The organism is Mucilaginibacter sp. JRF (assembly GCF_015223065.1).
GTDB lineage: Bacteria > Bacteroidota > Bacteroidia > Sphingobacteriales > Sphingobacteriaceae > Mucilaginibacter.
The window spans coordinates 403,700-519,042 of the sequence record NZ_JADFBY010000004.1; the positions used below are offsets into that span (position 1 = coordinate 403,700).

Sequence of the window (115,343 nt, forward strand, 5' to 3'; positions counted from 1 at the left end):
ACTGGGGTAACTTTATTTCAAAATTATCATCGGTCATAACCTGCTCAAAATTAATCAAATTGATGTTTTTGCTAAATATGCGGTAAATTATTTAAAACAATTATATGTTGCAGCTTGTCCTTTTTTTATCATATAAATTCACGTAATTTGCAGGTTAAATATTGTAATTAATGTCGATGCAGGTACCAGCAGGCAATTTGTTGGAGAAAATCAACAACCCTTCTGATTTAAAGCAATTTAGCGAAGATGAGCTTGAGCAGGTATGCCAGGAGCTTCGCCAGTATATTATTGATGTAGTGTCGGTAAACGGCGGGCATTTCGCGGCCAGCCTTGGTGTGGTTGAGCTTACAGTTGCCCTGCATTATGTAATGAACACCCCTTACGATCAGCTGGTTTGGGACGTTGGCCACCAGGCTTACGGCCATAAAATACTAACCGGCCGTCGTGATGTATTCCATACCAACCGCGTGTACAAAGGCATAAGCGGTTTTCCTAAACGCGGCGAAAGCGAGTACGATACATTTGGCGTAGGCCACTCATCTACCTCTATTTCGGCAGCGCTGGGTATGGCTGTGGCATCGCACTACAAAGGCGAAACCGACAGGCAGCACGTAGCCGTTATTGGCGATGGCGCCATGACCGCCGGTTTGGCATTCGAGGCATTGAACCATGCCGGTATCGAAAAATCTAACCTGTTGGTTATCCTGAATGATAACAACATGTCTATCGACCCTAACGTTGGCGCTTTGAAGGAATATCTGACCGATATAACCACTTCAAAACCGTACAACCGCTTTAGGGATGATGTAGCTAACGTACTTTCAAAACTATCATCAGTTGGGCCGGATGCCTTTAAGGTGGCCAAAAAATTGGAGAAAAGCATAAAAGGCACCTTACTTAAAAAGAGCAACTTTTTTGAGGCGCTTAAATTCAGATATTTCGGGCCGATAGATGGGCACGATGTTAAGCATCTGGCAAAGGTAATGCGCGATCTGCGTAATATACCGGGGCCTAAGCTATTGCATTGCGTTACCGTAAAAGGTAAGGGTTATGCCCTGGCCGAAAAAGATCAGACCAAATGGCACGCTCCCGGCTTGTTCGACAAGATAACCGGCGAGATCAAAAAAACATATCACGAAAAACCGCAGCCGCCTAAATACCAGGATGTGTTTGGCCATACCATTATTGAGCTGGCCGAGCAAAACCCTAAGATAATGGGCATCACCCCGGCCATGCCTTCAGGCTGTTCACTCAACCTGATGATGAAGGCCATGCCGCACCGCGCGTTCGACGTGGGTATTGCCGAGCAGCATGCCGTTACTTTTTCGGCAGGTTTGGCTACGCAGGGTCTAACGCCTTTCTGTAACATTTATTCAAGCTTTATGCAGCGCGCCTTTGACCAGGTGGTGCATGATGTTGCCATACAAAAACTAAACGTAGTGTTTTGCCTTGACAGGGCCGGTATTGCCGGTGCCGACGGGCCTACACACCACGGCGCTTACGATATAGCTTATATGCGTTGCATCCCTAACATGATCGTATCGGCACCAATGAACGAGGAGGAGCTGCGTAACCTGATGTATACTGCCCAGCAGGAAAACATGGGGCCATTTACCATACGTTACCCACGCGGCAACGGTGTTATGGTTGACTGGCAACGCCCTATGAAAGCTATCCCGGTAGGTAAGGGCCGTTTAGTTACTGAGGGTGAGGATGTAGCTATTTTGACCATTGGTACCATTGGTAACGAGGCTGCTAAAGCCATTGCCGAACTAAATACCGAGGGTTACTATCCTGCGCATTACGATCTACGCTTTGTAAAACCGCTGGACGAAGCTTTACTACACGGCGTATTCCAGAAGTTTGATAAGGTAATTACCGTTGAGGATGGCTGCCTTGAGGGCGGTATGGGCAGCGCGGTGTTAGAGTTTATGGCTGATAACGGTTACAGCGCCAAAATAAAACGCCTGGGTATGCCTGACGCTATTATTGAACACGGCGAGCAGCCCGAACTTTGGGCCGAGTGCGGCTACGATGCCGCCGCCATAGCCACACAGGTAAGGCTGATGGGGCTGCAAAAAAACACAACGCATACCATTGCATCATAAATTATAACGGGCGGTTTTTACCGCCCGTTTTTTGTTTATACATGCCCGCAGGTTGTAACCGTAAACCTTTATGCTTATACAGGGTTATGTTAAGGTACCAAACAACTACCCGCGCATGGAGCATGAAAAACGACCATATCAACCTATTGAGAATTACGGCATCATAGGCAACATGAAAACTGTGGCCCTTGTGTCGCTTAATGGGTCTATTGATTTCATGTCGTTCCCGAGGTTTGATTCGCCTACCATATTCGCCTCCATGGTTGATGAGAACAAGGGCGGCTATTTTTCTGTTGAACCGCAATTGCAGGATTATACCACCAAGCAGCTGTACATTCCGGGCACGGCGGTGTTGCTTACCCGTTTCTTTTCAGAGGATGGCATTGCCGAGCTTACCGACTATATGCCGCTAAACCGCGATCCTAAAAGTTCGGCAAGCGCTATTGTGAGGCGTATAAAGGCTATACGTGGCAATATCAGCTTCCGCATTAAATGCGTACCCCGGTTTGATTATGCCATGGCCACCCATAAGGTAGAAGCCAAAAGCAGTAACGAACTTATTTTTAACAGCATTAACGATGGCGATGCCAAACTACGCCTGATAGCCGATTTTGACCTATGTATTGATGAGCAGAATGGCTGCGCCGATATTACGCTGAATGAATCGACCGATGCATGGATAATATTGGAATCCATACAAACCGGAGATGAGGATGATTTGCGGGATATTGCTCATTATACAGAGAACACCTACCGCGAAACCATTAACGAGTGGCGCATGTGGCTCAATAAGGCGCATTATAAGGGCCGTTATAGTGAGGTGATCTATCGCTCGGCTATTACGCTCAAGCTACTTACATCTGCCGAGTTTGGTTCGGTGATAGCCGCGCCTACCTTTGGCCTGCCCGAAACCGTAGGCGGCAACCGTAATTGGGATTACCGCTTTACCTGGATACGTGATGCTGCATTTACTATGTACGCCTTTTTGCGCTTAGGCATGAATGAGGAAGCTACGAAGTTTCTGGATTGGATATATGAGCTTTGCAAGGATAACAACCTGCAACTGCTTTATGGTATCGACGGCAATCGCTCCTTAACCGAGAAAGAGCTCGATCACCTGGACGGCTATAAAGGCTCAAAACCGGTACGTATAGGCAACGAGGCCGCCAACCAAACCCAGCTTGATATTTATGGCGAGTTGATAGATACCATTTACATCTATAATAAATCGTACAAACCCATCACCTTTGAGTTTTGGAGCATTATTAACAAGCAGGTTGAGCATGTTATTGAACGCTGGCGGGAACCTGATCATGGTATTTGGGAAATACGCAATATTAAGCGGGAGTTTCTACATACCCGCCTGATGTGCTGGGTGGCTATGGACAGGGCTATTAAGATAGCTGAGCATCGCTCATTCCCCTATCCTGAAGCTCAATGGAAAAGCGTTCGCGATGAGATATACAATGACATTTACCATAACTTTTGGAACAATGATCTGCAAGTATGGGTACAGTACAAGGGGGCGAGCAATGTAGATGCCAGCGCCTTGCTGATGCCGCTCACCCACTTCGTAGCGCCGCTTGAGCCACGTTGGCTATCGACCATGAAAGTTATAGACCGTGACCTGCGCCTGGATGTACTGATATACCGCTACCGCAATCATCTCGAAAAAATTGACGGGCTTGATGGCGAGGAAGGCACTTTCAATATGTGCTCTTTTTGGTTTATTGAGGCGCTGGCCAAAAGCGGCGAGATTGACCGCGCGGTAGAAAATTTTGAGAAGATGATGGGCTATGCCAACCACCTCGGCCTGTTTAGCGAGGAATTGGGCAAACGTGGCGAACACCTGGGCAATTTTCCGCAGGCATTCACCCACCTGGCACTGATCAGCGCGGCTGTGGAGCTGGATAAAAAATTAAGCCGTATTAAAGGCTTTAATTTATAAGCCTTAGTTAACTATCATGCCACTGTTGCGGCTTTTAAAACCCGCCAGATCATTATAGAAACTACGGAACGAACTGCGCAAACCGATAGTGATCATACCTGTACGGCTTTTAAATTCGCTGTTAACATCATCGCGAATTAAACCACCAAGCTCAATACGCAGGTTATATTTAGGGTTAAGCAAATAGGCTACTTTACCTTCGAGCAAATACATATTGGTGGTTAACCCCTGCCCTGTCCAGTTGCCGGTTGTGCGGGCCGGTTCACGGTAATCATCAAACAGGTCTTTACCGTAGTTAAGTCCGTTCAAATCCATACCGTAGCGTCCAAAGTCAAACTCGCCCGAAAAATCAAAACGTTTGTACGAGTAATTCAGTAAGCCTACCACTTCCCTAAAGTTAGCTCCCCAGGGGTGAGCCAATGGTTCGCTGTTGGCAGAATAGTTAACGGCCGTAAATCGTTCCGAAAAAGTGTACGGTGTAATGGTATTGGTTTCAAGCAAGTAATTCAACCCTTGTATGCTGAACAGATTTGCTCCCCGCACACCCAATTGCCAGCCGAATTTATTACGAGAACTACCTTCGCCCGAAAAGAAATTATCGGCCTCAAACTCATCCAGCATAAACTGGCCGTAGGCCGTTACATGATCACTTAACTTATACTTACCGGTAAAACCAATAACAGCATTATCCGGCGAGCCGCTTGATGCCTCAACCGGGCGCAAAAATATGATGGGGTTGATGTAAGCGAAATCAAATCCACGCTTATGCCCCGCATCATCTTCATTAGGCCATACAATGGCATCAAAAAAGCCAAGCGAAAGGCGGTTGCTCACATTCCAATCTAAAAAGTGGAATATACCCCATTTACGCCTGTCGTGGGTGTAGTTGTTCAGCTCGGGGTTCATCCTATCGCTAAAGTTTTGCCACATGGCCATGTAGCGCACATTGCCCAGCGTACCCGTCAGTCTGAAATAAGTGGCAGGCGAGGCATAGTCCGATAATAATAACGAGCGATATCCATCACCTATAAAAGTACGGTCGCGCCCTGCTGATATATTCAGATATTTTACAGGAGTGTACGATAAATTGGCTGTAATGTACGACCAATCCTTCACGTCACCATTCGGACTGCGATCATACGCCTGGCCGGGTACAATACCCACCTGGTTAATGTACGTGGTTAAATACTCCGGGAACAAGGCACGGTTTAAAAAGCCGCTAACATTGTATGATACCTTATCGCCAAAAGTACCACCTACCTGTAAACCTACCGAGGTGATACGGGTGGTGCGTTTAAACTGCCTGAAATCTCTGCCAACAACCAAATCAGGCAGCAGATCGGCATAGAATGTGCTTTTATCATTCTTTACGTCTATCTGGTGTTCGGTAAATAGTTTACGATACCCTGCGCTGTGGTCGCCATCGCTGCCATAATTCATCAGCGAATCGTAACTGCGGCGCAGCAGGCTATCATCAACCAAAAAAGGTTTAAGGGCGCTGTGTACGCGTGTTTTGGTGGAGTATACATCGGCATTCAGTTTTTGGTAGAATTGATACGAGTACGGCTGATAAACCGATTGCGCCCGCGTAACCAAAGCCGATGAAACAATAAGAAATATAAGCGTAAATATTTTTTTCATTTGAGGGTATAAAGTTATTACCTATTCAAAATAATTGTGTGTCTTAAATCCGCCTTTTTGCAGGTGGTCGTCCTTTTTAACCTCAAGCAGATCGGCCTGTACCATATCGGCAACCAGCGCGTGCAGATCATATTTGGGTTGCCAGCCCAATACCTCGCGGGCTTTGGTGGCATCGCCTATCAGCAATTCAACCTCGGTAGGGCGGTAATATTTCGGATCAACCTTTACAACCGTTTGCCCAAACTTAAGTTTTGCAGGGTCAATATTTAATTCAGCCAGGCGTTCCTCATCCAAATCAATGATCACGCCCTTCTCATTCTCATTACGGCCGCTAAATTCTATTTCAATGCCCAACTCCGCAAATGCCAGCCTGATGAAATCACGCACAGTGGTGGTGGTTCCGGTGGCTATCACAAAATCCTGCGGTTGGGGTTGTTGCAGCATCAGCCACATGGCCTCTACATAATCCTTAGCGTGCCCCCAATCGCGCTGGGCTGATAGGTTGCCCATATACAGATAACTCTGCAAACCCAAGGCGATACGCGCCGCGGCACGGGTTATTTTGCGGGTAACAAAAGTTTCGCCACGTATGGGGCTTTCGTGATTGAACAATATGCCGTTGCAGGCATACATATTATATGCTTCGCGATAGTTTACAATGATCCAGTAACCATACAGTTTAGCCACCGCATAAGGCGACCGTGGATAAAAAGGCGTGGTTTCACTCTGTGGCACGGCTTGCACCAGTCCATATAATTCGGATGTTGATGCCTGGTAGATGCGGGTTTTATTGGTAAGCCCTAATATTCGTACGGCTTCGAGGATACGCAGCACGCCTATACCATCGGCATTGGCGGTATATTCGGGTGTATCAAAACTCACCTTAACATGGCTTTGCGCGGCCAGATTATAGATCTCGTCGGGCTGAACTTCCTGAATAATGCGGATGAGGTTGGTTGAATCCGTCAGATCGCCATAATGCAGCCTGAACTTTACACCATCCTCATGCGGGTCGGCATATAAATGATCAATGCGTGCGGTGTTAAATAATGACGACCGACGCTTTAGCCCATGCACGGTATAACCCTTTTTGAGCAGAAACTCGGCTAAGTATGCACCATCCTGCCCGGTTATGCCGGTTATTAGAGCTGTTTTCATGTAGTGGAGCTTTATCAGTTACAATAATATTTAATTTAATTGTAAATCGCCTTAAAGCATATTGCTCCTGATCAAAATACCTGATACGCATGCATAAAAAAAGCGATGAATAATATCCATCGCTCTTTTACTTTATACTCCGGCGGCTACGGCCTCCTCTAATTCCTTATACCAATCCTCGCCATATTTGCGAATCAGCGGACCTTTTAAAAATTCGTGTACGTGTACCTTTAACTGATCGCCGAAGGTGCAGGCGTCGCTGCAAATGTTCCAGCGATCGTAATGCAGTACATCAAACTCAGGGTAAGCGGTGATGCGTATAGGATACAAATGGCACGAAATAGGTTTCTTCCAGTCGATATCGCCGGCCTCGTAAGCCTTTTCGATAGCGCATTTGGTGATACCGTTCTCCATAATTACGTAGGCGCACTCCTTGTTGGTATCAACGCATGGGGTGGTGTAGTCGCCCTCAAAATCGGTTACGTAGGTACCATCCTGCTCAACGGTGTCAATGCCTTTGGCCGTCATATAGGGTTTTACCTTCGGATATATCTCATCCAGTATAGCGCGCTCCTCGTTCAACAGAGGCGCACCCGAATCGCCCTCGATACAACATGCCCCTTTACATTTGTTCAAATTACAAACAAAGTTCTCTCTCACTACATCCTCATGCACCAGCACGCTGCCAACTTCAATCATCATTATTAATTACTTCTTTACAGGATTTAGCGGGTATTTAAGTCCCTTGGCCCCTGTCAGGTCCATAGTTAAACTACCCACAATTACTTCAACATGCGCCCTTACCGGTATGCGGTTGGCATCATCTGTTATCCAAAGATACAGTTTACTGTTCTTTTTAAATATTTTACCCGGTATAATAGTGGGGTTGAACTTTAAACAATTAAAAGTACCCATTGAACATTTCACCTGCTCCTTACCCAAATAGGTAATGTTGAGCTTATGTATACCATCCTCCAAAAAGTAAGGCATATCAATGGTTTGTCCGATCTTTATCTTTGATATATCCAGCGAGCGGGCAAAATAATACGCCGATACAAAATCGAACATCTGCCCCTTAAACTCAAACTCGCCTTTATCGGCCTTTATTTTACCGTCCTTATGGTTAAAGGTAACCTTATCGGTATGCTTGTAGCTGCCCTCCTTACGGTTTTCGGTGTAGTAGAAAGGCATCAACGTAGTTTTATCCACAAAGCTCTCGTAGCGGTTACGCACCTTGTAAAACACGTTAAATGTGCCCGCAGTATTACCATCGGCAATTATGTGGTACGCGGGTTTGTTATCAAACTTTTGCGTACTCTCCACCACTTTCAGGTTAGCCTCGGCAGCGGTAAATATGCCGTATTTTAGTTTATAGTTCAGCTCCTCGCCTACGCCAAAAACAGCCTTATCAAGGTTGTCGAGCGTTTGGGTGTAGCCTTGTAAACCGGCTGCCAAAAGCAGTCCGCATATTAAAATCAATCTCTTCATTCGGTGTATTTTCTGGTTTATGCAACAGGCGCTTTATACGCGATTGTTGTGCAATTTGACGGATGCGGCCCTAAATAGTTTAACGTGCCACAGCCTGCCCAAATGCGCATCACTGTTTATAGTCACAAAAAACACACCGTTTTTCAATACCGGGTATATATTAATCTTTACGCTTGTAAATAGGTACGGTTGAGCATGGCTCGCCAAACATCAGGCTTTTGGCTACCGGCGTAAGCTTTTTAGCCAGTTCAACATAAGCCGCTGTAGGCACGGGTACATCACCACAACCTTTAATTACCAAACGCTGGTCGCGGTATTTCTCTACATCGAGGTTGGCCGTAGCCTTTACAAACAATACTGTTTCCAAAACTTCGGCATCGCCAAATACTACCTCTTTGGCGTAGGGCGCCATGCGGTTGGCCAGCAGCATAAAGGCCCATGCGGGCACAATAGCGTCGGCAGTGCAGGTAACGGCAACAAACTTATCCTGGTACTGGCTCCAGTCGTGAGCTTTCACAAAATCGCGAAAATCCTTTTCCCTGAGTATAAGGCCGTGGAAAAGATTATCCTTTATATCGTACACCACACGCTCGCCATGCTGATAAAACTCAGCCGGATCAAGCGTTACCAGGCCGCTTTGGGCAACCTTATTTATGATATTTTCCTGAATTTCCATTTGCTCTTAAAATAAAAAATCCGGGAATGATGACCACTCCCGGATACAAAATTACTTTAAAATACTGTTATAAAAACTTAGCTCTGTAATCTTTTACATTCGCCTTATCTTGTAAAGCCTCGAACAGCTGCCCTTGCGAGCGTTGCAGCAGGGCCTGACCAAGCTGTTGCTTTTGCTTAACATAGTTGTTAAGTGCTGCCGGTTTAACAAAACCATCAACTACAAAGGCGTAAACACCATTTGTACCTTCAACCGGTTTTGATACTTTTTTAGGCTGAGCGCCAAATACCGAACCAATAACCGTGTACTCAACACCAACACCCGGAATTACAGGGTTAGCGAATACTATGTTTTGTGCAGGAGCTACTTTGCCACCTACTTTTTGAGCTACCTGGTTTATGCTTGATGCACCGTTAACAGCGCCCTGCATTTTCTCAATAAGTTGTTTTGCTTTTACCTGGTTGCGTACAGCAGGTAAAATGGCAGTTTTAACAGCCTCGAGCGGTAACTGGCCTTCAGGTTTAATTTGCGAAACCTGTGCAACCACGTATTGATCGCCGGCGGTAAATACTTGTTCAGATACATCACCAACTTCGGCTTTAAATACCCAGCGCACTAACTCGCGGGCATTATCTAAACCAGGGATGCCTGATACTACACCGCTAACGTCACTACCTTGCTGTACGGTCATTTTATCTTTTTTAGCCTCAGCATCAAAATCGCCGTTGTTTACACCGGCTAAGAATGATTGCGCTTTGTTGTAAGCTGCTGAACGTGTTTTTTCGCTTGCGGCAATTGGCTTATCAACCACGGCTACCTTAACAACTTTTGATGAACCTTTTTGATCTTCGATACGGATCAGGTGAACACCAAACTGGGTAGTAACTACTTTTAGTTCGCCTTTGCTACCGTTAAACGCGGCCTCATCAAAAGCAGGTACCATAGCACCACGACCGAAAGTACCCAGGCTACCGCCTTTTTCGCCTGATTGCTTATCATCAGAGAATAATTTGGCCAGCTCATCAAATGAACGACCGCCTTGTATCAGTTTTTTCAATGAATCGATCCTTGCTTCAGCTTTCTCCTCACCACCTGCTGATTGGGCAGAGATCAGGATGTGGCTTGCCTTAACAGAATCAGGACCAATACGTGAGTCAACCAGCTTAGCTACTTTGTAGCTACCGTTTGAAAGGTACGGGCCATATACAAAACCTTTAGCAGCGCTAAACATTACCGAATCAAGTGCAGGGTCAAGCTGACCTTTTTTGCGGTAAAGTATAGGCTCTTTGGTTTCTGAGTTTACTTGTACGAATAACGAATCGTTAGTGCTGGCTTTGAAATCAGCGGCTAATTTTTCGGTTTGAGTTTTTATAGCAGCGCTATCTTCTTTTGAAGCAGCACCGTTAACAGCTACATATTTAAAGCTGCGCAGCTCTTGTTTATTAACAAACAGTTTTTTGTTAGCATCGTAGTACTCCTGGTAATCAGCATCAGTAACGTTGATCTTATTATCAGGTACTGAAGCATAATCAAGCGCTACATACTGGAAGTTAGCCAGTTTGTTTTTAGCTTCGTAATCATCCTTAGCTTCAAGCGAGTTTACATACAGGCCGTTGCTAACCAGGGCAACATATTTTTCAGCTTTTTTTGATTCGATGATCTGGGCAACAAAATCCTGCCATTGTTTTTTCATCGGGTCGCCATCCTTAGCGGCGTTGATGTTACGCAATACGTTATCCAACTGCGCACGATCAAGTTGACCGGTTTGCGGGTTGCCAAACATCTGCACAATTTGCGGGCTTGGGTTTGTACCACTTATCAGCGATTTGGTTTCGCTTTCGCCAACAGTAAGGTTCAACTTAGCTATTTGGTTAGATACGATAGCGCGGCTAATCATCTGGTTCCAGGTATTTTCCTGAACGTAGCTTAATATTTGCGGGGTAATGCTACCCTGACCTGATTGTTGTTTAAACTGCTCTGAATTTTGCTCAACCCTGGCATTAAAATCCTGGTATGATATTTTTTCGTCGCCAACAATACCAACAGTGTTGGCATCGCCCCTAAAAAACGAGCCACCAAAGTGAATAACCTCACCTGCAACGAAAGCAAAAAGCGCAATACCGATAACGACGACGAGTATCACCCCCATCTTATCGCGCAAAAAACTCATAATTCCCATATAAACTCTATAATTATTAACTATTTAAAAAGAGGGCGCAAGATACAATTTTTAGTAAAATTCTTTAAAACAAATTTGACGTTGAAATTATTTATTATTCCATCTCTTTTTGGTCGACATTGTAGATGCCCGTCATCTGATTCATCTTGAAATGAGTAAAGTCATCATTGCTTTCAAAATCTACTCCGTTTGATATGTTACCGTCGGCAGTAACTATTTGTACAGGCTGGCTTGATGTGATCAGTTTGGTTTTACCGTTCCATATCAATTCCTCTGATTTAAAAACGTCGCCTTTTTGGTTTTTTGATACTACGTTTTTATACAACTCAATAATGTTGTTGTCATCCTTTGTGATGGCATATTTTGAGGTGAGAGTATTGATCACCTTGCGGTCGTTATCGTAAAAAAGAATTTTAACGCCTTTAGGCATCTCATAATAAGGGGTATCAACCGTGTGGCTTATCATCAGCGGAGCATAAACAACCGCCTTAACGTGTGCCGAATCACTGTAGGTAATTTCAGCATCAATGGTACGCTCCTGGGGTTTTAAGTCCTGCTCAGATAGTGCTCTGATCTTTTGGAGATCATTCTCGCACGAGGCAAAAAGCAGGCTGGCGCATAGCATCGCGAAACACCATGATAAAGCCTTATTACCTCTTTGCAAAAACATATTAATCAAACTTATAACGGGTGAACCACTTATCGTTAAGTGTAAACCCTAAACGTATGTTGATGTAGTTTTCTTTTACCAGATTATTATTTAATGCTCCGCGCTTACCAATTTCAGCAGATACGTTGATCTTGTAATAGCTGGTGCTGGTTTGGCTTGGGCGCAATGGCAGGCCTAAACCAAAGGTTGCGGCATATTGTGTAATATCGGTGCTGTTAACACGCAGGTTGGTTTGGTTGTACATAAAACCAAAACGGTAATCAACCAATGCCCAATAATTATTCAGCTTGTTAACGTTAGGGGTAATTTGCGCGCCTATGTTATAGGTTTTACTATCCTTCATGTTTTGGTTAACGGTTTCGTAACCATCGCCGGTGGCTGATAGGTCAGACCATTTACCCATGGTATAATCAGCACCGATCAATAATTTTTCACCCATTTTGTATGATACACCAAACCTGTTTATTGAAGGTAGTTTTAATTTTGATTTCGGGTTATCCGCTTTTACCACACTATCAAGCGGCAGGTTCTCGCTGCCATCGGTACCGTAAGTAAAGTGCGATACATAAGTGCTGTTTTGAATATTAAGCTTGGTTGGCGCCGAACCTGAGTAACCAAAAGTTACCACATTACGGTCGCTTACATTGAACATGAATTGCGCGCCGTAATCATAGTTAAAGCCTTGTACACTGCTGTTTTGCTCGATACGGGTATTGAACGCGCCATACAGATCAGGTATTGAGGTTACACGGTAATCTTTCATGCTACCGAATATGTACGATACATTGGCACCCAACATAAGGTGCTTACCTATACCAAAACCATAACCGATGTGCGCTTTGGTCAAGCCGCCTTCGCCGCTGTATCTGTAATTAACCGAGTTGGTATCAGCAGGATCTGATGTACCCAGGTTTGATTGTGTTTGTGTGTATTCGTAACCACGCTGGCTGTAAGGCTGTAAGCCAAAACTCATGGCCGAACGTTTGGTTACCGGAAAGGCGAACAACAGATGGTTAAGCCTGAAGTTGGTGCTTTTTTCAGAATTCAGGCTACTGCGACTAAGCTTAAGGCTGCTACCGAACGCGCCTACATCAATAGTTGTAAGCCCGATAGCGGCGTATGATGCCGGGTTGATAGTGTTAATGGTAGCGAAACCGCTTATGGTATTGGTAGCTGTAGCTATACCGCCCATACCGGCGGTTTGCGGTGTCCAGTTCGGGTCAATATCACCGATACCGTATCGTGAATAAGGCGAACTTGTGGTTGCACCAGACTGAGCGCTTGCGCCAAAGGCACTGATAACAAGAACAAGCGTAAAAAATAGCTTAGTATATTTAGTCATTATGTTGTAGTAATGCGGCATTTAATCCTATTAAAACCAAATTAGGTTCAATATTAATTTGGGGGGCAAAGATGCTATTTTTCAACAGAGTATCAAAAAAATCGCTATCGCCGCCGGTTAGTATAATGTTCAGTTGTTTATCAGTTTGGCTGTAGGCTTCAATAAAACCTGCAAGCTCATATTTTAATCCGTTTTGCACACCCGATTGTATGGCCGTTTGCGTGCTGTTGCCATAAGCCATTCCAAAACCGGCATCGGCATCAACCAATGGCAAGCCTTGTGTGTAATGGTTTAAAGCCTTATAACGGGTATTTAGCCCCGGCGATATACTGCCGCCAAAATAATTTGCGCCGGCATCAACCCAATCATAGGTTATGGTAGTGCCGCCATCAATTACCAGGCTGTTTTTTTGGGGATATAAATGTACCGCGCCATTTACCGCGGCCACCCTATCTAAACCCAAAGTATGCGGTGTTAGGTAATGGTTGGTAATGCCGCTTGCCATAGTGGCGGTAAAATGCATTACCGTTAACCTTGTGCTTAATACAGAGAGCCAGTAAGGTGTATCCTTTTTTACTGATGATATGATGGCCTTGTCAATAGTGTATCTGCTCAGCAGGTCATCAAACAAGGCGGTATCAGCATCGGCATAGTGGCCGGTTTCAAGCAATTGTTCGTGCTCAAAAACTGCAACCTTGGTAAGCGTATTCCCTATATCAATTACAAGGTTAGCCATCAGGCCTTCACCATTGATAATATTGATTCAAAAATAGCCAGGCCATCCTCGTTAGCAAGCACTGTATCGGCCGCGCGCTCAGGGTGTGGCATAAAACCAAACACGTTACGGTTTTTGTTGGTGATGCCCGCAATGTTTTGCAGGGTGCCATTAGGGTTGGCATCATCAGTTATATTACCCGCTTCATCGCAGTACCTGAACAATACCTGATCGTTATCAGCTAATGATTTCAGCGTATCGGCATCGGCAAAATAATTACCCTCGCCATGCGCTACCGGAATTTTCAGTACACGCTGCGGATCTATCTGCGCGGTAAGTAATGAATTTTGGGTTTGCGGCAATACAAAGGTGTTGCGGCAAATAAACTTACGGTTTTTGTTGTGCAACAGGGCGCCTTCAAGCAAGCCCGATTCAGTTAATATCTGGAAGCCGTTACATATACCCATTACATAACCACCTTTAGCGGCAAACTGTATAACCTCCTGCATAATAGGCGAAAAACGGGCAATAGCGCCTGAACGTAAATAATCGCCGAATGAGAAACCGCCGGGCAATACTATAAAATCACACCCTTGCAGATCATGATCTTTATGCCAAAGGCGAACTACCTGCTGACCCAGAATTTTGTCCAGAACGTAGATAATGTCTTCATCGCAATTGGACCCCGGAAATATAACAACTCCAAATTTCATGTTACAAAGCTAACATAACGCCTCAAATATGGACGAATATTATAGTTAAAAAGTGTTAAACTGAAAGTAAATAATGCCCGCCACCAATAAAAAATACAGCGTTTCGTAAAACCAGCGGCTTGTGGCATGCAAAAAATAATAGCCGAAAGTAATGGCCACAGGCACAGCGCAAAGCAAAAAATGATTGAGCTGAAACTCGGGCTTTACATAGAATGATAAGCCCGCCACCACAAAATACACCAGCAGCAACTGGAACGATTTACGGATATGCACATAGCTCTTAAAAAAGCCCTGCTGCAATTTATAGCCCGATATTACCAATATCACCACCACCGGTATAAGCAGCGAGTAAGTGTAATTATTTATGCTGATGCGTGTGGGGAATTTACCGGCCAGCGGCAGCCAGATGGTTGAGAAACGGCCTATCCTATCGTTACAAAAATACACTACGGCTAAAAAGAAGAACACCGTTGCATAACCGATGATCACCGCCGCCCACTCGCGCCAGTTGAATGGCCTGAAGATAATCAGCGCGATAAAGATCACCACAAATACCCAACTGAATGGCAGGTAAATGAGCGAGCCCAGCGCCACGATCAGCCCCAGATCATAACAGGTGGATTTTACATCGTTACCTTTGTATAAACTGAAAAGCTTATACAGCATCCATATCACCAAAAAGTTGCAGATAAGTGGCGCGCTCAACCTTAAAAACGGGGTAAACAATGCCGATACCGTGATATACATCAGTGCCGGCATGTACGATGGCCTATTGAGCAGGTTAAAATAATTCACCATGGTATTGAGCAGCAAGGCCTGTATAAATACCAGCAGGGCAGCAAGCAGCACGTTAAAAAAAGGCGACAACGCATACTCGTACGATACCGGTACCAGCAAGCGCGAAAACGATTCGACAAAGATGAATTCCAGCCTGTCGGGCACGTTAACCAGGTAACCTATCCGTGTAACAAATACCAGCACTGCCAGCCACAGTATAACTATCGGGTTGTACGATCTGAATATATTGATCATTGTAGCGCTGCTTTGTTTATTTTATGCTGAGGATTAACATTCGGGTAAACTGATAGGTATGTTTACCGCCAGGCCACCGTCGGATGTTTCTTTATATTTTGAGTTCATGTCCTGCGCGGTTTGCCACATGGTTTTCACTACCGCGTCAAGGCTTACCTTGGCATTATCGGGGTTGGTTTGCAGCGCTAATTGCGATGCCGTGATGGCCTTGATGGCACCCATGGTATTACGCTCGATACAAGGCACCTGCACCAGTCCGCCGATAGGGTCGCAGGTTAAACCGAGGTGATGCTCCATGGCAATTTCGGCCGCCATTAACACCTGCCTTTGCGAGCCGCCCAAACACTCGGTAAGCGCCGCCGCTGCCATGGCTGATGATACGCCGATCTCGGCCTGGCAACCGCCCATGGCGGCTGATATGGTAGCGCCCTTTTTAAAGATGCTGCCCACCTCTGATGCCGTCATCATAAACTTGATGATCTTATCATCACTAAAGCCATCGCAAAAAGCGATGTAATATTGCAGCACCGCGGGTATAACCCCTGCCGCGCCATTGGTTGGCGCCGTAACCACCCTGCCGAACGAGGCATTCTCCTCATTAACAGCTAAGGCGAAACAGCTTACCCAATCCAGTATATTTTTAAAACCATCACCACTTTGCCTGATCACGCTAACCCACTCCTCGTAGTTGCTGTAAGGTAAACCTTTGGTAAGGCGCTTGTTGAGGCTTGCTGCACGGCGTGCCACGTTAAGGCCGCCGGGTAATGAGCCGCCGGTATGGCATCCACGGTAAATACACTCTTTTATCACTCTGAATATATTGAGCACACCCGCGCGGGTTTCGGCTTCGGTACGCCAGGCCAGCTCGTTCTCCATCACTACCTCTGATATTTTGAGGCCGGTTTTCATGCACCAAATCAACAGGTCGCGGGCGGTATCGATAGGGAAAGGCAGATCAACTTCGGTTTTAGCATTGTTATCCTCCCCGTCCTTAACCACAAAACCACCACCAATGGAATAATACGTGGCTGATATAGCCTTGCCGCTGCTTAAAAAAGCCTGAAAGGTTACGGCGTTAGGGTGATACGGCAGGCTTTCGCTGAACAGAAAAAGCATATCATCATCCTTATAAAAGCTGATGGGCCTTACATCGCCCAGCACCAGTTGGCGCGAGGTGATTATTTCGTTCACTTTCGGATCAACCTGGTCAACCTCAAAGGTAACCGGGTCGTCACCGCTAAGGCCAAGCAGTATGGCAATATCGGTACCGTGGCCTTTGCCTGTTTTAGCCAGCGAGCCGTACAACAATACCTTAACCTGTACCACCTGCGGCAAAGCACAGGCATCGGTAAGTAGCTGTACAAATTGCTGGGCCGCACGCCAGGGGCCTAATGTGTGCGAACTTGATGGCCCTATGCCTATCTTGAATATATCGAATACCGAAATCTGCTCTCTTTGCATCTGAACCGCGAAGTTACATATCGTACCGCTATTAATTAAATTTAAGCCTTGTATAGTAGATACTTTTATGTAAGTTGCATTAAACTTTATTGCAATGACCGATTTTGTTGTTAAGCCTAAAAAAAGGATCGACTCGATCGATATTACGCGTGGCCTCATTATGGTAATTATGGCATTAGACCACACGCGTGACTTTTTTATGCCGCAACAGTTTGACCCAACCGATCTGACCAGGGCTTCTACATCATTATTTCTTACCCGGTTCATTACACATTTTTGCGCGCCAACCTTTGTTTTTTTGGCGGGCACATCGGCTTTTTTGTTTTTCAGCAATGGCAAAACCAAGGGCGAGGCCGCTAAGTTTTTAATAACCCGCGGCTTATGGCTGGTATTTTTGGAGTTTACCGTTATCCGCTTTGGCTGGGCGCTTAATTTGAATTTCGATTTTGTTTTTGTGCAAGTAATATGGGCTTTGGGCATCAGCATGATAGCCCTTGCCGGGTTGATCTATTTACCACGTGCGGCGATAGCCGCCATTGGCCTGATCATGATATTTGGGCATAACGCGCTGGATGGTATTAAAACCGACCAGATGCCTGCGCCCTGGGGTACCGTTTGGAGCTTTTTGCACGTGCAAACTATTGTACAGTTAACAAGCTATACTAAGGTATTTATACTTTACCCCTTGATACCATGGATAGGCGTTATGGCCGTAGGCTATGTTTTTGGCGGATTGTTCAAGCTTGATTCGGCTAAACGTAAGCCGCTGCTCATCACCATCGGGCTATCATCATTAGCACTGTTTGTGGTGCTGCGTTTGGTGAATATTTATGGAGATCCAAACCAATGGACCGATCAGGGGGTGTGGTATCGTACTATACTTTCATTCATCAATGTACAAAAGTACCCGCCATCGTTAGATTATTTGCTGATAACCCTCGGCGCGTGTAATCTATTATTAGCCGCATTTGAAAACGCCGAAAACGGTTTTACCCGCATTATGGTATTGTTTGGCCGGGTACCTATGTTTTACTATATACTACACTTGTACCTGCTGCGCCTGATGGCCTTTATAGCCTACCTGATAGTAAAAACCGCCAACAATGGCACTCCACCTAAAGATGGCGCATCCCTGTACTTTGTTTACCTGATGTGGGCGCTTGCCATATTTATTCTATACTTTCCATGCCGCTGGTACATGAAGTATAAAATGACGCACAAACAATGGTGGTTGAGTTATTTGTAATCTTCGGGCAAAAAGTTCAGCAGCAAATTAGGGTCGGCAATAATTTCGAGGTATTCCGCTTTTTGGGATGATTTGCATACACCGGGATAGTCGCCCTCTTTGCCTTGCATATCCAGCATTAGTTGAAAATGTAGGTGTGGCGGCCAGTTGCCGTTCTCGTCGGCTGTGCCAAATTCCGCTATTTTTTGCCCGGCATGCACTTGCTGCCCTACCTGCAAATGTTGCAGCGAGGCTCGGTTCAAATGCCCGTACAGGCTATAAAACGTTAACCCGTTAACATGGTGCTGTAGTATAATGGTGGGGCCATAGTCGCCATGCTGATTGTTATCCTTAAAGCTATGCACCGTACCATCAAGCGCGGCACGTACAACGGTGCCGGCATCAGCCCATATATCAACCCCCAGGTGCAGGCTGCGAGGTTCATCTTCCCCCGAACCAAAAAGTTGTTTGCGACTATAAACGGTTCGATTTTCCAGATAGCCACCTATACCATAGCGGCAACCCGTATCGGTAAGGCGGGTAGTAACCCAGATGTTAAAGGCTTCAACATCATCAACTATTTCGGGCGTAAGCTCTTTGTTGGCATCGGTAAAGTCAACCCGCAAAAGTTTATCATTGCCGCTGTCAAAATCAACTACAACCGAAACCGGCACCTCAGCCATTGCCAAGTGTGCCGCCAATGTAACCGATGCTTTTCCCATGGCTAAAAATTTTATTCTGTATCAGGCTGGCGCGGCTCTTTGCTTATTTTATCAAACAGCTTATCCATACGCTCAACATACTCGTTGGTATCGTCCACAAAAAATTCCAGTTGCGGTATTATACGCACCTGATCTTTTATACGGGCACCCAGTTTATAACGTATTTCTGAGGCGTGTGATTTTACCAGTTGCAGCGCCTGCTGTGTATTATTGTTATTAAAAAAGCTCAAAAAAACACGTGCTATGGCCAAATCGGGGGTTACACGTACTTTGGTTATGGTTACCAGCGTATCGGGCAGGTAAGCTGCGCCTTCGCGCTGAAATATTGCGGCAAGATCCTGTTGTATTACTCCTGCAAATTTTTGCTGACGTTTTGATTCCATGATAAGAAGTTTATAGGGCTAAGCCGCATGGTTAAAAGCTTAAAGCTAATATTAAAAGCTATAAGCTGCTAATTTGTTTTTATTGTTTAAATGTAAGATACCCGTGCGCCTGCTTAGTGGCAAATATCCTGCGGAATTTCACGGGTAATTTTGATGAGTTTACGTACTACCAGCGTACTATCATATTCGGCACCCAAACCATCCTTGTCTGACGGTACCTTTACGCCCTCTACCTCTACATAAACCGGTTCGTAAGGTTTTTCAAAGTTAAGCTGCGAATATTCCAGTTCCAGTTGTGATGAGCTATCGGTAACCCAAAATTCCTTTTCGCGCCCGCACTCGCTGAATGATTTTATCTCGGGGCCAAAGCTGTAAAGGCCCTTATACACTTTAGGCTTATCGTTATGCCCATCGCCACCGCATGATGCCATGGCCATTAACAAAACGGCGCAACCTAAAAACACATATTTAACAGATGATGAATGCATCATTAAAATTATAGATCCTGTTTTATTTCACTTAATCCTTTAACACTTAGCCTGGCACTTATGCCCGAGGCTATTACCGCTATTATTAAAACGGTTAAAAACACGAGGCCAAAATCACTGACCTTCAAATCAACCGGGTAGGCATCAATAACCGTTAAGGCCCCGCCCATGCGTATCAACCCGTACTGCTGCTGTAATATACAAAACATCAACCCAACAATAATACCGGCCACGCAACCCGCTACTGATATCATCATCCCCTCAAAAAAGAAGATGCCCTGTATCAGCTTTTTACCGGCACCCAGGCTGGTAAGTATGGCAATATCCTTACGCTTATCAATTACCAGCATGGTTAACGAGCCAATTATGTTGAACACCGCGATGATCAGTACAAATGTTAAGATCATAAATACCGACCATCTTTCGTAATTCAACGTTTTATATAGTTCGGTATTTTGCTGCATGCGGCTTTTTATATAAAATTGTTTGCCAATATGCTGCTCAATATCCTGCTGAACCTTGTTAATGTTGGTACCTTTTTTAAAGTTGAGCTCTAATGATGATACCTGTTTAGGTTCATCCAGCAGGTCGCGGGCAAAGCTGAGCGAGGTCACCACAATATCATCAAAATCCTGCTGTATACCAAACACACCCGATGGGGTAATGTTGCGCACCACAAACTCATTTAACGGGTTAGCCGCCGCCGTAGCGTTACGCCGTGGCGAGTAGATCTGCAAGTTAGCATTAGGATCATAAATATTTACCCCGAGGCTTGATTGTATGGTAGTGCCAATAACAGCAAAATCCCTACCATCCATCATCAGCGTAAATGAGCCGGCCATAATGGTGCTATCCAGCTGTGTATTTTTCAAAAAACTATTGCTAACGCCCTTTAGTGTGCCGATGAACTGCTTGTTGCCGTAACGCAGCAATACCTTCTCCTGCAATACCTGGGTGTACGAGAATATGCGCTCGTCCTTTTGCAGGTTAGTGAAATAGGTTGTATCAGGATTAAAGGTTTTGCCAAGTTTAGCCTCTATCTTCAACTCCGGACTAAAATTGCTGTACAGCGAAAGTATCACCTTTTCAAAACCATTGAACACCGACAGGATAATGATCAGCGCCGCGCTGCCCACAAATACCCCAAGCATGGATATGCCTGATATGATATTGATGGCATGCACCTTTTTACGCGAAAAAAGGTAGCGTTTGGCTATGTATACCGAGGTGTTCAAATTAAGGCCGGTGTGCTAAGTGTTAGTTGTTAAAAAAAGGATTGTACTGCTTTTCAAACCCAATGGTAGTTTCGGGGCCGTGGCCCGGATATACCGTACAATCATCAGGCAGAACAAATAGTTTTTCGCGAATGTTTTTTAATAATTGAGCATGATTGCCTCCCGGCAGGTCAGTACGACCAATGCTGCCTCTGAAAAGCACATCGCCGCCTATCAAAATATTATCCTGCTTATCATAAAAACACAAATGCGCGGGCGAATGGCCGGGAGCGAATATCAGCTCTAACGTGGTATTTCCAAAACTGATGGTGCCGCTTTCGGGCAGGTATTCATCAGGCAGGGGCGAATTATCGTACCTGAAACCCATTTGCTGGGCGCTTACCGGGGCATGGTTTAACACCACGGTTTCGCCGATATGAAATTGGGGCTTTAGGCCATACTGATCGAACACGAACTTATTGCCCAGCACATGGTCGATATGGCAATGTGTATTGAGCAGCAGTACAGGCTTCAGCTTATTTTCTGCAATATAATTCACTACGGCATTTTGTTCAGCACCGGTATACATCCCGGGGTCGATAATAACGCATTCGCCGCTATCATCATATAACAGGTAGGTGTTTTCCTGAAAGGGATTATTTACAAAATACTGAACCTTGGCCATGGCAGCAAAAGTATTCAATTAGGCTGAAATATGGTTGTAGCTAAAAGTAATTTTTGCCATTAGCGTGTAGCAAACCATTGCAGCGCATCCTGCACCATCGGGAAAACGCTGGTTTGGTGCGTACCGCCGGGTATAGGTATCAGTGTTACATTTGTTGCCCCAGCTGCCCGAAAACGATCGTAAGTACTTTGCGATGTTTCAATAAAAACGTTGGCATCCGCAGTACCGTGGTATAGCCGTGTAACGCTTTTTGGCGACCAGTTAGGGAAGCTGTTTTCGGCCACCTTGGCCTTAAAGGCAGCTTCGGCATTGGCATTGGTTAAGCTACCATAAAAGGCATCAGCAAACAGATCTGTCGGGGTATTAGTTAACTGGCCGTTGATCTGTGTACCATTACGGCTGCCATCAAGCAACTGTGGTACACGTGCCGCGTAAGGCTCCTTAAAATAATCGGTAAGCGGACGGTTAAAGCCATAAAGCGTATTATAACTTTGGATGAACAGCGCCAGGAATGATGGATCGGGATAACTTGTTACACCGGTTACCTTTTGCAACATCAGGCTTATATCATACCCTCCGGCACCCTCGGCAGCGGCGGTTATGCTCAACTTATGGTCGGCGTTGGTTTCTATCTCCCGTTGCGCAGCCATGGTAACATAGCCTCCCTCCGAGTAACCTAACAGGAACAATTTATCGTTAATAGCCTTATTTTCTTTTTCAAGATATTCCTTTGATGCCTTGATCATATCAACCACCGTTAAGCCTGATGATTGCATATCATAATAAGGGTGCTGAACGCTTGCCGATACGCCATAGCCAATATAATCGGGTATCAGGGTAACGTAACCTGCCGAGGCCAGTATCTCAAACCCGCTATAAGTACGCGGAAAGTTTGATGGGGCCTCAGCATCGCTGAATATGGTACCGTGCTGGGCACTTAATAAGGCTGGAGCAGTACTCATGCCTTTAGGCACACATAACAAACCCGATGCCTGTATATCCTTACCATTTAATGTGGTGTTGTAGATGAACTGATAGAAATCAACATCGTACAATATAGCATCCTTAAAGGCATCTAAACCAAGGTTTGTTGCCGTAGCTTGTAGTTGAGCCTTAGTGAAGCTGCTTATTAAGGTGCTTGATACAAAGTATTCTTTTTCGGGTACTACTTCAGGTTCGGGTTCAACCTCGCGCTGACTTTCTTTACTACAACCGGCTATAATAAGAAGAACAAATAACAGGTATTTAAATGAACCGAAGCTTTGTTTGGTCATGGTTTATTAGGTATATATTTATTGGATAAGGGAAATAAAGCCGCCTTGTTTCGGCCACCAAATGTACTTATTTCCACCTGAATGTTTTGATCATTACATCAACATCCTGCTTCACAAAATCGAGCACAGGCTGTATAGAATCTAACCGGGGCTCGCTGCTAAAGTATAGTGCCCCGCGCAGGTAATGTTTGGTACTATCGGTTAAAAAAAACTGTACTGACGATGCCGCGTTGCCATCAATGGTATAATACAAGCCATACACCTTACGGTCGGGATAGCTGATGTTGCCCTCATCAATAGAAGTAGCTTTTACCGTATGCTTAAAGGCAAAGGTATGGGCATCCTCAACCAATTCATCAAATATCTTTTTGGAGGTAATGGGCTGGTAACTCAGGTGCAATACGCCCTTAAACTGCTTAAAGTTCATGTTGATCCAGCAGCTTTTATTTTTTGCCTGCGGATCAGCACTTATATTCGCGTAAACCGGGTATTGAAAGCTGTATGGGCAGTCCTCGTTATATTGGCGGTATGCCTTTTCGGGATAATAGATACGGTAAAACCCCCGCGGTTTAGGCGAATAATCCTGCTCGTTACTACAAGCGGCTAATAACAACACTAATACTGATATAACTGCTATTAACCTCATGGATAACGTTCATTAGAGTTCCATATCGTCCAGGCTTTTTCGGCTTGTAGTATCAGCATCTCGTGGCCGTTCTTGGTATCAGCACCTACTTGGGCGCCTTTTTGTAGAAAGAGGGTTTGCTCGGGGTTGTAGATCAGATCATACAACAAATGTTCATCCGTAATAGCCTCGTAAGGTATTGGCGGGCATTCATCCACATTAGGCGATGTGCCTACCGGTGTAGTGTTGATGATAAGTTTACTCTCGGCCACCATGGCAGGTGTAAGCTGATCGAACAATATAGTACCGGGCTGCTCCCTGCGGGTAATGATAGTAAAAGGTATCTCCAGTTTGTTCAGCACATAAAACACGGCCTTTGCCGCGCCGCCATTGCCCAAAACCAGGGCACTACTGTGGCGCGACTTTAATAATGGCTTTAACGATTCCTCAAAACCATAAACATCGGTATTAAAACCTTCGAGCCTGAAATCGTCACCACCAAAACCTACCTCGCCCTGAAAGGCTACCGATACCGGCGACTCCTTATCTATACGTATAGTGTTTACCGCGCCAACGTGCTTTGCCCCGGCATCCAGCCAATCAATATGATCCATTATATCAACTTTGTAAGGTATGGTAACATTAAGGCCGCACAGGTCAGGGTGTTGATGCAAAAAATCGTTAAAGTTCTTTACACTCTCTATCGGGTACAATTCGTAAACGCAATCGGTAATGCCTTCGCGCTCAAATTTGTCGGTAAAGTATTTCTTTGAAAACGAATGGGAAAGCGGGTAACCTATAAGCCCATATTTTTTCATGAGGATAGTATATTGTTAGGCGGCTAATATAGGCAATTGATAAATAAATATCATTTCCCCTCACTCATTTTCGCTTCGTAATGCCTTGGCTACTTCATCGGTCAGTAAAACACATAATTAAGGCATCTTACTATATTATATGTTACACAGACACTTAATCACCTGTTTTTGGCATCGATTGCAAAAAAGTATCAATCCGCTCCATTTTGCATTGAAATAGACTAAAAAGCATCGAAAAATGATAATTTAATACTATACCTCAGTGTGGCAGTATGTTAAATTTGTTTTATACAATTATTATAAACCCAGTTCTCTAATCAAATTACTGTCACATGAAAAGAAATTTACTGTTTTTCAGAAACAGTAGGTATTTCAGGCTCTACCTGTCTGTGTTACTTGCTGCTTTTACCTTTCTTAACGCCTTTGCGCAAAGCAAGCGCGTTACAGGTGTTGTTTCTGACAATGCAGGCCCTATACCGGGGGCAAGCGTGCGCGTAAAGGGCAGCACAGTTGGCACTACCACCACCGCAACCGGTACCTACACCTTAAACGTACCCGATGGCGCGATACTGGAGGTAACCTACGTAGGTTATACCACGCAGGAAATTGCCGTAGGCGACCGCACAACCATCAACATCACCCTGGCATCAAACAGCCAGGCATTGCAAGAGATTGTAGTGGTGGGTTACGGCACCGCACAACGTAAGGACTTGACCGGTTCGGTAAGCTCAGTTAGTGCCGACCAAATTGCCAAGGTACCCGTTACCCAGCTCGATCAGGCATTGCAAGGCCGCTCGGCAGGTGTGCAGGTTACCAATAACGATGGCGCACCGGGTGCCGGTGTTAGCGTACAGATACGCGGTGTTGGTAGCCTGGGCAGTAACGACCCTTTGTATGTAGTTGACGGTTACCCGATAACCGGCGGCTTAAACAACATTAACCCCAGCGATATAGCATCAATGGATATACTGAAGGATGCATCGGCAACGGCTATATATGGTGTGCGCGCGGCTAATGGTGTGGTTATCATCACCACCAAACGTGGCCGTAAGGATGGCGTTCAGGTTACGTTAGACCTTAACGGATCAATACAGGCCGAACCGAAGAAATACAATATATTGAATGCTGAGCAATGGGCAACCCTGGCTAATGAAACGCCTATTGATAAATTACCTGAGTGGAGCAACCCATCAGCCTTAACCAATGTTAACTGGCAGGATGCTGTTTACCGCACAGGCTCAAGGCAAAACTATAACCTGGCCATACGTGGTGGCAGCGAAAAGGTACAAACCGCATTTTCGGCAGGATATTATGATCAGAAAGGTATAGTGCTGGGTTCGTTCTTCAAACGTATAAACCTGGGTTTAAATATCGACTATAATGTTAACAAGTGGTTAAAGGCCAATGCCAGCGCTAAATATTCCAGACAAAACAGTGCCAACCCATTCGGTACAGGCAGTTTGCTGCAGTTAGCTTCGTTAATACCAACAATAGGTGCTAACAGCGCTACCAAGGAGGCTACTGACGGTAATGGCAACTATGGTTTTTATAACCCGGTTAATATTTATACCAAGAGCTGGAATAACCCTGTTTACTTTATTGAAACGCTTGATACCAAAAACCAAACCAACTATTTTTTGAGCACAACATCATTAGAGGCTACCATAGTTGAAGGTTTAAAGGTAAAAACCAATCTGGGTATAAACACTTCTGATTTTTCGGGCTATTATTTCACCCCTGCCGATCTGCGTACCCTGGTACAATACGGCGTAGCCAGTAATAACAACTTAAGCACTTACTCGCAAAGTGCCAACAACACTTATGAGTGGTTGTGGGAGAACACCATATCGTACAATAAAGTATTCGGCAAACACACTTTAGACCTTTTGGCGGGTGTATCCGAACAAAAAAACAATTTCAGAACCATTGGCGGTAGTGGCAACGATTTGCCGAGCAACTCCATCCGCGATCTGAGCCAGGTAAGAAACCTGATCGCCTTTGGTAACCAAACTGTTTACACATTGGCATCGCAATTTGGTCGCTTAAGTTATAAATATGATGATAAGTATCTGTTAACAGCAACAGTTCGTCGTGATGGCTCATCAAGGTTTTATAAAGGCAACCAATATGGTGTTTTTCCATCAGCATCATTTGCATGGCGCGCCAAACAGGAGGATTTTCTGAAAGATGTTAATTTCCTGTCTGACCTGAAATTCCGTGTAGGTTATGGTGAGGTAGGCAGTCAGGCTAACATCCCGCTGTTTCAGTATTTGGCGAGGTATAGTTCAGGCGGTCCGGCTACGGCAGGTACCAACGTAGGTTATCCTTTTGGTGGCACATACCAAACAGGCCTGGCATATCTAAATCTTGATAACCAAAACCTAACTTGGGAAACCTCACGCCAAACCAATATTGGCGTAGACCTGGCTATACTTAATAATGACCTTACCTTTACTGTTGATTGGTACCGTAAGGATTCTAAAGACTTTTTACTACGCGTGCCTATCGCCTCTCAATCAGGCGTTACCACACAAGCGCAAAATGCCGGTAGCATACGTAACCAGGGCTTTGAGTTCGCGCTTAATTACCGCAAAAAAGTATCGCAGGATTTTAACTATGGCTTAGGATTGAACCTTACCACAGTAAACAATAAGCTGTTAAGCATAAACAACAGCATTAACTCGTTAATGAACCTTGTTGTATTAAACAGTGCATCGGCCAACGGCTGGAACCAGTTTAGCCGTACTTACATAGGCCAGCCTGTAGGCGAGTTTTATGGTTACGAGAGCCTGGGCATATTTCAAACACAAGCCGAAATTGATGCCTTAAATGCTAACGCGCCTGATGGCCACTATCAGGGTACAGCTGCACAGCCAACCGTACCCGGCGACCGTAAGTTCAGGGACATTAACGGCGACGGACAGATCACTGCTGATGACCGCACCAGCCTGGGTAGCCCGATACCTAAGTTTTACGGTGGCTTTAACCTCGACCTGAATTATAAAGCATTTGATTTTAACGCTTTCTTTTACGGTAGCTACGGCAACAAAATATTCAACTATTCGGCACGTAACCTCGAAAGCTTCCAGGCGGCAGGCTTTGTGGGTGTACAAAACGTAAGCCAGGAGTATTATGAAAACCGCTGGACGCCTACCAACCCATCAAACCGTTATGCACGTGTAAATTATAATGATGATATAAGCGCCAACAACGTACCATCAAGCGTATATGTTGAAAATGGCAGCTACCTGCGTTTGCGTAACGTTACACTGGGTTACACCCTACCAAGTGATGTAGCTAAAAAATTAGCCTTAAGCAAATTAAGACTATCATTTTCAGCACAAAACCTGTTCACCATTACCAAGTATTCAGGCCTCGATCCGGAGATTGGCCAACCAACAGGTAATGATGCTAATGATGCTACCGCAACTGCGGCCGGCCCTACAGCAGCAGGTATTGATGTGGGTACCTACCCGTTATCACGCTTTTATACACTTGGTATAGTAGCTACATTTTAAGTGAGGCTTTATAAACGAATTGTAAGAATGAAAATCAAAAAATATTTATACGTACTGACAGTCGGACTGGTGGTACTGCTTCCTTTAAGTTGCCAAAAAGGTTTCCTTGACCAAAAGGATACCTCAAACCCAACAGAGCAGGGTTTATTTGACAAACCCGCTGACGGGATAGCGCTGGTAAATGCAATTTATGATACTTACCAAAATGCCGATCTGCTTAAAAAATCACTTTGGTATTATGCCAACTTTCAGAGCCATGATTTTTTTAACTGGGGTAACGATCGTTTTTATAACACTTACGCCATACCGGCCACCTTTGGCGCTATACAGGTATTTTGGCAACGTGCATACATCGGCATAGCCCGTGCCAATTCGGCCTTGCCTATCATCGGCCGGATGAAGGATAACGGCATTTTAACCGAGGCCCTTGCCAACCGCCTTACCGGCGAAATATACTTTCTACGCGGCATGACGTATTATTACCTGGCAGCCAGCTTTGGTGGTGTACCGCTGGAGCTAACAACAGGCGCCAATGATGGTTTGCGCCCTCGCAGCAGCCAGGATGAGGTATTCGCGCAGGTTGAAAGCGACCTGACCCAGGCGGTAAATCTGTTACCCTGGAAAGAGGATTATGAGGCAGGTGACTTAGGCCGTGCTACAAAAGGAGCAGCATTGGGTTATTTAGGTGCCTCGCAAATGTGGCTTAAAAAATATACCGAGGCCTTAGCTACCTACAACCAACTGAATAATAAATATGTACTGCTGCCTAACTTTATTGACATACACGAGGCTGATAAAGAGAACAATGCCGAATCGCTATTCGAAGTGCAATTTATTGTTGCCGGTACTCAAAGCTGGGGCGGCGGTAACGAGGTAGCTTGGATAGGCTCGTTCGGTATGCCCGAGGAGGTATCAAACTTTGGTTACGATTATGCTAACAAAGGTTTATATGATGGTTTCCAAACCGGCGATCTGCGCAAGGTGGCAACCGTGATTGGCCCTGGCGATGTAAACCCAAGTCCGGGTATTATTGCGCGTGGTGGTATAAAATCGTACCCGCTGGTAATAGCAGGTTTCGGCAGTAACGACCCCGCCATTAAGGCTAAATACACCGGTACCGACGGCAACATTATTAACACCTGCGGAACCATTGCCCGCCCTTGGATAGGCTCAGATGCTACCCAACTGCGCAGCGGCTACTATAACGAAAAAATGTGGCGCGACCCTACACTTACCGGTAACTCAGGCGATGGTATCATCTTTGGCGCGCAAAACCAGGTATTGCTACGTTTTGGCGAAGTACTGTTAAGCAAAGCCGAATGCCAGATACGTACCGGCGATGTAGCAGGTGGCCTGGCAACCTTAAAGCTTGTACGCGATCGTGCTTTTGGCGGCAGTGCGCCAGCAACATTCATCAGCGAAGGCAAAACAATAACTGATCCGTTGCAGATGATCTACCATGAATACCGCCACGAACTTTCGGGCGAGTACTCAACCTTTTACAATCTGCGCAGGGCTGGTGTGGCTACTTCATTTATACAGGAAGTATATAACATCACCATCCCAACAGGCCGCGAGTTATACCCGATACCTCAGTACGAGATCGGCCTTAACCCTAACCTGACCCAAAACCCCGGTTATTAATAGCCCGATACCTTATTGCAAAGAGGCCACTCTCCATAAAAGAGGGGCCTCTTTTGGCTTAATAATCACTTGCTTATTTAAAAATAGCTGTTAAATTTGGGGAAAGCCGCCGCCTGGCTGCTTATCCTAATTATAAACGTACATGATCAAACCTTACAACACGCTATTAGCGATATTGCTGCTCCTGTTTTGTGCCTGCCAAAAGCCGAAACCGCTTTTTGAGGATATGCCCTCATCGCACACCGGCATACACTTTAGTAATGATATTACCGAAACTGATTCCATTAATCCGCTGGATGTGGTGAACGTGTATAACGGCGGTGGCGTAGGTATTGGCGATTTTAACAACGATGGCCTGCCCGATATTTACTTTACCGGCAACATGGTGGCCAATAAGCTATACCTCAACCGTGGCGACCTGAAGTTTGACGATGTTACCAAAACCGCCAATGTAGATGGCATGGGGCATTGGGGGCGCGGCGTAGCCGTTATCGACATTAATAACGATGGCTGGCTCGATCTGTATGTTTGTAACTCCATTTTGGCTAACCCTAAGTTGCGTACCAACCTGCTCTACATCAATCAGGGTAAAAGCGCCGATGGCATTCCCCGCTTTAAGGAGATGGGCAAGGAATATGGGCTTAACATGAGCGAGCAATCGGCCATGGCCAGCTTTTTTGATTATGATAACGATGGCGACCTGGATATGTATCTCACCGTAAACAACGCCACCGCCACCTATAATCCCAGTATATTTGGCAAGGGTTTTTATCAGCCCGACCGTAAATCGGGGCGATTGTACCGAAATGATCATGATGATAAGCTTAACCACCCGGTATTTACCGATGTTACTGTTGAGGCCGGTGTAACCCGTGATGGTTACGGGCATGGCGCATCAACTGTGGATATTAACAATGATGGTTGGAAGGACATTTACATTTCAAACGATTTTATATCGAGCAATATCCTGTTCATCAATAACCATGATGGTACGTTTACAGATCGTTCCATGGAATATTTTAAGCACACTGCCTACAACGCCATGGGGCAGGATGTGATCGATATTAACAACGATGGCCTGCCTGATGTGATAGAACTCGACATGAACCCCGAGGATAACTTCCGTAAAAAGATGATGCTGGGGGCTAACATGTATCAAACCTATCAGAATTTTGATAACTATACCACCCAGTACCAGTATGTACGCAACATACTGCAACTAAACCAGGGGCCACGCTTGGAGAATGGCAAGCCCGGCGCGCCTGTATTTAGCGAGATAGGCTTTTTAAGCGGGATATCGCAAACCGACTGGAGCTGGACACCACTTGTGGCCGATTACAATAACGATGGCTATCGCGATATTATCATCACCAATGGTTTTCCCAAGGATGTATCTGACCATGATTTTATGGCTTACAGGCAGCGTGCCTACTCAGTAGCCTCGAAAAAGGAACTGCTTGCCCAAATACCACAGATCAAACTGCATAATTACGCTTATGTAAATAATGGCGACCTCACCTTTAAGGATGTAAGCAAAGATTGGGGTTTCGATGTAAAAAACTTTTCGAGCGGTGGCGTTTACGCCGATCTGGATAACGATGGCGACCTGGATGTGGTGATCAATAACATGAATGATGAAGCATCGGTTTACCGTAATACTTCACGGGATGATAAGGAGAAACTGACAGATCAGCATTACCTTAAGATCAGCTTTGTGGGCGACAAATTTAACCTAAATGGCTTGGGCGCTACTGCCGAACTTTATTACGATCATGGCAAAACGCAGGTGTATGAGAATACGCCCTACCGTGGTTATGTATCAAGCTTAGAGGGTACAGCGCATTTTGGTTTGGGTAAGATCACCAGGGTCGATTCAGTAATCATCAAATGGCCGGGCATCAACAAATGCCAAAAGCTGGTTAATATTAAGGCTGATACCAAACTTACCGTAAAACAAGTCGATGCCAGACAAAGCTTTACCTGGGGCTACAAGCAAACCACGCAGCCTTTATTTAACGAGGTTACCGATTCGCTGGGTATAAAATATGCCAATCAGGATATGGATTTTATCGATTTCAACATACAAAAATTGTTGCCGCATAAGTTTTCGGAGTATAGTCCGGCGCTGGCGGTTGGTGATGTTGATGGCAATGGCATTGATGATATGGTTATCGGCGGTAGCCTGTACAACCCGGCGCAGGTGCTTTTACAGCAAGCCAACGGCAAATTCATACAGAGAGCATTCAGCAAGCAAGCTGCCGATATAAAAAGCAATTATAAGGATGAAGGCTTGCTTTTATTTGATGCCGACGGCGATGGCGACCTTGACCTATACGCCAGCAGTGGCGGCTACCACGAAGGCCCGGAAAGCGCGGCCTATCAGGATAGGTTTTATGTAAACGATGGCAAAGGCAACTTTACTTTAGCTACCAGCGCCCTGCCTGCAAATACCACCAGCAAACTGTGCGTTCGCGCCTGCGATTATAACCAGGATGGAAAGCCCGATCTGTTTGTATCAGGCCGTGTATCGCCGTGGAATTATCCCAAACCGGTATCGAGTTTTATTTTGCGGAACGACAGCCAAAACGGACAGGTGAAATTTACTGATGTTACCAAAGAGGTTGCCCCTGCCCTGCTCAACATTGGCATGGTGTGCGATGCCCTTTTCAGCGATTTTAATAACGATAATAAACCCGACCTGATATTGGCCGGTGAGTTTATGCCGGTAACTTTTCTGGCTAACAAAGGCGGTAAATTTGAAAATGTAACCGCCGCTACCGGCCTCGAAAACAAAACCGGCTGGTGGAATACCATTGTAGCCGGCGATTTCAGGCACACCGGCCGTATGGATTACATTGTGGGTAATGGTGGTACCAACACCATCTATCAGGCCAGCGAGCAGTACCCCGTATCCGTTATCGGGAAGGATTTTGATAAGAACGGAGGCTTTGCGGTGATACCCTCTATCTACTTCCCCGACTCGAACGGGGTAAAACGTGAATACCCAGCCGTTGGGCGCGATGATCTGCTTAAGCAAAACATCAGCTTTAAAAAACGATATACCAATTACCGGTCGTACGCCACGGCGACCATGGATGAGTTGATCACGCCAGAGCAGCGTGAAGGTGCCATAAAACTTAGCGCTAACACCATGCAATCGTGCTACCTGCGTAACGAGGGTAATGGTAAGTTCACCATAATTCCGCTACCGCAAATGGCGCAAATATCGGTACTTAACGGTATGGTGGCCGATGATTTTGACGGCGACGGCAATCTTGACGTGGCTATCAATGGCAATGATTACGGCACCGAAGTATCAACCGGGCGATACGATGCGCTGAACGGTTTACTGTTGAAAGGCGATGGCAAAGGCAACTTTAAGCCCTTGTCGATACTACAAAGCGGTATATACCTGCCCGGTAACGGCAAGGCGCTTGCCAAGCTGCAAAGCAGCAAGGGTGGTTACTTAGTAGCCGCTACACAGCACCGGGGCAAGCTACAGGTATTGCAGTTGAACAAACCCACCCGCAACATCAGCGTAAAGCCTGATGATATGAGCGCGAAGATCAGCTACCGTGATGGCAGATCGCAAAAACAGGAATTTTATTATGGTTCGTCGTTCCTGTCGCAATCGGGCAGGTTTTTAACACTCGGTAATAATGTATCGGCGGTTACCGTAACCAATAACAAAGGGCAAAGCCGCAACATCGCCTTAAAATAATTCTATATCTATGAAGATCATTAAAACCTTAACCGTTTTATTAATTGCCGCTACCTGCCTTTATGCATGCCGGGAGGAAAAAAAGGCATCCACCACTAAAATTAACGATGCCGATGTTGTGCATCAAAACGAAGATAAACTAACACAGCTAATTATTTACGATGTGTTTACGCCACCCGTGGCCAGCAGGATATATGCCTATGCCTCTTTAGCATCATACGAAGCTATACGTTTTGAGCAGCCCGATTACTTATCTCTTGCGGCGCAGTTACAGGGCTTTGGTGCCATACCCGAGCCCGAAAAGGGCAAAACTTACAACTTTACCCTTGCCGCTACACAGGCTTTTTTCACCGTGGCCCGCAAGGTTACTTTTTCGGTGGATTCGCTGAAGGGTTATGAGGATGGTTTGCATGCGCGTTTTAAGGGCACGATGGATGATTCGACCTATGCCCGCTCCATTGCCTTTGGCGATACCGTGGCCAAAGTAATTATTAAGCGGTTGGTTAAGGATAATTACCTGCAAACACGTGGTAAGCCCAAATTTTTGGGCAGCCAGGCACCCGGTAAATGGCGCCCCACCCCGCCCGATTATCTGGATGGTGTGGAATATTGCTGGGGCACCATGAAAACCTTTGTGCTCGATTCATCAAACCGTGTGGGCATCCCACCACCGCCACCTTATAGTGAGGATAAGAACAGTGCCTATTTTAAGCAGAACATGGAGGTGTACGAGATCAGCAAAAAACTGACTGATGAACAAAAGGATATTGCCCGCTACTGGGATGATAACCCCTTTGTGCTGGAACATGCCGGGCACATGACCTTTGCCAACAAAAAGATAACTCCTGGTGGGCACTGGATAGGCATTACCGCCATTGCCTGCAAGCAAACCAAGGCCGACGCGGTAAGATCGGCACAGGCTTACGCGCTTACCTCGCTGGGTATGTATGATGCCTTTATTTGCTGCTGGAATACCAAATACGAAACCAATTACGTGCGCCCGGTAACGGTTATAAACGATAAGATAGATGCTGAATGGACATCGCGCCTGCAAACTCCGCCCTTCCCGGAATACCCGAGCGGGCACAGCACCATTACCCGTGCCGCGGCGGTAATGCTTACCCATGTATTTGGCGATAACTTCGCCTTTCAGGATACCAGCGACCTGCGCTACATTGGCATGAAACGTAACTTTAAATCATTTGTGCAGGCGGCTGATGAAGCCTCCATCAGTAGGTTTTACGGTGGCATCCATTATAAAAACAGTGTAGATCAGGGTGCTATTCAGGGTAGAAAAGTAAGCGAGTACATTATCTCTAAATTGAAATTGAAAAAGTAGCGGCTTATCATCCATCCATAAAAAAACTCCCTTACCGTTATGGCAAGGGAGTTTTTTATTTTATCAGGATGTATGGTTATCCCAGGAATGGGTAACGGTAATCCTTCGGTGGATCAAATGTTTCTTTAATAGTGCGTGGAGATACCCAGCGCAGCAGGTTGATCATTGAACCGGCCTTATCATTAGTACCCGAACCGCGGGCACCGCCAAATGGCTGCTGGCCAACTACGGCACCGGTAGGCTTGTCGTTAATGTAGAAGTTACCGGCAGCGTTACGCAGGCGTTGTGTAGCTTGCGCTACGGCATACCTATCCTGCGCTATGATTGAACCTGTTAAGGCGTATATCGAAGTGGTATCAACCACATTCAGTATCTCATCGAACTTATCATCCTCGTATACATAAACGGTAAGTACCGGGCCAAACAATTCCTCGCACATGGTTTCATAATGCGGATCGTTTACACGCAGTACGGTAGGCTCAACAAACCAGCCTTTTGATTTATCGTGACCACCACCGGCTACCAGCTCAACACCGGCATCGGCCTTAGCGGCATCAATGTATTTGGCCAACTTATCAAATGATGCTTCGGTGATAACAGCGTTAACAAAGTTGCTGAAATCTTCAACCGGGCCCATTTTGATAGAGGCCAGATCGCGCTGCACGTTTTCTTTTACAGCAGGCCATAACGAGGCCGGGATGTAAGCACGTGAAGCGGCCGAACATTTTTGCCCCTGATACTCGAACGCGCCGCGTACAAGGGCGGTGCTTACCACCTGCGCATCAGCGCTGGCGTGGGCAAGCACAAAATCCTTACCACCGGTTTCGCCAACTATGCGTGGGTAGGTTTTGTATTTGTGAATGTTGGTACCAATTATTTGCCAGATGTGCTGGAACACCGCGGTTGAACCGGTGAAGTGTATACCCGCGAAATCAGGGTGATTGAAGATAACATCACCCGCTACAGGGCCATCAACATAAATAAGGTTGATAACACCGGCAGGTAAGCCAGCTTCAATAAATATTTTCATGATCACGTTGGCCGCGAAAATTTGCGGATAGGCAGGCTTCCAAACCACAACGTTACCCATCATGGCGGCGCTTGCAGGCAGGTTACCGGCAATAGCGGTAAAGTTAAATGGCGTTAAGGCGAATACAAAACCCTCTAACGGGCGTTGCTCAACCCTGTTCCAGATACCTTTTGGCGATACCGGTGGCTGCTGACCGTATATCTCGGTCATGTACTCTACGTTAAAGCGTAAAAAGTCGGCAAACTCGCAGGCGGCGTCAATTTCGGCCTGGTAGGCGTTTTTTGACTGGCCCAGCATAGTAGCGGCATTAATTTTAGCACGGTACGGACCGGAGATCAGATCGGCAGCTTTTAAAAATATGGCGGCACGCTGCTCCCAGGCCAGGTTTTCCCAATTGGCCTTAGCGGCAAGGGCGGCATCAATGGCGGCGGTTACATGGCTGGCGTCACCTTCGTGAAACGTAGCCAGCAGGTGCTGATGATCATGCGGTGGGCGCACTTCAAGGGTTTTACCGGTGCGTACTTCCTGGGCACCTATGTACATGGGTATGTCGGCCACAACGGCGCGTGCCTCTTTAAGCGCAGCTTCTAACGAAACACGCTCAGCACTGCCCGGAGCGTAATTTAATACGGGCTCGTTCTGCGGCTTAGGGACGTTAAAAAATCCTTTAAGCATAATTTTATGTGAGTCAAATTAATATGCGGCTAAGATACGGGTTAATGTTTAGATGTGGTAATTGAAGGGTGACGGTAATGTAAAAATGTGGTACGCAATACCAGCATACAACCATCACTAAATTGTTAAAAACGTTAAATAACAAACCAATATGGCTTAAACAGGTTATATTTAGCAGCTAACTACTTATAACTATGAAACTGTACTGCCTTGCCCTTACTTTTATACTATCTATAGCCACCATGGCAGCAAACGCCCAAAACAAATTAAAGGGCACTGTTTACGAGGGCAGCGGCAGCACCCGTATATCCGATGTGTTTGTGCACGACCTCACCAACAAGCAAATGACGCTGACCGACAAGAACGGCAATTTTGAGATACAGGCCGCGCCCGGCCACATGGTAGTATTCAGCGCGCCTACCTACGGCGCCGATACGGTTTATATTACCGATCTGTCAAACAAAAAGATACGCCTTAGTCCGCAAGGCATTCAACTAAATACGGTAAATATATCAAGCACCCGCAAAACCTTTGACCCGCAAACGGAATACCCGGAGGTTTACGAGAAAAGTAAGGTATATGCCCTCTCGCCATCTACATGGTTTAGTCGTGAAGGCCGTAACGCTCGCCGACTTAAAAAGTACTTTAAACGTGAAGTACAGGAGCGCGAGATAGATCAAGCTTTTAATCCCAGATTTGTGAGCACAGTGGTACCGCTTAAGGGCGAGGATCTGGAAAACTTCATGACCCTCTATCGCCCTAAATATGACGATATAAAAAGCGGCGATCAGCAATCGCTCACCGTTTATATTAACGATGCCTACAAAAAATATCAGGCTTTGCCACCCGAAAAACGTAGTCCTCAAAGCCTGGAGCAGTAAAAGCAGAATGCATTACACAGATCATTTAAATATGATTTTGGTATAACGTTTTACCTGAAATTCAATGTCATACTTCAGTATTTTAATGTACTTATTGTAGCCCTAACACTATGAAGTAACCCCTAAAAGTTGCACATTTGCGCTTTGCCCTTTGTAACTGATGGACTACTTTATAATAGATTTTGACAGCACCTTTACCCAGGTTGAAGCCCTTGACGAACTTGCCCGCATATCGCTAAAATCGCACCCGGACAGGGAGAGCATTTATGAGCAGATAGAGGGATTAACCAACCTGGCCATGGAAGGTAAGCTATCATTCAGTGAGAGTTTACAGCGCCGTGTACAGTTGCTGCAAGCTAACCGTGATCATCTTAAGCTGTTGGTAAGCCATCTTAAAAAGAAGGTATCGCGCTCGTTCTCGCGCAATACGGTGTTCTTCAAAAACCATTCGGATGGTGTGCTGATCGTGTCAGGTGGTTTTAAGGAATTTATTACTCCGGTAGTTACCGAATACCACATTAAAAAGGAAAATATTTACGCCAACACCTTTGTGTTTGATGATGAGGGCAACATTATTGGCTACGACCGTGAGAATCCCCTATCAAAAGAAGGCGGTAAGGTTATACTGCTTAAAGAGCTTAATCTGCCCGGCGATATTTATGGTATTGGCGATGGTTACTCTGATTTCCAGCTGAAGGAATCGGGACTGATCAAAAAGTTCTTCGCCTTTACCGAGAATATCGAACGTAAATCGGTAGCCGAAAAAGCCGACCATATTACTCCAAGCTTTGATGAGTTTTTATACATCAACAAGCTGCCACGTGCTATATCATACCCTAAAAACAGGATAAAATGTTTGGTTGTGGGTAATGTTGATGAGGAGGCGCTGGCTCAACTAAAAAGAGAGGGTTACAACATACGTCATAAGGATACCATTGAGGAAAGCTATTTGCAGGAAGCCGGTGTATTGCTTTGCAGCGAGGACACCCAACCTACGCCCGAGCAACTGCACAATGCGGGCAGATTAAAGGTGATCGGCATTTTTGGTAAGGTACAAAGCCGCAAGCTTGCCGAGGTAGCCTGCGAGAACGGCATCATCATATTTGATGATCCGAAGCATAATCCGCGTAATGATGACTTTATCCCGAAAAGGGTGATAGCCTTTATGAACGAGGGTAAAACGCACACCAGCTGCAACTTCCCTGATCTGCAACCGCCGCGTGTAAGTAATGCCCACAGGCTGATACATATCCACAAAAACGTACCGGGTATACTGGCGCAGATAAATGATGTTTTTGCCCGCCACAACATCAACATAGTAGGCGAATTCCTGGTAACCAACACCCAGATAGGCTACGTAATTACCGACGTAAATACCGGTTACGACCCACAGGTACTAAACGAACTGAAAGCCATTGAGCAGACGATAAAGTTCAGATTGCTTTATTAGGGGTTCATGGTTCATAGTTGATGGTTCATGGTAAAGATTATTTGCTATGAATAAATAGTTGATAGTACACAAGAAGCTATCCGGCTATGAACCATGATCTATGAACCATCAACCATGAACCACTCAATGCCCCTCCACAAATGGCACTACCAGCACCGGTACGGTGGCGCGGCGCATTACGCCTTCGGCTACATCGCCCATCAGGAACCTGTCGAGGCCGGAGCGTTTATGGGTGCCGATAACAATCAGATCGGCATGAAACTCTTTGGCGCATTGCAAAATACCATCGGCTGTTGAGCCATATTCGCTAAAGTAGGTTACCTGTAAATCGGCCGCCATTTCATTCACCGTGCGGCGAATAAGTTTCTCTGAATTATCAGATTGCGCGCTGATCAGGTCTATCTCCTCGGGGCCGCCAACATTGGTAAGGGGCACGCCCAGCATATTGTCTGATGTATCTAAAGGGGTAACAACCGGCTCAATAATATTTACCACACCTACGGCCGCGCTAAATTGCCGGGCCATATCAAAACCATACTTAGCCGCGTGTTCGGCATATTTACTATCGTCAATTCCTATAATTACTTTCTTGATCTGCATGGCTATTTTGGGTTGATAATGTTGATAACAATCAATAACCGCAAAAGTGTTTTATGCCGATGCAAAATTATTCGGCATCCGTTTTGGCGCCAATTTGCTTTTGCGCGCCATAAATACCCGATGGGCCGCTGAAGTAATAAGCCACAAAACAAGCCACGGCAAACAGCAAGGCGTACTCGCTGCCAAACAGCTCAATACCCATTATGGTACAGGCCAGCGGCGTATTAGTAGCCCCGGCAAAAACAGCTATAAAGCCAAGCGCGGCAAACAAACTCACAGGTGCATTAAGCAGCGAAGCCAGCGTATTACCCAGCGTAGCGCCGATGTAAAACAACGGGGTAACCTCTCCCCCTTTAAAGCCTGTACCGAGTGTTATGCAGGTGTATATTAACTTCCAAAGCCAGCTTAACGCATCCGCCCCGCCTTGATGGAAAGCTGATACTATGGTTACTGCTCCCGGGTATTCGGCATCAACACCCAGGCTAAGGTAATCGGGCTTGCCTAAAAGCAGGGTGAGCGCTATAATTGCAGCGCCACCACACGCGGGTATCAACCAGCTTTTTTTAATAGCCTTAACGGCGATGGTTTTAACCCCATGCACCGTTACCGAGAACAGGTAGGCCGCCAAACCAAAGCAAATGGCAGCGATAATTACCTTAAGCAGCAACAGCAAATTCAGGTGAATGTTGTGCCCGTAAAACTGTTGCCCTGTAGCTACCACATCAATATGGTATTGGGTATGATGCAGTCCCCATGCAGATACCGTCAGATCGCCGAACATGCCGGCAATGAGGCAAGGCAACAAAGCATTGTACCGGATACGACCGATGGTGAGCACCTCCAGCGCGAACACCGCCCCCGTTAATGGCGTACCGAATACCGCCCCAAAACCGGCGGCTATGCCCGTGGTGAGTATCACCTGTTTATCGGCACCGTTGAGTTTAAACCAAGCGGCAAACAGGTTGGCGATGCTGCCCCCAATTTGTACGGCCGTACCTTCTCGCCCGGCCGAGCCGCCAAACAGGTGGGTAATTACCGTGGTAAGCAAAATAATCGGTGCCATACGCTTGGGCACACCTGCGCCGGGTTGATGTATCTCGTCAATAACCAGGTTGTTACCACGTTCGGCAGATGAGCCGTATAGTTTATACAGAAAATGGATACCCACACCTGCAAGCGGCAGCAGATACAGCAGCCAGGCATGCGCAAAGCGGTAGTGTATAGCCCAATTTAACAGCCATAAAAACAACGCGACCATAGAGCCGATAGCCACCGAAACCGGTACAGTGATCAGCGACCAGCGCAAAACATATTTAAGGGTTGAGAAGTGTTCGGAAAAGAGTTTTTTTAACATAACCTACTTGCAAATAAATGAATAAAACTTATTTGTGGGTAGGCGTCATCAGCTTTTTAAAGCGGTTCAAATAGGCAGAACACCATTGCCTTTGTTGTACAGTACAAATATGTGGTAAAAAACAGTTATCTGCAAGTGCGCGGGCGTCAACCTGAAAATTTATCGCCCCGGTATACTATATTTAGCAGTGTTACACGTTCAATATCTTAAACAACATCTTAATATGCCGATAAATAACATTCGCCTTTTTGTGATGACAGCCATCGCTACCTGTATCTTTTCAGTTGATCAAAGTGCCATCGCGCAGCAAAAGCAACAAATGGTAAGGCTGGCTAAGATACAGGTAGATCCTGCGCAGCTTAAACAATACAATGCCGCCTTGAACGAGCAAATGGCTACCGCCGTTAAGCTTGAGCCTGGCGTGCTTACCTATTATGCCGTTGCCGATAAAAAGCAGCCATCCCACATCACCATACTGGAAGTTTATGCAGATTCGGCAGCTTACAAAGCACATATTGAAACACCTCATTTTAAAAAGTATAAAAAAACCGTTGAGCACATGGTAAAAGGGTTAGAACTTGTGGACGTTAATTTTGTAGGCATAGCCAAAAAGCCGGGCTTATAAACACGGCATAAGTTTTATAATTTTGGGGCATGATCTCTCCCGAAATAGAAAAGCGGCTCGCCCAGCTTCAGGAAAAATATGAAGCCATGGGTCAGGACATGACATCCTACCTTGACGGCCTGTTGTATGCCGACTTTTTAACTTATTGGGATTATATTCATCTCGATACGCTATTGAGCCTGCAAAGCCCCAAAACTCCGTTTCCGGATGAGGAGATATTTATCATGTATCACCAGATAACGGAGTTGTATTTCAAGCTATCGTTGCATGAGTGCAGGCAGATCAGCGAAAAAGGCACCGAGCTTAGTCCTGATTTTTTCACTGCACGATTAAGGCGCATCAACAATTATTTTGAGGCACTTACCCACTCCTTTGTTATTATGGTTGATGGTATGGAGAAGGATCAGTTCCTGAAATTCAGGATGTCGTTACTCCCGGCCAGCGGTTTTCAATCGGGGCAGTACCGCATGATAGAGATATACGCCACCAACTTTATCAATCTTGTAGCTAAGGATAAACGCGACGAACTGGCCAATGCCACCTTCGACCAGCAGTTTGAATACATATACTGGAAGTTTGGCGCTACTGAGCTGGCTACAGGTAAAAAAACGCTTACCTTAAAGCAGTTCGAAAAAAAGTACGCCAAAACGTTTATTGAACTGGCGCAGCAAACCGCTACCACCAACTTTTATACGCTTGCCCTGCAACTACAGCAACAAGGCAAACTAACCGATGCCCTTAAGCACGAATTACGCCGCTTTGATGTAAATGTTAATGTAAACTGGCCGCTATCGCACTATAAATCGGCTGTGCGCTACCTGCACCGCGAGCCGGAGGAGATAAGCGCCACGGGCGGCACCAACTGGCAAAAATACCTGCCTCCGCGTTTTCAAAAACGCATCTTCTTCCCCGCCATGTGGACGGCCGAAGAAACCGACAACTGGGGCAAAGCCTGGGTTGAGCATGCTTTGCGGGGCGAGTAATTATTGTTTTTGCATAAGTGATTTTATCGCATTTAACTTATCCGGGGTGGTGGCATTGATCCTTACATCAGGTGCAATTCCGATATTGTCAATCGGGTGCTCAGGTAATCTTTTTGAACGGCTGATGGGAATAACGAGGTTCAGATCATTACAGGGAATATTAAAATATTGTGTATTGGCATAGTCCAGTGTACCGGCAGAATTCTCTCCATATACCTTTACCTTTTTGCTCTGCTTCGCGGTTATCAGGAATGATTCGGCCGAGCTTGCTGTGCCTCTGTCAATAAGTATGGCCACTTTAGATGGATACTTGTACACCGTATCAAGTTTCATCTCAAAACTCTCCTTACCCGATGGATTCACAAAGCCGTTAGGTTGCGCTTTCATCAGGCTGATCAGGTTAGATATAAAAGCCTTTGCTTCTTTAGAAAGGTCATTATCCTTCAAATTTTCTTCCAATATTTCGATGTTACCTGTAGATGAGCGGTACTCATCAGGCTTAATTTGAATAGGGTTGGTATACAAATAAGGCAAAAGGCCGCTAAAGGCATAATCAGTACCGCCATCGTTTCCGCGGAGGTCAATTATCCAATTTGGTATTTCCTTAATCTGCGTACTGTAAACCTGAATTACGCTGTCGATATTCTTTTTTTCATCCCATACAAAGGTTGGCAGCCTGATGAGTAAAGTATTTGCGTCGAGCTTGCTGATCTTTGTTTCACTGCCTGGTTTCTCGTTGGCATCAGGGCTAACTACCGGTTTGGCAAATCGTCGCGCTAACTGTTTGGCAACATCAGGATATTTCTTTTTGTACCTCCAATCCAGTTGAACCCGGAGGTGATTATCCTTGAAATAATCTGTCCATGTTCTCAAGATCACGAAGCATGAATCGGTACCTTTTGCATTAGCGGCCCGCTTACGTAGCGATTTGGTCAATAATTCAAATTCTTTTCGGTTCAGATCCTTAACCTTATCGTTAAAACCGGCATAGTCAGCTGTAACATGCTTAACCGTGTAGTTAAAATTCAGGGCGCAGTCGCAATCCTGAGCCATTAAAGTTATTGGCAATAATCCTATTAAAGCAGTGATAAGTAGTTTCATTAAGTTCAATGTATGTATATACAGACCGGCTAAAGCAAATTTGGATCAATATAGAATTTATAGCCCGTTAATACGGATTTGTTATTACCCTGACAATGATTTGACCATTGATTCCGCTTAAAAAGGAATAAAATTCCTAACTTGCATACCGGAATAAATTTTTTACAGCCATGACTGATACACTGGATATACAGATCACCAAAACTTCGCATTCGCGTTTACAGGAAACTGATTTTGATAATTTGCCTTTCGGAAAGATATTTTCTGACCACATGTTTGTGGCCGATTATGCCGATGGCGAGTGGAAAAACTTTCAGATCGTCCCTTATGGTGATATTTCATTGAGTCCGGCAATTTCAGCTTTACATTATGGCCAGGCCTTTTTTGAGGGCATTAAGGCTTACAAACATGAGGATGGCAAAGTGGTTATCTTCCGCCCGAATAAGAATGCCGAGCGTGCCAACAAATCGGCCGAGCGCCTTTGCATGCCTGAGTTGCCCGAAGATATATTTGTACAAAGCATTGCTGCTTTAGTTGACATTGACCGCGATTGGATACCTACCAAAGCTAACCACGCGCTTTACATCAGGCCGTTCATGTTCGCTACCGACGCGTTTTTGGGCGTTCAGGCATCTACAACTTATAAGTTCATGATATTGACCGGACCGGTTGGCCCGTATTTTTCAAAGGCGCTGCGTGTTAAAATTGAATCGTACTATACCCGCGCGGCACAAGGCGGTATGGGCTTTGCCAAAGCTGCCGGTAACTATGCCAGCACCATGATGCCTGCTAAGAAAGCTGTTGAGGATGGCTTTGATCAAATCATCTGGACTGATGGCAGCCACCACGAATTCATCGAGGAAATGGGCGCTGCCAATGCCATGTTTATTTTAGATGGCAAACTGGTTACCCCGGTTGCCGGTGATACTATTTTGAATGGCGTTACCCGCGATACAGTAATTAAACTGGCCGAAGCATGGGGTATACCGGTTGAGCAGCGCAACGTTGCCGTAGCCGAAATTATTGAAGGCGCAAAAAGTGGTAAACTTACCGATGCCTTTGGCGCAGGTACTGCCGCTACCATAGCCCCGGTTGGCTCTATTTATTACAATGGCGAGGAATATACACTGAGCGACCCGGCAACACGCGAATTCTCTCAAAAAGTATTGAAAACCCTTGACGATATACGTTACGGCCGCATTGAAGACACCTACGGCTGGAACTACGTGGTTTAAGAAACCCTACAGCTACATATAAAAATCAAAGGCCCCGAGCAAATGTTCGGGGCCTTTGTGATTTTTATAGCTTTTATATTTTATTCAACAGTAACGCTTAAGCCTTCCTGCTGTAATATTTTACGGTATATCTCCATCTCAGTGAACGAGCCTTCCAGCACGGCGCATTTACCTTCGTTATGCACTTTCCAGGCTATCTTTTCCGCTTGCGATTCGGAGTAGTCGAGGTACTTCATCATGCAATAGATCACGTGCTCAAACGTGTTCACATCATCATTCCATAAAATAAGGCGGTGCACCTCTTTAAGTCCGGCCAGTAACTCCTCGAGCGTAAACGTCTGTTCCTGTACTTCTGTTGGCATAGTGGCCGCAAATTTACTCAAAATATGGCAAACTACGTGCCTTATTGCACTTTATACCGATAAACCTGCCTGCCTATGTGGCCCGCATCATCAATACCCTCAACCACTACGCGGTAAGTTCCCTTGCCATCGGCATTAAAATAACTAATATCGGTAGCCTTTTTGCCATCGCAATAAATGTTGGGGTTCCAGTATATGGTGCTGCGCATATCAACCATTTTATCGTTAGCGGCAGGTGCATCATATTTAGGTGAGTAAAACACCCTCGGCGCGTAATAACCCAGCGGCGTATACATCACCACACCCGGCGGGTTGCCCACATACGATGTTTTAAAGCCGCCATCGCCACGCTTGGTGGTGATCAATATAACACCATTGGCACCCTGAAAGCCATATATAGCGGTTTTACCGCCATTACGCAATACTTCAATAGTTTCCACATCCGATGGTGCCATGTTAAGCAGGGCATCATCACCCTGCGCCATACCATCTATCATCACTGTCATTTGGCCGCCACCACGGGTGGTGTAAGGTATACCATTCCTGAACACTACACCCACCAAGCGCCCCTGCAAACATTGATCGAGCGTTGCGCAGGTTTGAAGATCTTTGGCTGATAGTACCTGATCGGCATTACCGGCGCCATTAAGGTTGGATGAATGCTTTACTAATGGCTCCCGCTTATCCTGTATCTTAACCTCATTCAACAAAAAGCTGCGGGTGGTTATGCCATACTTTACCTTCTCGTTAAAATAGGCCGTGCTTTGGCGCAGGTAGCCCATCATGTCGCCATCAACATTTACTGATATATCTCCCCTGTTTTTGTTGATGGTTACACCCTGGCGGGTAGCATTATCCAGCTTTACATCAACATAGCGTTTACCTTTAGGGGTAGTGGCCTGCACCATAAACTTAAGGCTATCGGTAAATACCAGTCCCTTAAATATAAAATGGCCATTAGCGTCGGCAACGGTATCAACCATAAAAGGCCTGCCACCGCCGGTATTGTTAAACAACATCACCTTAGCACCGGCAACCGGTTTTTTGCTTTGGGTAACGGTACCGGCAATATCAATGGTTTGCTCGGGCTTGTATATCATGGGCGTAGCATCACCGGCCAGCAGTTGTTTCCACTCGAAGCGACGGTAGCCTTGCGTAAGCATCAGCAGGTCAAGGTCGGTGCGGGTTTTGTCGCTAACATCATGAAAATAATAGTTAGGTTTTTCAACATATCCTTTCAGATCGCTAACCAGCAACATGCTGGATAGAATGGTATTCTCCTCATCCTCATCAACCTTTACCTTTGATTCATCAACAACCGACATTGAAAGGTTGCTCACTCCCGCGCTATCAGGCGAAAAACGGCTATCGATACCCAAGCTCACCTTTTCGCGGGTCTTGTAATCCGTCTTATCAGAGGTCAATTTTATTTTCAGGTCATCAGCCTTTTGAATGAATGCCAAACGCTCGTTAAGTGGTTCGCCGATGGCCGAGAACAGGGTGATTTGTGTAATGCCCGACGTAAGCCTTGTTTTGGGGATAACGGCGGTAAAAGCGGTATCGGCACCTTTGGGCTTGGCGGCATAACGCACCTTACCGCCTGATTGGGCTATCAATATCAGATCCTGCGGTTGTGTGCCTGCCGATGCTATGGTGAACACCAGTACCGCGGGGTTATTATTATTAATACTCATTACATACCCCGACGGGCGCGCGGCAGGCAGATCAACATCTTTTGTTGAGCCATCTGCAAATGTGAGCGATGCCTTGTATGTTTTACCGGTTGCCGGGGTAAAGGTAAACGCGCCCATGCCCAAATGCTCGGCAGCTATGGTGGCTACGGCATTGCCCTGATTATCTTTTATGGTACCCTTTACCTCCTTACCCAAACCATCGGCACCGGCGGCCTTAAAGGCTACCTTTGAGGCAAGGCCATTAACCAAATATCCACTCTCCGGGAAGAATTGCACATCAACCGCGCCTGATACCGCCTTTAACGGGATACTTTTGGTTATCTTCTCCTTATTATCAACACTAATGGTTGTTACCAAACTGCCGGGCTTGAATGCTGCGGCGGTTTTTACATCAAAGCTTATTTTCAGGTTACCCTCGGCATCGGTAACGCCTTTGCCTTTGGCAACAACGCGCCCTTCAGACTCGGCACGATAGTTTACCTCCCTGTCAACATAAGGACTACCATCAAACTCACGGTAATTTATTTGGGCGTTTACTCGCTGCTGGCCGTTAACGGTAGCGTAAGTATAGGTGGTACTGGTAAATACCTTGTTCGACATGGCATTACCTATGGTGATGGTTTTATCAAAAAAATAATCCTCACCGGCGTTGCGCATCCAGTTGGTATAGGCGCGTATGCGGTAGGTACCGCTTTGCAATAAACTGTCGGATAATACAAACTCGCCCCAACCCAAGCCGCTGCTCAGCGATATTTTTTCACGGCGACTTATGCTATCACGATCATTGATCAGCTCTACGTTAAGTATACCGCTTAATGCTGATAGGCGATGATCTTCGCCAATAGTTACATAAGCCTTGTACCACAGCGTATCGCCAACGGCATAATAGGGTTTATCAAAATGCAGGTATACTTTTTCCTGCGGACGCTGGGCCAGCCATTTTTCGAGGCTCTCCACAATTTTGGCTACAGGGTCATCGGCAGTAACAAAGGCAACAGAAAGTGTGCATACGGCAAGCAGTGATAAGATGAGCGGCTTAATTTTCATTGGTTTAAATTGTGCGCTTAAATTACACAAAAACCCCATTATCCGCGCGTTGCACTAAAATTGTTGCAATAAATAATTGGACGATAAGCTTAAAACTTATTCTTCCACATCATGCTTTCAACCGGGCGGGTAGTTGGATTATTGTATTTGGCGTTGCCTTTTGAGTTGTACAGGGTTTCTATCTCGCCCTCAACCACAAAGTATATAAGCTGGCCAATTGGCATACCGGCATATATCTTAACCGGCTGCGCGCACGATATCTCTAACGTCCAAGTGTTGCAAAAGCCTACATCACCTTTACCGGCGGTGGCGTGTATATCAATACCTAAACGCCCGGTGCTTGATTTACCTTCCAAAAAAGGCACATGGCGGTGGGTTTCGGTATATTCCATAGTTACGCCGAGGTACAGCGTGTTGGGTTGTAGTATAAAACCCTCTTTGGGTATCTCAAAATGTACTATCTCGTTATGCAGTTTGGCATCAAGCACCCTATCCTTATAAGTGGCTAAATGCTTGCCCAGGTGCACATCGTACGAGTTGGTGCCCAGGCATTCGCGCTTAAAGGGTTCAATAATAATGTTGCCATTATCAATTTCTTCGAGGATGCGTTTGTCAGATAATATCATAATGAGGGTGTTGCACGGCTAAAATAAAACTAATTAGCCAAACAGCAAACCCAATAATATCAACACATTTATGCCTTAGCGCGGTTTGCTGATGTGCGCGTTCTCACGGTGCGATTGGCGGATCTCCTTACCCCCTATGGCAACCTCGTCATTTAACTGCTGTTTGCAGCAGGCCTCGGTGGCGGCAAGCACCAGCAGGAATGATACGGCGGTGTATATTTTTTTCATTGTTTTTACTTGTGATAGTGTTCATTAGCTATGACGGAACTTTGCCTGCCGATGTTACAACCCGAACATTATTTTTATACCGCGAGGCACTGTTAAATGATAATTATTTGATATAATTTTGCCTTGCAAATTGCACCTTTACATTTATGGCCATAGCTTACAGGCAACGTATTGATGATGACACTGAATTCGCCCTCTGGAAAATTGAGGAAGAAGCGGATGAACTATACATTAAGCTACAGTTAAAGGATGATGAAAAGGCTGTGTTTGACAGCCTTGGCAACAGCAAGCGCCACCTGCACTGGCTGGGTACAAGGGTACTGCTGCGCACCATGCTAAGCACCGATGAGTATATTGACTGCAAGGTTGATGTACATGGCAAGCCATACCTGGTTAACCACCCGTACTACATATCGTTCAGCCACTCGTTTGATTATGCTGCCGTAATGATAAGCCGCAAATATCAGGTGGGTATTGATATTGAACAGGTAAAGCAAAAGGTGGAGCGTATTGCCCACAAATTTATGCGCCCCGAGGAGCTTGGCTTTATAAGCGAGCGCCACAAAATTGAGGAGCTGTATGTTTGCTGGTGCGTTAAGGAGGCGGTTTATAAGTGCTACGGACAAAAAACCGTATCATTCTTAGATAATATTTTGCTGGAGCCCTTTAGCTTTGAAGGGCACGGCGTTGTTAACGCGCTGCTTGATAAGGGCGATGTTAAAATAGATTACAAGGTAGGCTATCAGCAATATGAGGATTATATGATAGGCTACGTTATACAGGACGGCAATGAAGAATAAGAAGGTTATTTTACAGGATTGGGGGCTGATAGATTATAAAAAAGCCTGGGACAGACAGGAAACACTTTTTGCCGAAACCGTAAATTTAAAAATGGAACTGCGCAACCGCATGGCCATTGCGGGCGATAATTATGATGATGAAACACCTACCCAAAATTACCTGGTGTTTTGCGAGCATCCGCATGTGTACACGCTGGGCAAAAGCGGCAAGCCGGAGCATTTGTTGTTAAATGAGGATCAGCTTAAAGAAAAACAGGCATCATACTACCCTATTAACCGCGGCGGCGATATTACCTACCACGGCCCCGGCCAAATAGTATGCTACCCGATACTTGACCTTGATAACTTTTTTACCGATATACACCTGTATCTGCGTACCCTTGAAGAAGCCGTAATACTCACCATGGCCGATTTTGGACTGAAAGGCGAACGCTACCCCGGCTATACCGGTGTTTGGCTTGATGCCGATAACGAAAAAGCCCGCAAAATATGCGCTATGGGCGTACGTTGCAGCCGCTGGGTAACCATGCACGGGCTGGCATTTAACGTTAACGCGCAGCTTGATTACTTTAAGAATATAGTACCCTGCGGCATTGATGATAAGGCCGTAACCTCCATGCAGCAGGAGCTGGGCGAACAGATTGATTTAAACAAGGTTAAACAAATCCTTCAACACCACATTTCCGTACTTTTTGGTATGGAAATGATATGAAGTTAATTACCCTTGCTTTTACGCTGCTTAGCCTCACCGGGTGCGATAAGCGGCAAACCAATATGGATACTGTTGATCCCGTGAAAATTCAACCAATTACCGATACTACAATACGCACTGGCCTTACCTATTTGGCGCTGGGCGACTCGTACACCATTGGCGAGGCGGTGGAGGCTGACAAGAACTTCCCGAACCAACTGGCTGCCCGCATGCCGCAATACGGCCTCAACTTTAACAAACCACAAATAATTGCCCGTACCGGTTGGACCACCGATGAACTGATACAAGCTATTGGCCAGCAAAAACCTGCCGGTAATTTCAATTTGGTTACGTTACTGATAGGTGTGAATAATCAATACCGGGGTTATAACATCAACACTTATCGAACCGAGTTTAAAGAGCTTTTGGCAACAGCACTGGCTTATGCCGGTGGTGATAAAAAGCATGTTTTCGTACTATCTATACCTGATTACAGTGTTACGCCATTCGCCCAAAACTCCGATAAGGAAAAGATAGCACGTGAGATAGATCAGTACAACGCCATCAACAAAGCGGAAACCGAAAACATGGGCATTGCTTATGTTGACATAACGCTTATATCCCGCCAGGCAACTACCAAACCTGAGTTAATTGCCAGGGACGGTTTGCACCCATCAGCCGAAATGTACAGTGCCTGGGTTACCTTGTTTGAAAGCATTGTAGCAAGCCGGTATAAATAGTTTGCCATATTACACTGTTTCGACAAAGACAATATTTTTAATTATAATTATAATACCTATATTTACCATCCCTGATTATGGCAGCTAAAATATTGGTTATCGAAGATGACAAGGATATTCTGGACGTACTGGAGTACGTACTGGAAGATGCAGGTTATGATGTTATTACAGCCGCCAACGGCTCGGTATTAGTAAACATTAACGCTATTAAACCCGATGTAATATTGATTGACGAATGGCTCGGAGCCGAAAAAGGCAGTCAACATTGCAAATTCCTAAAATCAACCACGGCTATGCGCCACATTCCGGTGGTGATGATGTCGGCAGCTATGGATATTGAACATATTGCCGACGAATGCGGTGCCGACGCTTATATCAAAAAGCCTTTTGATATTGATCACGTAACATTTATTACAGGTAGCCTGTTGGGCAATACGGTAAGCAACAGTTGTTTACCCGTGTAATTTAGCGGGCGTACTGCTTAACCATATTGGCAACTATCTGCGCGGTTTCGTCGGGGAAATGAACATTGACAACCTGGCCGTTATTTACCCAATCGTGCAGCGCGCCGGTAAAACCCTGATCAATAGCGCTAACAACCGGTACACCCATTTTTGATGCAGCCAGCGCATTACATTGCTGCTCAAACTGCCCGCGCATGGGTATCATCATTACCTTTTTTTGCAGAAATAACGCTTCGGCAGGGCCTTCAAATCCACCGCCGGTAAGCAGCCCCTCGCATGAGGCCAGGCTTTGGTTAAAGGTTTCGTTATTTACCGGGAATATCTGCACATTACCTTCGCGCAAAGGAGCTTTCTGGCGCTTTGAGAAAACATGCCACTCCACCTCTTTTACCTGGCTCAGGTACTTTATCAATGTTTTATCCTGATAAGCTGGTAGGTATACTGAGTAGTGCCCCAGATTGCTGGTTTGCATAGCCCTGATCTCACTGCGGATAACCGGAGTATGTATAAAATCAGCATACCGCTCAAAATGAAATCCGATATGATGTGTAGTTGGCGAATAGTATTTAAACAACCACTCGGCATAATTCCATTTTGGTGGCCGTGGTGTATTTTGGGAAATGAATGAACATTGATGACTTAATGATACCGATGGCAGCTTTTGTACCTTGCAGGCCCAGGCGCTTACCGGTTCAAAATCGTTCACTATAAGGTCATAATCATTTAAGGGCAGCTGGTGTATATCTTTCCAAAGCTGCTTAAGGTTCATGGTTTTAAATGTGGCCCATTTATCAACCCCACCCTTCTTACCAAAAATAAAGCTAAAACCATGATAACGATATTTCAAAGCCTGTGCCAGGCTCACCTCCGCTTCGGTACCGCTCACCAGCAGGTCAAGTTCACCGTGTTGCTGTAAAAGGGGCACTATCTCGCGCGCGCGGCTGATGTGTCCGTTACCTGTACCCTGAATTGCATAAAGTATCTTCATATTAAAAAATACGGGGTTAAGGTAATAAACAAAATGATGTGTAGCAATTACTGATGCTCCTGTTTAAATTTTTCGAGCAGGGCATTTACGTTTAGGCGTTCTGAAAGATCCTCATTGTCAGTTTCATCGTCGGTGGCAACCTCCTCGGTAAAATCTTCAGGACGATACCTGAAAATTGTCCACTCGCCGTTATTATACTCCAATGCGGTAAGGCTCTCTACCCAATCGCCCGAGTTAAGGTACAGCACAGAGCCAGTGCCTTCGGTCGAGTTTACACGCCTGATCTCGGCGTGGTGAATGTGCCCGCAGATCACGTAATCATAATTTTTATCTACAGCCAGGTCGGCCGCGGTTTGCTCAAAGTGGTTGATGAATTTCACCGCATCCTTAAACTTGGCTTTCACCTTTTGCGAGAAACTCATTTTTGGTCTGCCTATCAACTTCAAAAACCAGTTGGTCAAACTGTTAAGCAGTATAAGCGAATCGTACCCAATGGCACCCAGTTTGGCCAGCCATTTAGAGTGCTGCATGGTAACATCGAACACGTCGCCATGAAATATCCAGGCTTTTTTACCATCAACATCAAGCACCATTTTATTGAGCAGCTGGAACGCCCCCAAATTAAAATCGGCAAACTTGCGCAACATTTCATCGTGGTTACCGGTAAGATAATACACGGGCACACCCTCAGTAACAAACTTAAGGATACGGCGCACCACCTTCATGTGCGACTCCGGCCAGTACGATTTACTGAACTGCCATATATCAATAATATCGCCGTTAAGTATAAGCGCCTTGGGTTTAATACTTTTAAGATACTTTAAAAGTTCTTTGGCGTGGCAGCCATAAGTGCCCAAATGCACATCAGATATTACAGCTATGTCAATTTCGCGTTTTGCCATCTAATCAAAACTCAGCAGAGGAAAAAAAAATACATACCGGGGTTAAACACCAACCGGCTCGTTAAAATTAAGGAAGATCAGGTGCTTACTCGTTATCCTCATCCTCGGTAACACTAAACTCGTACGGACTGAAATAAAATATACCGGTTAATCCCAGCAAGGCTATCACAATCAGGTAAGCGATTTCAAAATTCATAACCTATAAATTTTTACAAATATCAGCAAATCAATATTATCTGATTATTAAGACTGGGTTAAAGCAAAAAAGTTATACGCGTTTTTGGAATTATTTTATCCACATTTTGAGGTTGTTAACAGTTTGGCAGTGTTACCGACGAAGCAATCATTGAGCGACTTGTCACGTTGGAATATCCTAAAGAGATTGCTTCGTACCTCACAATGACGCGTTTTTATTGAGTGATACCAATAAAAAAAGCGCGGTGGCCTGGCAGAAAACCGAGCCAGGGAGTATGGCCTCGTGGGCGGAAAGTTTTTTCTGCCTTGATGTTTGGTTACTTTGCATCTAAGGTAAAGTAACTGGGCCCTGCGCCCAAGAGCAGACTAACGATGGTTAAAGCACAACTTCTGGAATAAAGCACAAACGCTCAATAAAGCAAAGTTCATTACCTGTCCTCAATTTCTTTTGAGCGATCAAAAGAAACAAACCTTAGCGATAGCGATCTCATGAGCACCAATAAAAAACAAACAACAGCGAATAAATCGCCGGCTACGCCCTGCCCGGTGAAAGGTTGTGCTTAAGCAGGGCTTGTGCTATTCCGGGCATTTCTGATGCCGGTAGGATAGGTTATTTACGGTTTGTGCTTTTGTTTTGTGATCCTTAAATCAATTCCCTCCTGGGGGAGGGTAAGGGAGGGGTTTCGCCGACTATCGCTATCTACTTATATTACTCCAAAAAACCATGTCATTTCGACGGAGGAGAAATCTGCCTGCGTTCATAATCAGACGACAGATTTCTCCTCGTACCTCCGTCGAAATGACAATAAAAATTTCAAAGAGGCTCTACAACAAATCCACCAATTCCCGCAAACTATTGATCTGCTTTGGTACATCGGCGGGCTTTTCGGCGTTGTGGGGGTTAAAGTAGATGGCGTCCATTCCGTAGGCCAGCGCGCCGCGTATGTCGGCTTCGATGCTGTCGCCTACCATGAGGCAGCTGTGTTTGGTGCAACCCGCCAAAGTAACGGCATGCTCAAATATGGCTTTGTCGGGCTTGTTAACGCCTACAAGTTCGGATATGATGATGTTTTGAAAATAACCGGCAATGTTGGTGCCCGCGGTTTTTAGCTCGGTGGCTTCTTTAAAGCCATTGGTTATCAGGTGCAGGGTGTATTTTGATCGCAGATACTCCAACGTTTCGTGCGCATGCGGAAACAGGTTGGTTTTGGTTGGGCAAAGCTGCACGTAATCATCCTCAAATGTTTGTGGCATTACTTCAGGATCGACACCCAGATCAACAAAGGTTTTTTTAAAGCGGGTTTCGCGTAGTTGCTGCTTATTTATTTTACCTACATGATAATCGGCCCAAAGCTGGTGGTTATTACGAGTATAGGTTTCAATAAATACATCGGCCACAGGTAAACCCAGATCTTTTAATTTATGGGTGATGTACAACTCTTGCAGCGTTTCCTCGGCGTTGCGGTCAAAATCCCAAATGGTATGGTCCAGGTCAAAAAATATGTGCTGGTAAGTTTTCGCGTCGCCTTTGTTCTCCGTAACCATATTGCTCATATATATGCAGATGTATTTGTCGCAAAGTTAAGGTTTACAAGCCGCGATACTGTCAGTTTATTGCAGTGTTTTGTACATAATGGTGGTTGAATCGAGTTTATCATCCGCCGGGTCGAGGCAATAACCGGGGATGATACCGGCAGTTTGATAGCCTAACGAGGTGTACAATGGCTCGGCACCATCACCTGTGCGGGTATCAAGGGTGAGCAGGTTGCGGGTATGCTCCTCGGCAATATTTTCGATCTCCTGCATCAGCGCTTTGGCTATACCCTGGCGGCGATGATCGGGATGCACCATCAGCTTTTTTACCTCGGCGCGGTGAGGCTGGTTGGGCATGGTATCAATATCCAGTTGTACGGTGCCTACCAATTCATCATCAGCAAAAGCAGCCAGCATAATTACGCTGCCACTTTGCACGGCAGATAAAACACGAGCCGCCCAGTAATCTTCACCATCAGTTTGCGAGAATGGCAATATAAAACCAATACTGGCGCCATTGTGCACACAAGCATGTAATAGCTCACCCAGGCGCTCTATGTGTTTCTCTACATCATCGGCACTTAATTGTTTTATTCGTATCTCCGGTCGGTCGGGCATAATTATAACATTTAAAAGCTATTACAAAATTAGTGATTATACTTTAACGCTGCCAGTACGCTTTAGTGTACCCCAGCCACTTAATTCGCCTTTAAGGGCTTTACGTACCGATTTAAACAGCACATAATACATTAGCTGCCGCCATAAAAAGCGTTGCGGAATAATAAATATCAGCTTGCGGTAATCCTCCCGCTCCATACGGAAGGCGATGATAGATACCATAAAATCAACCAATAAAAATACCCCGTAAAACATGAACAGCCGCTCAGGCTTTGGTTCGAACAGGGCTAATATCATCATCAGATCAGCCAGCGGGGCGAACAGTGGTAATATGATTTGGAATATGAGGATGTTAGGCATACCCACCATGCCGAAAAAACTATATTTTTTGTTGAACAACGCATCACGGTTCTTCCAGAAGCTTTGCATCACCCCAAAGCTCCAGCGGAAGCGTTGTTTAAGCAGCATGTTAATGCTCTCCGGCGCTTCGGTATAGGCAATGGCATCACCACAATTGCGGATAACATAGCCGTTTTTCAGGATGCGCATGGTAAGGTCGCAATCCTCAGCCAAGGTATCCGACGTAAAGCCACCTGCCTTATAAATAGCCTCCTTACGAAAAGCCCCTATAGCGCCCGGTACCACGGTGATGCTGTTGATCAGATCGAATGCCCGGCGATCCATATTCTGCGCCGTAATGTATTCGATAGATTGCCAGATGGTGATGGTGTTATGCGCGTTACCCACTTTAACGGTACCTGCAACAGCGCCTATCTCTGCATCGGTAAAGCAAGCCATAAGGTGATAGATTGCATCGCTTTTTAGCTGTGTGTCGGCATCGATACACACCAGGTATCCGTTGTTTGAATGTTCGATACCATAGTTCAATGCCGAAGCTTTACCGCCATTGGCCTTGGTAAATATTTTAACCGATGGATGCTCGCCAAAAGCCTCATTCACTACCTGGTAGGTACGATCTTTTGAGCCGTCATCAATAAAAATGATATCAAAGCGGGGATATTCCAGTTTAAGCAAACTGTTGATGGTGTTTATGGCGGTCACCTCCTCGTTGTAGGCCGGTACAATGATGCTTACCGAGGGCAGATCGGCCTCGGTTACCAATGCTTGCCTGCTCTTGTTCTCAAAAAACTGCCGTATGGCCAATATGCCTATCAATATTATACGCCCTATCGCTAAAAATATAGCCGACAAAAACACATAAAACAGAAACCAGTTACCGTAAAACAGGCCGGTAACCACGGCATCATACAATGGGCCGGTAATGCCGCTGTTCACATCATCCTTAACCAGGGGCATCAGGTCGTCGCGGGTTTTGTCGACCACATCGGCAATAGTGGTAAATTCATAGCCCTGACGCTTAAGTTCTTTGATAATGCGGGGTAAGGCCTGCACGGTAGCCTCTCGGGTATCACCACCGGCATCGTGCAGCAATATCATGGAGCCCTTGTGCGCATCGCGAATAGTGCGCGCGTAAATACTATCGGCGGTAACGCCGGGGTACCAGTCCCACGGATCGATAGATTCGCCTATGTTAATATAGCTTTGCTTACGGCTCTCGGCAACCGGTATTACCTCGGCAATGGTTTGCGGCTCGGCATCGGCATTAAACGGCGGCCTGAACAATATGGTGCTGCGCCCCGTAACCGATTCGATCAACTTACGCGTGGCATTCAACTCCAAACTAACCCGCTGTAAGCTCACCTTTGATATATCAGGATGGGTGTAAGTGTGGTTACCTATCTCATATCCTTCATCGTGTATTCTTTTCAGCAGGGGGATATTCTTCTCGGCCATTGAGCCTACCACAAAGAATGCCGCCGGAACTTTCTCCCGTTTCAATATATCAAGTATGCGCGGGGTATAATCCGGGTCCGGGCCATCATCAAAAGTCAACACCACCTTGCCGTGCTTATAGCCGTACCGGCGAATAACGTACTTGGTGGGCAGGGTAATATATTGCTGTTTGGTGATAGTGTAGTTGGTGGTATCCATCTGCAACTTGATCTCGCCCGCGTGCGGGGTAGTGATCAGATCGAGCACCTCGCCATCGCCAATGTAATCTATCTTATCATTTAAACCGACAGAGGCCAGTATTTTAGTATCAAACCCGGTTTTACGCAGCGAATCGATACTCAGGTTTTTGGAGATGAACGACCATATCCGAGGGTCCTCATAGCTTAAGCGCCAAAGGGCGACACCAGCCGTGCCCCAGTCATCAGCCATGCGGATGATGTTGAAATTGGCTGCCGCATCGGCAAAGTAAACGGTGTGTTTCAGGCTGTCGAGGCCCAGATAGGTGTAATGCAGATTGGCCGATGTTGGGTCGAACGTAATACGCGCGCTGTTCTCTTTGGCCACACTTATGGCTTGCTGATAACTTACCGGCGAGCCTACGCTGTTATCTGGCCAGTCAAAACCGCCACCCGGAAAGGTTAGTATTACCTTTTCGCTGGGTACACGGGCGCACACGTCATCAAGCAATTCCTCCACCCATTCCTGGTGCGATACATCGCCCGCGTTGCTCGATTCGTTGTGCTGATCAACAGCCATCACAAACAAATAATCGTTTACATGCTGTAATTCTTCCAGGCGGTAATTCTCATCCTCGGGTATTACGTTTTGGGTGAGTAGTAAACCCTGCGCATGCAGCGTGGTGTAAAGCTCTTTCTGGAAAGCGCGAAAGTCGCGGCTGTTAATGTCGATATCGTACACATCAATATTAAGCCCCTTGAATTTCAGCTTTTTTAACTGGGCGGCAACATCATTAATAAATGTTGCACGTAGCTGCTTATCGCCTATGATGTGCTCAAGTGTTTTGGTATCATAACCACCACGCAGGTTATCGTAATTAACGTAGTTTGACAGGCTTACAATTACCGGCTTTTTATACTTTTTATTCAGACTGATAAGCCCCGTATCTATCGATACGTTTACCACACCGGCGCCGGGCTTAATAAAAAAGCCTTCGCTAACCACCATATCCAGCTTGGGCAGGCTTTCGGCAAGGGAGTTGTAAGCCTGTGGTTCCCAGGCACGGTAAAAGGCAGCGTTTATACGGCGCTTGTTGTTGGGGTGTTTAAGCAGTTGTTGCTTGCGGGCTTGTTGTAGTTTTTGTATCTGCTTTTTTTGCAGTTTGAAGTCGCGGTATTTGGTTGAGCGTTTTAACTGCTCCAGTTGTTGCGCGGTAAGTTTTTTGGGGGATGGATTTAAGTTTGGAAGGCTGGGATAAGTTTTATCGGTAACGGTTACGCCAGCAGCAATAATGCCACATATCAGTACTAATAAAAATACACGACTAAACCATTTAAAGCGCTTCCATCTGCCAGGCGTATCTGCCTGAAAAATTTGCTTTTGTACCATGAAATGCTAACAGCAAAATTAGGGTTATAAGGGCTATTAATGCTTATCGGGTTGTACGTTGCTAAAATCAACACCGCATTTGCAGTTGGTGCCACAGCCTTTTTTTTCAAACAGGCTACGATATATTTTACGGCCCAGGTAAAACGCTGCGCCCGCAAATAATATAGCAATTATAACAACCTGAATATTCATTACACAAAATTAAGCATTTATATCACTATAAACGAAAAACCAAACGTAATGATACACCGCCCATGCTCATTTACAACGGCATGACAGTTTGTATGGGATGAAATTAAGCCGCTTTGTTTTTTGAAGACCGGCTTCTGATGGCTGCCCATATTGGCGGCACTATCGAGAATAGGATGATGGCGAATACTACCAGCGTAAAGTTCTCTTTCACTACCGGTATGTTACCAAAAAAGAAACCCAGGAATAAAAAGCTGATCACCCAGGCCAGGCCACCTGTAATGTTATACAGGCTATATCTGCCGAACGGCATGCTGCCCACACCCGCTACAAATGGCGCTATGGTACGTATAATTGGTAAAAAACGGCTGAATATTACGGCCTTACCGCCGTGCTTATCAAAAAAGGCTTTGGTTTGCAGGTAGTAATCCAGCTTGAGTATCTTGTTATCTTCCTTAAAAACCTTGGGGCCTAAATAGTTGCCCAGCATGTAGTTTACGGTATTGCCTACAAAAGCGGCTACTACAAGCAGTAATGAAAGAATGTAAATATTTAAACCTGTTTGCTCGCCGGCAATAAGGGCGCCTGCTGCAAATAACAATGAATCGCCGGGAAGAAATGGGGTTACCACAAAGCCGGTTTCAGCGAAAATGATCAGGAAAAGTATCAGGTAAGTCCAGCCTTGATAGTCGTGCGTTATTTGGGCCAGATGCTTATCAATATGCAGTATAAAATCGATGATGCTTTTTATTACTTCCACAGCGGTAAATTTTGCCGTAAAAATATAAATAAAATCGACTATCTGTTTGTTAAAATACCTGCACCAAAAGCAGTTGAATCGCTGGCGGCTACACCGGCACGGCCATAGGTATATATGGTATACAACCGCCCATCCTGTATGGTGGTGTTGGCTAACTCCTCTAAAGTTTGGTTGGTAGTTCCAAAAGCGCTTATCTTAAAGGTATACACGCCAGCGGGTAGTTCAATAAAATCGCTAAAGGTGTTGAACCTTTGCTGCCTGAAGGCAACACTATCATTAGCGGTAAGTGTTAGGCCATTGGCAGCGCCTGTAACCGCAGGGGCGGCATTTACAAACCTTATTTTACCACGACCAACACGGGCGGCGGTGCTGGTATCAACCGTAAAAAGATAGCCTAATGTATTTTGTGCACGCGTACCGGTGATGTATAATGTGTATTTGGTTTCGCGGGAAAGGTTGGTACTATCTATTTTTAACAGATTTACCACATTGCCTGTTGATGCTGAGCGTATCTGGAAAGGGGTATCAATATTAGTTAACCCGAAATATCCCGAAGGTGTTGGATAGCGGTATGCCGTAGTACCGTTTTGCCTCAACAGGTTAACATATAGATATACCGGCAAGGCATCATAACTCAGGTTGATAACCTGATATTCTATCTTAGCCTCTGACGGGTTGATGTTACCGGTTTTTGAGCACGATGATATAAATGGGAAGAACATGGTGCCCGCTACAAGCAGTGTAAGCGTTAATAAGAAATTGCTTTTATAGTTGTTCATGCTACTGCTTATTAATTTTGAATAACACCCACGTTAAAGCCACCATCGCCGGTTATGGCCGGGTCGCCTTTGGTATATATGGTATACGCATTGCCACGGGTAAACGTAACACTATCGGTTAATAAGGTAGCGCCCGTTACCGAAAGTTTTTTTCTGCCGGGTACTATGCGCAACAGATCAGACACTGAGCGGTAGGCGGCATTAGTAACCTTGGCCGTATCGTTAAGTGAAAGAGTTAGCGATGTAGTCTTTGGCGACGCGTTTATAATGCGGATCATGGCCACGTTGCCGGTATCAACCGTCAGATCATCATTAACCAGTATCAGGTTAGCGGTATCAAGCGCGGCGGCGAACAGGATATAGCTTCTGGCCGAATCAAGCGAGAGGGGCAAATTTAAGGCTACCTCGGCCGAACCATCATTTTTAAACTGGTAGTTTTGCTGACCTGAATAAACACTCAAATAGGCCGATATACCATCAGGATAAATGGTTGAGGTATTGTTGAGCCTTGTGCCGTTCATGAAAAAGTTAAAGCTGCGCGGACTCACGTTCACCAGGGCGATGGCTGCCGATGGTGGCACGGTTGGCGCTATATCCTCATCCTGGCATGATGCCAGCGCGACAACAACAGCTAAAACTATAACAGGAACCTTAAATTTCATGGCGCTAATATATAACTGATGTTTGTGATGTTTGTTATAAGTGCTTGCAAAAAGTTGATCACTTTTATAATTTCGGGATACCCAACCAAGCTATCTGCATGAAATATCTATTTCTATTTTTAAGTATCGTTCTATTTGTATCGGCTTGCGGTACTTCAAAGTTTGATTGTAAAGATTGGACGGACAGTTTCAAGGATAATTATAAATTTAACTTAATAATAGATAAGATTGAGAAACATGGTGTAGTAATATATTTTTACGGAAGAAGTCCGTCAACAAGTAAAAAGGATTTAGTTATGGAAGGCACAGGCTGGACAAGCGCTATATTAGATACTTTTAAGGTTGGCGATACATTGATAAAAAAGCGTGGTGAGTATAAAATAACCATCAAACGCAAAAATGCTATTTTATCCATACCGATGGTATGTGAAGGGGTAATATATAAGGATAGTTTAGCCGCGCAAAAATAACTTCCTACCTCTTATAAAAAGAAACACCGCCAATACCAACAAAGCAACAGATAGTATCAATCCATTAATATCCATCGAGAAGCTCAACGCTTCACCAGAGCCCGATTCGCTACTGTATCGTTTAAATGATATTCTATCCGCGATAGCGAATACAGCTATTAAGCAACTTAGTGCTATTAAAATAATGCCCGAAATTTTTAGTCTTTCCAAAACATTGTTTCTATTTCGTAAACTATGCTATCCGGCAAGGTATTGTTGATTACGTGAACGCTTACCAATGCTGTGCCCCTAATATGCACACAGTCCATTATACTGAGGTTATTAGCGATAAAGAAATCACTATTCTTTTTTTCAACCGCGCGTAGATACATTATTGCAAATGATCTTTCTGTTGCCATGATCAGTAAGTTATTCGAAAAAGTAAGCCTATGAAATATCACGGGCGGATTCGACAGCTTACGACAAAACGAGGGCAACTGCATGTAGTTAATATTATTAACCTAAAATAAATTAAATAGTTTTAAGATAAGCAAAACGATACACTACAGATATTGTATAATCATTGATGTGTTACGCATGGCCATGTATCAAAAAAAGCCATGCACAAGTGCACGGCTTTCAGTTGGATTTATAATTTAAGTTTACAACTTAAGCATAACTGTTAAGCATAACCGGCATTACCAGCATCAGCACATCTTCGTTCTCATCTCCGCCTTGTGGCAATAATAATCCGGCGCGGTTAGGGGTCGACATTTCCAGTACAACCTCCTCGCTGCTCAGGTTTTTAAGCATCTCGATTAAAAAACGCGCGTTAAAACCTATCTCAATATCCTCACCCTCGTACTGGCAGCTTAAACGCTCGTGCGCTTCATTGGCAAAGTCAATATCTTCTGACGAGATATGCAACTCACTGCCATTAATTTTAAGCCTTACCTGGTGAGTAGTTTTGTTAGCATAAATGGCCACACGGTTAAGTGAACCCAGGAATGCCAAACGGTCAATATTTAATTTGTTAGGATTGTTTAACGGAATAACCGCCTCATAATCCGGGTAACGCTCGTCAATTAAACGGCACACCAGATTAATGCTGCCAAATTTAAAAAAGGCGCTGGTGTTGTTATATTCAACTGATACATTGATATCATCAGCAGGTAATGCTGATTTTAAAAGCGTTAAAGCCTTTTTAGGCAATATGAATGATGTTGCGCTGGCAGCCTGCGCATCCTTACGGCGGTAGCGTACAAGCTTGTGCGCATCTGTAGCTACAAAGGTAAGGTGTTGTGGCGATAGCTGGCAAAATACCCCCGTCATGGCCGGGCGCAACTCATCATTACTTACCGCGAATATGGTTTTGTTGATGGCCTCGGCCAGTACTGATGCAGGCAGGTTAACTGACGATGCATTTTCAACCACCGGAATTTTCGGGAAATCTTCGCCGTTCTCTCCGCTTAGTTTGTATTTACCGTCGCCGGCGCTTATTTCAATAGCAAATGTGGTATCATCAACCGAGAAAGCTACGGGTTGCTCAGGCAACGATTTCAGGGTATCGAGCAATATACGCGAAGGTATGGCAATGCGGCCATTCTCTTTGGCCTCAACCGCCAGCGATGTGGTCATGCTGGTTTGCAGATCGGTTGCCGATATGGTTAAGTTACCATCTTTTATCTCGAACAAAAAGTTCTCCAGGATGGGCAAAACCGTGCTATTGCTCAGAGCACCGCTAACAGCCTGTAGCTGCTTCAGCAATGTTGATGTAGAAACGATAAATCGCATATATTTTACTTAAATATTGGTCAATCAAAAGTATAAAAATTAGCGGGTATACTTTAGCCTGCGCATATAATGTTGAAAAATAGCAAATATTAACACTATTGCCAATGGCAGGCCCATATTTATTATTTGCCAGTAGGTTTTTTGGCCGCGTACCAGCGCACGGTTAAGCAGGCGTAATTGTATCTCCTTGCCGCGTAGCTCAATAAGGCCTGAGTCATCGGTCATGTAGTCGGCAATGTTGAGTAGCAGGTTTTTGTTGCCATAGGTTTGGTGGGTATAATGATCGTATCCCAGCGGGTAAGGCGAGCCATCAGTAGCTACCTGATTTTTAAACAGATCGCCATCGCTAAGCACCATCATTTTGGTTGGCTTGCTTTCAGGTAATACCGCAAAACGCTCTACACCCTCGGGCACCGGGCGGTTACGAAAACTCGACGCGAACCTGCCCTCTAACAATACCCCCGTAGTTTTGGGCTCGCTGTAAAATGCCTTTGGGTCGGGCTCCTGCTCCAACGCCTGTAACGATAGCATGTGCGGCGCGTTAAGCTTTTTGGCATATGGCGAGGTGCTGAGCAAAATGGTTTTGTTCACATTTTTTACTGCGATGGTATCAATAGTACTGGCAAACTGACTGCTTATGCCATCAACATTTTTTACTACCGGATGTTTTGACTGCGGGATGAAAACCGGGTAAAACAACCAGGGTGCTAACTGTATCTGCGCCTGCCCGCCAACATTGCCCGCCGCGATAGGTATTTGTGCGCAGCTCATATCGGCTATCAAATCGGTATTGATACGTATACCGTAGCGGAACAGCTGATCGTCCAGGTTCAGTTTTTTAGGGAATGCCAATTGCTCGCCGCCTTTGCCACGAAGGCTATCCAGCTCAGCGCTAACCTGGTCTATGGTCCATAATACACGGCCACCATTCATAATGTATTGGTCAAGTTTGAACTTCTCGGCCTCGGTAAACGACGCGTCGGGTTTAGGTATAACCAGTAAGCTTAGCTTTTTTAAACTATCAAACGGAATGCTGTTCAGCTCCACCCGGCCAACCAAAAATCCGTCGGACAGGGAACGCAGCGCATCATTCAATTGCAGGTTGCTTAACTCATTATGTCCCTCGGTAAAGCCGATACGTGGTTTGCCGCCACTAATAACTTTTTTTATGGCCGATGTAAAGGCGTATTCTAAGTTTTGGATGGAGTTATTCAGCACTTCATCGGGCGATAGGCCAATGCGGTTTTGCAGCAGTTTTACGGGTATATCCTTTCCGTCAGCCGATACCATAGCCGCCGGAAATATCATTTTTTGCGACAGGCCATCATCCGTTTTTACACTCAGGTTGGTAGGCTCGATGCCTCTGTTCTGAAAATTGGTGATCGTATTATTCTGCTCCTCGGTGCTCAAGCCCTCCAGCGGGTCAACAAAATCAAATTCCAGTTTACGGTGGCTGTACGATTGCAGATCGCTCAGCATATCGCGGACGGCACGTTGCAAACGCTTAAACCCGCCGGGAAAGTTATCGCCCTGTAAAAACACGGTAACTTTAACAGGCGCGTGCAAACTATCCATCATGTTTTCGCTGATGGGCGATAGGGTAAAGCGCTTTTCCCTGGTAAAATCAAACCGGGTATACAGTTTGGTTGATATTAAGCCGATGAATATAAATAAGCCTAAAACACCAAGCAATGCGTTGCCTTTTATACTTTTTTGCTGCTGTTTGATAAGCACCAAAACGGTAAGCCACAAAAACAGCCCGGCAAGGATGACGAAGTAAGCCAAATCGCGCGTGTCTAAAACACCACGACTAACCGACTCGTAATGCTCGGTAATACCCAGGCTTTGTATATCGGTATTTTGAAGGGACAGTAATCGGCTCAGCGAATCGAACCCGCTAAAGAAAAAGTAGCTCAAAAAAACAGCGACGGTAAAGGCGATTATCTGATTTTTGCTGATGGACGACGCGAACAGGCCGATAGCCACAAACACACCTCCCAATAAAAACAAACCAATGTACGAGCCAATCACCGCGCCGGTATCAATATTGCCCTCGGTAGCGCCAAGCAGGTATACCGAATAGTAGTACACCAGTGTGGGCACCAATGCAAACAACACTAACAGCAAACAAGCCAGATACTTGCCAAACACTATCTGTAAATAAGTAAGCGGGCGGGTAAGCAAAAGCTCAAAGGTACCTTCACGACGCTCCTCGGCCAGCGAACGCATGGTGATGGCCGGTATCAGAAACATGAACAGAAAAGGCGCGGTATTAAAAAGGCTCTCCAAACTGGCATAGCCATACTCCAGTATGCTCGAATCAGGGAATACCCATAAAAACAAGCCCATCACCAGCAAAAAAACGCCAATGGTTATATAGGCTACCAGTGAACTTAAATAGGCGGATATTTCTTTCTTAAAAACAGGGTACACGCTGTAAATGCTTAATGGCCGAAATTACAATATTAAAGCGCCAAACCAAAGCAGGCCGCCTTTTATAACAAAAATGCCCGGCGCAATGCCGGGCATTTTCAAGTACCTGTTTAAGTTGAATTAATAAATTTTGTTTGTTAGAATTTGTATGCTACACGCAGGCCAAGCTGGCTGGTTGTACCATCTTTTGACCAGGCTTCGTAACGTACACCTGCCTCAAAATTTTGGCTGAACACGTAACCAACACCTGGAGAGTAAGCAAATGCAGTGCCTTCGGCATCCTGAACACCAATGGCGGCACCTAACTGTGCTTCACCAAAAAAGCCCGGGCTAAAGAAATATTTAGCACCAACTTTAAGTGGTATAAAACCAACCTTTGGAGCATCTATCCCGGCTGCTTCGTAAGCATCTTTAACTTCGCCTTTATTCATGAATTTTGTATAACCGGCAGAACCTGTTATAAACAAATTCTCAGCTACTGGATGGTCATACTTAAGTGAACCGCCTATGGCAAATGAAAAAAAGTCACTGGCATCACCTAATGGTAAACCGGCTTCAACGCCGATGCTGAACTGACCTTTATCAGGCGTAGTTTGTGCGAATGAACTAAGCGCGGCTGCACTTAGAATAACTAATGATAAGAAGAACTTTTTCATAATGTAAAATGTGTGTTTAAGCTGATCGGGCAGGGTACCGCTGCCTTTTCATTGGCAATATTGACGATTAATTACGCCAAACGTTACATCGAAAAGTCAACTTTTTTCAACAAAATATCTCCGAGGGTACAATTTTGAACTTAAAAGCAATATTTTACGTGTGGAAATTTTTATTACCAACCGATGCGGTAAGCTATCCGTATGCCGGTTTGTTTAACCTGGTTGCCCCAATTTTCGTAACGGATACCAAATTCTATGCCCTGCTTACTCTCATCAAACGGAATAAAAAAACCCGGACCAATGGAGAATGCGAACAGGGTATTTTTATCGTAATTGGTTTTAATGGCTGCGCCTGCCTCTCCCTCTAAAAAGAAATTGCCTGAATAATATCTCGCGCCCGCCTTTAAGGGGATAAACTTTACCGCGGGCAGATCAACAGCATTTTGTGTGGGTAACACTTTTTGTCCGAAACTGCTTATGCCGCCCGTTACGCTGATGGCTACCGGACCACTTATGCGGGTTTCAGCTTTTAACGCGGCACCCACACCTGTTTTATACGCACTTTGCGATGGCAGGCCTAACTCAAACCCGGCACTAACCGATGTGCGGGCAGTTTGGGCATTAGCATGTAAACCGGCCATAGCCAGCATAATTATTATAAGTTTTTTCATCAGGATCAATTGTTGGTAAGGCCTATAAATATGCTTTCGAGCGAGGCATTGTTGTTTTTTGAGATCAGGTTGGGCAAGGTATCATTCGCGGCTATTTTACCTTTGTTAATGATGATAACATGATTGCAAACGGCCTCAACCTCCTGCATAATATGGGTGGACAGTACAATGGTTTTGCTTTTACCCAGATCAGTGATCAGTTGCCTGATGCCGATCAGCTGATTAGGGTCAAGACCCGAGGTTGGCTCATCCAGTATCAACACCTGCGGATCGTGCAGTATAGCCTGTGCCAAACCCACACGCTGGCGATAGCCTTTTGATAGTTGTCCTACCTTTTTATGTTGCTCAATGCCTAAGCCCGTTAACCCGATAACCTCATCAATACGTTTTCGTGGCGATGCTATTTTATGTATACCCGCTATAAAACCCAACGACTCCTTAACATACATATCCAGATATAGAGGATTGTTCTCGGGCAGGTAACCTATGTGCCGCCTAACATCAAGCGATTGTTTAGCAACATCAAACCCGCAAACTTCGGCTGTGCCTGCTGTTTGTGGTAAAAAGCAGGTAAGTATCTTCATGGTGGTTGACTTGCCCGCGCCGTTAGGTCCTAAAAAACCCAGCACACCCTTGTTTGCCGAAAACGTAATGCCATCAACCGCCTTTTGGCTACCATAAACCTTGGTAAGTGCTTCAACCCGGATACTCATGGCGGTAAATATACGGGTTTAGGAGAAAGGTGTAAGGCGAAAGCGAAAAGGTAAAAGTTCCTGGTTATTTAAAACGAAGTACAAGGAGAAATCTGTCGCTTGGGTTTGAACGCGTACAGATCTCTCACTGACATTCGTAATGACGCATTTCTTTAATTGTACTAATTTTAACAAAAGTCCTCCCCCTCGGGGAGAATTTAGGTGGGTTCCTGTCACAATTACTTTACAAAGCAGTTTTCGTAATATTGTGTAATATTAACTTTTCCCTTGCAATGCGCGGGCAGCAACCTGTAGCATTGTAAAACACAGTTGATTAACAATTTACAAAACATGACCAGACCTCTTAAAAGCTTATTGCTTGCGGCGTCTGTATTGGCGGCATCGCTTACCGCTAATGCACAGCAGGCGCAGCCTAAACTAATTGAAAAGGTTGCCCGTAAAGGCACCGAATTAGTTATCCCCTACGAGAAATACGTATTGCCTAACGGCCTTACCGTAGTTTTAACCGAAGATCATTCAGACCCTATTGTACATGTTGACGTTACTTACCACGTAGGCTCGGCCCGCGAGGAGATAGGTAAGTCGGGTTTCGCGCATTTTTTTGAGCACATGATGTTCCAGGGCTCAGATCACGTAGCCAATGGCGATCACTTTAAGATCATTACCGCTGCCGGTGGTACCCTTAACGGTTCAACTAACCGCGACCGTACCAACTACTTTGAAACGGTACCGGCCAATCAGCTGGAAAAAATGCTTTGGCTGGAGTCGGATCGTATGGGTTATTTGCTTGATGCCGTTACCCAGCAAAAATTTGAGGTACAGCGTGCCACGGTAAAAAACGAACGCGGACAGAATTATGATAACCGCCCTTATGGTTTGGTTGGCGAGTATTCTTCAAAATCATTATACCCATACGGGCACCCGTACTCGTGGTTAACCATTGGTTATATTGAGGAGTTGAACGCCGTTAGCCTGGCCGACTTAAAGAACTTCTTTTTACGCTGGTACGGACCAAACAACGCAACCCTTACCATTGGTGGCGATATCAACACCAAACAAACCCTGGCTTGGGTAAGCAAATACTTTGGCAGCATACCAAAAGGTCCTGAAGTTAAAAATGTGAGCCTGCCCGCACCGGTATTAAAATCAGACCGCTATGTATCATACACCGATAATTACGCTAAGCTGCCATTGCTATCGGTAAGCTACCCGGGTGTAAAAATGTACGCTAAGGATATGCCCGCGCTTGATGTATTATCATCTATCATCGGTCAGGGTAAAAACTCTATCTTCTACAAAAACTTTGTAAAAACCCGTAAGGCGGCACAAGCCTACATGGGTTCGTCAAATACCGAACTGGCGGGCGAGATCAGCATCCGCATCATCCCGTTCCCGGGCCAATCACTGGCTGATATGAAAAAGCTGGTTGATTCGTCATTGATCGAATTTGAGAAAAAAGGCGTTAGCGACGACGACCTGACCCGCTTTAAAGCCAGCGCCGAGGCTAACTATATCAATGGTCTGCAAAGCATCAGCGGTAAGGTATCTGAACTGGCTTCGGCACAAACCTTTACCGGCAACCCTAACCAGATAGGCCGTGAGCTGAATGATATCCGCTCGGTAACCAAGGCTGATGTTATGCGTGTGTACAATCAGTATGTAAAAGGCAAGCCCGCCGTTATATTAAGCGTATTGCCAAAAGGCGGCACTGTTGAGCCGGTAGCTACTGATAACTATACCGTTGATAAATCGGGCTACAAAGCACCTGATTATGGTTACAACGGCTTGAAATACGTAAAGGCTAAGGATAATTTTGACCGTGCCAAAGTACCGGGTACAGGCGCTAACCCTGCCATTAAAGTTCCGGCTATATGGACGGCTAAAACCGCCAACGGCATCAGCATAGTAGGTACTGATACCAAGGAGATACCAACTGTAGCCCTGTCGCTTTCAATTGATGGTGGTGGCTTGTGGGCTATCAATAACCCGCAAAAGGCAGGTTTGGCCAACATTGTAGCCCGTATGCTTAACGAGGATACCAAGAACTACACCGCCGAGCAATACAATGCCGAGTTGGAGAAACTGGGCAGCGATATCAGCGTGTACGCCAATACCGATAATATCTCTGTAGAGGTATCATCATTAACCAAAAACCTGGATAAAACCATTACGCTGTTACAGGAAAAACTGTTCAGCCCTAAGTTTACCCAGGAGGCGCTTGATCGTATCAAAAACCAGGTGATGGAAGGCTTTAAACAAGCCAAAACCCAGCCAGCGGGTGTGGCATCAAGCGTGTATAATAAAATTTTGTACGGGGTTGATAACGTACGCACCTTCTCAACGTCGGGTAATGAGCAAACCGTACCGGGCATAACCTTGCAGGATGTACAGGCTTATTACGATAACTACTTTGTACCATCGCTTACCAAAGTGGTTGTGGTAGGTGATATCAGCGAAGCTGCCGCCAAAACCAAACTGGCATTCCTGAACACCTGGAAAGATAAAAAGGTTGATCTGCCAAAACCGGCCAACGGTAAATCGTTCGATAAAACAACCCTTTATTTGGTTGATGTACCTAACGCCGCGCAATCAGAGATCCGCATTGGTTACCTGAGCGGTTTGAATTATGATGCTACCGGCGATTACTACAAGCTGGGCATAACCAACTATATTTTAGGTGGCGCGTTCAACAGCCGTATCAACATGAACCTGCGTGAGAACAAGGGCTGGACATACGGCGCGCGTTCGGGCTTTGCATCGGGCAAGTTTGGCGGTAACTTCACAGCCAGTGCCGGTGTACGTGCTTCGTCAACCGATAGCGCGGTGGTTGAATTTATCAAAGAGATAAAGGCTTATAACGAAAGAGGTATCACTAATGATGAACTGGCTTTCACCAAGCAATCAATAGGCCAAAGCGATGCCCGCAAGTACGAAACTAACGGACAAAAAGCTAACTTCCTTTCAATGCTGATGGAGTACGATCTGAAACCAACTTATGTTGACGAGCAGAACAAGATACTTACCGGTATTGATAATGCCCAGATAAACGCACTGGCCAAAAAGTATCTGAATACCAACAACATGGTGATACTGGTAGTTGGCGATAAAGCTAAGGTGTTACCGGGTCTGCAAAAATTAGGCTACCCAATTGTGGAGTTGGATGCCGACGGCAAAACATTATAATTATATTTGATGTAATAGTAAAACCCCTCATATTGAGGGGTTTTTTGTTTAAAGCCAATTAATTAGATCTGCCAAAGATGAAAAAGGTCATTATACTTCTTATCTCCATGTCGATACTGATGCTACAGTCGGCATACCCTCAAGTCAATAGCACGCCGGGAACAAAAAACGGCAAGTTAAGTGTGCGAGATGGGCGGATAGTGAACGAACATGGCAATCCGCCACAGCTTCGTGGTATCAGCCTGTCGTGGAGTATATGGCAGGGGCAGAAATATTACAATCCCGATGTGATCAATTGGCTTTGTGCCGATTTTAAGGCTTCGGTTATCCGGGTATCAATGGCGGTTGAACCTAAAGGTGGTTACTTGCAGGACTCTGCCCGGCAGGTGCAACTGGTAACAACGGTGACCGATCAGGCCATCAAGAATGGCGCCTATGTACTAATCGACTGGCACGATCATCATGCCGATAAGAATATAGAAAAGGCAAAGCAGTTTTTTGCCTTGATGGCACAAAAGTACAAGGGCAAACCCAACGTGATATATGAAGTATGGAACGAGCCCGAGAAAGTGAGCTGGAGCGTAGTGAAAAACTATGCTGTTGAAGTTATAAAAACCATACGCCGGGTTGATGCCGATAACCTGATCATTGTAGGAAGCCCAACGTGGGATCAGGATGTGGATGTAGCCGCTGCCGACCCGATCACCGGTTTTAAGAATATAGCTTACTCGTTCCACTTTTACGCGTCAGACCAAAACCATCAGCAGCAATTACGTGATAAGGCAAACATCGCCATAAAGAATAAGCTGCCACTTTTTGTAACCGAATGGGGTGTTGGCGAAGCTACCGGGGATGGGGTATTTGATAAGGCTAAAACAGATGTTTGGTTAAAGTGGATGGAAGACAATCAACTAAGCTGGGCTAATTGGAACGTTACTGATAAAAATGAAACTACCGCATTGCTTAAACCGGGTGCATCCGTATCAGCAAACTGGACAGAACAGAACCTCACACCGGCAGGCATTTACATACGCTCAAAACTGCGGCAATTGAATAAGTAAAGTTAATATTGACTGATTATCATTTTATAATGAAATGGGTGTCAATTTTTGAATTTTGGCATAATTAACCAAAACTTATTGCCAACTTGTGTGGTAGTGTATTTAAGCCGTTTACCATATGAAAATAGTTATAATAGGCGGAGGTTTTGCCGGTTTAAAACTGGCCCGCGAATTAAATAACAAAAAAGGCTTTGAAATAATGTTGCTTGATAAGGTAACATTCCACCAGTTTCAACCGCTTTTTTACCAGGTTGCTACCGCCAGCTTAGAGGCCAGCAACATATCATTCCCCTTACGTAAGGTTTTTCACCATAGCAAAAATGTACGTATACGCTTTGCCGAGGTTGAGGAGATAAAGCCCGAAATTAACACCGTAGTTACTGATATATGTAATTTTGAGTACGATTTGCTGGTGATAGCCACCGGTACGCAAACCAACTTTTTCGGCAATCATCAAATACAATCGCACGCCTTCCCGATGAAGACCACCTTTGAGGCACTGAGGCTGATGAACCGCATTATCAACAATTTTGAGGATGCCCTTGAAACAGCCGATGATGCCGAGAAAAGCCGTGTAATGAGCATTGCCATTGTAGGTGCCGGGCCAACGGGCGTAGAGCTTGCCGGTGCCCTGGCCGAAATGCGTAAGAACATATTGCCCAAAGATTACCCGGAACTGAACTGGGATTTGATGAACATTTACCTCATCGACCATAATAAGAATCCGCTATCTAACATGAGCGAAAAATCGAGCAACGAAGCCCGTCAGTATCTCGAAAATATGGGTATTGTGCTTAAGCTTGGTGCCGGGGTTGAGGAGTTTGATGGCGAGCGGATAGTGGAAGATAATGGCGAAATAATCAACGTAAAAACCGTGATTTGGGCTGCCGGTGTACGCGGTAACCTGCCTGATGGTATTCCGCCTGAAAATGTGGCCAGGGGTAACCGCATTAAGGTTGACCGGTTTAATAAGGTAATAAACTCGGGTAATATATACGCCATTGGCGATATCGCTTATATGGAAACCGACCTGTACCCAAACGGTCACCCACAACTGGCCAGCGTGGCCGGCGATCAGGGGCAGCACCTGGGTAAAAACCTGATCAGGATAGCCGCCGGAGATCAGCCGGTGCCATTTGAATTTGACAACAAAGGCGTAATGGCCACCATTGGCAAGCGCAAGGCTGTGGTTGATCTGGAAAAGCCAAAAATTCACTTTAAAGGCCGTATTGCCTGGTTAATATGGATGTTTTTGCATTTAATGCTGATATTGGGCATCAAAAACAAGTTGCAGATATTTATTAACTGGGCCTACAAATACTTCACATCCGACCAAAGCCTGCGCCTGGCACAGCGTATACGTGGTAAGGGCGAGGAGTTACAGATATTCAGGCCCACTGATCATGCTCCGGTAAACAAATAACAAATGGAATTAGGCATAAGCACCTTTGGCGATGTTACGCCGGATGGTAAGGCGGGCGGCGCGGTAAACGCCCATCAGCGTGTACAGGAGTTGTTGGAAGAAGTAAAACTGGCCGATGAGGTAGGTTTAGATGTTTTTGCCTTTGGCGAGCATCACCGCCCCGACTTTGTAATATCGGCACCCGAGGTTATGATGGCGGCCGCGGCATCTATCACTAAAAATATAAAGCTCACCAGCTCGGTAACCGTACTTAGCTCGGCCGACCCGGTGCGTACGTTTCAGAATTTCGCCACGGTTGATCTGATATCCGGCGGACGTGCCGAGATCATTGCCGGGCGGGGTTCGTTCATTGAGTCGTTCCCGCTGTTTGGGTTTGATCTGGATGATTACAACGAGCTGTTCAACGAAAAACTGGACATGCTCCTTAAAATAAACGGCACCGAAAAGCTGAACTGGGAGGGTAAATTTCGTGCGCCGGTAAAAGGTCAGGGCATATACCCGAGGCCATTGCAGCAACAGCTACCCGTGTGGATAGGCGTTGGCGGTACGCCTGCATCAGCAAAGCGGGCAGGTGCTTTGCGTTTACCCATGATCATTGCCATTTTAGGCAGCGCGCCTAAACACTTTATAACTTTTGTTGAATTGTACCGCGAATCGGCAGAGAAAGCAGGGCATGATGTAAGCAAACTGGAATTGGGCATCAGCTCACAATTTTATGTAGCCGATACTATTGAGGAAGCGAAAAAAGAGTTCTACCCATCGTACGAAGCGGTGATGAACCGCGTAGGCCGCGATCGTGGCTGGTCGCCCATGAACCGAGAATCATTCAATTACCTTCGCGAGCAAGGGCCATTAGTAGTAGGCGATGCACAACACGCTATCGACAAGATATTAGAGCAATACGAGATGTTCAAAAACACCCGTTTCCTGGCGCAACTGGTTACCGGCCATACACCACATAAACAAGTGTTGAAGAATATTGAGCTTTATGGAACTAAGGTAGCACCGGAGGTGCGTAAGTATATTGCGGGGAAATAACCCCTCCTGAACTACGCCCCTCCTAAATGGCGTAGCCCTCATGAGCTCCATTAAAAACAAATAGCAATATGCGAATAATTCTCCCCGAGGGGGAGGACTTTTACTAAACTCTTAAAAAAACATCTCATTTCGACAAAGGAGAAATCTTCGAGCGATTTTGCTTGAAGAATATCCTAAAGAGATTGCTTTTCCTCGCAAGGACGCGGTTTTACTTTATATAATCCCATCTTGTCATTTCGACGAAGGAGAAATCTGCACGCTTTCATAACCAGCGACAGATTTCTCCTCGTACCTCGTTCGAAATGAAACTTTCCTTTAATTCCCTCCCCCGGAAGGGCAGGGAGGGGTTTAGCGAACAACCTAAAAAACTGCTTCCTATCTCCTCAAAACCTAATTCTCAATCATCACTTCCAAAAAACAGACCCCGCCACAAATCAATCCCGCACAAAATCAATACTTTACAAAAAACATAAAAAAGCCGTTAAACCATATTTCGCGGCTACCGTCATACTGACAATTAAACACACAATTTCAACTTAACAAAACTTCACAATTTTCATGAAAAAAATCATTGCTGCAATGCTGCTTAGCGTTGCTTCCTCAACTGCCTTTGCCCAAACCGAAAAGGGAACTCAAAACATCGGAGCCTCATTTACTATCCAAACATCTGACAGTAAGAACAACTATTTTGATGGAATTACCAACATATCAAGCGACGTTAAACTAAACATTTACAACGCCAGCATTAACTATGGCTATTTTGTTGCGGATAAGCTGGACTTGGGTTTATTGGCCGGGTATAGCTATCAAAAAAACAGTCAGGATAATAACGATACCGAGTATTCGCAAAAGGTTAACGGTTATTTTGCAGGAGTGCAACTACGCAAATATGTGCTATTTAATGATAAAATAGGTATACGTACCGGCCCTGCGTTCACCTACTCTCGTGATAAATCTACCAGCAAATACTCTATTCAGGATGAGCAGGTAACTAACACAAATAGTTACAACGGGCGCATTGGTCTTGATTTTGTTTTTTACCCAACCAAACACCTGGGCATAACCTCAACCATTGGTAATGTTTATTATACCTACTCAAAATCAAAAGGATTTTACGAAGGTTCGGCTAACAATTTCGGTGCAAGTTTCGTCAATAACCTAAACCTCGGTTTTTTCTATAGCTGGTAAATGCCGGCATGCCCTCTCTGCGTAATTTATGCAGAGGGGGATTTTTTGAAGATTTTTGGTAACAAGCCAGCCATATTAATTGTCATAACTATAACCCATTAAATTATCAGTTTTTATGACATCGTACGAGGAACAGGCTTATATACAATTGGAGTTTTGGCAGCATCGCATGCAAAAAAAGCCCTCGCTGGGCAACCGCATAGCCAAAGGGGTACAAAACAAGATCAATAACATCATCCCCGAAAAGGTACACTCGGCTATAACCATAGCTATCGAAAAAATGGTGAAAGGCGTACTATTCGGTGCCCGGTATGTTACTAAGGCGCCTTTAAATGATACCTCACTGCAAATGCGCGAGGTACAGGTTAAGGAGCAGATAGAGTTTTACAAACGCACCGCATCTGTTGAGGGGGCTGTTACCGGCGCTGGAGGCATACTGATGGGTTTGGCCGATTTCCCGATACTTATCGGCATAAAAATAAAATTACTGTTTGAGATAGCCGCCCTTTATGGCTACGATGTACACGATTATAAGGAGCGTTTATATATCCTCTACATTTTCCAGCTGGCATTTAGCAGCCAGCAGGGGCGCAACGAGGTATACCAAAAACTTGCCGCATGGCAGGGCTACAGCCAAAGCCTGCCCGATGATGAGAATGAGTTTGACTGGCGCGCGTTTCAGCAGGAGTATCGCGATTATATCGACTTGGCTAAGATGGCGCAACTGATACCCTTTATTGGCGCGGCCGTGGGTGCTGTGGTAAATTACAGACTATTAAACCAACTGGGCGAAACGGCCATGAATTGTTACCGCATGCGCAAGGTTAGTCCGCTAAAAATTTTAACCTACCCTACACCTTAAATAACAATTTGAAAAACGAAAAAAGCCGCGATAAGCGGCTTTTTTTTTATGGATCTAAAATTCTTTAAGCGATCAATGCTTAGAAGTTATAACGGAAACCAAGACCGAAACGGGCCGGCTCAAAATCCGAATCTTTGTTTATTTGCCACATTGGGCGCCAGTCAAAGCTCATGCTGATAGGTGCTGATGGTACTTTAAAATCTAAACCGGCCATTGGGCGTAAAAAGATGAAAGTACCACGGTCATTATCGGCAAAAGCGAATTGGGGACCAACACCTACATACCATTTTAAGGCGCTGGTTTCTTTAAATGACTCATGATATTGGTAAAAACCACCTAACCAAACAGCGTCGCTGCCAAATAACAGGTCGCCTTGTATAGCATCATTACCGGTAAAGAAGTGTTTTAGTGTAGGACCAACAAGAGTTGAGCCGTCGCCAAAATCAATACCTAAACCCGCGCTGGTTGATGAACGTTGCGCGAATGATTGCGTAGCTGAGAATACAATTGCAATTACGGCTAATAGAAAAATCTTTTTCATAAGTTGAATAATAAGGTAAACGATAATATTAATTGTGTGTGCCAAAAGCAATATTTATGCCACGGCACAATAAAAACGCACTTTTGTATTTTCACACCAATAACATTAACGGCTTTATAAAGTTTTACAAAAAGTAAAAATCAAACTAAGGCGCTGATTCGCTTTTGCTTAATGTTATGCGCTTGCAGCAAAGGCGGGCAAAATAGTATCTTCGTTGCTATGTCGACCACCGAGGTAAAAAAACAGATAGAAGCGCTTACTGCCGAGCTTAAACTACACAACTACAACTACTATGTGCTGGCTATGCCCACCATTGCCGATTATGATTTTGATCAGAAACTAAAGCAGCTGGCCGAGCTTGAAAAGCAGCACCCTGAATTTGCCGACCCTGATTCGCCTACACAAAAGGTGGGTGGCGAGGTTACCAAGGAGTTTGTTACCGTTAGGCATCGCTGGCCCATGCTATCATTAGGCAATACCTACAACGCGCAGGAACTGCTTGATTTTGACCAGCGTATACGCAAAGCAATCGGCGATAATTTTGAGTACGTATGTGAGTTGAAGTTCGACGGCCTATCCATGAGTGTTACTTACGAGGGCGGCAAACTGGCCCGTGCCGTAACCCGCGGCGATGGCGTGCAAGGCGATGATGTTACCACCAATATACGCACCATACATACCATCCCCAAAAAGCTGAACAAGGGCGAATTCCCGGAGCTTTTTGAGATACGCGGCGAAGTATTTATGCACCGCAAGGCCTTTGAACGCCTTAACGATGAGCGTATTGAAAATGGCGAAGTACCTTATGCCAACCCGCGCAACTTTGCATCGGGCACGGTAAAAATGCAGGATTCGGCCGAGGTGGCCAAGCGCCCGCTGGATTGTTTTCTGTACGGATTATATACTGATAAAACCCTGTTTAAAACCCATTGGGAAAGCCTGGAAGCACTGAAAAGCTGGGGCTTTAATATTAATGACCATAGTCGCCTTTGCGGTGATATTGACCAGGTGCTGGAATTTATAAACCATTGGGATACCGAGCGTTTTAACCTAAGTTATGATATTGATGGCATCGTTATAAAAGTAAATAACTACGGCCAGCAGCAGGAGTTGGGCTTTACGGCTAAATCGCCGCGCTGGGCCATATCCTATAAATTTAAGGCCGAGCGTGTTGAAACCGAGCTGCTTAGCGTAAGCTATCAGGTTGGGCGTACCGGGGCGGTTACACCTGTGGCCAATTTGCAGCCGGTATTGCTTGCGGGCACTACGGTTAAGCGCGCCACACTGCATAATGCCAACGAGATCATCAGGCTTGACCTGCACGAGGGTGATAGCGTTTACGTTGAAAAGGGCGGCGAAATTATCCCGAAGATTATCAGCGTAAATACCGAAAAGCGCCACCAGAACGCCGTGCCGGTTGAGTATATTACCAATTGCCCGGCATGCGGTACACATTTAGAGCGCAAAGAGGGCGAGGCTGCCTTTTATTGTCCTAATGATGAAGGATGCCCTCCACAAATTGTTGGTAAAATGCAACACTTTATCAACCGCAAGGCTATGAATATTGATGGTTTGGGTGATGAAACTATCGAAACCTTGTATCAAAAAGATCTGCTGCGGCATATAAGTGATATTTACCGCCTGCACGAACATGCCGACGAATTAAAGCAGATGGACCGTTTCGGCGAAAGATCTATCACCAATATGCTGGATGGTATTGAACGCTCTAAACAAATGCCTTTTGAAAAGGTGTTATTCGGTTTGGGTATACGTTATGTGGGCGCTACGGTGGCCAAAAAGCTGGCACTACATTTTAAGAACATCGATGCGCTGAGCAAGGCCACCCACGAAGAACTGATTGCCGCCGAAGAAATTGGCGACCGCATAGCCCAAAGCCTGATCGAGTATTTCAGCAGCGAGGATCACCAGCAGGAGATACAAAAACTGAAAGCCCAGGGGCTGCAATTTGTGGTTGAGGAAAAGGAGATTACCCTGGCCAGCGATAAGCTCGCGGGCAAAACATTTATCATATCCGGCGTGTTCGAAAAATTCTCGCGCGATGAGCTTAAGGATATTATTGAGCAAAACGGAGGCAAAATACTCAGCAGCATATCGGCCAAGTTGAACTATCTGGTGGCAGGCGACAACATGGGCCCCGCAAAACTGGAAAAAGCCAACAAGCTGAATATCCCGATCATTAGTGATGAGGAATTGATGGGAATGATTTAGGGGATTATGATAAACTTAACAATGCTTGAAATTTACAAGCACTATAATGGCGATGGTGATATGTTTTCAAGATTGGCTACTGCTGAGCAAAAGCAGTTATTTGAAAATGAAGAATGGACTTTGATTGATAATTTGTTGCAAACATCAAATTAACTAATAGTAATTTAGTTTCTGATGAATACGAGAAATCTATTGATCAAGAACTTAAGACTCATTGCAGTACTGATGTTATTGAAGAATTAAAGATTTTAGCCATATAACTTAAATCATTACCTAATATATGAAAATACAAAACATCATCTTCGATCTGGACGGGACAATTGCCGATACCTTGCCGCTGTGCATAGCCGCTTTTAAACAGAGTGTTGAGCCGCTGCTGGGTAAATCATTAACCGATGCGGAGATCATCGCTACATTTGGCCCATCTGAAGAAGGCACTATTCGCCAGCTGATACCCGACCATGAGGAAGCCGGCGTAAAAGCCTATTTGCAGCATTATGAGGCATTGCATCACACCTGCCCTACCGCCTTTGAAGGAATTGCCGAAGCATTGGCATCGCTCATACAAAAAGGCATAAAGCTGGCTATGGTTACAGGTAAGGGGCCACATAGCACCAAAATATCATTACAGCAATTTGGCTTGCTGCAATACTTTGATATACTCGAAACGGGCAAACCCGCCGGGCCCGATAAGGTGAACGGAATCCGCCACGCCTTGGAACGACTTGGAGCTACCGCCGCCAACAGCATTTACGTGGGCGATGCACCAAGCGATATTGTGTATTGCAAGCAGGTGGGCATCCCTATCGCTTCGGTAGCTTGGGCATCAACTACCAATGCCGATGAGTTGAAAGCGCTTGATCCGGACTGGTTATTTTACACTATTGATGAGTTTAACGATTGGGTAAACACACAAACGGCATAATAATTTGGCTTGATATGAGGTAGATAGCATATTTACCCACTTATTTTTTCAAAAAAATTTGCATCGAAAAAAAAGAAACGTATTTTTGCAGTCCCAATCAAAAGGGGATAAATAACACGGACTTGTAGCTCAATTGGATAGAGCATCTCACTACGGATGAGAAGGTTAGGGGTTCGACTCCCTTCAAGTTCACTCAAATACTAATATAGCCTTTCCGTTATCGTACAGAAAGGCTATTTAAATTTTATCAGCATGCTAAACTTGGTTTTGTTCGGCCCTCCCGGCGCAGGTAAGGGCACTCAATCACAAAAACTTATCGATAAATATGGTCTTATCCACCTTTCAACCGGCGATTTGCTGCGTGGCGAAATTTCGCAAGGCACCGAGCTTGGTTTAGAGGCCAAAAAACTAATGGACGAAGGTTTGTTAGTACCTGATGCCGTAGTTATAGGCATGATCAGCAATAAGCTGGATGCGAACAAAGATGCCAAGGGCTTTATTTTTGATGGTTTCCCGCGCACGGTAGCACAAGCCGAGGCTTTGGATACCTTGCTGGAGTCAAAATCATCAGCTATATCGGGCATGGTTGCCCTTGAGGTTGACGATGACGAGTTGGAGCGCCGCCTTTTACTTCGCGGTAAGGATTCAGGTCGCCCTGACGATGCCGACCCGGCCATCATCCGCAAACGTATTAAAGAGTATAACGATAAAACAACACCGGTAGCCGGTTACTATAAAAATCAGGATAAATTTACCAGCATCAACGGCATAGGCTCAATAGATGAGATATTCAGCGCCATTGTTGCGGTAATTGAAAAATATTAATTCAGTCCGAATGTCGGTAAGTCCGGAAGTCAGAAAGTAAGTAAATCTTTCGGTCTTCCGGACTTATTGTCTTTTCGGACTTCCGGTCTTCCGGACTAAAAAAACTTACAACGCCATGTCGCAGGGTTCCAATTTTGTTGATTATGTGAAGATATGCTGCCGTTCGGGGCATGGGGGTGCTGGCTCTGCGCATTTACACCGCGATAAGCACACCGATAAGGGTGGGCCCGATGGTGGCGATGGCGGCCGTGGCGGGCACGTTATTGTAAAAGGCAACGCCCAGTTATGGACGCTGCTGCACCTTAAATACCGCAAACACGTAATAGCCGGCAACGGCGATCCGGGTGGCAGCTCGTTATCTACCGGCAAAACCGGCAGGGATGAGATATTGGAAGTACCCTTGGGCACCATTGCCAAGGATGCTGAAACCGGGGAGGTAATATTTGAGATAACCCACGACGGAGAAACCAAAGTGCTTACACCGGGTGGCCGTGGCGGACAGGGCAACTGGCACTTTAAATCGGCCACGCAGCAAACACCACGCTTTGCACAGCCGGGCTTGCCGGGGCAGGAAGTTTGGAACATACTCGAACTAAAATTACTGGCCGATGTTGGTTTGGTAGGTTTCCCTAACGCGGGTAAATCAACCCTGCTGTCGGTAGTATCAGCCGCTAAGCCCGAGATTGCTGATTACGCCTTTACTACCATTGTACCTAACTTGGGCATCGTATCCTATCGCGATAGCAAATCATTCGTGATGGCTGATATTCCGGGCATTATTGAGGGTGCATCAAAAGGTAAGGGATTAGGTTTCCGCTTTTTGCGCCATATTGAGCGCAACTCGGTGTTATTGTTCATGATACCTGCTGATACTACACGTACCATAACCGAAGAATATCAGATACTGCAACACGAACTGGAAGAATACAATCCCGAACTGATGCACAAGCCACGCGTACTGGCCATCACCAAATCGGACATGCTGGATGATGAGCTGACCGAAGAAATGAAGCAACAGGTTCCGGCAGGTATACCTTATGTATTCATATCATCGGTAGCGCAAAAAAATATCGATAAGTTGAAGGATCTGCTGTGGTTGGCTATTAACCAGTAGACCCCTCCTATATCCTCCCCAAAGGGGAGGACTTTTTAGCTTTTATTCTTTTAAAGCCCTCCCTTTGGGAGGGTTGGGTGGGTTTCTCCTTATGGAGAGGGCTGGGGTGAGGTATAAATTTACTTACCATATACTTATCCCACACGCAGGTTTATGTACCTTTGTGCCCTTAATTTATTAGTGCAAGGGCATGAGGATAGCAATAAACGGATTCGGGCGTATAGGCCGCATTTTTCTGAGGAATATTTTAGATAAACCGGGCATTGAGGTAGTGGCCATAAACGACCTTACCGATACCCATACCCTCGCCCACCTGTTTAAGTACGATTCTGTTCACCGTGGCTTTAAGGGCTCGGTTGAGCATACCGATGGTGAGCTGATCATCAACGGAAGAACCATCAAAGTTTTCGCGCAGCGCGAACCATCGCAACTTCCCTGGAAAGAATTGGATATTGACCTCGTGGTAGAATCGACCGGCAAATTCACCTCGCAACAAGGTGCTCAGCAGCATTTGCAGGCCGGTGCCAAACAGGTCATAATATCTGCCCCGCCTACTGATAAAAGTGTGCCTACTGTGGTGCTGGGTGTTAATGATGAATATATCGATCTGACGGCGCCTATCTTATCCAATGCATCATGCACTACCAACAACGTAGCTGCCATGGTAAAGATACTGGATGATAACTGGGGTATTGTGGATGGCTACATCACCACCGTACACTCCATGACGGGCGACCAAAATCTGCACGATGCCCCGCATAAGGATCTGCGTCGTGCACGGGCGGCTTCCGCATCCATCATACCTACAACTACCGGCGCGGCAAAGGCCATTACTAATATTTTCAATCACCTTGAGGGTAAACTGGGTGGCGCAGGCATACGTGTGCCAGTATTGAACGGCTCGCTTACCGATTTTACCTGTAGCCTGAAAAAAGAAACTACCGTTGAGCAGATCAACGCCGCTTTTAAACAGGCTGCATTGGGGCCGATGCAAAATATTTTAGAATATACCGAAGACCCGATAGTATCAACCGATATTTTAGACAACCCGCACAGTTGTATATTTGACGCGCAACTAACCTCCATAGTAGGCGGCCTGGTAAAGGTTGTTGGCTGGTACGATAACGAGATGGGCTACTCCAGCCGCCTTGCCGACTTGGTTGTAAAAATAAACGCCCTTAAAGCATGATAAAATTTATACATGTTGATGATCTGCTGCCCGTACGTAACGAAGTACTGCGCGAAGGCAAGCTGCAACTACACGAGTGCATATTCCCGACCGATAAGGTAGACGGCGCTTTTCACCTGGGTTATTACGTGGATGATGAGCTGGCCTGCGTGGCATCATTTCACCCGCAAAGTTATGGTGAGTTTAGCGGCAAAGGCTATCAGTTACGCGGCATGGCTACAGTTGAAAAGTATCGTGGTAAAGGCCTGGGTAATCAGTTACTGAACTTTGCCATAGTATACCTGCGTGGCCAGCAAGCCAACTACCTGTGGTGCAACGCCCGCAAAAAAGCCATGAATTTCTACTTCAATACCGGCTTTGAGGTGATATCTCCCGAGTTTGAAGTACCCGGCATCGGGCCGCATCATGTGATGTATTTAAGGGTGAGGTAACACCCCTCCTAAATCCTCCCCGAGGGGGAGGACTTGAATACCATCTTGAAGATATTTTTTTGTGCTTTAAACCTTATGCTAATAGGGCATCTAACAATAAATCTTATCTTTAATTACTAACCTGTTAACCCTATGTCAACCTTAAAAGCATTTTTTGTAGTGGCTGCCTTATGCTGGTTTAGCTGCCCGGCCTTTTCGCAATCTAAAGCCGGGGCAACCGATTCCTTAAGCGGCTTTATCACTCTTAATATTGATGTAACTACACTTCAAGACACCGCCGGAGTTTTTAAAGTTCGTTTTGGCGGCGAAACGCTGTTCCCTGAAATTAAGAACAACCGGCTTACTGTTAAGCATTATCTTAAAGAACCAAGGCGGGCTTATTTAACATTTTACCCGCGGGATAGCATTAAAAAAGATCCGAACCGATCAACTGATAACATAATTGTGATGTATAACGATTATTATACTTTCTTTTCACATCCGGGCGAATTCAACATAACCGTTAACAATTTTATAAATAAAAGCCGTATTGAGAATGCCAGCCAGTATCAAAAAGATTATGATAATATGGAATTGCTGCTTAACCAGTTTCAGGAAAATTTTGGGCGGCAAAATTCAGGTAAATATTTACAGCTACGATCAGCCACCGGTAAGTTGAAAGATTCATTATCTGTGCTAATGCAAAACCTGGCGACAGAAGCATACCGTAAACATTACGATGATGTAGTGCTTCCGTACATTAAAACGCATGCTGATTCTCCTACGGCCTTGCACCTGCTGCAAGAATACTCGTACACCTTTTTTGTAAATTATGATGCGCTAGAGTTACTGTACAATAACTTTACAGACAGGATAAAAGCCTTACCCAGTGCCCGTTTAGTATACAATGCTATTGACCGGCATCAATTTCAAAGTAACCTGATCGGCAAAGTTGCACCTGATTTTAGCTTGAAGGATGTTGCCGGTAAAGAAGTAGCATTAAAAAGCTTTCGGGGCAATGTTACTTTGATGGGGTTTTGGGCCAGTTGGTGCGGGCCATGCAGAGCCAACAACCCGGGCTTAGTTAAGGTATACAATAAATTTAAAGCAAAGGGCTTTAAAATATTAGGCATATCGTTAGATCATAAAAAGGATGACTGGTTGAATGCCATACAAAAAGACGGTTTAACCTGGACACACGTATCTGACCTGAAATTCTGGAATGGCGACGTAAGTAAAATGTACCACATCAGCGCGGTACCTACCAATTACCTTATTGATAAAGACGGCAAGGTGCTGGCCAAAAACTTAGATGAAAAAGCACTCGAACAACAGCTTGCAAAGCTATTGTAATAGCGATTTTATGTATTAAAGGAGAGTACTTTAAAAATTCTTGTCATATCGATTGAGTACGAAAGAGAAATCTGTCGCTTTGTTATGAACGCGTGCAGATCTCTCACTATCGTTCGAGATGACAAGATTGGGGAAGCAAAAGCTACAGTCAGCGGAACACCTCCCTGCCCTCCCCTGGGAGGGAATTAGTATTATTCATTATTCCATCAAGCAAAAGCACAACCCGTAAATAACCTATCCTACCGGCATCAGAAATGCCCGGAGTAACACAAGCCCTGCCAAAGCACATCCTTTCACCGGGCAGGGCGCAGCCGGCAGTTTTTGCTTCTTTTGTCTGCACAAAAGAACCCCCTCCTAAATCCTCCCCGAGAGGGAGGACTTAAAAATAAATCGTCAGTCTGCTCTTGGGCGCAAACCCCAGTTACTTTGTCTTAAACACAAAGTCACCAAACTTAGCGATAGCGATCTCATGAACACCTTAAAAATTAACATCCCGTGAATAAAGTCAAGGCAGAAAAAACCTTCCGCCCGCAAGGCCATACTCACTGGTCCGGTTTTCTGCCAGGCCGACGCGCTTTTTATTTTAGATTATTTTAATTAAAAAACGCGTCATTGCGAGGAACGAAGCAATCTCTTTAGGATATTCCCGTGGACAAATCACTCGGGGATTGCTTCGTTCCTCGCAATGACGCAAATGTATAAATCCCCTCGCTCCACACTCGCCAAACCTTATGAAACCCTACTATTTACCTTTACGCTTTTACCTTTTGGCTTTCACCTTAAATTGTATCTTTGCCCTGTTATGAGTAAAGCGACCGACGAACTTTTTAAGAACGTAATATCACACGCTAAGGAGTACGGTTTTGTATTCCAGTCGAGCGAAATATATGATGGCCTGAGCGCCGTTTATGACTATGGGCAAAATGGCTCGGAGTTAAAAAACAATATTAAAACCTACTGGTGGAAAGCCATGGTGCAAATGCACGAAAATATTGTGGGCATTGATGCCGCCATATTTATGCACCCTACCACCTGGAAAGCCAGCGGACACGTTGACGGCTTTAGCGACCCGATGATCGATAACAAGGATTCAAAGAAACGTTATCGCGCCGATCAGCTATTGGAAGATCGTATCGCAAAATACGAGGCTGAAGGTAAAACTGAAAAAGCCGCCGCTTTACAAACTGCGATGGATGATGCCCTGAAGGCTGAAGATCTGCCTCGCCTTAAAGAGTTAATTATTGAGCAGGAAATTGCCTGCCCGGTAAGCGGCACCCGCAATTGGACAGACGTTCGTCAATTCAACCTGATGTTCAGCACACAGGTTGGCGCTATTGCTGATGAGTCTGAAACTATATATCTGCGCCCTGAAACCGCTCAAGGTATTTTTGTGAACTACTTGAACGTGCAGAAATCAGGCCGTATGAAAATACCTTTCGGTATCGCACAGATAGGCAAGGCTTTCCGTAACGAGGTTATCGCGCGTCAGTTCATCATCCGTATGCGCGAGTTTGAGCAAATGGAGATGCAATTCTTTGTTCGCCCCGGCACGCAAAAAGAGTGGTTCAATACCTGGAAGGAAAATCGCCTTAAATGGCACCTTGCCCTGGGTACCCCGGCCGAAAAATACCGTTACCACGAGCATACTAAATTAGCGCACTACGCTGATGCCGCCTTTGATATTGAGTACAATTTTCCGTTCGGTTTTAAAGAGGTGGAAGGTATACACAGCCGCACCGATTTTGACCTGAGCCAACACCAGCAATACTCAGGCAAAAAAATGCAATATTTTGACCCCGAGGTTGACCCTGAAACAGGCAAGCCGTTTGGTAACTACATACCTTACGTTATTGAAACTTCGATAGGTTTAGACAGGATGTTCCTGCTTACACTGATCAACGCCTACGAGGAAGAAGACCTGAGTACCGACGAGAAACAGGATAGCCGCACCGTACTGCGCCTGCCGTCTGTACTGGCACCGGTTAAGGCCGCTATTTTCCCGCTTACCAAAAAAGACGGTTTACCTGAAAAGGCCCGCGAAATTATGGATAAGCTGAAACTTGATTTCAACGTGCAATACGAGGAGAAGGATGCTATCGGTAAACGCTACCGCCGTCAGGATGCTATTGGTACACCTTTCTGTATCACGGTTGATCACCAGACCTTAGAAGACAATACCGTAACCATACGCTACCGCGATACCATGCAACAGGAACGTGTAGCCGCCGATCAACTAGAGAAGATAATTGGCGATATGGTTAGCTGGAAAAGTGTGCTGAAATAATTACCCCTCCTAAATCCTTCCCCAAAGGGGAAGACTTTAAAAATAAAAATGTCATTTCGATCGAGGTACGAGGAGAAATCTGTCGCCTGATTATGAACGCAGACAGATCTCTCACTATCGTTCGAGATGACAAGATAAATTAAGGCCATGCGGTTAATATAATAAAACAAAGAACGCCGGATAGTTACTCACTACCCGGCGTTCATTATTTATGGCTATTTAATTAAAAGCCCAAGCCTAAACTAAACGCTTTATAGTTACCTGTAACCGTTGCGCCTGCGGTTGCAGCGCCGGTGGTTAGGTTAATAGTATAAACTTTGGTTGTACCATCAACATTAAGCAAGGCATAGCCTGTGCCACTGGTACTGCCAATATCAAAACCATTGGTAGCCGCGGCATCCACACCTAATGCGCCAACGCTAACCAAGGTACCATCGTTAGGTGGATCTTGCTTGTAAAGGGTATTATTTTCTGTATCGATATCAAATAACACGGTTGATGTAGCACCGGCAAAGTTATTGGTATAAGCAGCCGCGGTTACTGATGGGCTGTCCGGAGATAACTCACCATCAACAAAAGCTACAGCACCTGTTTCGGGATGGAGGCGTAAGTTTTGACCGGTGTTGCTTACTACACGAATACGATCAACCGTTGGGTTAAAATCAAACCCAAATTGCGTACCCGAAAGCGAGGTGGTAAATGGCAGGATGCCTACTGCCGCTGCTGCGCCTGTCGCTAAATTAAGTGTGTACAATCTGTTTGTGCTACCCAAAGCATAAAGCTGTCCGTTAACCGGGCGAAAATCAATACCTAAAATATTCTCGCCGCTTGCTATACCCGTAATAGCCTTGGTAACCGGGCTCGGGCTCATCGGGTTAAATATCACCAGCTCGTTAGCTTCGCTGATGGCATAAGCAACAGGCTCGGTAGGTATGGCAAAACCTGTTACGGCTCTTGCTAAGTCATTTTGTACTTTGGTAGCTCTACCTGTAGTTATATTAATGCTGTATAAGCTTGTTTTACCGCCAACAGTTAGCGCGGCCAAAGCAGCCTCCCCATCGGGGCTGATGTCAAAACCACCTGCTTGCTCAACATTAACACCCAGGCTACCTATTTCAACAAGGGTACCATCGTTTGGTGGGTCTTGCTTGTAAAGCTTATCGTTGGTTACGTCGATCACAAAAAGTTCGGTGCTGGTTGCACCTGCTCTGTTTTGTGTGTAGGCAGCGGCTGTAACACTGGCGTTAGCTGCACCGTTTAAGGCTCCATCGGTAAATGCCACTGCACCGGTTTCGGGATGTAAGCGCAGGTTTTGGCCGCTTGATGTTACCAGGCGAATCCTGTCAACGGTCGGGTTAAAATCAAAGCCTACGGCTGTACCATTAATGGCAGGAGTAAATGGCGCTGAACCGATTGCACGTGCCGAGCCGCTCTCGGTATTAATAACATAAATACGGCTGGTGCTACCTACGCCATAAAGTTCGCCGGTAGCCGGTCTGAAATCAATACCCAAAATAGTTTCATTACTTTGCAAGCCTGTAATATTGGTTTGCTTGGTAACTGATGATGGATTTTTGGCATTGAAACTCACCAGTGTGTTGTTTGACGCCAGGGCATACACTGCCAAATCGGGACCTATTACTGAGCCGTCCTCGGGGTTGTCAATGTCATTATCCTTTGAACACGATGACGTGATCAGTAAAATAGCGGCTGCGCACACCATGGCCAGCCTCTTCAAAGAAAAGTTGAATGTTCTCATTTTTCAAGATAGATTAGAAGTAAATACAATACGGCGAAATGCCGCGGTTAAGATTTTTTAGCAATAAAGCATCACACCATCGGGAGGCGGTATGGTTATTTTTTGGTAGTACGATGATTTGTAGCTGCCTTTGTAGGCGGTACAATGTTTTATATTGCTATGCCAAAGCACATTATAATATGTTTGGCTGAAGGGGCGGGTGAATTCTTTTTCGAGCGAAGAACTGCTTTCTGATTTCTTTTCGCTATCGTCAGTATCAGTACCGGGAGCCATCTCCTTATCGTACGATAAGGCCGCGATAAACACAGGCGATACCATCTTAAACCCTATTAATAGGATAAAGAGCATGCCGATGGCAATACGCAGGTATATTTTGCTATGGTTTAAAGCTACTTTCACGTAATGTTTAACAACGGGTAGATTGTTGCATTCAATTACGTTCGGTATATACCTCTGGTTTTTGAAGATATTCGATTAGAGCTGTTTGGAGTAAAGAAATTTACAAAATCAGGATTTTGGGAGCGACTTATTAGAAAGTTATTATAAATGAGGCTGCTTTACCAACAGCCTCATTTGTTTATATTACATCTGGCTCCTGCTGGCTCAGGCAATGGAAACTGCCCAAACCCCATATAATGTCGGTAGAATCGACCCCTACAACCTTACGATCGGGGAAGCATTGGGTTAGTATGTCTAATGCCTTATCGTCATTAGCGCAACGGTAGGTTGGCACCACCACGGCGGCATTGCCAATGTAAAAATTGGCGTATGATGCAGGCAGTCGCTGGTCGTCATAAATCACCGGATCGGGCATTGGCAGCTCCACAATATTCAGTTGCTTGCCGTTGATCAGTCGCATGGTTTTAAGGGCTTGCAGGTTCTCCTGCAAAATGTGGTAGTTTTCGTCGTTCCTGTTCTCCTCAACAACGGTAACTACGGTATCCTCGTTCACAAAGCGGGTAATATCGTCAATATGGCCGTCGGTATCGTCGCCAATAATGCCATCGCCCAGCCAAAGCACCTGCTCCACACCATAGTAGTTTTGCAGGTAACCTTCTATTTGTTGCTGATTAAGGTGCGGATTACGGTTTTGGTTCAACAAGCAAGCCGTAGTAGTTAATACGGTGCCTTTTCCGTTAAAATCAACCGAGCCACCTTCCATAACAATGCCAGGGTGATATACCGGCAGATTATAATATTCGGCAATGCGGGTAGGTATCACATCGTCCAGATCGTACGGAGGATATTTATCTCCCCACGCATTGTAGCCCCAATCAACCACTACCTTTTGTTTGGTTTCGGGGTTGATCAAAAACGCCGGACCATGATCACGGCACCAGGCATCATTGGTAGGGAATTCAAAGAACTCGATCTTACTCAGATCAGCACCCACCAAAGTAAGCTGCTGCTGCGCGAAAGCCTCCATCTCTTTATTCACCACGTTGATGCGCACAAACTCGCCTACCGCTATCTCCTTAATAAACTCGCAATAGCGATGGTATATCATCTGTATCTTACCCGGCCATGAAGCCTCCTTGTGCGGCCAGCTAAGCCAGGTAGCCACATGCGGCGCCCATTCGGCAGGGAAGTGGAAGCCGGAGGCTCTTAAGTCAATAGACGATGGTCGATGGTCCATAGTATTATAATGTTTTTCTTAGTGAAGTGATCATTTTACATAACGATTGATATTCATTATACAATCGATCAAAATGATCATTCGATATTAAATCTCTTTTCTTAGCAATAAATAAGCACGATACAACCTCAATAGCCGAGCGTAGAGCGTAACTTAAAAAGTTTTTAAACACAGCATTAGTCTGACCTGTACAACCTTCGGCAATGTTCAGCACTACTGAATCGGCAGCACGTTTAATTTGCGAGGTCAATATAAAAAGTTCTTCTTTAGGAAAAAGTTTAGTTAAACTATCAATTTCCACGGTTAGGTCAAGCGCTCTTTGCCAAACCTGCAAACTCTCAAACTTAAACGACATACTATGGTCTATCGACTATGGTCCATGGACTAATATTAGTCTTCGTCAATAAGCCTTTTCGTAATCGGCTGGTACGTTTCTATCCTTCTATCACGCAGGAACGGCCAGTGGCTGCGGTAGTAGTCTGATTTATCAAGGTCAAGTTCGTGTACGGTTACTTCTTCATCGTGGTGTGATGCCTGGTAAAGTACCGAACCGAATGGGTTTGACACGAATGAGCCGCCCCAGAATTTCAAGCCTGCTTCTTCACCTACCCTGTTCACGCTTACCACGTGCACACCGTTGGATACCGAGTGCGAACGCTGTATGGTTTGCCATGCGTTGTATTGCTCAGTATTGGTAGCCTCATCCTGGGTTGATGCCCAGCCGATAGCAGTTGGGTAGAACAGTATCTCGGCACCCATTAACGAGGTAATGCGGGCTGCTTCAGGGTACCATTGATCCCAGCAGATCAGCACGCCTATTTTAGCATATTTTGTATTGAATGTTTTATAACCCAGGTCGCCCGGGGTAAAGTAGAATTTCTCGTAAAAACCCGGATCATCCGGAATATGCATCTTGCGGTATTTACCCAAATAAGTACCATCGGCATCAATAACGGCGGTGGTATTATGGTATACACCCTGCGCGCGTTTTTCGAATAACGAGGCGATAACCACCACGTTCAGCTCGGCAGCAACGGCCGAAATAGCCTCGGTTGACGGGCCGGGAATAGCCTCGGCCAATTTAAAATTGTCGTAATCCTCTACATCGCAAAAATACAGCGATGTAAAAAGCTCCTGTAAACAAACTATCTGCGCGCCTTTGGCTGCCGCCTCGCGCACTTTAACAATAGCTTTATCAAGGTTCTGCTGCTTATCGGCAACACAACTTGTTTGTACAATACCAACTTTAACTTTGCTCATCCCTTTAAAATTTTGCGCAAAAATACGCTTTTAATGTTAACCTTTCTGTCAAAAACCAAGCCTAAATGTTGCACCACTATCAAGAATATCAATAACAAAATGTGCTGATTTTATTAGCTTTGCGGTAATGACAAATGTGCCTGATGCCCCGGAGCCTAAAACCGGGAAACAAAAGCTGTGGGATGCTGCCAAGCTGATATTAAAAATTGCCGTAACATCGGCGTTATTGTATTACGTATTCAGCAAGGTACCTATTGAAAAGGTAAAGTACAGGCTGCTGCACGCCAACTACTGGTGGATGGCGGTAGCGCTGGTAACCTTCTTCGCGTCAATGGTTGTTTCGGCCTGGCGATTGCTGAGCTTTTTTAAGTCGATAAACTTGCGGTTAGATCCGCGTTTTAATATGCGTTTGTACATGCTGGGGCTGTTCTATAACTTTCTGCTTCCGGGTGGTATAGGTGGCGATGGGTATAAAATATGGCTGCTGAACAAGCGCTATAAACTCCCGGCAAAAAAAATGTTCTGGGCTATATTGTTTGATAGGCTGAGCGGGCTGTGGGCTATAGGCTTCATCATTTGCGCACTGATCATTTTCATCCCTCAAATAGATATTCACCTGGCCATACCGGGCGGTATATTTATTGCAGGTTCGGCAGTGTATTACTTCGTGGCTTATAAATTCTTCCGCGAGTACACTAAATACTTTTTCCAGGCACATGCTAAGGCCGTATTGGTTCAGGGCTTGCAAGTATTGTGCATCATATTTGTGCTTTTAGGGCAAAATTTTGATGGTAAGTTCGCGCCTTATTTGCTATCGTTCCTGGTATCGGCATTAGCGGCTGTAGTGCCTATTACCATTGGCGGTGCGGGCGCACGCGAAACTATTTTCACCCAGCTATCGGGCATATTTAATATGGATGTGGGGCTGGCCGTATTTTTAAGTATATCATTCTACATTATATCATTACTGGTGGCGCTTACGGGGGTTTACTACGTTATACGCACCAGCCGACTGGAAGAAGGCTTGCCAAGCATTGAGGAGCACAACGAAGTAGTAGAGGAAGAAGCTAAACCAGCAACAAACTAAGATACCTGCCCATGAATATTATTATAACCGGTGCCAGCAGTGGCGTTGGCTTTGAAGCCGTTATTGAACTCATTACATCGGGCAAGCACAAGGTTATGGCCATTGCCCGTTCGCAGGATAAATTGCAGCGTTTGTTTGAGATATCGCGCAGCATCAATCCTGATTGTGTTTTGTACCCCATAGTTTTTGATTTGGTTAATGATGATCTTGCCGCGCTGTTGCAATTCATCGGCACACATATGGATAACCAGGTTGATGCCCTGATAAACAATGCCGGAGTACTGATAAACAAACCCTTTAAGGAGCTTGAAGAAATTGACTTTGTAGATATGCTGCAAAGCAATTACCTGAGCCATGTACGCATTACCCAGGCTTTGTTAGGCGTAATGCCTGCCGGAAGCCACATTGTGAACATAGGCAGCATGGGCGGCTACCAGGGCAGCGCTAAATTTGCAGGCCTTGCAGCTTATTCGGCAAGTAAGGCGGCATTACACGTGTTTACCGAATGTTTAGCACAGGAACTTGCAGAGCAGCAGATCAACGTGAATTGCCTGGCCCTGGGTTCGGCACAAACCGAGATGCTGGAGAAGGCTTTTCCGGGTTATCAATCGCCGGTTATGGCTTTTGAGATGGGCAAGTACATTGCCGATTTCGCCCTTACGGGTCATAAATTCTTTAACGGCAAGATATTGCCGGTGGCGCTTACTACGCCGTAATTAAAGGTTATTGAACTCCTGCCCTTCGGGTATCTTATATTTACGGCTGCTCAATAATCCCAGGCTCATGATCACACTGGTTGACAGGATGACGATGAACAGCAAGCCGGTATCTATCTGCGGTAGCTGCAATTTTTCGGGCAGATTATAGAACAGCAGTACGCTGATCAGTCCGCGTGGTATTAATACCAGTTCGGGCATCAAGTCGGTTTTTGATACCAGCTTGATGTATAAAAAGCGTATCAGGTAAATAGATATCAACACCAGCAGGCCTAACACCAGCAGGCCAAGATCATTCAGCTGATTAATGTTCATGGTAAAACCGAACAGCACAAAAAAGAAGGTTCGCATTAAAAAAGCACTCTCGGCCGATAGTTGCAATAACTGCTTTAATTCGAGCCCCAACTCCGGGTATAAAAAATTGTGGCGAAACCAGGGGAAACGTATCTGGCTGGCATTATTCAAAAACAAGCCGAATGCCAGCACTACTATCAATGCCGATAAATGGTACGATTGCCCGATGGCATACACCATAATAATGATGGATATAATAAGGAAGAATTTTACGTGATGCGTTATATTCTTGATCAGATATAGCAACAGCAAACACGATACCACCGCGAAGAACAAGATTAGCAACAACTCGCCACCCAGGCTGGTGAAGGCCGTAAAGTTGAAATACTTATTGCTCAGCATAAAGTTGAAGAACACAATGGTGAGGATATCCGAAAAGGATGATTCGTAGATAATAAACTCCTTTTTATCCTTTGGTAAACCCGATGCCGACGGTATGGCAATGGCCGAACTCACCACGCAAAACGGAATAGCGTTAATGATACCCCGGTAAATGCTCGCGCCGGATATGTAGTAGAATATGGTGGTGATAATGGCCGTTGTACCCAACAATACACACAAGGCCGACAGGAACGACCGCTTGATCACGGTATTTTTTTCGGGTGTGTATTTAAGTTCGAGCGCGCCTTCAAATACAATGAGTATCAGGCCGAGGGTACCCAACGTTGGCAGTATCTTGTTAAAATCGGGCGTTATCCAGTTAAAGTAAACCACCACCTGCCTGATGGCCATCCCCAAAAACAGCAGCAGCAATACCGATGGCAGCTTGGTTTTTCCGGCTATCAGATCGAACAGGTACGAAAATATTACCAGTCCGCACAGTATCATCAAGGTAGTATATGTACTCAAATGCTAAACTTATTTTGGTGCAAACATTACAAACGGCAGTTTATACAAATTGTTTATAAAGAGCCGTAAGTTCAAAAGTAACATAAACCCTGTATAAGTTTTGTAACGATAACGCAAAAATTGCAAGCCCTGCCTGTGCATGTTTTTAAAACTTTGTATGTTTGGTACTCCATCACTTATTTATACCCATGAAGCGTTTTTTCCTGCTGACAGCCGCCCTGTTCATAGCAGCCGTTTTTACTGCTGCCACCAATGAGGATTTCTTATTGGCCGAAAACTTCTTTTTGCACAAAGGCGATAAGCTGAGCGTGCGCATGTTCAAAGCCAACGTTACCAATACCGACGATGATTATGAAACCCCTGAAGCTAAGGATGCCAAATTCGCGCTGTACGAGGGTTCAAAAAAAATACCGCTCACCACCATTGCTAACGATACCGTAGTTACCATTAAGGATTACGAGGTTGAAAATGGCGGCCTTGCCCTGCTGCAACTCAGCCAGGCAGCGACGCAGGAGATAGACCGCGAAACATTTTTAAAGCACCTGGAGATTGATGGCAACGAGGAATCGGTTAAGAAAGCCAAAAGCTTCCACACCATGAATGTGCGCGAAAAATACAACCGCTCCATGAAAACTTTGGTAATGGTTGATAAACCATCAGGCAGCGCTTATGAAAAATTGGTGGGCGATGAGTTTGAGATCATCCTCAAGAACAATCCTTATAAAATGAACTATGGTGATGATGTTACCGCCATTGTTTATAGCCAGGGTAAACCGGTTGAATCAGCTCCTGTAAAGCTTTATGTTAAAACGCCAAAGGGTACTATTTATCCTGAAAATCTGGTGTCTGACGCTAAGGGACAAGTATTCTTTAAATTGAGCCGAGAGGGTATATACATGCTGCGTTCAACCCGTACCGATGTTGCAGCTACGGGCAAGGATGCCGACTTTGAAACCTGGTGGACATCATTCACCTTCGCCTTTAGCAGCGCTAACGAGTTACCGAATACGTACAAGGAATTTGGATTTGGGAATAAGCACTAACACTATAGCATTAGGTGTAAGATAGATTTTTACTCCTTAATTTTAAAAAAATTATGCATCCAAAAAATCCTTTAATCTTTCGTAATCACTTATCCACTCCTGTGTAATAACTGGAATACGATCAATTACTTCTTTTCCAAATATCGCCTCAGTTAATAACCCCATATGCATCATATCGAATATTCTACATAAGTAAGAACGTCCTTTTACCCACCATGTAAATTTAGAATCGATCATCAAGTAATGTCTAATATTCCTATCTAAAGTCTTTCGTACTTCATTAAGTTCAATCCCATCAAGTTGTGTTTCATAAACCGCGTCTGCAACCCTACTACCAAATGATTTAGTATAATAATACTCTTTTATTTCCCATAAAGCTATGGGATTAATAACACTTGGAAATGAACCATCAACTCTTCGTGACAAGCTACGAAAAGGAATCCTATTTAAAGTGAAAGCAGTAAGTTCTGAAGCCGAATATTTTAATTGATAATCGCCAATGTTAGCTTCTAACAGAATGTTTATTATTCCTGTAAAATAGTTTGGAGTGTTTTTCCCCTCTCCTTGCTTATTAATTGGAATTTCACATTTAGGATTATATATGTCGCACATCTGTTCAAACAACCCTTTGGCTTCATTCAAATCCATCAAATAATGCTGCACATGGTTTCCAATTGCATCTGACCGATATTGAAAGTAATCGACTAAAAGCTGCCCGAACTCTGTCTCCTCATCATTAAAAACAAGTTTATTAGTCTTAAAACCCAACTTGTTATAAAGATCCAAAATATTACTAATGCTATGTACTTTGATGCTTCCTGTTTTTCTGTCAGTATATCCAAGTTTTTGACTAATGACTTTAACATTAGCCCAAAATTCAGGTGTTGTATTATTTATATATTTAGGATTTGGTTTCATTTATTTCCTCTTCAAACATTATAACAAATTCTGACAGACTTGAATTTAACACTAAACAGATTTGCTTTAATTCAATTAAATCTAATCGTCTTTCGCCTGTCTCAACTTTACTTACAAAAGACTGTGGAACATTTAATGCGTTAGCTAACTCTTTTTGGGTCAAACCAGAATTAATCCGAAGCCTGTAAATAAGTTCTGTTATTATCAAATAATCTTTTTTTACATTAGCTTTCACATTGGAAAAATAAATGTTATTTTCGCATATCCCAAAACAGGATATTGACACAATGATAGCATTAGAAGATACTCTATTCCCTACTATAAAGTACTCAAAATTTATCCCACCCAAAAATCAATTATTAAAATGGGTGGGTAATAAGCAAAAGTTTGCGGCTCAAATAACCAAATTCTTCCCAAGAAGCTTTAACGATTATTATGAACCATTTTTAGGTAGCGGAGCCGTCTTAGCTACTGTACATCCAATATCTGGAATTGGGTCCGACACTTTTTCCCCATTGATTGAAATTTGGAATATGCTTAAAAGCAATCCGGATGGACTAGTTGATTGGTACAAAGATTGGAGAGAAAAATTAAACTTTCAATCGAAGGAATTTGTGTATGAAGATGTCAAAGCACAATACAATGCTAATCCTAATGGAAAAGATTTTCTTTATTTAAGTAGATCCTGCTATGGGGGCATTATTCGATTTAGACGCGATGGGCACATGTCTACTCCATGCGGAGTCCATACCCCTATACCCATTAAGGCATTTAAGGAGCGTGTCGTTACCTGGCATCCCCGCGTTCAAAACACAACTTTTATAAATCAGGATTATAAATCAGCTTTTGCGGCCGCAAAAGCTGGCGATTTAATATATTGTGACCCGCCCTATTCACATAGCCAAAGTATACTATATGGCGCTCAAGATTTCTCTTTAACAGAATTATTAGAATCAATTTGGCAAGCCAAGGAAAGGGGTGTATATGTTGCTTTAAGCATAGATGGTAATAAAAAATCTGGTAATATGATTTGTGATTTACCTATTCCCGAAAATCTTTTTGAAAGAGAAGTTTATATAGACTGCGGCAAATCAATGCTTCGCAGATTTCAAATAGAGGGCCAAAAAATGTCTGGTGAAGGCGTATTTGATAGGTTAATGCTAACCTATTAAAACAAATAAAAAATATAGGTTTTATTTAGTTTCTATTTGTCTATTCGGGCAGCATATCAAAATCAAACTTAGGCTTTAACGAGTAGGTTAACTGTACCAGGCCGGTATCATACATTGCGCTGTCAATCAGGTTGAGTTCCAAACGCTCGGTTAGACCCTTAAACAGCGGCGTGCCTGTACCCAATACAATTGGATGTACAGATAGCAACAACTCGTTCACATAGTTTTTATGGAGCAATTGCGACAGGAGGTTGGCGCCGCCAAACAGCCAGATGTTTTTTCCTTCGGAATAGCGTATCTCATCAATACGGTCAATAAAATTTTCGGAGCGGATGATTTCGGCATTACCTTCAACATCGGTTAACGTATCCGAAAATATGTACAACCTTTTATCGGGCCAGGGATTACCGTACTCCTGCAATACGTCATAACTTTTACGGCCTATAAAAACGGCATCAACATCGGCAGTAAATGCTTCCATACCATAATCCTGATCGGTAAAGCACCAATCGTACTCGCCGTTGGGCCCTTCAATAAAGCCATCAAGACTTACGGCAACGTTCAATATGATCTTGCGCATAATATTTAGTTGAGATCGTTTTTACCCCGCTCCTGCCATTGTTTGCTGAACGATTTTTCGGCCACCTGCGGCAGATCACGGTAATGTCCCCAGCTTTTTTTGAACAGCATTTTTATTAACCTGTTTTTCATTTTACCACTAAACAGATCAACAAGCTTACGGCTGAGAATACCCTTCTTCCAAAGCATCCAGCCCCATTTTTCTGTTTTGGCAACCTTATCCTGCTTCACCGCGTCGCGGCGGTTTAACAGCAGCATTTTATGGATATCTATCTTTACCGGGCACACCTCGGTACATTTACCGCACAGGCTTGAGGCGTAGCTAAGGTGCTTAAATTCATCTATGCCCTGTGTATGTGGGGTTATGATAGAGCCTATTGGCCCGCCGTAGGTGGTTTGATAACTATGCCCGCCAATGTTTTGAAACACCGGGCAGGCACTTAAACAAGCGCCGCAGCGTATGCAATATAAGCCCTGCCTTTGCTCCTTTTGCGCAAGCAGGTTGGTACGGCCATTATCAAGCAGTACCACATACATTTCTTCGGGGCCATCGGTTTCGTCGGGCTGACGGGGGCCGCTTAATATAGTGTTATACACGGTGAGGTTTTGCCCGGTGCCGTGCGTGGCCAGCATAGGCCAAAACAGGTCGAGGTCAACCAGCGATGGAATGATCTTTTCGATACCCACCACCGCAATATGTATCTTAGGGAATGAGGTACTTAGCCTCGCGTTGCCTTCATTCTCGCTCAATGCTATGCTGCCACTATCCGCTATCAGAAAGTTGGCACCGGTTATACCGGCATCGGCCTGTAAATATTTTTCGCGTAACAGCTCTCGTGCCTTTTGGGTAAGCTGCTCGGGCGTGGCATCCTCGGGCGTACCGAAATGCTGGTGGAAAAGTTTGGCTATTTCCTCTTTAGAGAGATGCATGGCCGGTGTTACAATGTGGTAAGGCGGCTGCCCCAGCAATTGCAATATGTATTCACCCAGATCGGTTTCCAGGCTCTCGATCTGGTGTTGCTGCAAAAACTCGTTCAGGTGTATCTCCTCCGTAACCATTGATTTTGATTTGACCACGGTTTTGGCGCCTGCCTTTTGCAGTATGTTCAGTATCTCACGATTAGCTTCTTCGGCATCATTGGCCCAGATCACCTTGCCTCCCCTGCGCTGAAAATTGGCTTCAAACTCGGGCAGCAACTTATCCAGGTTCTCCATGGCCTTCCACTTTATGAGGTGGCCTTTCTTTTTTGCCGTATCCAAATTAGCCAGGCGCGACAGGCCACGATCAACCGCGGCATCGTACTTACCAATATTGGTATTGATTATAGAACGATGGGCCGTATCAAACGCCTTATCCTCAGCAGCAATCAAAAAATCATCGGCAGTGTTACCCATAAAAGCTAAAGTAGTGTTTTTTATAAAAACGAAAAGGGATGAGTTTTAATCATCCCTTTTCAATTTATTAACAATGGCTGATTTAGCCTTGATAACTATTTTACACCCTGTTCTGTTTTAACATCAACCACCGGTCTTTCGGCACGGTTGGCCAGCTCCCAGGCAGTGTAGTACACCAGGTGACTACGTTTTACCAATAGCGGGAAGTTAATTTTGCTCACCTCATCGCCCGGTTGGTGGTAATCGGCATGTACGCCGTTAAAGTAGAAAATGATAGGCACGTTGAAACGAGCAAAGTTATAATGGTCTGAACGGTAGTAAAAACGGTTCGGATCGTTCGGATCATCATATTTATAATCCAGTTTCATTTGGGTGTAGGTATTGTTGGCTTCCTCACCAATTTTGTGCAGGGTTGTGCTCAGCATAGCCGAACCAATTGAGTACACATAATTAGCTGAATCAGGCTTACCAATGTATTCTTCACCCACACGACCGATCATATCAATATTCAGATCGGCAATGGTATTAGCCAGCGGGAATACAGGATGATCGGTATAATATTCAGAACCTAACAAACCTTTCTCCTCGCCTACGTTACCCAAAAACAGGATGCTGCGTTTAGGGCCTTTACCTGCCTTTTTAGCTTTGCTGAAAGCACGTGCAAGTTCTAACATACCGGTTGTACCCGATCCATCATCATCAGCGCCATTATTGATCTTATCGGTTTTGGTGCTGCCTTCAGGCTCAATACCAATATGATCATAGTGTGCAGAGATCACCAATACCTCATTCTTCAATTTCGGATCAGAACCCGGCAGGTAACCTAATACGTCAACCGCTTTTACCGCTTTTTCTTCGGTGCTGTAGCTCACCTCTACCGGGGTTTTTACCACCTGAGTTTTTGGCGCGCTGGTTGCATCTATCTCTTCTTTTAACTGGGTGTAGGTTTTGCCTGTGCTTTTCAATAAAGCATTAGCCATATCAGCAGTAATGTTCATTACTACCGGGCCATTGCCTGTAGGTTCAACGGCACCTTCTTTTTTGATACCCATACGGGGCGCCAATATGCTTGAGCCGTAACGTTGTAGGTTAGCCGCCACCACCGGGCTAACAGCCAATATCAACGCAGGCTTTTTAGCTTGTAAAGCGCCAACACGTTTACCACGGCTTATGCTCCACTGCGAGCGTGTAGCACTACCGGTTATTAATGATACACCGTTTTTCATCGGCTCACCATCATTAATTACCAATACTACCTTACCGGTAATATCAACATCTTTAAGATCATCATATTTAGCATCGGTAATGCCGTAGCCAACAAATACAAATTCGGCGGCTTTTACGGTATTGGCCGGGGCGGCTGTCATCGAGTAAAAATCCTTACCGTTGGTAAAGGTTGTACCGGCAACAGTAACCGGGCCTACTTTAAAAGAGTTTTCGGTAAGGGGCACATCTAAAAAGTACGAGCCTTTTACCGGGCCTTGCAAGCCTAATTTTTTAAACTCATTGGCAATGTATTTCGCGGCCTTATCGGCACCGGCTTTACCGGTTTCGCGGCCCTCATAATCGTCAGACGCGAGTATGGAAAGGTGCTTGGTTGCGTCCTCAACGGTGATGTACTTAGCGAACTTCACCGCGTTAGGATCCTTTTGCGCATAGCTGCATGATGCCGCCGCTATGGCTAAAAATAATAAAGGTACTTTTTTCATTAAAAATGGTCAGTTAAAAAAAATCGGATAACAAAAAATCCCGGCCTAACCGCCAGGACTTGTATGAGGGTATTTATTTAGCAGGATATCTTATCCACACGTGTAGCGTGGCGACCGCCTTCAAATTCAACAGTAAAAAATACCTTAACAATTTCGCGTGCTTCCTCAACGGTAACATGCCTTGCAGGTATACATAAAACATTGGCGTTGTTGTGGCTGCGGGCAGGCTCGGCAACTTCGGGTTTCCAGCATAACGCCGCGCGTATGCCCTGATGCTTGTTGGCTGTCATGGCCACGCCATTCGCTGATCCGCAAAGCAGAATGCCATAATCGGCTTCGCCTTTTTCAACTGCCGATGCCACCAGGTGGGCAAAGTCAGGATAATCAACAGATCCGGGAGTGTAAGTACCAAAGTCTTTAACCTCGATACCTTCAACACCTTCTAATAAAACTTCTTTTAAATCAAAGCCGGCATGATCGGCGCCTATAGCTATTTTAAGCCCTTGTTTCATGAGGCCTAAAATATCAATAATATTTTAAATGGGAAGTAACGTTATTATGCTTTTGCAGCTTCTTCGCGCTCGCGTTTAAGGCGACGTCTTTCAACCGTTCCGGCCACTATAATACCTATCTCATACAGTAAGAACAGCGGTATAGAAACTACCATCATGGTTAATACATCCGGTGTAGGCGTAATAATGGCGGCTAACAATAATATACCCACAATGGCGTACCTGCGCCCTTGCTTCATGGTTTTAGCTGTAAGTATACCAATGTTTGATAGTACATAAACCAATATCGGCAGCTCAAAAACGATACCTGTAGCTAAAGTTAATGTTGATACCGATGAAAGGTAGGAATCAATAGTGAACGTATTTTCAATAACCTTACTTACCTGGTAACCGGCCAGGAAGGAGATAGACTCGGGAGTAACTACGTAATAACCGAACAGGATACCCAGGATGAACAGCATAGAAGCGTAGAACACAAAACCGCTGGCAGCCTTACGCTCATTCTCGTGCAGGGCGGGTTTAACAAAACGCCATATCTCGAATAATAAGTAAGGGAAACCCAGGGTGATACCAATAAGCAATGCCGAATTGATCTGTAAGGTGAACTGACCCGCCATTTCGGTATTGATGATCTTGCCGGGTATTTTATCGATACAAAAACCGGGGCGGTTAAGGTAATCGCCCAGCTTGCACAGCATACGGTAGGTGAAGAACTGCGGGTCCATTGGGCCCATGATTACCGTATCAAATACAAAGTCGTAAAAAACAAAGGCCAGTATGGTAAATAAAACAATGGCGATAGATGCCCTGATCAAATGCCAGCGCAGGGCTTCCAAATGGTCAAAGAATGACATCTCGGCTTCAATATTCTTGCCTTTATCCTTTATTGCCTTTATAAGTTTATTATCGCTCATCTACTTAAATAAAATACCCCTGCTGTTACTAACAAGGGTATTTACGTTTTATTTTACCAGAATAGTTTTAATTCTCGTTTATTTCAAAGGTTTCCATGAATTTGGTAGTGAAATTACCAGCACGGAAGTTAGGGTCCTTCAATAGTTTAAGATGGAATGGTATGGTTGTTTTAATACCTTCTATCACAAATTCGCTCAACGCGCGCTCCATGGTGCTCAGGGCTTCATCGCGGGTTTGTGCCACGCAAATTACCTTGGCTATCATTGAATCGTAGTTTGGCGGGATAGAGTAGCCTGAATACACATGCGTATCAACCCTTACACCATGCCCACCCGGTGAGTGGAAGTTGGTGATACGACCCGGAGATGGCCTGAAACCATTGTACGGATCTTCGGCATTGATACGGCACTCAATGGCGTGCATTGTTGGCTCGTAGTTTTTACCTGAGATAGGTATACCGGCAGCAACCTTAATTTGCTCCTTGATCAGGTCAAAATTTATAACCTCCTCGGTAACCGGGTGCTCTACCTGTATACGGGTATTCATCTCCATAAAGTAGAAGTTGCGGTTTTTATCAACCAAAAACTCTATGGTACCGGCACCTTCGTATTTAACGGCTTTTGCGCCTTTAACAGCGGCATCACCCATTTTTTTACGCAGCTTATCGGTCATGAACGGTGAAGGTGATTCTTCAACCAATTTCTGGTGACGACGCTGTATAGAGCAGTCGCGCTCAGAAAGGTGAGATACCTTACCATATTGATCGCCTACTATCTGAATTTCGATATGGCGCGGATCTTCAACAAATTTTTCGAGGTACAAACCGTCGTTACCGAAAGCGGCACCTGATTCGGCACGGGCTGAATCCCAGGCCGGTTCAAATTCCTCATCGTTCCATACCACACGCATACCACGGCCACCACCACCGGCAGTAGCTTTAAGTATTACAGGGTAACCTATTTTACGTGCTATGGTAATACCATCTTTTACGCTGCTCAGCAAACCGTCTGATCCCGGGATAGTTGGCACACCGGCTTTCTTCATAGTTTCCTTTGCTGAGGCTTTATCGCCCATGGCATTGATCTGATCGGCGGTTGCACCAATGAATTTGATACCATACTCGGCACAGATAGCGGAGAACTTAGCATTCTCTGACAAGAAACCGTAACCCGGGTGAATGGCATCGGCATTGGTCAGTTCAGCCGCCGAAATGATGTTGGGGATATTTAAGTATGAATCTCTGCTTGGCGGCGGACCAATACATACGGCCTCATCGGCAAAACGTACGTGAAGGCTCTCACGATCGGCAGTTGAATATACAGCTACCGTTTTTATACCCATCTCCTTACAAGTACGGATGATGCGCAGGGCTATTTCGCCACGGTTAGCTATCAATATTTTTTTAAACATAATTTTTTTGTTAGGATGACACCGATTTATTTGAGCATGATGACACTGATTTATGTTTGATATTTGATAGAAGCCTAAAAAATATGCGGGCTATCAAACATCTGTGAAATCACACCATAATCTGTGAAATCAAAAATCACTAAACTGGTTCAACCAAAAACAATGGCTGATCGTACTCTACCGGTGATGAATTATCAACCAGTACTTTAACAATACGGCCTGATACTTCAGACTCGATCTCGTTAAATAATTTCATGGCCTCAATGATACATACTACTGTACCGGCTTTGATCTCGTCGCCAACGTTAGCGAAAAGCGGTTTATCCGGGCCAGCCGAACGGTAGAAAGTACCGATCATTGGCGATTTGATAGTAACGTAGTTTGAAGTATCGGCAGCAGCAGTAACAGCGGCAGCCGCGGCAGCAACAGGCTCGGCAACGCTGGCAGCAGCAACAGGTATTGGTGCCGGTGCAGCGGTAATAACAGGCTGTGCTGTTGGTATAGTAGCGTTAACTATGGTTGGCGCCTGGTTAGTTTTAATTGTGATCTTGAAATCATCTTGCTCAATCGAAACTTCGTTTACGCCTGCTTTTGAAACAAAGCGGATCAGATCCTGTATTTGTTTAATATCCATATCGGGGTGTTAATAGGTTTTCTCTTGGATAAATTAATATTATCTAAAATTACTTACAACGGCTGTGCACTTGCAAATATGCAGATATGCAGGCAATTATTAGTTAACAAATAAGATAAAATAATGTGTTTTATTAATGTGCAAATAAGTAAACATGCAAATGTGCAGATGTAAATATTTGAAAATTAATTATTTGCACACCTGCACATTTGCACATCTACTTATTTTTAGTAAGCCCACCTTAAATAGGCCGAGCCCCAGGTAAAGCCACCGCCAAAGGCTGCTAATATAATATTGTCGCCTTTTTTGAATTTGCTCTCCCACTCCCACAAACACAGCGGGATGGTAGCATTAGTGGTGTTTCCGTAACGATCAATGTTGATCACTACCTTTTCCGCAGGTACACCTGTACGGCTCGCGGTAGCATCAATAATACGTTTGTTAGCCTGATGTGGTACCAGCCATGCAATATCATCAGCAGTTAGATTGTTGCGCTCCATTACTTCGGCAGCAACGTTAGCCATATTGGTAACCGCGAATTTAAACACGGCCTGGCCTTCCTGGTATGCATAATGCTGGCGGGCATCAATGGTGGCGTGGGTAGCAGGGCGTAATGAGCCGCCTGCTTTTTGATGCAGGTAAGGGATACCCGCACCATCACTTTTTAATATAGAGTCGATCACGCCGTAACCTTCATAATCGGGCTCAAGCAGGGCAGCGCCGCAGCCATCGCCAAATAATATACAGGTAGCACGATCGGTATAATCAACCATGGCCGACATTTTATCGGCACCTACAACCAACACCTTTTTGTGCTTGCCCGATTCAATGAACTGAGCACCGGTAGTTAAACCGAACACAAAGCCTGAACAGGCGGCTTGCAAATCCCAGCCCCAGGCATTTTTAGCGCCTATTTTATCAGCAAATAAGTTGGCTGTTGCTGGGAAAGGATAATCGGGTGTGGTGGTACAAAAAATGATCAGGTCAATTTCTTCAGCGCCGATGCCGCGTTTTTCAAGCAATTGCTTTACTGCCGGTACGGCAAGGTCTGATGTGGCTAAACCTTCGCCTTTTAGTATTCTGCGCTCTCTGATACCGGTACGTGTGGTTATCCACTCATCGTTAGTATCAACCAGCGTTTCAAGCTCCTTGTTGGTTAATACGTAATCAGGAACATATCCGCCAACAGCTGTTATCGCAGCATGAATCTTGCTCATTTTATTTGTATAAATAATTAATGAAATGCTTGCTTAATTTTATCGATCAGGTTGCTTTCAACCATATTTTTTGAGAGAAGTACCATGTTTTTGATGGCTTCCGGGCTTGAGATACCGTGCCCTACAACAACCGGCGCGTTCAGGCCCAGGATAGGGCTGCCACCGTATTGCTCATAATCAAAGCGGTCAAAAAACTCGTCCTTAAGTCCCTTTTTAAGGGTTATTACGTAAAACGATTCGGCCAGTTTAAGTATCACGTTACCTGTAAAACCATCGCATACGGCAACATCAAACTGGTCGCCAAACAGGTCGCGGCCTTCAATGTTACCTACAAAGTTAAACATGTTGGTATCCTTCATCACCGGGTAGGTAGCCTGGTAAAGCATATTGCCTTTCTCCTCCTCCTCGCCAATGTTCATGAGCGCCACGCGTGGGTTTTCAATGCCGTAAATACTTTCGGCAAGTAAACTGCCCAGCACACCAAATTGCAGCAGGTTATCCGGCTTACAATCGGCATTGGCGCCTACATCCAACAAAATACCCAAACCGCCTTTCAGTTTGGGTACAATAGTAGTCATAGCCGGGCGTACAACACCCGGAATAGTTTTTACGCTAAACATGCCGCCTACCAGCATAGCACCTGTGTTGCCTGCTGACGCGAAGGCCGCAATTTGCCCTTCCTTTAGCATTTTAAAGCCTAAGCTTATGCTTGCACCCGGCTTTTGCACAATGGCTTTGGTAGGGTGCTCACCCATACCGATCACCTCGGTGGTGTGCACAAACTCAAAAAGGTCGGCACTGACGTTGTTTTGCTGCAAAATCTCCTTCGCCACGTTTTCATCGCCGATAAGTACCAGCGTTTGCTCGGGCGAGAGGGATTTACGGGCTTCAATAGCTCCTAAAACAGTTGCTTTAGGGGCGTAATCACCGCCCATAATATCTAAGCCAATCTTCATCAGATGTGAAAATTAAGCTTAAGCTACTGCTGTTTTCTCGATCAGTAATTTACCGTTATAGTAAACGTTACCATCAACAGTATAAGCTCTGTGTGGCAGGTGAACAGCACCTGTTGTTTGGCAGGTAGTTAAAGTTGGCGCTTCGGCTTTGTAATGCGTTCTGCGTTTATCTCTTCTTGATTTCGAGAGTTTTCTTTTTGGATTTGGCATAATTTCCTAAATAATTATTACTTAATGTTTTTGAGAGCGTCCCAACGCGGGTCAGGCGCCTCATTCTTATCATCATCACTACCCGATAGCGCATTAAGCTTATCAAGCATTTCTTTATTACACTTATCAGTACTTTCGTCGCCACTGCACGATGCTATAAAAGGCACGGCAACGGTAACATACTCGTATATCAAACCCGAAATATCGATCTCGTGATCGTTTTTTCCAAGGGTTATGATCTCATCATCCTCGTCTATATCTTCCTCGCTAAATTTAACTATCTGCTGTTCGCGTACGTTTATCGGTTGCTGATATTCGTTCAAACACCTGTCGCAGGTAAGCTCAATCCAACCATTGATCTCGAAGTTCAGGATCATCATAGTTTCCTGTTTATCAAGTTCAACGTTGCATACCAGCTTAGCCTTTTTAACCAGTGAATATTCAAATTCCTCAAAAAAGGAATCGTCAACATCAAAGTCAAAACGATGCTTACCCAGCTTTAAGCCGGAAAATGGTATCGTATATTTCCTTAGCGATTTCAATGAGCAACAATTAGCCCGCAAATGTAGGGATTTTTCCTAAATGTGGAAAGTGTTTTTTTATTTAGTGAGAGGTGAATTGTTAGTAGTGAGTATTTAGTATTAATTGTCGGTCAGGCATTACTGAATCAAAGATAATGAATACTATAATTTAAATCACACACCTTATAACAACTCACTATTCACCAATCACCGATCACTATTCACTGATCACCACTCACTAATCCCTATCCCTCGTCAGCTTATGGTGGGTTAATGGATTTTCTGTAAGCTCAGCATTTTCGCGACGGTTGCGGATGATGTGCAGGGCGGCGAACAGCGCCTCGCGGAATGAGCGCTCTGATGCCTGGTTTTTACCGGCAATATCGTAAGCGGTACCGTGATCGGGCGAGGTGCGTACAAAGCTGAGGCCGGCCGTAAAGTTAACGCCATCCTCAAAGGCTATTTGTTTAAATGGTATCAACCCCTGATCGTGATACATGGCCAGCACGGCATCAAACTGTTTATATGCGCCGCTGGCGAAGAAACCATCGGCCGAGTATGGCCCAAAGGCCAGTATGCCATTGTTACGCGCCTCCTCAATAGCGGGAATAATCACTTTTTGTTCTTCATCGCCTATCAGGCCGTTATCGCTGGCGTGGGGGTTAAGGCCCAGTACGGCTATCTTGGGTTTACGTATCCAAAAATCGTTACGAAGGCTGGCTTCCATCAGCTTAAGTTTGCCTAATATTTTTTCGGCAGTGATGCTTGCCGATACCTGCGAGATAGGAATATGCCCGGTTACCACCCCTACCCTGATGTTATCGCTCACCAAAAACATGAGCGAATCGGTAGCGTTATCACGCTCCTGCAAGTATTCGGTATGGCCTGCAAAATGGAAGGTTTCGCTTTGTATATTTTCTTTGTTTATGGGTGCAGTAACCAGCGCGTCAATCTCACCGGCCAGCAGATCATTAGTAGCACGCTCTAACGAGAGCAGGGCATACTTGCCGCCTGTAGCGTTAATAACGCCCGGCTCAAGCTTTACGTCCTCCTCCCAGCAATTGATCATGTTGGGTTTGCGGTGCTGCGCCTGCGATGCCGAATTTACTACATTAAAAACAAACTCGCTGGCATTGCTTAAACGACGATAAAATGATGCCACTTTGGTATGGCCGTATACAACGGGCGTGCAATAATCATACACCTTACTTTCTGACAGGGTTTTGATAATTATCTCTAAACCAATGCCATTTACATCACCTACGCTGATACCAACTTTTATTTTACCGCTCATTGTATTTATGATTTTTCACCGGTGATGATTTATTGATTACACCGATCTTTTACTTGCTTTTAGGCCGAAAACCTGCAAAACAAGCAATCGCAACATCAAGCAATAATCACGCAAATTAAATATTTTTAGGTTTAAACTTCCTGATAAAAGCACAAATATGCCTTAATTTGCCAAATATTTGTTCAGCATGTCAATAGTCAGGGCTAAAAAACACCTCGGCCAGCATTTTCTTACCGATAAAAACATCGCCTCAAAAATTGTGGAGGCATTACGCCCGCAATCAGGTTACAAACAAGTGTTGGAGGTGGGCCCGGGTATGGGCATCCTGTCCGACTTTTTGTTGCAAAAAACCGATTACGAAACTTATTTGATCGATATAGATACAGAATCGTATGAGTTTTTGGCCAAAAAATATCCGCAGCTGGGCAGTAGGCTGATTAATGCCGACTTTTTGGAGCTGGATTTTGCCGCAACCTTTAACGGTCCGCTGGCTGTTATTGGTAACTTTCCGTACAATATATCATCGCAAATACTATTTAAGATACTGGATAACCGCCACCAGGTACCCGAAGTGGTAGGCATGTTCCAGAAAGAGGTTGCTGAACGGTGCAATGCTAAAGCAGGCAGTAAGGAGTATGGTATATTAAGTGTGTTTTTACAGGCTTATTATAAGGTAGAATACCTGTTCACGGTAAAAGCCGGGGTATTTAATCCACCGCCAAAGGTACTATCGGCCGTTATACGGATGACACGTAACGAGGTGCAGGAATTAGGTTGTGATGAAAAGCTTTTTTGGCAGGTAGTTAAAGCAGGCTTTAATCAGCGCAGAAAAACATTGCGTAACGCCCTTTCATCACTCATCAACAAAGAAAAACTTACCGATGAACCTATGCTGGAACTACGCGCCGAAAGATTGACCGTTAATGATTTTGTAGCGCTGACGAACAGGATAACTGAAACGAGGTAATATTCGTTATATTTGAATATGGACTTACAGGCAGAAAAAATAGAGTTAGTTCGCCTTTTATTAGATGTAGAGGATGAACGCACGCTTAATGAAGTTAAGGCTGTATTAAAAGACGATTACGACTTTTACAATGATCTGCCTGAACATGTAAAAGCAGGTATTGAACGCGGTATTGATGACATGAACAATGGCCGTGTAAGAGATCATGAATCTGTAATGCGTGACATGAGAAACAAATATGGCCTTAAGGGTTAACTGGACTACAGAGGCTGTAAATTCCTACAAAAGTATCATCGACTATCTATCAAAAGAATGGACAATTAAGGAGGTTGAATACTTTAGTGAACGGGTAGACGCATTAATAAATAATATTTCTATCCAGCCATATCTATTCAAAGCTTCATCCATTAAACAAATCCGTAAAGCAGCTATCGGTAAGCAAAATTCACTGTTCTATATTATCAGATCAGATGAGATTTTTTTGCTTCAATTTTGGGATAACAGACAAGACCCCAATAAACGCAAATACTAAGCTTAAATCTTAATCACCTCATCCTTCCCGTGTAATTCCTTAACCGACTCGGCCATTCTTTTTATGTACAGATAATTGGCTGTTCCGCCAATAACGGCACCTATTACCGGTACTAAACGTTGGGCGGCACGTGCGCCTATTTTCAGCATCAGTTTTTCGGCTACGGCTTCCAGTACGTTTTTGGAGAGGGCTATACTGGCCTCCACCTTTAATGATGCCGCTACTATCTTGATAAATTCATCAAAGCTTATTTTATAGTCGCCACGTTTGGCATAGTTAATGGCCATGGTAACACGAAATTGCTGAGTGATCAAATTCACCACATCAATAGGGATACCCAGCACCATGGTAAATACACCGCCGGTGCCTGATATGGCTCCTGTACCCGCGGCCAAGTAAGCGCATTGATTTATAAAGCCTTCCATACCCAGCCTATCAACACCTTTTTTAATATTAAACTGATCTATACGGTCAAATATCTGCCTGAAACCGCGTTGTGCCAGCATGTCAGCCTGACGTTTCAGGCCGGTAGTAATTGTTTTTAATGATCTCATTAGGTAAGTATTGGCAAGCAGACTTTAAATCACCCTGTTCACCAAAGGTATACGTACCAAAAGCAGTGCCAAAGCAAAGCTACCCGCAACACCCAGCGGCACCACACACAATGCTTTTACAGCCGGATCAATAGCCAATGGCCTGAATAACATGGATAATGCTATAAGCACCAGGGGGTGAAAAATATACGTAGCAAAAGCCGCGCGCGACAAAGCACTAAATGTGGCCGACCTATTATCCCAACGGTATTTGGCTATGCCTGTTACAGCCACGCATATAGTAAAGCCGGTAAGCTGCTCCCAAACAGAATAAAGTAACGAGATAGGATTGCACCCGCCGCTAAACCAATCCATCGGCACATTAAATATTACTTTGATGGCATAGATAAATAACAAGCCTAAACCGCCAATACTGATGGCGATGCGGCGCATTTTTACTGCCTGTTCATACGTGATTTGCCCGAGCCAGTTATTGCTGGATGCTACCACGCCCAATGTAAACAGCGCTATATATTGCGGAAAATGCCCCAGCTGAAAGCCCAGCGGCTTAAGCACCCAGCCAACCGGGAATATCATCCGCACGGCAAAGCTTATGAGCCCTATACTCAATGCGAATAATATAATGCGTTTGTTGGATGGCAGATCTATCCTAAAAATTGCCGAACTTTTTGATGCCAACCTGATAACCGCGTAGCATATATTGAACAACAGCAAGGCAACCACAAACCACATTACGCCAAAACTTATCCAGCCATCGTACCCGCTTAAAAACTGACCGAAGGTAATATGGTGCTCACCGGCATAATAATACACCAGGTAATTCATCACCGGCGATAGGATGAACGAATAAAACATCAGCGGAATACCAAGGCGCAGCAACCTATCGGCAATAAAGCGTGCCGCGCCCTTTTTGTTGTAGGACGAGGGCACAAACAAAGCCGACAGAAAAAAGAAATAGCCCATAAAAAACGACTGGTTTATGGCCACCACAATCGTCATGGGGATGATGGCGGCTTCGAGGCCGGTTTTTTCGGAGTAATACCAACCGCCGGGCGCGCCATAGGTAACCAACGCGTGGTGTATTATCACCAGGGCAGTAAGCAGCACCTTTACGTTATCAATATAGGTGAGCTTGCTTTTGAATGCATTGACGACTGGTGCCGGTTGATTGATTGTCATAACTGAAACTGAGCAGGTTTTATGAGGGATAATAATTTGTACTTTCGCTGCTGAAATATAATAGTTTGGCTTTGAAAAATAACATATTAATAGTTGACGATCTGCATCCGTCGTACATGGAAATAGCCGGGGCTAAGGGCTACACCTGCGATTATCATCCTGATTTTAAATTGTCCGATGCCCTTGCCGTTATTGCTGATTACGAGGGACTGGCCATACGCTCAAAGTTTGAGGTTGATAAGGCCTTTATGGATGCCGCCCCTAACCTGCGCTTTATCACCCGTGCCGGTGCCGGTATTGATAACATTAATGGCGACTATGCCGCCAAAAAAGGCATTGAAATATATAATGCCCCCGAGGGTAATTCGGATGCCGTAGGTGAACATGCCGTGGGTATGTTGCTGGCGCTGATGAACAAATTTAACATTGGCAACATTGAGGTGCGCGATGGCAAATGGTTACGTGAAGAAAACCGTGGTTACGAGCTGAAAGGTCGTACCGTAGGCATTATCGGTTATGGCCACATGGGTCAAAGCTTTGCCCGCAAGCTAAGTGGCTTTGAGGTTAGCGTTATAGCTTACGATAAATACAAAACCGGCTTTAGCGACCAATACGCCCGCGAGGTAAGCATGGAAGAAATTGTTAAACACAGTGATATACTGAGCTTGCATGTGCCGCTAACTGCCGAAACCAAATACCTGGCAGATGATGAGTATTTTCTGCACTTTAAAAAGCCGATATTCTTTATCAATACTTCGCGTGGTAAAACGGCTAAGGTACGCTCAGTATTGAATGCTATTGAACAGGGTAAAATTATAGGTGCCACGCTGGATGTACTGGAGGTTGAAAAATTCCCGGCCCTGGGCGAGCAGGAATGGTATGCCGACCTGTGCAAAACCAACAAGGTGATACTCACTCCCCACGTTGCCGGCTGGACATTTGAATCGTACCGCAAGATAAGCGAGGTGTTGGCTGGGAAGTTGCCTTTGGTGGTTCATAGTTTATAGTTGATGGATCATAGTTAGAATGGTATCTTAATAAGAATAATACCCATGAACTATGATCCATGAACCATGAACTCCCCTCAAAACCGATAAAAAATTTGGAGAATAAAATTTAAAACCTTTATCTTCGTTTTATATCAAAGCAAGACTATGCAGGCCGAGGCCTCACATAGTCTTGTTTGTTTTTTAAAAGAGTCGCGTCCTTCTTTTCTATTAAAAGGAAGGGCGGTTTTTTTTTGACACGAACCAAAAACATTAACAGTTTAAAAAATTTAATTAGTGCGTTATGGCAGAGGTATCATACTATACCAAAGATGGTTTAGAAAAATTAAAGGAAGAATTACAACAGCTTAAAACTACAGGCCGTGCTAACATTGCCAAAGCAATTGCCGAAGCACGCGATAAAGGCGATCTTTCAGAGAACGCCGAATATGATGCAGCCAAAGAGGCACAAGGATTACACGAAGGCAAAATAGCCAAACTGGAAGAAGTATTATCAAACGCGCGTTTGCTGGATGAATCAAAACTGGATACATCAAAGGTTTTGGCTTTATCTATCGTTAAGATAAAAAACCTGAAAAACGGCGCTACCATGAGCTATCAGCTGGTATCAGAAACCGAAGCTGATTTGAAAGCCGGTAAAATATCAGTAAGCTCACCAATAGCCCAGGGCTTACTGGGTAAAAAGGTTGGCGAAAAAACCGAGATCACCGTACCCGCGGGTAAAATAGAATTTGAGGTACTTGAAATAAGCAGATAATTATTGAGGGATCGAATTATTGAATTAGTGAATTATTGAGGTAAATACATTTAGTGAGTTATTTGGATTAGTGAATTATTGATTTTTTAGAAAACAATTCACTAATTCAATCCTTCACTAAATCAATAATTAAAAGCTAAATCAATAATTCGATCCCTCAATAAATCAATAACTAAATCCATGTCAAGCATCTTCTCAAAAATAGTAGCGGGCGATATACCTGCCCACGTTGTTGCCGAAAGCAATGATTTTTTAGCCTTTTTAGATATATCTCCGCTGGCCGAAGGCCATGTGCTGGTTATCCCTAAAAAAGAGGTTGATTACATTTTTGATCTTGACGATGAAACCTATACCGGCCTGCACATCTTCGCCAAAATAGTGGCTAAAGGTATTGAGAAAGCCGTGCCTTGCCAGCGTATCGGTGTGGCTGTTATAGGCCTTGAGGTGCCGCATGTGCATATACACCTAATCCCCATTAAC

General features: G+C 45.0%; 108 protein-coding genes, 1 tRNA gene and 1 riboswitch (2 of these 110 running past the window's edge). Of the genes, 42 read left to right on the forward strand and 67 right to left on the reverse strand.

Annotated features, from left to right (window positions below):
- Positions 1-37: the start of a segregation/condensation protein A gene (locus tag IM792_RS13160; protein WP_194102333.1), read on the reverse strand. 731 nt of this gene lie to the left of the window's left edge; the window shows 37 of its 768 coding nt (coding positions 1-37); its start codon is at positions 35-37; the stop codon falls past the left edge of the window.
- 139 nt (positions 38-176) lie between these two features.
- Here IM792_RS13160 and dxs point away from each other — a divergent pair, with 139 nt between their 5' ends.
- Together dxs and IM792_RS13170 are read left to right on the forward strand one after the other, a co-directional pair.
- Complete coding sequence (gene dxs / locus IM792_RS13165; RefSeq protein ID WP_194102453.1) at positions 177-2,108, forward strand: 1-deoxy-D-xylulose-5-phosphate synthase; 1,932 nt, start codon at positions 177-179, stop codon at positions 2,106-2,108.
- Between the two features lie 70 nt (positions 2,109-2,178).
- Entirely contained in the window at positions 2,179-4,056 is a 1,878-nt protein-coding gene (locus IM792_RS13170; RefSeq protein ID WP_228085074.1) for a glycoside hydrolase family 15 protein, read from the forward strand.
- Between the two features lie 3 nt (positions 4,057-4,059).
- On the opposite strand, the gene IM792_RS13175 is transcribed toward IM792_RS13170, so the two are convergent.
- The 12 genes from IM792_RS13175 to IM792_RS13230 form a co-directional block, all read right to left on the reverse strand.
- Entirely contained in the window at positions 4,060-5,697 is a 1,638-nt protein-coding gene (locus IM792_RS13175; RefSeq protein ID WP_194102334.1) for a gliding motility protein RemB, read from the reverse strand.
- Positions 5,698-5,718: 21 nt separating this feature from the next.
- Positions 5,719-6,855 (reverse strand): GDP-mannose 4,6-dehydratase, encoded by a 1,137-nt coding sequence (gene gmd / locus IM792_RS13180; protein WP_194102335.1) that lies wholly within the window; start codon positions 6,853-6,855, stop codon positions 5,719-5,721.
- Between the two features lie 132 nt (positions 6,856-6,987).
- Positions 6,988-7,554, reverse strand: coding sequence for a DUF3109 family protein (locus IM792_RS13185; protein ID WP_194102455.1), 567 nt, complete (start codon positions 7,552-7,554; stop codon positions 6,988-6,990).
- Positions 7,555-7,563: 9 nt separating this feature from the next.
- Positions 7,564-8,343: a DUF3108 domain-containing protein gene (locus IM792_RS13190; protein ID WP_194102336.1), complete on the reverse strand. Its 780-nt coding sequence runs from the start codon at positions 8,341-8,343 to the stop codon at positions 7,564-7,566.
- A 160-nt stretch (positions 8,344-8,503) separates the two neighbouring features.
- Positions 8,504-9,019, reverse strand: coding sequence for a DUF2480 family protein (locus IM792_RS13195; protein WP_194102337.1), 516 nt, complete (start codon positions 9,017-9,019; stop codon positions 8,504-8,506).
- Between the two features lie 67 nt (positions 9,020-9,086).
- The gene (locus IM792_RS13200; RefSeq protein WP_194102338.1) at positions 9,087-11,198 is read right to left on the reverse strand and encodes a peptidylprolyl isomerase; all 2,112 of its coding nucleotides are present in this window, start codon (positions 11,196-11,198) and stop codon (positions 9,087-9,089) included.
- A 94-nt stretch (positions 11,199-11,292) separates the two neighbouring features.
- Positions 11,293-11,868 (reverse strand): LPS export ABC transporter periplasmic protein LptC, encoded by a 576-nt coding sequence (gene lptC, locus IM792_RS13205; protein ID WP_194102339.1) that lies wholly within the window; start codon positions 11,866-11,868, stop codon positions 11,293-11,295.
- Position 11,869: 1 nt separating this feature from the next.
- Positions 11,870-13,210: a hypothetical protein gene (locus tag IM792_RS13210; RefSeq protein WP_194102340.1), complete on the reverse strand. Its 1,341-nt coding sequence runs from the start codon at positions 13,208-13,210 to the stop codon at positions 11,870-11,872.
- Positions 13,203-13,946: a type III pantothenate kinase gene (locus IM792_RS13215; RefSeq protein WP_194102341.1), complete on the reverse strand. Its 744-nt coding sequence runs from the start codon at positions 13,944-13,946 to the stop codon at positions 13,203-13,205. Before IM792_RS13215 ends, IM792_RS13210 begins: the two co-directional genes overlap by 8 nt.
- A complete protein-coding gene (gene purQ / locus IM792_RS13220; RefSeq protein ID WP_194102342.1) occupies positions 13,946-14,638 on the reverse strand; it encodes a phosphoribosylformylglycinamidine synthase subunit PurQ in 693 nt (230 codons plus the stop codon). The genes IM792_RS13215 and purQ overlap by 1 nt, the downstream gene beginning before the upstream one ends.
- Before the next feature lie 45 nt (positions 14,639-14,683).
- Complete coding sequence (locus IM792_RS13225; protein ID WP_194102343.1) at positions 14,684-15,670, reverse strand: DUF6427 family protein; 987 nt, start codon at positions 15,668-15,670, stop codon at positions 14,684-14,686.
- A 33-nt stretch (positions 15,671-15,703) separates the two neighbouring features.
- On the reverse strand, positions 15,704-17,131 hold the full coding sequence (locus tag IM792_RS13230; protein ID WP_194102344.1) for an L-serine ammonia-lyase: 1,428 nt from the start codon (positions 17,129-17,131) through the stop codon (positions 15,704-15,706).
- A gap of 94 nt (positions 17,132-17,225) precedes the next feature.
- Between IM792_RS13230 and IM792_RS13235 the strand changes: the two genes are divergently transcribed.
- Entirely contained in the window at positions 17,226-18,377 is a 1,152-nt protein-coding gene (locus IM792_RS13235; RefSeq protein ID WP_194102345.1) for a heparan-alpha-glucosaminide N-acetyltransferase domain-containing protein, read from the forward strand.
- On the opposite strand, the gene IM792_RS13240 is transcribed toward IM792_RS13235, so the two are convergent.
- From IM792_RS13240 to aroE, 8 genes are all read right to left on the reverse strand, one after another.
- The gene (locus tag IM792_RS13240; RefSeq protein WP_228085076.1) at positions 18,368-19,078 is read right to left on the reverse strand and encodes a peptidoglycan DD-metalloendopeptidase family protein; all 711 of its coding nucleotides are present in this window, start codon (positions 19,076-19,078) and stop codon (positions 18,368-18,370) included. The genes IM792_RS13235 and IM792_RS13240 overlap by 10 nt on opposite strands.
- A gap of 11 nt (positions 19,079-19,089) precedes the next feature.
- The gene (gene rbfA, locus IM792_RS13245) at positions 19,090-19,461 is read right to left on the reverse strand and encodes a 30S ribosome-binding factor RbfA (protein WP_194102346.1); all 372 of its coding nucleotides are present in this window, start codon (positions 19,459-19,461) and stop codon (positions 19,090-19,092) included.
- Between the two features lie 113 nt (positions 19,462-19,574).
- A complete protein-coding gene (locus IM792_RS13250; protein ID WP_194102347.1) occupies positions 19,575-19,952 on the reverse strand; it encodes a hypothetical protein in 378 nt (125 codons plus the stop codon).
- Positions 19,953-19,957: 5 nt separating this feature from the next.
- Complete coding sequence (locus IM792_RS13255; protein ID WP_194102348.1) at positions 19,958-21,184, reverse strand: FtsX-like permease family protein; 1,227 nt, start codon at positions 21,182-21,184, stop codon at positions 19,958-19,960.
- Positions 21,185-21,206: 22 nt separating this feature from the next.
- On the reverse strand, positions 21,207-21,848 hold the full coding sequence (locus IM792_RS13260) for an MBL fold metallo-hydrolase (RefSeq protein ID WP_194102457.1): 642 nt from the start codon (positions 21,846-21,848) through the stop codon (positions 21,207-21,209).
- Between the two features lie 59 nt (positions 21,849-21,907).
- A complete protein-coding gene (locus tag IM792_RS13265; RefSeq protein WP_194102349.1) occupies positions 21,908-23,122 on the reverse strand; it encodes an alpha/beta fold hydrolase in 1,215 nt (404 codons plus the stop codon).
- 67 nt (positions 23,123-23,189) lie between these two features.
- Positions 23,190-23,768, reverse strand: coding sequence for a gliding motility lipoprotein GldD (gene gldD, locus IM792_RS13270; protein WP_194102350.1), 579 nt, complete (start codon positions 23,766-23,768; stop codon positions 23,190-23,192).
- Positions 23,765-24,565, reverse strand: coding sequence for a shikimate dehydrogenase (aroE, locus tag IM792_RS13275; protein WP_194102351.1), 801 nt, complete (start codon positions 24,563-24,565; stop codon positions 23,765-23,767). Before aroE ends, gldD begins: the two co-directional genes overlap by 4 nt.
- A 332-nt stretch (positions 24,566-24,897) precedes the next feature.
- Here aroE and IM792_RS13280 point away from each other — a divergent pair, with 332 nt between their 5' ends.
- From IM792_RS13280 to IM792_RS13295, 4 genes are all read left to right on the forward strand, one after another.
- Entirely contained in the window at positions 24,898-28,083 is a 3,186-nt protein-coding gene (locus tag IM792_RS13280) for a TonB-dependent receptor (protein ID WP_194102352.1), read from the forward strand.
- A 27-nt stretch (positions 28,084-28,110) separates the two neighbouring features.
- Positions 28,111-29,727, forward strand: coding sequence for a RagB/SusD family nutrient uptake outer membrane protein (locus IM792_RS13285; RefSeq protein WP_194102353.1), 1,617 nt, complete (start codon positions 28,111-28,113; stop codon positions 29,725-29,727).
- A gap of 142 nt (positions 29,728-29,869) precedes the next feature.
- On the forward strand, positions 29,870-33,448 hold the full coding sequence (locus IM792_RS13290; protein WP_194102354.1) for a VCBS repeat-containing protein: 3,579 nt from the start codon (positions 29,870-29,872) through the stop codon (positions 33,446-33,448).
- A 10-nt stretch (positions 33,449-33,458) separates the two neighbouring features.
- Positions 33,459-34,787, forward strand: coding sequence for a vanadium-dependent haloperoxidase (locus tag IM792_RS13295; protein WP_194102355.1), 1,329 nt, complete (start codon positions 33,459-33,461; stop codon positions 34,785-34,787).
- Positions 34,788-34,863: 76 nt separating this feature from the next.
- Here IM792_RS13295 and pruA read toward each other — a convergent pair whose 3' ends face one another.
- Complete coding sequence (pruA, locus tag IM792_RS13300; RefSeq protein WP_194102356.1) at positions 34,864-36,492, reverse strand: L-glutamate gamma-semialdehyde dehydrogenase; 1,629 nt, start codon at positions 36,490-36,492, stop codon at positions 34,864-34,866.
- 194 nt (positions 36,493-36,686) lie between these two features.
- On the opposite strand from pruA, the gene IM792_RS13305 reads away from it, so the two are divergent.
- Complete coding sequence (locus IM792_RS13305; RefSeq protein ID WP_194102357.1) at positions 36,687-37,373, forward strand: hypothetical protein; 687 nt, start codon at positions 36,687-36,689, stop codon at positions 37,371-37,373.
- A 157-nt stretch (positions 37,374-37,530) separates the two neighbouring features.
- The gene (locus IM792_RS13310) at positions 37,531-38,823 is read left to right on the forward strand and encodes an HAD-IB family phosphatase (protein ID WP_194102458.1); all 1,293 of its coding nucleotides are present in this window, start codon (positions 37,531-37,533) and stop codon (positions 38,821-38,823) included.
- A gap of 123 nt (positions 38,824-38,946) precedes the next feature.
- Here IM792_RS13310 and IM792_RS13315 read toward each other — a convergent pair whose 3' ends face one another.
- Complete coding sequence (locus tag IM792_RS13315; RefSeq protein ID WP_194102358.1) at positions 38,947-39,423, reverse strand: universal stress protein; 477 nt, start codon at positions 39,421-39,423, stop codon at positions 38,947-38,949.
- A gap of 67 nt (positions 39,424-39,490) precedes the next feature.
- Positions 39,491-40,777, reverse strand: a complete 1,287-nt coding sequence (locus IM792_RS13320; RefSeq protein ID WP_194102359.1) for a voltage-gated chloride channel family protein — start codon at positions 40,775-40,777, stop codon at positions 39,491-39,493.
- A 32-nt stretch (positions 40,778-40,809) separates the two neighbouring features.
- A riboswitch (Fluoride riboswitch) is annotated at positions 40,810-40,876 on the reverse strand.
- 124 nt (positions 40,877-41,000) lie between these two features.
- Between IM792_RS13320 and IM792_RS13325 the strand changes: the two genes are divergently transcribed.
- Together IM792_RS13325 and IM792_RS13330 are read left to right on the forward strand one after the other, a co-directional pair.
- Positions 41,001-41,402, forward strand: coding sequence for a putative quinol monooxygenase (locus IM792_RS13325; RefSeq protein ID WP_194102360.1), 402 nt, complete (start codon positions 41,001-41,003; stop codon positions 41,400-41,402).
- Positions 41,403-41,431: 29 nt separating this feature from the next.
- A complete protein-coding gene (locus IM792_RS13330) occupies positions 41,432-42,385 on the forward strand; it encodes a tryptophan 2,3-dioxygenase family protein (protein WP_194102361.1) in 954 nt (317 codons plus the stop codon).
- Here IM792_RS13330 and IM792_RS13335 read toward each other — a convergent pair whose 3' ends face one another.
- Positions 42,386-43,486 carry a S41 family peptidase gene (locus IM792_RS13335; RefSeq protein ID WP_194102362.1) on the reverse strand — a complete coding sequence of 367 codons (1,101 nt, stop codon included), beginning with the start codon at positions 43,484-43,486 and terminating at the stop codon, positions 42,386-42,388.
- 170 nt (positions 43,487-43,656) lie between these two features.
- Here IM792_RS13335 and IM792_RS13340 point away from each other — a divergent pair, with 170 nt between their 5' ends.
- Positions 43,657-44,721: a branched-chain amino acid aminotransferase gene (locus tag IM792_RS13340; RefSeq protein WP_194102363.1), complete on the forward strand. Its 1,065-nt coding sequence runs from the start codon at positions 43,657-43,659 to the stop codon at positions 44,719-44,721.
- An 80-nt stretch (positions 44,722-44,801) separates the two neighbouring features.
- Here the strand turns inward: IM792_RS13340 and IM792_RS13345 are convergent, their stop codons facing one another.
- The 4 genes from IM792_RS13345 to IM792_RS13360 form a co-directional block, all read right to left on the reverse strand.
- A complete protein-coding gene (locus tag IM792_RS13345) occupies positions 44,802-45,083 on the reverse strand; it encodes an ATP-dependent Clp protease adaptor ClpS (RefSeq protein ID WP_194102364.1) in 282 nt (93 codons plus the stop codon).
- 41 nt (positions 45,084-45,124) lie between these two features.
- A complete protein-coding gene (locus IM792_RS13350) occupies positions 45,125-47,824 on the reverse strand; it encodes a carboxypeptidase-like regulatory domain-containing protein (RefSeq protein ID WP_194102365.1) in 2,700 nt (899 codons plus the stop codon).
- Positions 47,825-47,913: 89 nt separating this feature from the next.
- Positions 47,914-48,450, reverse strand: a complete 537-nt coding sequence (dcd, locus tag IM792_RS13355) for a dCTP deaminase (RefSeq protein ID WP_194102366.1) — start codon at positions 48,448-48,450, stop codon at positions 47,914-47,916.
- Between the two features lie 75 nt (positions 48,451-48,525).
- A complete protein-coding gene (locus IM792_RS13360) occupies positions 48,526-48,678 on the reverse strand; it encodes a hypothetical protein (protein ID WP_194102367.1) in 153 nt (50 codons plus the stop codon).
- Positions 48,679-48,824: 146 nt separating this feature from the next.
- Here IM792_RS13360 and IM792_RS13365 point away from each other — a divergent pair, with 146 nt between their 5' ends.
- The 4 genes from IM792_RS13365 (at position 48,825) to IM792_RS13380 (ending at position 51,373) form a co-directional block, all read left to right on the forward strand.
- Positions 48,825-49,478: a 4'-phosphopantetheinyl transferase superfamily protein gene (locus tag IM792_RS13365; protein WP_194102368.1), complete on the forward strand. Its 654-nt coding sequence runs from the start codon at positions 48,825-48,827 to the stop codon at positions 49,476-49,478.
- Positions 49,468-50,190 (forward strand): lipoyl(octanoyl) transferase LipB, encoded by a 723-nt coding sequence (gene lipB, locus IM792_RS13370; protein ID WP_194102369.1) that lies wholly within the window; start codon positions 49,468-49,470, stop codon positions 50,188-50,190. Before IM792_RS13365 ends, lipB begins: the two co-directional genes overlap by 11 nt.
- Positions 50,187-50,909 (forward strand): SGNH/GDSL hydrolase family protein, encoded by a 723-nt coding sequence (locus tag IM792_RS13375; protein WP_228085078.1) that lies wholly within the window; start codon positions 50,187-50,189, stop codon positions 50,907-50,909. The genes lipB and IM792_RS13375 overlap by 4 nt, the downstream gene beginning before the upstream one ends.
- A 77-nt stretch (positions 50,910-50,986) precedes the next feature.
- On the forward strand, positions 50,987-51,373 hold the full coding sequence (locus IM792_RS13380) for a response regulator (RefSeq protein WP_194102370.1): 387 nt from the start codon (positions 50,987-50,989) through the stop codon (positions 51,371-51,373).
- Between the two features lies 1 nt (position 51,374).
- Here IM792_RS13380 and IM792_RS13385 read toward each other — a convergent pair whose 3' ends face one another.
- From IM792_RS13385 to IM792_RS13425, 9 genes are all read right to left on the reverse strand, one after another.
- Positions 51,375-52,361 carry a glycosyltransferase family protein gene (locus IM792_RS13385; protein ID WP_194102371.1) on the reverse strand — a complete coding sequence of 329 codons (987 nt, stop codon included), beginning with the start codon at positions 52,359-52,361 and terminating at the stop codon, positions 51,375-51,377.
- 47 nt (positions 52,362-52,408) lie between these two features.
- Positions 52,409-53,263: a UDP-2,3-diacylglucosamine diphosphatase gene (locus IM792_RS13390; RefSeq protein WP_194102372.1), complete on the reverse strand. Its 855-nt coding sequence runs from the start codon at positions 53,261-53,263 to the stop codon at positions 52,409-52,411.
- 1,020 nt (positions 53,264-54,283) lie between these two features.
- Positions 54,284-55,012 (reverse strand): YjjG family noncanonical pyrimidine nucleotidase, encoded by a 729-nt coding sequence (locus IM792_RS13395; protein WP_228085080.1) that lies wholly within the window; start codon positions 55,010-55,012, stop codon positions 54,284-54,286.
- A 57-nt stretch (positions 55,013-55,069) separates the two neighbouring features.
- A complete protein-coding gene (locus tag IM792_RS13400) occupies positions 55,070-55,609 on the reverse strand; it encodes a GNAT family N-acetyltransferase (protein WP_194102373.1) in 540 nt (179 codons plus the stop codon).
- Positions 55,610-55,645: 36 nt separating this feature from the next.
- A complete protein-coding gene (locus IM792_RS13405; protein ID WP_194102374.1) occupies positions 55,646-58,990 on the reverse strand; it encodes a polysaccharide deacetylase family protein in 3,345 nt (1,114 codons plus the stop codon).
- A gap of 36 nt (positions 58,991-59,026) precedes the next feature.
- The gene (locus IM792_RS13410; RefSeq protein ID WP_194102375.1) at positions 59,027-59,182 is read right to left on the reverse strand and encodes a FeoB-associated Cys-rich membrane protein; all 156 of its coding nucleotides are present in this window, start codon (positions 59,180-59,182) and stop codon (positions 59,027-59,029) included.
- A 103-nt stretch (positions 59,183-59,285) separates the two neighbouring features.
- The gene (locus tag IM792_RS13415; RefSeq protein ID WP_194102376.1) at positions 59,286-59,939 is read right to left on the reverse strand and encodes a DedA family protein; all 654 of its coding nucleotides are present in this window, start codon (positions 59,937-59,939) and stop codon (positions 59,286-59,288) included.
- Between the two features lie 38 nt (positions 59,940-59,977).
- Positions 59,978-60,718 carry a DUF4397 domain-containing protein gene (locus IM792_RS13420; protein ID WP_194102377.1) on the reverse strand — a complete coding sequence of 247 codons (741 nt, stop codon included), beginning with the start codon at positions 60,716-60,718 and terminating at the stop codon, positions 59,978-59,980.
- Between the two features lie 11 nt (positions 60,719-60,729).
- The gene (locus tag IM792_RS13425) at positions 60,730-61,380 is read right to left on the reverse strand and encodes a DUF4397 domain-containing protein (RefSeq protein WP_194102378.1); all 651 of its coding nucleotides are present in this window, start codon (positions 61,378-61,380) and stop codon (positions 60,730-60,732) included.
- A gap of 98 nt (positions 61,381-61,478) precedes the next feature.
- On the opposite strand from IM792_RS13425, the gene IM792_RS13430 reads away from it, so the two are divergent.
- Positions 61,479-61,850 carry a hypothetical protein gene (locus IM792_RS13430; RefSeq protein ID WP_194102379.1) on the forward strand — a complete coding sequence of 124 codons (372 nt, stop codon included), beginning with the start codon at positions 61,479-61,481 and terminating at the stop codon, positions 61,848-61,850.
- Between the two features lie 197 nt (positions 61,851-62,047).
- Here the strand turns inward: IM792_RS13430 and IM792_RS13435 are convergent, their stop codons facing one another.
- The 6 genes from IM792_RS13435 to IM792_RS13460 all read right to left on the reverse strand — a co-directional run bounded on the left by IM792_RS13435 (position 62,048) and on the right by IM792_RS13460 (position 68,096).
- On the reverse strand, positions 62,048-62,248 hold the full coding sequence (locus IM792_RS13435) for a hypothetical protein (protein ID WP_194102380.1): 201 nt from the start codon (positions 62,246-62,248) through the stop codon (positions 62,048-62,050).
- A gap of 250 nt (positions 62,249-62,498) precedes the next feature.
- Positions 62,499-63,623, reverse strand: a complete 1,125-nt coding sequence (gene dnaN, locus IM792_RS13440) for a DNA polymerase III subunit beta (protein WP_194102381.1) — start codon at positions 63,621-63,623, stop codon at positions 62,499-62,501.
- A 39-nt stretch (positions 63,624-63,662) separates the two neighbouring features.
- The gene (gene gldG, locus IM792_RS13445; RefSeq protein WP_194102382.1) at positions 63,663-66,056 is read right to left on the reverse strand and encodes a gliding motility-associated ABC transporter substrate-binding protein GldG; all 2,394 of its coding nucleotides are present in this window, start codon (positions 66,054-66,056) and stop codon (positions 63,663-63,665) included.
- Between the two features lie 137 nt (positions 66,057-66,193).
- Positions 66,194-66,712, reverse strand: coding sequence for an outer membrane beta-barrel protein (locus IM792_RS13450; RefSeq protein WP_194102383.1), 519 nt, complete (start codon positions 66,710-66,712; stop codon positions 66,194-66,196).
- Positions 66,713-66,885: 173 nt separating this feature from the next.
- Positions 66,886-67,383, reverse strand: coding sequence for a hypothetical protein (locus tag IM792_RS13455; protein ID WP_194102384.1), 498 nt, complete (start codon positions 67,381-67,383; stop codon positions 66,886-66,888).
- Between the two features lie 5 nt (positions 67,384-67,388).
- Positions 67,389-68,096 (reverse strand): ATP-binding cassette domain-containing protein, encoded by a 708-nt coding sequence (locus IM792_RS13460; protein WP_194102385.1) that lies wholly within the window; start codon positions 68,094-68,096, stop codon positions 67,389-67,391.
- A 330-nt stretch (positions 68,097-68,426) separates the two neighbouring features.
- Between IM792_RS13460 and IM792_RS13465 the strand changes: the two genes are divergently transcribed.
- The 6 genes from IM792_RS13465 (at position 68,427) to IM792_RS13490 (ending at position 76,851) form a co-directional block, all read left to right on the forward strand.
- On the forward strand, positions 68,427-71,279 hold the full coding sequence (locus IM792_RS13465; RefSeq protein WP_194102386.1) for a pitrilysin family protein: 2,853 nt from the start codon (positions 68,427-68,429) through the stop codon (positions 71,277-71,279).
- Positions 71,280-71,356: 77 nt separating this feature from the next.
- The gene (locus IM792_RS13470; protein ID WP_194102387.1) at positions 71,357-72,340 is read left to right on the forward strand and encodes a glycoside hydrolase family 5 protein; all 984 of its coding nucleotides are present in this window, start codon (positions 71,357-71,359) and stop codon (positions 72,338-72,340) included.
- A gap of 118 nt (positions 72,341-72,458) precedes the next feature.
- Positions 72,459-73,763: an NAD(P)/FAD-dependent oxidoreductase gene (locus IM792_RS13475; protein WP_194102388.1), complete on the forward strand. Its 1,305-nt coding sequence runs from the start codon at positions 72,459-72,461 to the stop codon at positions 73,761-73,763.
- Positions 73,764-73,766: 3 nt separating this feature from the next.
- Positions 73,767-74,801, forward strand: a complete 1,035-nt coding sequence (locus IM792_RS13480) for an LLM class flavin-dependent oxidoreductase (RefSeq protein ID WP_194102389.1) — start codon at positions 73,767-73,769, stop codon at positions 74,799-74,801.
- 558 nt (positions 74,802-75,359) lie between these two features.
- Positions 75,360-75,989: an autotransporter outer membrane beta-barrel domain-containing protein gene (locus tag IM792_RS13485; protein ID WP_194102390.1), complete on the forward strand. Its 630-nt coding sequence runs from the start codon at positions 75,360-75,362 to the stop codon at positions 75,987-75,989.
- A 115-nt stretch (positions 75,990-76,104) separates the two neighbouring features.
- Positions 76,105-76,851: an EcsC family protein gene (locus tag IM792_RS13490; protein WP_194102391.1), complete on the forward strand. Its 747-nt coding sequence runs from the start codon at positions 76,105-76,107 to the stop codon at positions 76,849-76,851.
- A 79-nt stretch (positions 76,852-76,930) separates the two neighbouring features.
- On the opposite strand, the gene IM792_RS13495 is transcribed toward IM792_RS13490, so the two are convergent.
- Positions 76,931-77,392, reverse strand: a complete 462-nt coding sequence (locus tag IM792_RS13495; RefSeq protein ID WP_194102392.1) for a hypothetical protein — start codon at positions 77,390-77,392, stop codon at positions 76,931-76,933.
- A gap of 219 nt (positions 77,393-77,611) precedes the next feature.
- On the opposite strand from IM792_RS13495, the gene ligA reads away from it, so the two are divergent.
- From ligA to IM792_RS13540, 10 genes are all read left to right on the forward strand, one after another.
- Complete coding sequence (ligA, locus tag IM792_RS13500; protein ID WP_194102393.1) at positions 77,612-79,621, forward strand: NAD-dependent DNA ligase LigA; 2,010 nt, start codon at positions 77,612-77,614, stop codon at positions 79,619-79,621.
- 21 nt (positions 79,622-79,642) lie between these two features.
- Positions 79,643-79,774 (forward strand): hypothetical protein, encoded by a 132-nt coding sequence (locus IM792_RS21420; protein WP_255521491.1) that lies wholly within the window; start codon positions 79,643-79,645, stop codon positions 79,772-79,774.
- 127 nt (positions 79,775-79,901) lie between these two features.
- On the forward strand, positions 79,902-80,546 hold the full coding sequence (locus IM792_RS13505; protein WP_194102394.1) for an HAD hydrolase-like protein: 645 nt from the start codon (positions 79,902-79,904) through the stop codon (positions 80,544-80,546).
- Between the two features lie 118 nt (positions 80,547-80,664).
- Positions 80,665-80,738 (forward strand) — tRNA-Arg (locus IM792_RS13510).
- A gap of 60 nt (positions 80,739-80,798) precedes the next feature.
- Positions 80,799-81,371, forward strand: a complete 573-nt coding sequence (locus IM792_RS13515) for an adenylate kinase (protein ID WP_194102395.1) — start codon at positions 80,799-80,801, stop codon at positions 81,369-81,371.
- A gap of 115 nt (positions 81,372-81,486) precedes the next feature.
- Entirely contained in the window at positions 81,487-82,485 is a 999-nt protein-coding gene (obgE, locus tag IM792_RS13520; protein ID WP_194102396.1) for a GTPase ObgE, read from the forward strand.
- A gap of 190 nt (positions 82,486-82,675) precedes the next feature.
- Positions 82,676-83,674 (forward strand): type I glyceraldehyde-3-phosphate dehydrogenase, encoded by a 999-nt coding sequence (gene gap / locus IM792_RS13525; RefSeq protein ID WP_194102397.1) that lies wholly within the window; start codon positions 82,676-82,678, stop codon positions 83,672-83,674.
- Entirely contained in the window at positions 83,671-84,105 is a 435-nt protein-coding gene (locus IM792_RS13530; RefSeq protein ID WP_194102398.1) for a GNAT family N-acetyltransferase, read from the forward strand. Before gap ends, IM792_RS13530 begins: the two co-directional genes overlap by 4 nt.
- Positions 84,106-84,237: 132 nt before the next feature.
- Complete coding sequence (locus IM792_RS13535; protein WP_194102399.1) at positions 84,238-85,437, forward strand: TlpA disulfide reductase family protein; 1,200 nt, start codon at positions 84,238-84,240, stop codon at positions 85,435-85,437.
- An 802-nt stretch (positions 85,438-86,239) separates the two neighbouring features.
- Positions 86,240-87,721: a glycine--tRNA ligase gene (locus IM792_RS13540; protein ID WP_194102400.1), complete on the forward strand. Its 1,482-nt coding sequence runs from the start codon at positions 86,240-86,242 to the stop codon at positions 87,719-87,721.
- Positions 87,722-87,944: 223 nt separating this feature from the next.
- Here the strand turns inward: IM792_RS13540 and IM792_RS13545 are convergent, their stop codons facing one another.
- The 5 genes from IM792_RS13545 to IM792_RS13565 all read right to left on the reverse strand — a co-directional run bounded on the left by IM792_RS13545 (position 87,945) and on the right by IM792_RS13565 (position 92,376).
- Positions 87,945-89,480 carry a DUF4394 domain-containing protein gene (locus IM792_RS13545; RefSeq protein WP_228085081.1) on the reverse strand — a complete coding sequence of 512 codons (1,536 nt, stop codon included), beginning with the start codon at positions 89,478-89,480 and terminating at the stop codon, positions 87,945-87,947.
- Positions 89,481-89,537: 57 nt separating this feature from the next.
- Positions 89,538-89,879: a hypothetical protein gene (locus tag IM792_RS13550; protein WP_194102401.1), complete on the reverse strand. Its 342-nt coding sequence runs from the start codon at positions 89,877-89,879 to the stop codon at positions 89,538-89,540.
- 178 nt (positions 89,880-90,057) lie between these two features.
- A complete protein-coding gene (locus IM792_RS13555; RefSeq protein ID WP_194102402.1) occupies positions 90,058-91,116 on the reverse strand; it encodes an agmatine deiminase family protein in 1,059 nt (352 codons plus the stop codon).
- Positions 91,117-91,120: 4 nt separating this feature from the next.
- A complete protein-coding gene (locus IM792_RS13560) occupies positions 91,121-91,471 on the reverse strand; it encodes a four helix bundle protein (RefSeq protein ID WP_194102403.1) in 351 nt (116 codons plus the stop codon).
- A gap of 35 nt (positions 91,472-91,506) precedes the next feature.
- A complete protein-coding gene (locus IM792_RS13565; RefSeq protein WP_194102404.1) occupies positions 91,507-92,376 on the reverse strand; it encodes a carbon-nitrogen hydrolase in 870 nt (289 codons plus the stop codon).
- 127 nt (positions 92,377-92,503) lie between these two features.
- Between IM792_RS13565 and IM792_RS13570 the strand changes: the two genes are divergently transcribed.
- Together IM792_RS13570 and IM792_RS13575 are read left to right on the forward strand one after the other, a co-directional pair.
- Positions 92,504-93,463, forward strand: coding sequence for a lysylphosphatidylglycerol synthase transmembrane domain-containing protein (locus tag IM792_RS13570; protein ID WP_194102405.1), 960 nt, complete (start codon positions 92,504-92,506; stop codon positions 93,461-93,463).
- An 11-nt stretch (positions 93,464-93,474) separates the two neighbouring features.
- Positions 93,475-94,179 carry an SDR family oxidoreductase gene (locus IM792_RS13575; protein ID WP_194102406.1) on the forward strand — a complete coding sequence of 235 codons (705 nt, stop codon included), beginning with the start codon at positions 93,475-93,477 and terminating at the stop codon, positions 94,177-94,179.
- Here the strand turns inward: IM792_RS13575 and IM792_RS13580 are convergent, their stop codons facing one another.
- Complete coding sequence (locus tag IM792_RS13580; RefSeq protein ID WP_194102407.1) at positions 94,180-95,382, reverse strand: cation:proton antiporter; 1,203 nt, start codon at positions 95,380-95,382, stop codon at positions 94,180-94,182.
- A gap of 188 nt (positions 95,383-95,570) precedes the next feature.
- On the opposite strand from IM792_RS13580, the gene IM792_RS13585 reads away from it, so the two are divergent.
- Positions 95,571-96,425, forward strand: a complete 855-nt coding sequence (locus tag IM792_RS13585; protein WP_194102408.1) for a DUF4198 domain-containing protein — start codon at positions 95,571-95,573, stop codon at positions 96,423-96,425.
- Between the two features lie 51 nt (positions 96,426-96,476).
- Here IM792_RS13585 and IM792_RS13590 read toward each other — a convergent pair whose 3' ends face one another.
- A complete protein-coding gene (locus tag IM792_RS13590) occupies positions 96,477-97,343 on the reverse strand; it encodes a hypothetical protein (protein WP_194102409.1) in 867 nt (288 codons plus the stop codon).
- Positions 97,327-97,578, reverse strand: coding sequence for a helix-turn-helix transcriptional regulator (locus IM792_RS13595; protein WP_194102410.1), 252 nt, complete (start codon positions 97,576-97,578; stop codon positions 97,327-97,329). Before IM792_RS13595 ends, IM792_RS13590 begins: the two co-directional genes overlap by 17 nt.
- A 52-nt stretch (positions 97,579-97,630) precedes the next feature.
- Between IM792_RS13595 and IM792_RS13600 the strand changes: the two genes are divergently transcribed.
- Positions 97,631-98,515: a Dam family site-specific DNA-(adenine-N6)-methyltransferase gene (locus IM792_RS13600; RefSeq protein WP_194102411.1), complete on the forward strand. Its 885-nt coding sequence runs from the start codon at positions 97,631-97,633 to the stop codon at positions 98,513-98,515.
- Between the two features lie 40 nt (positions 98,516-98,555).
- On the opposite strand, the gene IM792_RS13605 is transcribed toward IM792_RS13600, so the two are convergent.
- The 12 genes from IM792_RS13605 to pdxA form a co-directional block, all read right to left on the reverse strand.
- Positions 98,556-99,095, reverse strand: coding sequence for a dihydrofolate reductase family protein (locus IM792_RS13605; protein ID WP_194102412.1), 540 nt, complete (start codon positions 99,093-99,095; stop codon positions 98,556-98,558).
- Between the two features lie 5 nt (positions 99,096-99,100).
- Positions 99,101-100,489, reverse strand: a complete 1,389-nt coding sequence (locus tag IM792_RS13610) for a LutB/LldF family L-lactate oxidation iron-sulfur protein (protein ID WP_194102413.1) — start codon at positions 100,487-100,489, stop codon at positions 99,101-99,103.
- 95 nt (positions 100,490-100,584) lie between these two features.
- Positions 100,585-102,198 (reverse strand): M28 family peptidase, encoded by a 1,614-nt coding sequence (locus IM792_RS13615; RefSeq protein WP_194102414.1) that lies wholly within the window; start codon positions 102,196-102,198, stop codon positions 100,585-100,587.
- A gap of 77 nt (positions 102,199-102,275) precedes the next feature.
- Positions 102,276-102,710, reverse strand: coding sequence for a ribose 5-phosphate isomerase B (gene rpiB, locus IM792_RS13620; RefSeq protein ID WP_194102415.1), 435 nt, complete (start codon positions 102,708-102,710; stop codon positions 102,276-102,278).
- A 44-nt stretch (positions 102,711-102,754) separates the two neighbouring features.
- Positions 102,755-103,624 (reverse strand): twin-arginine translocase subunit TatC, encoded by an 870-nt coding sequence (gene tatC / locus IM792_RS13625; RefSeq protein WP_194102416.1) that lies wholly within the window; start codon positions 103,622-103,624, stop codon positions 102,755-102,757.
- Positions 103,625-103,691: 67 nt separating this feature from the next.
- The gene (gene accC / locus IM792_RS13630; RefSeq protein WP_194102417.1) at positions 103,692-105,035 is read right to left on the reverse strand and encodes an acetyl-CoA carboxylase biotin carboxylase subunit; all 1,344 of its coding nucleotides are present in this window, start codon (positions 105,033-105,035) and stop codon (positions 103,692-103,694) included.
- Between the two features lie 139 nt (positions 105,036-105,174).
- Positions 105,175-105,669, reverse strand: coding sequence for an acetyl-CoA carboxylase biotin carboxyl carrier protein (gene accB, locus IM792_RS13635; protein ID WP_194102418.1), 495 nt, complete (start codon positions 105,667-105,669; stop codon positions 105,175-105,177).
- Between the two features lie 227 nt (positions 105,670-105,896).
- Positions 105,897-106,886 carry a beta-ketoacyl-ACP synthase III gene (locus tag IM792_RS13640; RefSeq protein WP_194102419.1) on the reverse strand — a complete coding sequence of 330 codons (990 nt, stop codon included), beginning with the start codon at positions 106,884-106,886 and terminating at the stop codon, positions 105,897-105,899.
- Positions 106,887-106,903: 17 nt separating this feature from the next.
- Positions 106,904-107,842: a phosphate acyltransferase PlsX gene (gene plsX, locus IM792_RS13645; protein ID WP_194102420.1), complete on the reverse strand. Its 939-nt coding sequence runs from the start codon at positions 107,840-107,842 to the stop codon at positions 106,904-106,906.
- Positions 107,843-107,860: 18 nt separating this feature from the next.
- On the reverse strand, positions 107,861-108,052 hold the full coding sequence (gene rpmF, locus IM792_RS13650; protein WP_194102421.1) for a 50S ribosomal protein L32: 192 nt from the start codon (positions 108,050-108,052) through the stop codon (positions 107,861-107,863).
- Between the two features lie 17 nt (positions 108,053-108,069).
- A complete protein-coding gene (locus tag IM792_RS13655; RefSeq protein ID WP_194102422.1) occupies positions 108,070-108,594 on the reverse strand; it encodes a DUF177 domain-containing protein in 525 nt (174 codons plus the stop codon).
- A gap of 217 nt (positions 108,595-108,811) precedes the next feature.
- Positions 108,812-109,867 (reverse strand): 4-hydroxythreonine-4-phosphate dehydrogenase PdxA, encoded by a 1,056-nt coding sequence (gene pdxA, locus IM792_RS13660; protein WP_194102423.1) that lies wholly within the window; start codon positions 109,865-109,867, stop codon positions 108,812-108,814.
- Between the two features lie 187 nt (positions 109,868-110,054).
- Here pdxA and rsmA point away from each other — a divergent pair, with 187 nt between their 5' ends.
- Positions 110,055-110,834 (forward strand): 16S rRNA (adenine(1518)-N(6)/adenine(1519)-N(6))-dimethyltransferase RsmA, encoded by a 780-nt coding sequence (gene rsmA, locus IM792_RS13665; RefSeq protein ID WP_194102424.1) that lies wholly within the window; start codon positions 110,055-110,057, stop codon positions 110,832-110,834.
- 18 nt (positions 110,835-110,852) lie between these two features.
- Positions 110,853-111,089: a hypothetical protein gene (locus IM792_RS13670; protein WP_194102425.1), complete on the forward strand. Its 237-nt coding sequence runs from the start codon at positions 110,853-110,855 to the stop codon at positions 111,087-111,089.
- Between the two features lie 279 nt (positions 111,090-111,368).
- Here the strand turns inward: IM792_RS13670 and IM792_RS13680 are convergent, their stop codons facing one another.
- A complete protein-coding gene (locus tag IM792_RS13680) occupies positions 111,369-111,920 on the reverse strand; it encodes a hypothetical protein (protein ID WP_194102427.1) in 552 nt (183 codons plus the stop codon).
- Positions 111,921-111,944: 24 nt separating this feature from the next.
- Positions 111,945-113,099: an acyltransferase gene (locus IM792_RS13685; RefSeq protein ID WP_194102428.1), complete on the reverse strand. Its 1,155-nt coding sequence runs from the start codon at positions 113,097-113,099 to the stop codon at positions 111,945-111,947.
- 71 nt (positions 113,100-113,170) lie between these two features.
- On the opposite strand from IM792_RS13685, the gene IM792_RS13690 reads away from it, so the two are divergent.
- The 3 genes from IM792_RS13690 to IM792_RS13700 all read left to right on the forward strand — a co-directional run.
- Complete coding sequence (locus IM792_RS13690) at positions 113,171-114,106, forward strand: NAD(P)-dependent oxidoreductase (protein WP_194102429.1); 936 nt, start codon at positions 113,171-113,173, stop codon at positions 114,104-114,106.
- 283 nt (positions 114,107-114,389) lie between these two features.
- Positions 114,390-114,863: a transcription elongation factor GreA gene (gene greA / locus IM792_RS13695; protein WP_194102430.1), complete on the forward strand. Its 474-nt coding sequence runs from the start codon at positions 114,390-114,392 to the stop codon at positions 114,861-114,863.
- 180 nt (positions 114,864-115,043) lie between these two features.
- On the forward strand, positions 115,044-115,343 hold the 5' portion of the coding sequence (locus tag IM792_RS13700) for an HIT family protein (protein WP_194102431.1). 114 nt of this gene lie beyond the right edge of the window; only the first 300 of its 414 coding nucleotides appear in the window; the start codon lies at positions 115,044-115,046; its stop codon lies beyond the right edge, outside the window.

Bases quoted from the DNA above. Each gene is read 5' to 3' on its own strand.
- IM792_RS13195 (WP_194102337.1), bottom strand. From the start codon at position 9,019: ATGGAAATTCAGGAAAATATCATAAATAAGGTTGCCCAAAGCGGCCTG.
- gmd (WP_194102335.1), bottom strand. From the start codon at position 6,855: ATGAAAACAGCTCTAATAACCGGCATAACCGGGCAGGATGGTGCATAC.
- lipB (WP_194102369.1), top strand. From the start codon at position 49,468: ATGAAGAATAAGAAGGTTATTTTACAGGATTGGGGGCTGATAGATTAT.
- obgE (WP_194102396.1), top strand. From the start codon at position 81,487: ATGTCGCAGGGTTCCAATTTTGTTGATTATGTGAAGATATGCTGCCGT.
- greA (WP_194102430.1), top strand. From the start codon at position 114,390: ATGGCAGAGGTATCATACTATACCAAAGATGGTTTAGAAAAATTAAAG.
- IM792_RS13530 (WP_194102398.1), top strand. From the start codon at position 83,671: ATGATAAAATTTATACATGTTGATGATCTGCTGCCCGTACGTAACGAA.
- IM792_RS13390 (WP_194102372.1), bottom strand. From the start codon at position 53,263: ATGGCAAAACGCGAAATTGACATAGCTGTAATATCTGATGTGCATTTG.
- rpmF (WP_194102421.1), bottom strand. From the start codon at position 108,052: ATGCCAAATCCAAAAAGAAAACTCTCGAAATCAAGAAGAGATAAACGC.
- IM792_RS13190 (WP_194102336.1), bottom strand. From the start codon at position 8,343: ATGAAGAGATTGATTTTAATATGCGGACTGCTTTTGGCAGCCGGTTTA.
- IM792_RS13340 (WP_194102363.1), top strand. From the start codon at position 43,657: ATGACTGATACACTGGATATACAGATCACCAAAACTTCGCATTCGCGT.
- IM792_RS13605 (WP_194102412.1), bottom strand. From the start codon at position 99,095: ATGCGCAAGATCATATTGAACGTTGCCGTAAGTCTTGATGGCTTTATT.
- IM792_RS13280 (WP_194102352.1), top strand. From the start codon at position 24,898: ATGAAAAGAAATTTACTGTTTTTCAGAAACAGTAGGTATTTCAGGCTC.
- IM792_RS13570 (WP_194102405.1), top strand. From the start codon at position 92,504: ATGACAAATGTGCCTGATGCCCCGGAGCCTAAAACCGGGAAACAAAAG.
- IM792_RS13495 (WP_194102392.1), bottom strand. From the start codon at position 77,392: ATGAAAAAGATTTTTCTATTAGCCGTAATTGCAATTGTATTCTCAGCT.
- IM792_RS13325 (WP_194102360.1), top strand. From the start codon at position 41,001: ATGCCGATAAATAACATTCGCCTTTTTGTGATGACAGCCATCGCTACC.
- IM792_RS13290 (WP_194102354.1), top strand. From the start codon at position 29,870: ATGATCAAACCTTACAACACGCTATTAGCGATATTGCTGCTCCTGTTT.
- dnaN (WP_194102381.1), bottom strand. From the start codon at position 63,623: ATGCGATTTATCGTTTCTACATCAACATTGCTGAAGCAGCTACAGGCT.
- tatC (WP_194102416.1), bottom strand. From the start codon at position 103,624: ATGAGCGATAATAAACTTATAAAGGCAATAAAGGATAAAGGCAAGAAT.
- IM792_RS13170 (WP_228085074.1), top strand. From the start codon at position 2,179: ATGCTTATACAGGGTTATGTTAAGGTACCAAACAACTACCCGCGCATG.
- IM792_RS13555 (WP_194102402.1), bottom strand. From the start codon at position 91,116: ATGGACCATCGACCATCGTCTATTGACTTAAGAGCCTCCGGCTTCCAC.
- pdxA (WP_194102423.1), bottom strand. From the start codon at position 109,867: ATGAGCGGTAAAATAAAAGTTGGTATCAGCGTAGGTGATGTAAATGGC.
- IM792_RS13250 (WP_194102347.1), bottom strand. From the start codon at position 19,952: ATGATGCATTCATCATCTGTTAAATATGTGTTTTTAGGTTGCGCCGTT.
- purQ (WP_194102342.1), bottom strand. From the start codon at position 14,638: ATGAAATTTGGAGTTGTTATATTTCCGGGGTCCAATTGCGATGAAGAC.
- IM792_RS13515 (WP_194102395.1), top strand. From the start codon at position 80,799: ATGCTAAACTTGGTTTTGTTCGGCCCTCCCGGCGCAGGTAAGGGCACT.
- IM792_RS13360 (WP_194102367.1), bottom strand. From the start codon at position 48,678: ATGAAAAAAATATACACCGCCGTATCATTCCTGCTGGTGCTTGCCGCC.
- IM792_RS13400 (WP_194102373.1), bottom strand. From the start codon at position 55,609: ATGCCCGACCGACCGGAGATACGAATAAAACAATTAAGTGCCGATGAT.
- IM792_RS13175 (WP_194102334.1), bottom strand. From the start codon at position 5,697: ATGAAAAAAATATTTACGCTTATATTTCTTATTGTTTCATCGGCTTTG.
- IM792_RS13585 (WP_194102408.1), top strand. From the start codon at position 95,571: ATGAAGCGTTTTTTCCTGCTGACAGCCGCCCTGTTCATAGCAGCCGTT.
- IM792_RS13680 (WP_194102427.1), bottom strand. From the start codon at position 111,920: ATGAGATCATTAAAAACAATTACTACCGGCCTGAAACGTCAGGCTGAC.
- IM792_RS13225 (WP_194102343.1), bottom strand. From the start codon at position 15,670: ATGATCAATATATTCAGATCGTACAACCCGATAGTTATACTGTGGCTG.
- IM792_RS13385 (WP_194102371.1), bottom strand. From the start codon at position 52,361: ATGAAGATACTTTATGCAATTCAGGGTACAGGTAACGGACACATCAGC.
- IM792_RS13430 (WP_194102379.1), top strand. From the start codon at position 61,479: ATGAAATATCTATTTCTATTTTTAAGTATCGTTCTATTTGTATCGGCT.
- IM792_RS13335 (WP_194102362.1), bottom strand. From the start codon at position 43,486: ATGAAACTACTTATCACTGCTTTAATAGGATTATTGCCAATAACTTTA.
- IM792_RS13615 (WP_194102414.1), bottom strand. From the start codon at position 102,198: ATGAAAAAAGTACCTTTATTATTTTTAGCCATAGCGGCGGCATCATGC.
- IM792_RS13475 (WP_194102388.1), top strand. From the start codon at position 72,459: ATGAAAATAGTTATAATAGGCGGAGGTTTTGCCGGTTTAAAACTGGCC.
- IM792_RS13240 (WP_228085076.1), bottom strand. From the start codon at position 19,078: ATGGGAAAAGCATCGGTTACATTGGCGGCACACTTGGCAATGGCTGAG.
- IM792_RS13465 (WP_194102386.1), top strand. From the start codon at position 68,427: ATGACCAGACCTCTTAAAAGCTTATTGCTTGCGGCGTCTGTATTGGCG.
- IM792_RS13395 (WP_228085080.1), bottom strand. From the start codon at position 55,012: ATGAGCAATATGGTTACGGAGAACAAAGGCGACGCGAAAACTTACCAG.
- IM792_RS13575 (WP_194102406.1), top strand. From the start codon at position 93,475: ATGAATATTATTATAACCGGTGCCAGCAGTGGCGTTGGCTTTGAAGCC.
- IM792_RS13185 (WP_194102455.1), bottom strand. From the start codon at position 7,554: ATGATTGAAGTTGGCAGCGTGCTGGTGCATGAGGATGTAGTGAGAGAG.
- rpiB (WP_194102415.1), bottom strand. From the start codon at position 102,710: ATGAAACAAGGGCTTAAAATAGCTATAGGCGCCGATCATGCCGGCTTT.
- IM792_RS13470 (WP_194102387.1), top strand. From the start codon at position 71,357: ATGAAAAAGGTCATTATACTTCTTATCTCCATGTCGATACTGATGCTA.
- IM792_RS13210 (WP_194102340.1), bottom strand. From the start codon at position 13,210: ATGACTAAATATACTAAGCTATTTTTTACGCTTGTTCTTGTTATCAGT.
- IM792_RS13350 (WP_194102365.1), bottom strand. From the start codon at position 47,824: ATGAAAATTAAGCCGCTCATCTTATCACTGCTTGCCGTATGCACACTT.
- IM792_RS13420 (WP_194102377.1), bottom strand. From the start codon at position 60,718: ATGAACAACTATAAAAGCAATTTCTTATTAACGCTTACACTGCTTGTA.
- IM792_RS13460 (WP_194102385.1), bottom strand. From the start codon at position 68,096: ATGAGTATCCGGGTTGAAGCACTTACCAAGGTTTATGGTAGCCAAAAG.
- IM792_RS13435 (WP_194102380.1), bottom strand. From the start codon at position 62,248: ATGGCAACAGAAAGATCATTTGCAATAATGTATCTACGCGCGGTTGAA.
- IM792_RS13380 (WP_194102370.1), top strand. From the start codon at position 50,987: ATGGCAGCTAAAATATTGGTTATCGAAGATGACAAGGATATTCTGGAC.
- IM792_RS13480 (WP_194102389.1), top strand. From the start codon at position 73,767: ATGGAATTAGGCATAAGCACCTTTGGCGATGTTACGCCGGATGGTAAG.
- gldD (WP_194102350.1), bottom strand. From the start codon at position 23,768: ATGAGGTTAATAGCAGTTATATCAGTATTAGTGTTGTTATTAGCCGCT.
- dcd (WP_194102366.1), bottom strand. From the start codon at position 48,450: ATGATATTATCTGACAAACGCATCCTCGAAGAAATTGATAATGGCAAC.
- IM792_RS13215 (WP_194102341.1), bottom strand. From the start codon at position 13,946: ATGGCTAACCTTGTAATTGATATAGGGAATACGCTTACCAAGGTTGCA.
- IM792_RS13560 (WP_194102403.1), bottom strand. From the start codon at position 91,471: ATGTCGTTTAAGTTTGAGAGTTTGCAGGTTTGGCAAAGAGCGCTTGAC.
- IM792_RS13610 (WP_194102413.1), bottom strand. From the start codon at position 100,489: ATGGGTAACACTGCCGATGATTTTTTGATTGCTGCTGAGGATAAGGCG.
- IM792_RS13450 (WP_194102383.1), bottom strand. From the start codon at position 66,712: ATGAAAAAGTTCTTCTTATCATTAGTTATTCTAAGTGCAGCCGCGCTT.
- IM792_RS13295 (WP_194102355.1), top strand. From the start codon at position 33,459: ATGAAGATCATTAAAACCTTAACCGTTTTATTAATTGCCGCTACCTGC.
- IM792_RS13265 (WP_194102349.1), bottom strand. From the start codon at position 23,122: ATGACCAAACAAAGCTTCGGTTCATTTAAATACCTGTTATTTGTTCTT.
- IM792_RS13410 (WP_194102375.1), bottom strand. From the start codon at position 59,182: ATGAATATTCAGGTTGTTATAATTGCTATATTATTTGCGGGCGCAGCG.
- IM792_RS13540 (WP_194102400.1), top strand. From the start codon at position 86,240: ATGAGTAAAGCGACCGACGAACTTTTTAAGAACGTAATATCACACGCT.
- IM792_RS13600 (WP_194102411.1), top strand. From the start codon at position 97,631: ATGATAGCATTAGAAGATACTCTATTCCCTACTATAAAGTACTCAAAA.
- IM792_RS13260 (WP_194102457.1), bottom strand. From the start codon at position 21,848: ATGGCCAAGGTTCAGTATTTTGTAAATAATCCCTTTCAGGAAAACACC.
- IM792_RS13315 (WP_194102358.1), bottom strand. From the start codon at position 39,423: ATGCAGATCAAGAAAGTAATTATAGGAATTGACGATAGTAAATATGCC.
- IM792_RS13590 (WP_194102409.1), bottom strand. From the start codon at position 97,343: ATGAAACCAAATCCTAAATATATAAATAATACAACACCTGAATTTTGG.
- IM792_RS13330 (WP_194102361.1), top strand. From the start codon at position 41,432: ATGATCTCTCCCGAAATAGAAAAGCGGCTCGCCCAGCTTCAGGAAAAA.
- IM792_RS13375 (WP_228085078.1), top strand. From the start codon at position 50,187: ATGAAGTTAATTACCCTTGCTTTTACGCTGCTTAGCCTCACCGGGTGC.
- IM792_RS13490 (WP_194102391.1), top strand. From the start codon at position 76,105: ATGACATCGTACGAGGAACAGGCTTATATACAATTGGAGTTTTGGCAG.
- IM792_RS13235 (WP_194102345.1), top strand. From the start codon at position 17,226: ATGACCGATTTTGTTGTTAAGCCTAAAAAAAGGATCGACTCGATCGAT.
- IM792_RS13685 (WP_194102428.1), bottom strand. From the start codon at position 113,099: ATGACAATCAATCAACCGGCACCAGTCGTCAATGCATTCAAAAGCAAG.
- IM792_RS13425 (WP_194102378.1), bottom strand. From the start codon at position 61,380: ATGAAATTTAAGGTTCCTGTTATAGTTTTAGCTGTTGTTGTCGCGCTG.
- IM792_RS13545 (WP_228085081.1), bottom strand. From the start codon at position 89,480: ATGAGAACATTCAACTTTTCTTTGAAGAGGCTGGCCATGGTGTGCGCA.
- IM792_RS13405 (WP_194102374.1), bottom strand. From the start codon at position 58,990: ATGGTACAAAAGCAAATTTTTCAGGCAGATACGCCTGGCAGATGGAAG.
- IM792_RS13230 (WP_194102344.1), bottom strand. From the start codon at position 17,131: ATGCAAAGAGAGCAGATTTCGGTATTCGATATATTCAAGATAGGCATA.
- gap (WP_194102397.1), top strand. From the start codon at position 82,676: ATGAGGATAGCAATAAACGGATTCGGGCGTATAGGCCGCATTTTTCTG.
- ligA (WP_194102393.1), top strand. From the start codon at position 77,612: ATGTCGACCACCGAGGTAAAAAAACAGATAGAAGCGCTTACTGCCGAG.
- pruA (WP_194102356.1), bottom strand. From the start codon at position 36,492: ATGCTTAAAGGATTTTTTAACGTCCCTAAGCCGCAGAACGAGCCCGTA.
- IM792_RS13535 (WP_194102399.1), top strand. From the start codon at position 84,238: ATGTCAACCTTAAAAGCATTTTTTGTAGTGGCTGCCTTATGCTGGTTT.
- IM792_RS13670 (WP_194102425.1), top strand. From the start codon at position 110,853: ATGGACTTACAGGCAGAAAAAATAGAGTTAGTTCGCCTTTTATTAGAT.
- IM792_RS13640 (WP_194102419.1), bottom strand. From the start codon at position 106,886: ATGAGCAAGATTCATGCTGCGATAACAGCTGTTGGCGGATATGTTCCT.
- IM792_RS21420 (WP_255521491.1), top strand. From the start codon at position 79,643: ATGCTTGAAATTTACAAGCACTATAATGGCGATGGTGATATGTTTTCA.
- accB (WP_194102418.1), bottom strand. From the start codon at position 105,669: ATGGATATTAAACAAATACAGGATCTGATCCGCTTTGTTTCAAAAGCA.
- IM792_RS13565 (WP_194102404.1), bottom strand. From the start codon at position 92,376: ATGAGCAAAGTTAAAGTTGGTATTGTACAAACAAGTTGTGTTGCCGAT.
- aroE (WP_194102351.1), bottom strand. From the start codon at position 24,565: ATGAAAAAATATGGGCTTATAGGTTACCCGCTTTCCCATTCGTTTTCA.
- dxs (WP_194102453.1), top strand. From the start codon at position 177: ATGCAGGTACCAGCAGGCAATTTGTTGGAGAAAATCAACAACCCTTCT.
- IM792_RS13305 (WP_194102357.1), top strand. From the start codon at position 36,687: ATGAAACTGTACTGCCTTGCCCTTACTTTTATACTATCTATAGCCACC.
- IM792_RS13285 (WP_194102353.1), top strand. From the start codon at position 28,111: ATGAAAATCAAAAAATATTTATACGTACTGACAGTCGGACTGGTGGTA.
- lptC (WP_194102339.1), bottom strand. From the start codon at position 11,868: ATGTTTTTGCAAAGAGGTAATAAGGCTTTATCATGGTGTTTCGCGATG.
- rsmA (WP_194102424.1), top strand. From the start codon at position 110,055: ATGTCAATAGTCAGGGCTAAAAAACACCTCGGCCAGCATTTTCTTACC.
- IM792_RS13485 (WP_194102390.1), top strand. From the start codon at position 75,360: ATGAAAAAAATCATTGCTGCAATGCTGCTTAGCGTTGCTTCCTCAACT.
- plsX (WP_194102420.1), bottom strand. From the start codon at position 107,842: ATGAAGATTGGCTTAGATATTATGGGCGGTGATTACGCCCCTAAAGCA.
- IM792_RS13505 (WP_194102394.1), top strand. From the start codon at position 79,902: ATGAAAATACAAAACATCATCTTCGATCTGGACGGGACAATTGCCGAT.
- IM792_RS13345 (WP_194102364.1), bottom strand. From the start codon at position 45,083: ATGCCAACAGAAGTACAGGAACAGACGTTTACGCTCGAGGAGTTACTG.
- rbfA (WP_194102346.1), bottom strand. From the start codon at position 19,461: ATGGAATCAAAACGTCAGCAAAAATTTGCAGGAGTAATACAACAGGAT.
- IM792_RS13455 (WP_194102384.1), bottom strand. From the start codon at position 67,383: ATGAAAAAACTTATAATAATTATGCTGGCTATGGCCGGTTTACATGCT.
- IM792_RS13320 (WP_194102359.1), bottom strand. From the start codon at position 40,777: ATGTTAAAAAAACTCTTTTCCGAACACTTCTCAACCCTTAAATATGTT.
- IM792_RS13200 (WP_194102338.1), bottom strand. From the start codon at position 11,198: ATGGGAATTATGAGTTTTTTGCGCGATAAGATGGGGGTGATACTCGTC.
- IM792_RS13365 (WP_194102368.1), top strand. From the start codon at position 48,825: ATGGCCATAGCTTACAGGCAACGTATTGATGATGACACTGAATTCGCC.
- accC (WP_194102417.1), bottom strand. From the start codon at position 105,035: ATGTTTAAAAAAATATTGATAGCTAACCGTGGCGAAATAGCCCTGCGC.